Raw genomic sequence first — 111,707 nt, 5'->3', positions numbered from 1 at the left:
GTGAACGTCTCGTCGTCCCGGGTGGGCGCGGCGAACGCGGGGGAAGAGGCGGTGAGGGCGACGGACGCGGCCAGGCAGACGCCGAGCGCGCCGAGGGTCCTGAGGTGGGGAAGCATGTGCCGCCTCCTGTGAGGTGGTGGGTCTCCCCCCTCATTCCCTTCCTCATTCTCCGACGTTCGCCCCGGGGCCGCCTCCTGGAGGGCGGTGGCGGAGGAGGCCCGGGGCGAACGGGGGCTTACGCGAACTTCTGGTTCGGCGACCCGTCGCACTTCTGGAGCTTCAGCGGCTCCTTGGGCGATGCGAGCCCCAGGCAGAGCCCGGTGTCCGACGCGGGACGCAGGGTCCCCGCCTCGCGCACGAACTTCTGGTTGGCGCCGCCGTGGCAGTTCCACAGCGTGACGGCGGTGCCCTCCTTCGCCGTTCCCGGTACGTCGATGCAGCGGTCCTGGGTCAGACCGGTGTGCAGTGACTGCTGACCACCGGGGCCGCCGTCGTACCACCAGGTCTGATTGCGGTTGCCCGTGCAGTCCCAGCCCTGGACCTTGGTGCCGTTGCGGCTGCTCGACGCGTCGACGTCCACGCAGGTCCCCGTGCCCTGGTTCTTCAGGGGTTTGTACGCGTCGTCCCATCCGCCCGGGTACAGCTTGGGGCTGCCCGTGCTCGCCGGGTCGGCGCAACTGGCCTCACGCTGCCCGGAGTCGTGGATCTGGGTGAGGCAGGACGCGAAGGCCGCGTGGCCCCGTGCGTTGGGGTGGAAGGACTGCCGTACCGAATTGGAGTCCGGCGGGAAGGGGTTGGAGAGGTCGATGTAGAGCCCGCGCGCCCAGGTGTCCTCCATGCAGACCTCATGGCCGTGGAAGAGCCGGGAGTTGTCGAGGTAGGTCGCGCCGGCGTTCTTCGCGGCCTTGCGCATGCCGGTCTCGAAGGCCGGCACCGCGTAGTTGCGGCCCCACTCGGTGTCGGAGTCGTAGCCGAGACCGCCGCAGGCCAGCTTGCCGGGGAAGTTGGGGTTGTCGCGGAAGTCCGGGCCGATCGGGCTCGGGTAGCCCATGGCCACGAGCTTGTAGTCGCCCTCCTGGTAGCCCGCGTCCTTCATCACGGTCTTCAGGTCGCGGATGGACTGCTCGACCTTGGGCACGAGGGCGTCGACCCGGGCCTGCCAGCCGCCGTTGTACTTGCCGGCGCAGGCTCCCTGGCTGAGCAGATAGCGGGTGACGCAGTCCGTCATCACCGGCGAGAACTCGAGGTCGTCGTTGGCGCCGATGACGAGCAGGATCGTCTTGATCTTGGTGTTCCGGGCCTTGATGGCGAGGTTGTCGCTCTGCACCAGCTCGTCGGCGTACTGCTTCTGGCCGCCGATCTTGATGTTGACGGTGCTCGCTCCCGAGCAGGCGACGTTGTAGGTCACGTCGGCCGGGATGCCGGTGCGGTGGATCGCGGCGTCCGGGGAGCGGTGGCACCAGTTGTCGGGGCCGTCGGTACCGGGTTCGTACGTCCCGACACCCTCCCCGGAGATCTCGCTGTCGCCGAGCGAGATCAGCCCGGTCTTGCGGTCGGCCAGCGGGCGCTCGGCCGGGTCGCCGTAGAGCTTGGTGGCCTCGTCCGCCCGGATCTTCTCCAGCTCGGGCGGGAGCGGCGTCGAGGTGGGCGCCGCCTTCGGGCTCCCGCCGTCGCCGTCCGCCGCCTGGGCGGGCAGCGCCGCCGTGCCGAACACCGCCGCCATCGCGACGGCCGCCGCGAAAGTACATCTCAGCCTGCCCTGGCGGCTGCTTCTGGTGCGCTTCATCGCGCCTCCCCGGTTTGGTGTTACCCCCGGTTTTTACTGGTCAGTAGGGCGCTTGGGAATACCTGGAACAAGACAAGTGCTCAACTTTTCAGCGGGTTCTGACGGAGAGGTAGGTTCGAGGCATGACCAGCGACGCCAGTGGTGAGTACCGGATCGAACACGACTCCATGGGCGAGGTGCGGGTCCCCGCGCACGCCAAGTGGCGGGCCCAGACACAGCGGGCGGTGGAGAACTTCCCCATCTCCGGGCAGCGCATCGAACGCGCCCACATCGCCGCTCTCGCGCAGATCAAGGCGGCCGCGGCGAAGGTCAACGCGGAGCTCGGCGTGCTCGACAAGGACATCGCGGAGGCGATCGCCGACGCGGCGGGCGAGGTCGCCGAAGGCCGCTGGGACGAGCACTTCCCGGTGGACGTCTTCCAGACGGGGTCCGGCACGTCGTCGAACATGAACACCAACGAGGTGCTGGCCACGCTCGCCACGGAGCGGCTCGGTCGCGACGTACATCCCAACGACCACGTGAACGCCTCGCAGTCGTCGAACGACGTCTTCCCGTCCTCCATCCACATCGCGGCGACGGGCGCCGTGACGGGCGATCTGATCCCCGCCCTCGAGCACCTCGCCGCATCCCTGGAGCGCAAGGCCGAGGAGTTCGCGGACGTCGTGAAGTCCGGGCGTACGCATCTCATGGACGCGACACCGGTGACGCTCGGCCAGGAGTTCGGCGGCTACGCGGCGCAGGTGCGGTACGGCGTGGAGCGGCTGCGCTCTTCGCTGCCGCGGCTGGCCGAACTGCCGCTGGGCGGAACGGCGGTGGGCACCGGGATCAACACGCCGCCGGGGTTCTCGGCGGCCGTGATCGCGGAGGTGGCGCGGGCCACGGGGCTGCCGCTGACCGAGGCGCGGGACCACTTCGAGGCGCAGGGGGCGCGGGACGGAATCGTCGAGACCAGTGGGCAGTTGCGCACGATCGGCGTCGGCCTGACGAAGATCTCCAACGACCTGCGGTGGATGGCATCCGGGCCCCGGACGGGGCTCGCGGAGATCAACCTGCCCGATCTGCAGCCCGGTTCGTCGATCATGCCGGGCAAGGTGAATCCGGTGATTCCGGAGGCGGTGCTCATGGTCGCCGCGCAGGTCACCGGGAACGACGCGACGGTCGCCGCGGCGGGGGCCGCGGGCAACTTCGAGCTGAACGTGATGCTTCCGGTCATCGCCAAGAACGTCCTGGAGTCCGTGCGGCTGCTCGCCAACGCGTCGCGGCTGCTCGCCGACCGGACGGTGGACGGGATCACGGCGAACCGTGAACGGGCCCTCGAGTACGCCGAGTCCTCGCCTTCCGTCGTCACTCCGCTGAACAAGTACATCGGATACGAGGAGGCGGCGAAGGTGGCGAAGAAGGCACTGGCCGAGCGCAAGACCATCCGGGAGGTCGTGCTGGCTTCCGGGTACGTCGAGCGGGGAGATCTCACGGTGGAGCAGCTCGACGCGGCCCTTGACGTGCTGCGGATGACCCGGCCCTAGGGCGCGGATGACCCGCCCCCAGGGAGCCGCCGCCGGACGGATCTGCCGGGCTACTAACATCTCTGCATGACAGCGCACATGACGCCGCCAACGACGAGCAGCGACGACGCACGCTGGGCCCCCGGCTCCCACGTGTTGTGGCGGTACAAGGAGAACGCCGGGGACCGGGTGCACATCTGCCGGCCCGTCACCGTCGTACAGGACACGGACGAGCTGCTCGCCGTGTGGATGGCGCCGGGGACGGAGTGTGTGAAGCCGGTGCTCGCCGACGGGTCGCCCGTCCATCACGAGCCGCTCGCCACCCGGTACACCAAGCCCCGCGCCCTGAGCAGGGACCGCTGGTTCGGCACCGGCGTGCTGAAACTGGCGCGGCCGGCCGAGCCGTGGTCGGTGTGGCTGTTCTGGGATCCGGGATGGCAGTTCAAGAACTGGTACGTGAACCTCGAAGAGCCGCGCGCACGTTGGGCCGGAGGCATCGATTCCGAGGATCATTTTCTGGACATCTCTGTGCGACCGGACCGCAGTTGGAGCTGGCACGACGAGGATGAGTTCGCACAGGCCCAGCGCGCCGGACTGATGGGGGAGGCAAAAGCGCAGGAAGTGCGGGCCGCGGGGCTCGCCGCGATCGAGGTGATCCGCGCGTGGGGTGCACCTTTTTCGGACAACTGGCAGCAGTGGCGGCCCGATCCGGACTGGGGCATTCCGCCCCTTCCGGATGACTGGGACCGCACGCCCGCGCATGTGACGTCATGAGACCCTTGATGCGCCCCCATGGTTCAAACGTAGGATCGTCCTCCGCAAGGGCGCACAGCAGCAACTCAGCAGCAACTCCCTGAGCTTGCGCGATGCCTGACTGGTTGTCATCGAGGAGCGGCAGAACGTGAGCGAGGCGAGCGAGTTCGACAGGTACGGCGGGCCATCCGGCGCGCCCGACCGCACGGGCCAGGCCGAAGCGTTCGACGCCATCGGGCAGCACTACGACGATGCCTTCCCGCACAAGGAGGGCCAACTGGCCGCCGGGCGCAGGATCGCAGAGGCGCTGGCGCCCGGGGCGAGGGTGCTCGACGTGGGCTGCGGGACCGGACTGCCGACCGCCCGTCAGCTCACCGACGCCGGGCACAGCGTCCTCGGCGTCGATCTGTCGTCCGGCATGCTCGACCTGGCCAGGAAGAACGTGCCTGCGCCGGGCGCCGAGTTCCGCCTGCTCGACGTGGCTCAGCTGCGGGCCGAAGGGCCGGACGGCGTGGGGCACTTCGACGGGATCGTGGCCTTCTTCGCGCTCCTCATGCTGCCGCGCGAGGAGATCCCGCACGCCCTGCGGCTGCTGCACGGACTGCTGCGTCCCGATGGCCTGCTCGCGCTGTCCATGGTCGAGGCAGACCTGGATGACGCGGCAATTCCGTTCCTGGGGCACACAATCCGGGTATCCGGTTACCTGCGGGACGAACTGCGGCAGGTCGTGCGTGACGCGGGCTTCGACATCCTCGATGAGGACACGTACTCCTACGCCCCCGCAAGCACCGGCGTACCACCCGAGCACCAGCTCTTCCTGCACTGCCGACGCGGCTGACCCACCTAGCCCCCGGAGACAACGGCGCAGCCCCGGACGGACGGATCGAAACGCGTGACGGAGCACCCCACCCCCGACAAAGGCCGACAGCCCCGAGCTGCCCGGCCGACCGCCCCCGCGGACCCGCGCGGGGCGCTGGTGCGTGCCCAGGAGGCACCCGGCGGCACGGGCGCGCCCGCTTTACCCGCACAGGCACGGACCGGCGACGCGGCGTCCGCCCAGGCCCGCACCGGCGACCCCGCCGCGAGCCCCAGCGACGAGCACGCCCAGTCGTCGGGTGCCCCGGCCTCGCAGCCCGACCCGCACCGCCCGCGCCCCGTGCCCGAGGGCGTGCCGTCCCAGCCGGGACCTGAGCAGCCCAGGCCCGCGGCCGGCTCCGGCAGTCCCGGCGGCCCCAGCGGTCCCGGCGGCGAAGAGCGGCGCACCGGGCAGCCCCGGCCACCGGGATCGGGCCCCGCCGCGATGCGCCGTGACGGCGACCGGCTGCGTTTCGTGGGCGCGGCCACCCGGCGCATCGCCCGCGGCATCGACCTGGACGAGATCGTGATGGGCCTGTGCCGGGCCACGGTGCCGACGTTCTCCGACGCGATACTGGTCTATCTGCGCGACCCGCTGCCGGTCGGCGAGGAGCGGCCGACCGGTGCGCTGATGCTGCGCCTGCGCCGTACCGACCGGATCCCAGAGGAGCCCGACACCGACGGCGGCACGATGCCCGCGCTCCAGGTGCAGCCCGACCTGGTGACGACAGCCGAGCTGTGCGAGGTGCGCCCCGGCGGCGCCCTCGCCGAAGTCCTGCGCGGCGTACGCCCGGTGTTCGCCGACTCCCCCGGCGCCCTCGCCGCGCTGCCCGAACTGCTCGGCGACGGCCGGTCCGTGCCGACGGGGCAGCGCACGATCCTCGCCCCGCTGCGCGGCAGGCGCCGGGTGATCGGCGCTGCGGTGTTCCTGCGCCGCCCCGACCGCCACCCCTTCGAGGCGGACGACCTGCTTGTCGCGGCCCAGCTCGCGACGCACAGTGCGCTCGGCATCGACAAGGCGGTGCTTTACGGCCGCGAGGCGTACATCGCCGACGAGTTGCAGCGCACGATGCTGCCGGAGACGCTGCCGCGCCCGACCGGCGTGCGGCTCGCCTCGCGCTACCTCCCGGCCGCCGAGACGGCCCGGGTCGGCGGCGACTGGTACGACGCGATCCCACTGCCCGGCAGCCGCGTCGCCCTGGTCGTGGGCGACGTCATGGGCCACTCCATGACATCGGCGGCGATCATGGGCCAGCTGCGGACGACCGCGCAGACCCTGGCCGGGCTCGACCTGCCGCCCCAGGAGGTCCTGCACCATCTGGACGAGCAGGCCCAGCGCCTGGGCTCGGACCGCATGGCGACCTGTCTGTACGCGGTCTACGACCCGGTCGCGCACCGCATCACCATCGCCAACGCCGGGCATCCGCCGCCCGTCCTGCTGCATCTGGGCGGCCGCGCCGAGGTCCTGCGGGTCCCGCCGGGTGCGCCCATCGGCGTAGGCGGTGTGGACTTCGAGGCGGTGGAGCTCGACGCGCCCGCCGGGGCCACGCTGCTGCTCTACACGGACGGGCTCGTCGAGTCCCGCCTGCGTGACGTGTGGACCGGCATAGAGCAGCTGCGCGAACGGCTCGCCGCCACCGCCCAGTTGACGGGTCCGGACCACCCGCCGCCGCTGGAGGCGCTCTGCGACGAGGTGCTCGACATGCTCGGCCCCGGCGACCGGGACGACGACATCGCGCTGCTCGCCGCCCGCTTCGACGGGATCGCGCCGAGCGACGTCGCGTACTGGTTCCTGGAGCCGGAGGACGCGACGCCGTCGCGCGCCCGGCGGCTCGCCCGCAGCGCCCTGGAGCGCTGGGGCCTGGAGGAGCTGACCGACTCCGTGGAGCTGCTCGTCAGCGAGGTCGTGACCAACGCCGTGCGCTACGCCTCGCGTCCGGTGACCCTGCGGCTCCTTCGCACCGACGTGCTGCGCTGTGAGGTCGGCGACGATGTGCCGCAATTGCCCCGGCTCCGCCAGGCCCGCGCCACCGACGAGGGCGGGCGCGGGCTCTACCTCGTCAACCGGCTTGCCCGGCGGTGGGGCGCTACCCGGTTGAGTACCGGGAAGGTGGTCTGGTTCGAGCTGAATCATGGCTCGAGCCCGGAATCGGGCAGGAACTAAGTTGTAGTTCTTTCGCCGCGGGCCGGTGGGGGCTTGTCGCGCAGTTCCCCGCGCCCCTTACGGGGCACGGGGATGCTGTGCTCAGTCCTTGTTCGGTCGGCCGTTCGGGTTCTCCGGGATTTCGATGGAGTCGGACGGGTCCGGCTCCTCCGGCTCGTCCGTGGGCGGTTCGATCGTCGGCGGGTCCGTGGGCGGCTCGGTGGTCGGATCCTCCGTCGGCGGCTCGCTGGACGGGGTCTCCTTCGGCGGCTTCGTCGTCGGGTCCTTGGGCTCCTCAGGCTCCTGAGTCGGCTCCCGCGGGGCCTGCGTCGTCGGGTCCGGCGGCGGTGCGATCGCCGCGCCCATGGACGTGTCCAGGTCGAACTCGCTGGGCGAACCCATCGCGTCGAAGGTGTACGCCGCCCAGATCTGGGCCGGGAAGCTGCCGCCGTCGACGCGCGGCAGACCGCCCGCGCCCCGCATGGAGACCTGCTTGCTCTCCTCGGCCGTGCCCGCGGCGCCCTCGCCGAACAGGCCCACGGAGGTGACCAGCTTCGGCGTGTAGCCGGTGAACCAGGCCGACTTGTTGTCGTCGGACGTACCGGTCTTGCCCGCCACGTCCTGCACGGGGCTGCGCACCGCGCTGCCCGTACCGTCGTCGACCACACCGGTCAGGACCGAGGTCAGCGAGTCGGCGGTGCCGCGGTCGACGACCTCATCGCCGATCGGGTCCGGCAGCTCGATCGTGCGGTCCTTGTGCTCGACCGACGCCACGATCGCCGGGGTGACCTTCTTGCCGTGGTTGTCGAGCGTCGCGTACACGCCCGCCATCTCCAGCGGGCTCGCGCCCATCGTGCCCAGGGTCTGCGCGGGCACGGCGGGCAGGTCCTCGACGTCCATGCCGAGCCTGCCGGCCGTCTCCAGTACGTCTTCCATGCCGACGTCCACGCCCATCTGCGCGAAGACGGAGTTGATGGACTTGTTCATCGCCTTCTGGACGGTGACGGGGCCATAGCTCTTGTCGTCCTCGTTCGGCGGCGCGAAGGCGACGTCGCTGCCCTTGACCGGGCGCTCGCTGGTGCCGTCGTAGACCGTGTTCGCGGTGATCGGCTGGTCGGACTGCGTCTCGCTGCCGTTCTCCAGGGCCGCGGCGAGGATCAGCGGCTTGAACGTGGACGCCGGCTGGTAGTCACGCCGGGTCGCGTTGTTCGTGTAGTGCTTCACATAGTCCTCGCCGCCGTACATGGCGAGGACCTTGCCCGTCTTGGGGTCGACGGAGGCCGCGCCCGCCTGCACCCGGGCGTCCGCCTTGCGCTTGTCCGGGTCCAGCTGGTCGTTCAGCTTCTTGTCGACGGCCTTCTCGAGCAGCTTCTGCTTCTTCTTGTCGATGTTGAGCGTGATCGTGTAGCCGCCCGCGTCGAACTGCTCCTCGCTGAGGTGCCCGGCCCGCATGACCTCGGCCTTGGCCTCCTTGACCAGGTAGCCGGTCTGGCCCTCGAGGCCGGGCGCGGCCTGCGGCTTCTGCGGCACGTCGAACGTCAGGCCCTCGCGCTTGCTCGCGGGCAGCCAGTTCTCCTCGACCATGTTGTCGAGTACGTAGTTCCAGCGCTCCTTGACGAGCTTCTTGCTCGCGGGCGTCGCGGACGTCCAGTCGTACTGGCTCGGCGCCTGGAGCAGTGCCGCCAGATAGGCGCCCTGTGAGACGTTCAGCTTCTCGGCGTCGACGCCGTAGTACGCCTGGGCGGCGGCCTGGATGCCGTAGGCGCCGCGGCCGTAGTAGCTGGTGTTGATGTACCCGGCGAGAATGTCTTCCTTGCTCGTCTCGCGGTCCACCTTCAGCGAGATGACCAGCTCCTTGAGCTTGCGGGTCACCGTCTGGTCCTGCGTCAGGTAGTAGTTCTTGACGTACTGCTGGGTGATCGTCGAGCCGCCCTGCTTGCCCTTGCCGCTGACGGTGTTGATCAGGCCGCGGGCGGTGCCCTTGAAGTCGACGCCCGTGTCCTTGTAGAAGGACTTGTTCTCGGCGGCGACGAACGTCTTCTGGACTTCCTTGGGCACCTTCTCCAGGTCGACGACCTCGCGGTTCAACTCGCCGGTCCTGGCGAGGACCTCGCCGTCCTTGTACTTGTAGACGTTGCTCTGCAGCTTGGCCGCCGCGTTGCCCTCGGGTATGTCGACCACCATGTAGAGGACGACGAAACCGAGCATGGCGAGCAGGCAGAGCCCGAAGAACGTGCCGAGGATCTTCTTCAGCGTGAAGAAGCGCCGTATGCCGCTGCGCTTGGGTTTGCCGCCGCCGGCTGGGCTCGGGCGCGCTGCCCGGCGCGCGCCGCGCTGCCGCGCTTGTCGCTCTTCCGCTCGGCCCATGGCTCTGAGTGCTCCGCTTCCGTCTAGTCCACATACGTACGTCGAGTCAGCTCACGAAGCTAACACCGCACCCTGGGACAAACTCCTGCCCATCCGGTCTTTTCCGGACGTGACAATGAGCACCTGCCCTTAAGAACCGACGAACACAGGCCCCAGAAGGTTGCCCGCTTCTCGAACCTGTGAGCTCTCCATCAGCCCCGCACCGGCCCCCCAGGGCGGGTATACACACCACGTATACACACCGTGTAGAGTGCCGCGCATGTCCATCGGTCACACCCTCCTCGGCCTCCTTGAGTCGGGCCCGCGCCACGGCTACGACCTCAAGCGCACCTTCGACGAGAAGTTCGGTCACGACAAGCCGCTGCACTACGGCCAGGTCTACTCGACCATGTCCCGCCTCCTGAAGAACGGCCTCGTCGAGGTCGACGGCATAGAGGCGGGCGGCGGCCCCGAGCGCAAGCGGTACGCGATCACCGAGGCCGGCATCACGGATGTCCAGCGCTGGCTCGCAACCCCGGAGAAGCCGGAGCCCTATCTCCAGTCGACCCTCTATACGAAGGTCGTCCTCGCCCTCCTCACCGAGCGCGACGCCACGGAGATCCTCGACTCCCAGCGGGCCGAGCACCTGCGCCTCATGCGCATCCTCACCGACCGCAAGCGCAAGGGTGACCTCGCGGACCAGCTGATCTGCGACCACGCGCTGTTCCACCTCGAAGCCGATCTGCGCTGGCTCGAACTGACCGCCGCGCGCCTCGGCAAGCTCGCCCAGGAGGTTCGCTCCGCATGACCCCCGCAGGTTCCCTCCTCACGGCCACCGGCCTTCGCAAGGCGTACGGCGCGACGAACGCGCTCGACGACGCCGAGTTCTCCATCCACCCCGGCGAGGTCGTGGCCGTCATGGGCCCGTCCGGCTCGGGCAAGTCCACCCTGCTGCACTGCCTCGCGGGGATCGTCAGGCCCGACACGGGCTCCATCACGTACAACGGCCGCGAGCTGACCGGTCTGCCGGACGCCACGCTGAGCGCGCTGCGCCGCAGCGAGTTCGGTTTCGTCTTCCAGTTCGGGCAGTTGGTGCCGGAGCTGACCTGCGTCGAGAACGTCGCCCTTCCGCTGCGTCTCAACGGCGCCAAGCGCAAGGACGCCGAGGCCACCGCCCGTACCTGGATGGAGCGCCTGGAGGTCGACGACGTCATCGCCAAGCGCCCCGGCGAGGTCTCCGGCGGCCAGGGCCAGCGGGTCGCCGTGGCCCGCGCGCTCGCCACCGGACCGCGCGTGCTCTTCGCCGACGAGCCGACCGGGGCGCTCGACTCGCTCAACGGCGAGCGCGTGATGGAGCTGCTCACCGACGCCGCGCGCTCGACGAACGCCGCCGTCGTCCTGGTCACCCACGAGACGCGGGTCGCCGCCTACTCGGATCGCGAGATCGTCGTGCGCGACGGAAAGTCACGCGACATGGAGCGGGTCGTATGAGCCTCGACACCCGCCCCGAGGCCCCCACGGAGCACCGGTCGCCGCACGCCGGGGACACCGCGCCGACCGGCGTCCGCGCCTGGCTCCGCGATCTGTCGATGGGCATACGCTTCGCCGTCGGCGGCGGCCGTGAGGGCTGGACCCGCACGATCCTGACCGCCGTCGGCGTCGGCCTCGGCGTCGCGCTGCTGCTCGGCGCCGCGTCGGTGCCGAACCTGCTGCAGAACCGCGACGACCGTTCGTACGCGCGCACTCCGTACGCCTCGATGGACATGAAGCCGCCCAAGGCGGGCGATTCGACGGTCCTTGTGCGCGACACCGGCACCCAGTTCCACGGGCGGACGGCGTCCGGCATGTTCCTGCAGGCCGACGGCGACCGCCCGGTCCTGCCGCCGGGCCTCGACACGATGCCGGCGCCCGGCGAGATGGTCGTCTCGCCCGCGCTGCGCGATCTCCTGGACGACCCGGCGAACAGGCTGCTCAAGGAGCGCTTCAGCGACTTCCGCGTGGTCGGCACCATCGGCGACGCGGGACTCGTCTCCCCGCTCGAGCTGTACTACTACGCGGGCGCCGACAAGCTCACGGGGTCGGACGGCGCCCACCGCCTGGCCCGCTTCGGGCAGGACAACTCCATGCCCCTCGACCCGTTCCTGATGGCGCTCGTCGTACTGATCTGCGTCGTCCTGCTCACCCCGGTGGCGATCTTCATCGGTACGGCCGTGCGGTTCGGCGGCGACCGCAGGGACCGGCGGCTCGCGGCGCTGCGCCTGGTCGGCGCCGGCGCCCGCACCGTACGCAGGATCGCGGCGGGCGAGGCGCTGTTCGGGGCACTGCTCGGGCTCGCCGTGGGCGCGGTCTTCTTCCTGCTCCTTCGCCAACTGGTGGGCGTGGTCGACCTGACGAACGTCAGCGCCTTCCCGTCCGACATGGCGCCCGAGCCCGGCCTCGTCGCCCTGGTCGCGGTGGCCGTGCCGGTCTGCGCGGTCCTGGTGACGCTGATCTCGCTGCGCTCCGTCGCCATCGAGCCGCTCGGCGTCGTCCGGGGCGGCAAGCGGCGCGAGCGCCGCCTGTGGTGGCGGGTGCTCCTTCCGCTCGCCGGCATCGGCATCCTGCTCTCGTCGGGCCGCGTCGACCGCTCCATCGGATCGACCGTGAACGTGCCCGCCATCGCGGCGGGCTCCGCCCTCACCCTGATCGGCCTCAGCGCGCTCCTGCCCTGGCTGGTCGAGGCCGTCGTGGGACGGCTGCGCGGCGGGCCCGTGCCGTGGCAACTGGCCATCCGCAGGCTCCAGTTGACCAGCGGCACGGCCGCGCGGGCAGTCAGCGGGATCACCGTCGCGGTGGCGGGCGCGGTGGCGCTGCAGATGATGTTCGCGTCCATGCACGACGACTTCAACCAGACGACCGGCCAGGACACCTCACGCGCCCAGCTCACCGTCCACAGCGTCAGCGGCAACGGCCCGCTCGCCCAGCGGATGATCGACGACTTCACCGGGACCGAGGGCGTCACCAAGGTCATCGGCACCGTTCAGGCGTATGTCACCCGCCCCGGCAAGGCCAAGGTCAACAACATCACGCCGACCACGCAGCTGACCATCGGCACCTGCGCGACCCTGCGCGAGCTGGCGGACATCGGCTCCTGCAAGGACGGCGACACCTTCGTCTCGCACACGAAGGACCGCAAGATGAACCGCTGGGTGGACACGACCGCACGCCCGGGCAAGCCGATCAACATCGGCGAGGACCCCGACTTCAACAAGGGCGCCGAGCCGGTCCTGTGGACGCTCCCCAAGGACACCCGCACCGTCAAGGCCAGGCCCAACCCGTCCGGCAGCAAGATCGACGGGGTGCTCGCCACGCCCTCCGCCGTCGACATCGGGAAGCTGTCCGACGCGACCACGACCTCCTGGGTCAAGCTCGACCCGGACGAGCCGGAGGCCGAGGAGCATGTGCGCAACGCGGCGGCCCACATCAGCCCGCTGCTCGGCGTGGACTCGATGAAGGCGGTCGACCGCGACAAGCAGTACGCGTCCATCGCACGCGGCCTGCAGATCGGTGCGAGCGTCACCATGGCGCTGATCGCCGCGTCCATGCTGGTGTCGATGATCGAGCAACTCCGTGAGCGCAAGCGCCTGTTGGCGGCCCTGACCGCGTTCGGCACGCGCCGCTCCTCGATGGCGTGGCCGCTCCTGTGGCAGACGGCGGTCCCCGTCGTCCTGGGTCTGGCCCTCGCGGTGACGGGCGGCCTCGGCCTCGGCGTGGTCATGACCCGCATGATCAGCAAGGAGGTCACCGACTGGTGGTCGTTCCTCCCGCTGACGGGCGTGGGCGCGGGGATGGTCGTGGCCGTGACACTGCTGAGCCTGCCGCCGCTGCGGCGGATGATGCGGCCGGACGGCTTGCGTACGGAGTAACTCCCGCTCTCAGTGCGTACGTTGCCGGTGCGGGGTCACAACACCCGTACCGGCAACGGCTTTACGGCCCCCCGCAGCGCGGCGGCAAGCTCCTCGTACTCCGCAGCCCGCGCAGCGCCGGTACGCATCGCGAGGGCGATCCGCCTAGTCGGCGCCGGGTCCGCGAAGTACCCGGTGAGCAACTGATTGCTGCGGCTGGTCTCGACGCGGACAGCGGTGCGCGGAAGGAGCGTCACGCCGAGCCCGCCGGCCACCAGCTGTACGAGGGTGGAGAGCCCGGCGGCGGTCGTGGTGACCGGCGCGTCCGCGCGGCCCGCCTCCCGGCAGATGTCGAGCGCCTGGTCGCGCAGGCAGTGCCCCTCGTCGAGCAGCAGCAGATTGAGTTCGCGCAGGGCGTCGCGCGGGATGCCCTCCCGCCCGCCGAGCCAGTGGTCAAGCGGCGTGACTAGCACGAAGTCCTCGTCGAACAAAGGCAGTTCGGTCACACCGGGAACCCCCAGCGGCACGGCGAGCAGCAGCAGATCGAGCCGCCCGGCACCGAGCCCCTCGATGAGCGACGAGGTCTGCTCCTCATGCACCTGGAGATCCAGATCCGGATACTTCTCGTGTACGAGCCCGATGACGGTCGGCAGCAGATAGGGCGCCACGGTCGGGATCACCCCGAGCCTGAGCACCCCGGTGAACGGCGCGCGCACCGCGTCGGCCTCCTCCATCAGCGCCCCGACCTCGTCGAGCACGGCCCTGGCCCGCACCGCGAGCCGCTCGCCGGCCGGAGAGAGCAGCACCTTGCGCGTCGTGCGCTCCAGGAGCTGGACACCCAGTGCCTCCTCCAGGGCCGATACGGCTCCGGACAGTGCGGGCTGACTCATCCCGATTGCGACCGCCGCGTCCCTGAAGTGCAGATGCTCGGCCACGGCCGCGAAGGCGCGGAGCTGCGCCAGGCTGGGCTGCTTGCCCCTATTTATGGCTCGCACTGATAGCCACCTCCGATCAACGGGACAGAGTGTAGCTATTTCCCTAATCAATGCACTCTGTGCCACGATCGAAAGCAGTCCAACCCCCTGGAGCCCCTTACCGGGGTTCCTTTGTTTGCAAGGAGAGCGCGTGCTCACTGTCGGTGACAAGTTCCCCGAGTTCGACCTGACTGCCTGTGTTTCGCTGGAGGCGGGCAAGGAGTTCGAGCAGATCAACCACAAGACCTACGAGGGCAAGTGGAAGATCGTCTTCGCGTGGCCCAAGGACTTCACCTTCGTGTGCCCGACCGAGATCGCCGCTTTCGGCAAGCTGAACGACGAGTTCGCCGACCGTGACGCCCAGGTCCTCGGCTTCTCCGGCGACTCCGAGTTCGTGCACCACGCCTGGCGCAAGGACCACCCGGACCTCACCGACCTGCCCTTCCCGATGCTGGCCGACTCGAAGCACGAGCTCATGCGTGACCTCGGCATCGAGGGCGAGGACGGCTTCGCGCAGCGCGCCGTCTTCATCGTGGACCAGAACAACGAGATCCAGTTCACGATGGTGACCGCCGGTTCCGTCGGCCGTAACCCGAAGGAGGTCCTCCGGGTCCTCGACGCTCTCCAGACGGACGAGCTCTGCCCGTGCAACTGGACCAAGGGCGAGAACACCCTGGACCCGGTCGCGCTCCTCTCGGGCGAGTGAACGGAGCCTACTGACATGGCACTCGACGAACTGAAGTCCGCCGTACCGGACTACGCCAAGGACCTGAAGCTGAACCTCGGCTCGGTCATCGGCAACTCGGACCTGCCCAAGCAGCAGCTCTGGGGCACGGTGCTCGCCTGCGCGATCGCATCCCGCTCCCCGAAGGTCCTGCGCGAGCTGGAGCCCGAGGCGAAGGCGAACCTCTCCGCCGAGGCGTACACGGCCGCCAAGTCGGCCGCCGCCATCATGGCGATGAACAACGTCTTCTACCGCACGCGCCACCTGCTTTCGGACCCCGAGTACGGGACGATCCGGGCCGGCCTGCGGATGAACGTCATCGGCAACCCGGGCGTGGAGAAGGTCGACTTCGAGCTGTGGTCGCTCGCGGTCTCCGCGATCAACGGCTGCGGCCAGTGCCTCGACTCTCACGAGCAGGTTCTGCGGAAGGCGGGCGTCGACCGCGAGACGATCCAGGAAGCCTTCAAGATCGCCTCGGTGATCCAGGCCGTGGGCGTCACGCTGGACTCGGAAGCGGTGCTCTCCGAGTAGGCGGGTCGTCGAAAGGGCCCCGCCGACTTCCGAGTCGGCGGGGCCCTTTCGCGTACGCAGGACCCTAGGGCGCGAGCACCCGCCCCGCCGCGAGCACGGACGCCACGGTGCCGCCCGCCACCACGGACGAGGCGGCGACGACGGGCACGCGCAGCGCCCATACGCGCAGCCTCGCCGAGCCGGACGCCCTGGCGAGCAGGGCGTCCCGCTCCCTTCAGTACGGCGAGGCCGACTCCGGCGAGCGTCAGCGCCATGCCGGCCCCGAAGGCTCCCACCATCGCGAGTGCCGTACCGGTCCGTCCGGTGAGCAGCCCGGTGAGCAGTACGAGGAACGCGGATGGCGAGGGCAGGAGCCCGCCGGAGGTCCCTAGGAGCAGGAGGCCCCGCCAAGTGAGGAGGGAGGGTGCGGCGGGGATGTGGTGGGTGTGGCCGTGGTCGGGGTCGTGGTCGTGACTGTGGTCGGGGTCGGGGTCGGAGTCGGGGTGTCTGCGGCGCCATCGTGGCTGGGCGCGCCCACGCGGCGGGGCCGCAAATGTCACAGCCCCGCGCCCCTTCGGGGCCCGACTCCCCCTCAACCTCACCAGCAGCGCCACCCCCACCCCCACCACGACCAGCGCCGCCACGAGGTTCAGCCACCCCGTCAGCGACGCGATGTCCGGCGTGCTCTCGGCGGCCAGCCACCAGCCCACCGCAAGCGCCGTCACCGACAACGTGTGCATGAGTGCGACGATCGCGCCGAGCCATACCGCGTCCCTGGCCCGGCCACGCCCTCCCACCAGGTAACCGGCGGCGAGCGACTTGCCGTGGCCCGGTGCGCACGCGTGCAGCGCGCCCACCGCCATGGACACCAGGAGGGCCGGCGGAAGGAACACCCCGTGGTCGAGGACCGCCGTCAGGTCCGTGGTCCAGGCGCTGCCGGACGAGGCGGGGCCTGCGGGTGCGCCGGACGAGGTGAGCGTCAGTGTGCGGGCCGGGGCCCGCGCCGTGTGCAGCCCTCCGCCGCCCCGCGGCGTCACGGAGACCGTGCGGTAGGCGCGGTCGACGTCCGTCAGGGCGGTGACGGTGAGGGTGATCCGGTCCACGGGCCGCGGGCAGGCGAAGCGCAGGCGGGTGCCGGACGCCTGCTCGACGGGGCAGTTGGCGCCGTCCTGCCGTACGCGGATGTGTGAGCCGAGGTAACCCGCCTCGTCGCCACCGGACTTGTCGGCCAGGACGGCCATGTCGTCCGGCTGCGCCGACCAGTTGACCTCGACCGCCGAGTCCCGCGCCTCGACCTTGACGACGGGTGGCGTACCGAAGGGGTGCGCCTGCGCCGTCCCCGCGCTGCCGAACAGCAGCGCGGGGACGGCGGCCAGGACGAGCAGCACCCCGGTCAGGAGTGTTCGCACAGTGCCGCTTCCCCTCAGCCGCGGCGCGCGGCCAGCGCGTGGATCGTGCCGTCGTCGGTGAGGGCGAAGATCCGCCCGCCGCTGACGGACAGCGTCGATGTGACGCCCGCGCCCAGGTCGTAGGCGTGCACCTGCTCGCCCGTCGAGCGGTCGATGACGAGCAGTCGCCCGTCCCAAGTACCCACATACACATGGGACTTGGTTACCAGGGGGTGCATGGTCGGCGATCCTTCGCCCGCCGTGCAGCCCATGGCGACCCGCCACTCGTCGTCCAGCGGACTCTCCCCCGGCAGATAGCCGGCCTTGGTCTGCCAGAGCGGCTTCGACGGGTCGGCCGCGCTCGTGTCATAGGCGCGTACGACACCGTCGCGCCCCGCCACGTACGCGGTGTCACCCCAGACGGCCGGGCTCGTCAGCGGCGCGGGGCCCGGCTCGCAGACGCCCGAACCGCCCGCCGCCGACTCCCAGGTCTGCGCACCCGACTTCGGATCGAATCCGCGGACCCCCGATGACGTGAACGTCACCAGCTTCGGATCGCCCGACGCCGGGTCGGTGAGGACGGGCGACGAGTGGCTGTCGATGCCGCCCTTGGTGTCCTTCACCCACAGCTGCTTGCAGCTCGCCAGGTCCATCGCGATGACGGAGTTGCTCGAACCGGAGTGCAGATAGGCGGTGTTGGAGCCGGGCTCGCGCACCGCGGTGCTGTGGAACTGCCCCCATGAACCCGCGGCCGCGAATCCGCCGGGCAGCTTCTCGCCGGTCTTCGCGTCCCGGCAGCGCACCGTGTCCCAGTCCTGGTAGACGGCGACGGAACGGCCGTCGGCCGATTCACCGGTGAGCCCGAAGACGCTGACCGGACCGCCGGCCCGGCCGTAGCGCCGCACGGTGTCCCCGTGCTGCTCTTCGCGGTCGACCGCCTCCCAGGCGATGTGCCCGTCGTCCGGGTCGATGGCGTAGACGCGGCCGACGCCGGTCGTCAGGTAGACCCGGCCGCCGTGCAGCGTGGGCGCCGACTCCGCGTCGCCGTCCAGATACGTACGCCAGATCTCGCGCCCGGACTTCACGTCGTACGCGAGCATCATGCTGTACGGCGAGTCGAAGGCCCGCGAGGAGACGATGACCTTGCCGTCCGTGACGACCGAGCCGTTGAGGTTGAGCTGCTCCCCGGTGTGGCGCGCCCACTTCAGGTCGAGCACCGGCCCCGGATCGTCCGCGCTCGCGGAGCGTCCGGCCTCGTCGCCGCCCTGCCGCACCCAGTCCTGTCCCGCGGGCACCGCTTCGGTCTTCGGCACCACAGTGAACGGGTTCTTCAGGGCGGGCCAGGCCTTGCCCCTGCTGTCGTACGCGACGGTCTCCGCCGTGTACGCGCCGGGCCGGAGGCCGCTCAGCCGGTCGCTCGCCCGCGTCCAGGAGCCGCGGGCGTCGGGACAGGGCTCGGGCTTGCCGCCGGGCGGCGTGTAGCAGTTCTCGATGCCGGGCTTCGATGCGCCGTCGCCGAACCGCAGCGACTCGCGCCGCACGATCTCGCCGCGCTTGTCCCGCACGGTCACCTTGGCCCGCTGAGGCGTGCGCCCGTCGTCCTCCGCGTACACCTCGACGGGCACTCCGTCCTTCGCCGCGTGCACACTGCCCTTCGCGGGGCTGACCAGCGCGGCGTCGTCGTCGACCTCGAACTGCCGGTGGATTCCGGTGACATGACCGGTGTCTTCGTTCAGGTCCGTGCGCGGGTCGTCGGTGATGCCGCTGAAGTCGAGGACCTTGTAGTCCGGGCGTGCGCCGTCGATCCCGTACGTGCCCTGGTTGTTGATCTCGACGGAGCGCTTGAAGGCGCCACGCCGGAACTCGGCCTGCTGGTTGTGGCCCGCCGCGACCATCCGCACGTCGTACTTGGCGAGTTCGTCGATGGTCGGCTGCATGCCCGCGCCCGGACCCCACTGGGTGAACAGCGAGCGGTGCGCGAAGACGAACACCTGCTTGCCGACCGCGTGTTGGGCCAGATCCCGGCGCAGCCACTCCAGCTGCGGCTTGAGGCCGCTCGCGTCGTAGTTGTCCTCGAGTACGACGATGTGGCGGCCGTCGCGGTCGAAGCTGTACCACTCGGGGCCGAGGTTGCGGCGGTAGTACTCCAGGCTGCCCGCATAGCCCTTGGAGGCCGCCGTGCCGCCGAAGTCGTGGTTGCCCATCACCGGGTAGAAGGGGTGGCCGAGCCTGCCCTCCTTGAGCCCCTTGCTGAACAGGTCGTAGGCGCCCTGGCGGCGCGGCTCCTCGGCGTAGTCGGTGACGGTGAGGTCGCCGGTGGCGATCTGCATCGTCGCCCCGTCGACCTCGGACATCGCCCGCACCTGCCCCGTCCACTGCGGAAGGGCCTTCTTCGCCTCCTCGTCCGTGCGGTTGCCGACCTCGGTGTCGGAGTTCATCACCCACTTCTCGGTGGGGTCGGCCGCGTTCTTGTCGGGGACGAGCGCGAAGTCGGCGTCCGTCGAGCCGCTCTCGGCGACCTCGCGGAAGTACGTCGGTATGTAGTCGTCGCGCAGGGCGGGCGTGTAGCCGTCCGGCGAGACGATGCTGACGAGGTCCGTCTCACGCCGGGTCGGGTCGATGTCCAGGCGGTACGAACCGTCGGGCCCGGACGCCGTCCACACGGCCCCGTCGGTGACATCGACGCCCGCCATGGGCCGCTCACCCTTGTCCCGCTTGCCGTTGCCGTTGGCGTCCCGGAAGACGGTGCCCGTCACGGTGACGGTGTCCGCCGCGTCCGCACCATCGGCGTACGCGGCCTGGGGTGCGAGGCAGGACAGCGCGACCGTCCCCGCGACGGCGAACCGCAGCCGCCGGGGCCGCACCAGCCTGACGAGGAGCGGCAGCTGCCAGGCGGCGAGCACGAGGAAGACTCCGGCCGCCGTCACCAGGAGCACGGTGGCCCAGGGGAACGAGGGCGGCGCGTGCACACCTCGGGCGTCGACGATGGGCGTGGCCGCGTCGGCGTCCGCCGCCGTGCCGTCGAACTCGACGACGACCTGGCTCAGTCCGCCCTTGTCGAGCAGGGCGCTCAGGTCGACGGCGTCGAGCCGGCAGCTCCACGCCAGTTCCACGACGACGCCGCCCGGCACTCCGCCGCTGTCACCGGCCACGCCGGAGCCGTTGACCGGGCAGTCGGCCGAGAGGAGCCGGGACGCCCAGGCGCCGGCCTCCCCCGCGGACACCACGTCGTGGTGCACGATCAGCCGCCCGCTCGTGACGCCGTCACCGGGGGCGACGACGAGTTCGGCGTGCTCGCGTGAGACGTGCGCGGCGGCGGGCTGAGCTCCGATGCCGAGCATCAGGACGAGCAGCCCGAGCACGAGCCCGCCCGCGGTGCGTATCCGTCTGAATCTCTGTCGATGACTCTGCCCGTGGCCGAGTCTGTGGCTGGGTCTCATGCGCGCGGACTCTAGCCACCACAGGTGGACGCCAGGCCAAGATCCAGAGATCTTTACTCGGCGGCTGTTCCGCGGTCCACGGGGGCGACGTCCAGAGCGCTGGCGCCCCGCGGCTGAGGCGCCTGCTTCAGGGCGGCCTCACGTGAGTACGCGCGGAGATAGCCGACGACGGTGTTCGTCACGGCGACCAGCGGCACGGCCACCACCGCACCCCCGATCCCGGCGACAAGACCACCCGCCGCCACGGACAGCACAACGGCCAGCGGATGCACCCGCACGGCACGCCCGAGAATGAACGGCTGCAGGATGTGGCCCTCGATCTGCTGCACGGCGAGCACCACGGCAAGGGTCATCACCGCGGTGAACACGCCCTGCGTGACCAGCGCGACGACCACCGCGAGTGCGCCCGAGATCACGGCACCCACCAGCGGAATGAACGCGAAGAGGAAGATGAAGACGGCGAGCGGCACCGCCATCGGCACCCCGAGGAAGTAGATCCCGAGCCCGATGAAGATCGCGTCGATGAGGGCGACTATCACCGTGCCGCGCACATAGGCGGTCAAAGTGCGCCATGCGCGCGGCCCCGCTCCGGCGATCCCCGGCCGGGCCGGCGCAGGCACCAGCTTCAGGACCCACTGCCAGATCCGCTTCCCGTCGTACAGCAGGAAGAGCGTCGAGAACATCGTGAGCAGGATGCCGGTCATGGCCTCCACGATCACGGTGACGCCTTCGAGCCCCGCCGACGTCAGCTCCTCCGTGTTCGCCCCGACCGCCTCGCGCAGCGTCTTGGCGATGTCGTTGATCTGGTCCTCGGTGACGTGGAAGGGGCTGTTGAGCAGCCAGTTGCGCAGATCGTCGATGCCGTCCTGGACCTGGTTGGAGAGCGTGTCCGCGTTCTCCATGACCTGCCAGACCACGAACCAGCCGACGAGCCCCATGACGACGAAGCCGAGTACGGCGGTGAGGACAGTCGCCAGGCTCCTCGGCAGCCCGAGCCGCCGGAGCCGGGCCACGGTCGGCTGAAGCATCGCGGTGATGAGGAGCGCGGCGATGAAGGCGAAGACGACCAGCTGCACGGCGCTGATCACCTGCATCAACACCCAGAGCGTGCCCGCGAGGACGAGCAGGCGCCAGCCGGCCTCGGCGGCGACCCGCATCCCCCACGGCACCGCGTCGACGGGGTCGGGCCTGGCCGCTATGGCCGGCGCGTAGGCGGGCGGCGCGGGCACCACCGGTTCCGGTGCGGCCGCTCCCGCTGCCTCGACCGCGGCCGCGTCCCCCTCGGCTGCGGCGGCCTCATCGGCGGCCGACCGCCGTGAGCGCTTGGCCGTGTCCGGAGAGTCGGCGTCCGAGGCGTCGGCGTCCGGAGCATCGGCGTCCGGTCCCCGACGCCCCTCCATCCGCTCGCCCATCCGAGACAGTCCGGCGCCGAGCCGGCCGAGCCACCCTGGAACTCGCGACATGATCCGTCCTCTTCCCCCGTCTTGCTTCCCCACCACTCCCCCCTGGAAGTTGTCGGACTGACCGTACACGGCTGAGACCCCCCACCGAAGGACGGTGAGGGGTCTCCAAAAGGCTGAGCGACAGGCGGCTCAGTACCAGTTGTTCGCCTGCCAGAAATCCCAGGCTCCGCACGGGCTGCCGTAGCGGTCGTTCATGTAGTTCAGACCCCACTTGATCTGCGTGGCGGGGTTCGTCTGCCAGTCGGCTCCGGCCGAGGCCATCTTGGAGCCGGGCAGTGCCTGGACCAGACCGTACGCACCCGAAGAGGGGTTGCTGGCCTGGTAGTTCCAGGTGGACTCGTGGTCGACTATGTTGCTGAAGCACTGGAACTGGTCCCCGGGGACCATCTGCCGTGCCATCGCCTGGACGTCCGCGACGGAGTACGAGGACTTCTTCGCGAAGTCGCCGGCGTCACGCGTGGAGGAACGGCTGGCCTTGGTCTCGGCCGCCTCCTCGCGCTCCTTCTTGTCGGCTGCCTTCTCGGCTGCCTCCGCCTCCTCAGCGGCCTTCTGCTTCGCGATCGCCGACTCGGCGGCCTGCTTGCGCGCCGCTTCCGCCGCTGACTTCTTCGCGGCCGTGTCGGCAGCGGTGGCCTGTGCGTCGGCCTGCTGCGTCAGGGACGCGGTCTGTACCTGGGCCTGCTGGCCCGCGGGTATGTCTGCGAGGAGAGTCGCGTCGCTTGCAGTCGCCTCGAAGTCGTTGTCGCTCGAGGCGCCCTGGGTGCTGCCCGAGGCGACACCAACGACAGCGCCGACGGTGGTGACCGCGGTGGCTGACGCCACGGCGAATCCCCGGACCGAAATCCGGCTCACACGGTTTCCTTCCAGCATCGCCCGCATAGGTGACCTCGCGGACGCAATCGTGCCCCTGGCGCTGGCCTCCGCTTGGTACTCGGTCACGGGAGGCACGGGCCCGGTGGACAACTCCCGTTACGGGAGCGCCGCGTGGTGCTTCGGGCGGCATGCGACGGCCACTATGAAGTTCTGCTGTTCCTGAGTTGCGGTACCGCTGGGGGTACAGGTGTGTCGCATGCGGGGCCTGACAGGACCCAGACTCTGCCGCAGCCGGACGCCGCAAGGCAATTCTCCGTTGCGTGTGAAAGCTCACACCTCGTTTGCCCCAGGAGTTTTCAGGAAAGTGGCACACGCCAAGACGCCGCCCGGCTAGGCTCCTTCGCTTCGCCGGGCGGCGCCAACTATCGCGTAACCACCGTGAAATGGTTCAGATCTGACCGTCCTCCAGCATTTCGGTCACGAGCGCCGCGATCTGCGAACGCTCGGAGCGGGTGAGTGTCACGTGGGCGAAGAGCGGATGGCCCTTCAGCTTCTCGACGACGGCGACGACCCCGTCGTACCGACCGACGCGCAGGTTGTCGCGCTGGGCGACATCGTGGGTCAGTACGACACGGGAATTCGCGCCGATACGCGACAGAACGGTCAAAAGAACGTTCCGCTCCAGGGATTGGGCCTCGTCGACGATCACGAACGCGTCGTGCAGCGAGCGTCCCCGGATGTGCGTGAGCGGAAGCACTTCGAGCATGCCGCGCGCGGTCACCTCCTCGATGACCTCTTTGCCCGCCACCGACCCCAGGGTGTCGAAGACGGCCTGCGCCCAGGGCCCCATCTTCTCGGCCTCGGTGCCGGGCAGATAGCCGAGCTCCTGCCCGCCCACCGCGTACAGCGGCCGGAAGACCATCACCTTCTGGTGCTGCCTGCGCTCCAGGACGGCCTCAAGTCCCGCGCACAGCGCGAGCGCCGACTTGCCGGTGCCCGCGCGGCCGCCCATCGAGACGATCCCGACCTCCGGATCGAGGAGCAGATCGAGCGCGACCCGCTGTTCCGCGCTCCTCCCCTTGATGCCGAAGGCCTCACGATCGCCGCGTACGAGACGGACGTTGCCGTCGGCCGTGACCCGGCCGAGCGCCTTGCCCTTCTCGGACTGGATGGTGAGGCCCGTGTGGACGGGCAGGTCGGCCGCCTCGGGGACGTACAGATGGTCTTCCTCGAAGAGGAGGTCCACCTGATCGCCGGAGAGGGTCAGTTCGGACATTCCGGTCCAGCCGGAGTCCGTGATGGCGAGCTCGGCGCGGTACTCCTCGGCGAGGAGTCCGACCGATGACGCCTTGATCCTCAGCGGCAGGTCCTTGGAGACGACCGTGACGTCGTACCCCTCTGCCTGGAGATTGCGCGCTACGGCGAGAATCCGAGAGTCGTTGTCCCCCAACCGGTAGCCGGCCGGAAGCACGCCGGGATCGGAGTGGTTGAGCTCGACGCGCAGCGAGCCGCCCAGGTCGCCGATCGGGATCGGCGCGTCCAGGCGTCCGTGCCGGATGCGGAAGTCGTCGAGCAGGCGCAGCGCCTGCCGGGCGAAGTATCCGAGCTCCGGATGGTGCCGCTTGGCCTCAAGCTCCGTCACCACGACGACGGGCAGCACTACTTCGTGCTCGTCGAAGCGGGTCAGGGCGTTCGGGTCTGCGAGCAGAACGCTGGTGTCGAGAACATAGGTGCGCCTGTCGGGCATGCGGCGCTTTGTGCTGGTCACCACGGAAGGACGTACCCCCTCGGATGAGGTCGGGGAGCGACGGGAAGGATGCCGGGAGAAATCCGGACCGGCTCTCGACCGCAGTGCGCGGGCCGAGCTCCGGCCCTCCACTTCGCCCGTGCTCACCGCACGGTCGTCCTGGTGCAAAGGGCCTCCCGGGCGGACGGCCCCATGCCGCCCGCTGAGATACGACATCCGTGATTCGGATGTCGACCTGGAAGGCTTATTCCCTCGAACAAGCGCAGCCATGCCATGGCATATGACGGCGCGTCCGTGAACTCTGGGTTACTCACGCCTCACCGACATGAGCACCCGCACGAGGGCCTTTCCGGGGGTCAGCCGCCGAAACGCCGGTTGCGGGCCGCGTAGTCACGCAGCGCACGCAGGAAGTCGACCTTGCGGAAGGCCGGCCAGAAGACGTCGCAGAAGTAGTACTCGGAGTGAGCCGTCTGCCAGAGCATGAAGCCGGAGAGACGCTGTTCACCACTCGTACGGATCACCAGGTCCGGGTCCGGCTGGGCCCTGGTGTAGAGGTGCTTGCCGATGAGGTCGACGTCGACCTTGTCGGCCACCTCGTCGAGCGACTGCCCCTTGTCGGCGGCGTCGAGCAGCATCGAGCGGACGGCATCGGCGATCTCCTGGCGGCCGCCGTAGCCGATCGCGACGTTGACCACTATCCCGTCGACGTGGGCCGTGGCCTCCTCCGCCTCCTTGAGGACGTTGCGCATGCCCGACGGCAGGATGTCGGTGGCGCCGACGTGGTGGACGCGCCAGCGGCCGTCGCTGCCGAGGGAGCGGACCGTGTCCTCGATGATGCCGAGGAGCGGCCCCAGTTCGTCCTGGGGGCGGTCGAAGTTGTCCGTCGAGAGCAGCCACAGCGTGACGACCTTGACGTCCGTCTCGCTGCACCAGCCGAGGAACTCCTCGATCTTGTCCGCGCCTGCCTGGTGGCCCTGGGCAGTGGTGGATCCGGCGGCCTTCGCCCAGCGCCGGTTGCCATCCATGATGACCCCGATGTGATTGGGCACCTGGGCATGGTCCAGGTGGCCTTCCACCCGGCGTGCGTACAGCCTTACCAGCAGGCCGCGCAGCCTGTCCCGCAGGTTCACGGTCGTTTCAGCCCCTCCATGCAGATGGCAGTCCCCGAAGGCGAAAGCCTACCGCCGTAGGGGCGGGCCTCCTCCCTCGGGTGGGCCCGCACTGAAGTAGCTTCGTACCCATGAACGACACGTCTCTGTATCGCGCGGCAGCGGACCGTTACGACTCGATGGAGTACCGGCGAACGGGCCGCAGCGGCCTGAAGCTCCCGGCGATCTCCCTCGGCCTCTGGCACAACTTCGGTGACGACAAGTCCCTGGACAGCCAGCGCGCCATCCTGCGCCGCGCCTTCGACCTGGGCGTCACGCACTTCGACCTGGCGAACAACTACGGCCCGCCGGCCGGTTCGGCGGAGCTCAACTTCGGCAAGATCTTCGCGCAGGATTTCGCCGCATACCGCGATGAACTGGTCATCTCGACCAAGGCGGGCTACCTCATGCACCCCGGCCCGTACGGCGAGTGGGGTTCGCGGAAGTACCTGATGTCGTCCCTCGACGCGTCGCTCAAGCGGATGGGCGTCGACTACGTGGACATCTTCTACTCGCACCGCTTCGACCCGGACACCCCGCTCGAAGAGACGATGGGCGCGCTCGCGTCCGCCGTCCAGCAGGGCAAGGCGCTGTACGTGGGCGTCTCCTCGTACAACAGCGAGCAGACCGCCGAAGCGGCGCGGCTGCTGCGGGAGATGGGCGTGCCCGCGCTCATCCACCAGCCCTCGTACTCGATGATCAACCGCTGGACCGAGGACGACGGACTGCTCGACACCCTTGAGGACGCGGGCATGGGCTGCATCTCCTTCGTGCCGCTCGCCCAGGGCCTGCTCACGAACAAGTACCTGAAGGGCATTCCGGAGGGTTCACGGGCAACCCAGGGCAAATCGCTCGACCCGGAGCTGCTGAGCGACGAGGTCGTGCGCCGCCTCAATGGCCTGAATGACATCGCCGCCCGCCGCGACCAGTCGCTCGCGCAACTGGCTCTGAACTGGGTTCTGCGCGACGAGCGGATGACGTCGGCGCTTATCGGTGCCTCCAGCGTGAAGCAGTTGGAGGAGAACGTGGCGGCGCTGGCGGGGCCGAAGCTGACGGACTCGGAGCTCGCCGAGATCGACACGTTCGCGGTGTCCACGCCCGGCACCAACATCTGGGCCGGGCGGGGCTAGTCGCTCCGCGGGGAACTGAAGTACACGGCTGCGGGTTCGTTGCGGCTGGTCGCGCAGTTCCCCGCGGGTTTTCTTACGTGCGCGGGCGCTTGAACCACGCGCCCGCGATGCCCTGGGAGAGCAGTACGACGACGGCGATGGCGCCGAGCAGGGGCAGCAGGCCTGCCGGGTTGCCGTTGGCCGCGCCGCCGAGGGCCATGGCGATCTGCACGCTCATCAGGACGATGCACGTGACGCGGATGCCGTTGCCCACGGTGCCGTAGCGGAAGGCCATGCCCGCGGAGACCAGCAGGCAGACGTTGACTCCGAGGGCCGCGCCCGCCGTCTCCGGGTTGACCGTGAAGATCAGGCCGATCGAGCCGAGGACGAGGAGTCCGCCGAGGACCCAGAGGACTATCTGTGCGGCGCGGACGACGCCGGGCATCTTCTGCGGGGCGACCGGACCGTACCCGTACCCGTATCCGGGGTCCTGGGCCGGGCCCGTATAGGTGGGGAGACCGGCCTGCGGGTTGTGCTGGGGGCCGGACGGCGGGGGGAATTGGTTCGACATGTCCCTGACCATATCCGGAGACCTTGCGTCCGGGTTCTGGTGGCCCTTCCGGCAGTCCGTCGTCCGGGCACAAAAAATCGGGCCGGTCCGTGGGGGGGAGACGGACCGGCCCGAGGGGGGGTTTCCACCATAACCCTTCGTAAGGGATGGCGCGCGCATCGGCGCGAGACAACTACTCTCCGAGACCGCCCGGCGACTCCGTGACGACTACGCAGCCCTGTTCCACCACCGGATTTCGGCCCCCCGGGCGGAATTTCGGCCGCGCGGGGCCTTAGCCCATTGGGGGGACGCGAGGTGGGGCGCCGGCTTGACGCGGCCGGCGCGGGGGCCGCGGCGTCAGTGGCGGGTGAGGGCGCGCGGGGCCGCGCAGCCCCCTCCACCGCGCGGCACCGCACACGTGGCTTTGCTCACGCGAATTCGCCTTGGTCTGAACTTACGTGATGCTGGGGGCTGGATCGAGCCAGTCCGGATAACGATGCGGAATCAACGCACCCTGTTCTGGCATCACTTGCCTAACGATCGGGGCGCGGGGCAACCTCTGGGGCGTTTCTGACGTCAGGCCTCAGGCGACCTTCTCGTCGCACTTGCCCTGCCGGTTGGCCACCAGGGCCTTCATGTGCTCGTCGCCCCAGATGCCCAGCGGGATCAGCGCGGCGTTCAGCGACTGGCCGAGGTCGGTCAGCGAGTACTCGACCTTGGGCGGCACCTCCCGGTACACCTCGCGGTGCACGATGCCGTCGGTCTCCAGCTCGCGCAGCTGCTGGATGAGGACCTTCTCGCTGATGCCGGTGAGGTTCCTGCGCAGCTCGCCGAAGCGCTGGACCTTGCCCGCGTGCAGCGCCCAGAGGATCATCGGCTTCCACTTGCCGCCGACGACGTCCACGGCGGCGTCGAGCCCGCAGGCGTACAGCGGCTTGCTCTCTTTATTGCCCTCCGCACCGGTCTTCGGCATGGTCCACTCCTCATATCCGTACGTACGGCCGCCTGCCCGATCGACAGTACAGAGGAGATCGCCGATGAGCGTCGCTGTTTCATGGAGCGCGGCCAACGCCCGGCGCATGGAACGGCAGTTCCTGCGTACGGCGGCGAAGCCGGGCGAGGCGACGCCGGCCGACGCCGTCGACGCGATGCTCGCCGCACAGGCGCAGGTGCTCTCCGCCGCCGAACTCTCCGTGGGCGTACGGCTGGAGGGCGCGACCCGGCAGGACGTGCGCGAGGCGCTGTGGGGCGATGCTCCGAGCCTGGTCAAGACGTTCGGGCCGCGGGGCACGATCCACCTCCTGCCGAGCGCCGAACTCCCCCTCTGGACAAGTGCGTTGCCCGCCGTACCCGGTGGCCCGAGCCCCTTCAAGGCGGAGGCGGGCATGACGCCAGAGCAGACGGAGGAGGTCGTCGCGGCGATCGGTGCGGCGCTGGACGGGACCCGGCTGACCATCGACGAACTGAGCGACGAGGTGTTGGCGCGGACCGGCCCCTGGGCCGGTGACCTGGTGATGCCGGCGTTCCAGGGCATGTGGCCGCGCTGGCGCCAGGTCATGCACAAGGCGGGCCAGCGCGGCGCGTTGTCCTTCGCACCGAACCGCGGCCGCAAGGTGACGTACACCCGCCCGCCGCAGGTCGGGGCGCCCCTGGACGCGGAGACGGCGTCGGCGCGTCTGGTGCGGCGGTTCCTGTACGCGTACGGCCCGGCGACGCCGCGCGAATTCGCCAAGTGGTTGTCAGGACCGGCGGGTTGGGCATCCGGGCTCTTCGCCTCCCTCGCCTCGGCCGGGGAGATCGAGGCGGTCGACATGGACGGTGAGCCCGAGTCGTACGTGGTGACGGGCGACACGACCTTCCCGGAGGAGCCGGTGCGGGGCGTGCGGCTCCTCCCCTACTTCGACGCGTACGTCATCGCCTCGCACCCCCGCGCCCGGCTCTTCCCAGGCCGTGCCTACGAGCGCGCGCTGGCCGGCGGGCAGGCGGGCAACTTCCCCGTGCTCCTGGTGGACGGAACCGTGGCGGGCGTCTGGCACCAGCGCCGCTCGGGCCGCCGGACGACGGTCACGGTCGAACCACTGGGCCGCTTGAGCGCGGGGCAGGAGCGGGAGCTCGCGGGGCAGGTGGAACGGGTGGGTGAGGTCCTGGAGGCGCGGGCGGAGTTGGTGATCGGGGAAGTGACGGTGGGGGCGCACGCGTAGCCCACGATTCTGGGGGGGGCTCCGGAGTCAACGCTTCCGGGCGTCGAAGAGATGCCGGGTGCTGTGGGCGATGAACGGGCCCTGCGCCTCGATCTGCTCGTGCAGCTCCCGCAGCCGCGGCCGGTACTTGTCCACGGAGAAGTCGGGCACCATCCAGACGACCTTGCGCAGGAAGTGCACGACGGCACCGACGTCGTAGAACTCCATCCGCAGCCGCTCGGCCCGGAGGTCGATGATCTCCAGTCCCGCCGCCTCGGCCTCGGCACGCTCCAGGTCCGGACGCCGCCCGTTCCTGACCTCCTCCGGCTGCGCCCCGAGGAAGTACTCCACGACCTCGAAGACGCTCGCGGGCCCTACGTGCTGGGCGAAGTACGTCCCGCCGGGCCGCAGCACCCGCGCGATCTCGGGGAAGTTCGCCTTCACCGGGTGCCGGCTGGTGACGAGGTCGAACGCCTCGTCCGCGAACGGCAGCGGCGCGTCGGCAGGAGAGGCGACGACGACCGCGCCGCGCGGATGCAGGAGCGCGGTGGCCTTGGCGACGTTCGGCGGCCACCCTTCCGTGGCGACGGCGCACGGCGGCAGCACGGGTGCGGAGGCGAGGACCTCACCGCCGCCGGTGTCGAGGTCGAGCGAGGCGGAGGCGTGCCGCAGCCGCTCGGCCATGGCCTGGGCGTACCTCCAAGAGGGCCGCTCCTCGGTGGCCCGCCCCTCGAACCAGGAGAAGTCCCAGCCTTCGGTGGGGGCGGCCTCGGCCTCGGCCACAAGGTCATCGAAGCTGCTCATGGCCCGATCCTCGCACCCTGCGGGGCACCGCTCACCTGGATTTCCCCCTGGCGCACTGACCAGGGATTTATCTCACGTATAGGCAACAAGAGGCACAATCGGTGCATCAGCGCAGTTCGTCGCGCTGATGCATGGCTTAGCGCGACGTGTTGTGGAGGAGCCATGGCACAAACCCGATTCGCTCCCGACCGCGGGCTGACCTCGCGCATGGTCATGACGATGTTCTTCATCGGCCTGCTGTACGTCGTGGTCGTCGGTGTCCTGGTGGTGCTGCTCGAGGGCGCCTGGGTGGTGATCACGCTCGTCGCCGGTGGGCTCTTCATCGCGCAGTTCTGGTACAGCGACCGGATCGCCGCGTTCAGCATGGGGGCGCGCGAGGTGACGCCGGAGCAGGCCCCCGAGCTGCACGGCGCCGTCGACCGGCTGTGCGCACTGGCGGACATGCCCAAACCGCGGGTGGCGGTCGCCGAGTCGGACGTACCGAACGCCTTCGCGACCGGCCGTAACCGGAAGAACTCGATGGTGTGCGCCACGACAGGGATGCTGCGCCGTCTTGAGCCGGAGGAGCTTGAGGGTGTGCTCGCCCATGAGCTCTCGCATGTCGCGCACCGTGATGTCGCGGTGATGACCATCGCGTCGTTCCTGGGCGTGCTGGCGGGAATCATCACCCGGGTCGCCCTCTGGAGCGGTGTCGGACGCGACAGCCGGGATCAGAACGCGGCCATAGCGGTGCTGATCGTCACCGCAGTCAGCGCCGTCGTCTACGCGCTCAGCTTCCTGCTGACCCGGCTCCTGTCCCGTTACCGGGAACTGTCCGCCGACCGTGCCGCCGCGCTGCTCACCGGCCGCCCGTCAGCCTTGGCGTCCGCGCTGACGAAGATCACCGGGCAGATGGCTCGGATACCGACCCGCGATCTGCGCAAGGCGGAGCCGTTCAACGCCTTCTACTTCGTCCCGGCGTTCCACAAGGAAAGCTTCAGCCGCCTGCTGTCCACCCACCCGACGCTGGAGCAGCGGCTCGACCAACTGGGCCGTATCTCCGCGCAGTTGGGACGGTCGTGAGCATGGGTTTCCTCGACGCCATCCTCGGCCGCAGCAAGCCGGTACGGCCCGACCTCGACCAGCTCTTCGCGCTGCCGTCCGCCGCCGTCACCCTGCAGGCCGCGGCCGGTTTCGCACCCACCGGCCTGGGGTCGGTGTGTTTCGCCAGCGTGGAGGGCGGGGCGTTCTCGCGGATCCAGGAGGAGGCGCGGGCGCTGCTCGACGGCCCGGTGGAGTTCAGCCAGGACGCGTACGGCTACACATGGCTGCTCGTGCGGCATGCCACGGAGGACGTCGCGGGCCTGGTCAACGACCTGCACGCGGTCAACACGTCCTTGGCGGAGGCCGGTTTCGGACCACAGCTGCTGTGCTCGCTGATCGGATTCCGCGATGAGCAGGACCGGGCCCTGGCCCTGGTCTACCTCTACAAGCGCGGCTCCTTCTATCCGTTCGCACCGCGGCCGGGCGGGGGCGAGAAGCGCGACAACCCGGTCGAACTGCAGGTGCGGGCGATGCTCGGGGACGATCTGACGATCGAGCGCGATCTGGCGCGGTGGTTCCCGGTGTGGGGGGCTCCGGGGCTCTGACGGAGGGCGGGGCGTCACCGTCTCCGGCCAACTGCCGCTTATTCGGCCTTAATTAGGACACGCCTAGGGTTCGATCATGACCACAGACAGTCAGCCCCCAGAGTCCGTCACCTTCATCAACGTCTTCGAGATCGCCGCCGAGGACGTCGACGCCTTTGCCGAGAAGTGGGAGCAGCGGGCCGCGATCATGAGCAAGAAGCCCGGCTTCATCGATACGAAGCTGCATCGGGCCCGCGCCGCGGACGGGCGGTTCCAGCTCGTGAACGTGGCCCACTGGGAGAGCCAGGAGGCTTGGGAGGCGGCCACCGCCGACCCCGGGTTCGCCTCGCGGACGAATGCCGCGCGGGAGTCCAAGGAGACTCCGGCTACGCCGAATGCGGGGCTGTACGACGTGGTCGTGCAGTTCCCCTAGCGGTACCGGGCGCCGCGTCCGCTAGGAGCCGGGCGCCTTGCCGTACTCCCGGGCGCCCTGCCGCGGCAGGACCGCCCACATCCGTGTACCGCCGCCAGGCTCCCTCGCGTCCCCGAAGCCCCATTCGCCCCCGCAGGCGCGGACCACGCAGGCGAGTACGCGGAGCGCTGCGCGGCGGCGGGTGTCACAGGCCGCCGCCAGGCGTGGGTTCGTGTGCCGGGGGTGTCCGTCGTAGAGGATCACCCGCAGGGTGCCGTCGCGGTAGCGGAGGCTTACGTACACCTCCGCTGCGGGCGTGAACCTGCAGGCGCAGGCGGCGAGTTCACCGAGGGCCTGGACCGTCGCGTCCGTGACGTCCTGCAGGCCGTGGGCCTGGAGGATGACCCTGGCGGCGCGCCGGGCGACGGCTGGACTCGCGAGGCTCGCGGGGAGCGTGAGGCTGTAGGCGAGGTCCTCTGCGGAGGGCGGCAGGGCCCCGGGGGCACCTCTCCGGTGTCGTACGTCGAGGTGGTCGGGGCAGGTTGTGACTGTTGCGGGCATGGCTAACTCCCTCGGATGGCGGGTGAGTTACTGGCCGCACGGCCGGTGGCCTGTCTCCCTGACGCGGGCCGACCCCTCCCAGGGCAGGAGATTCTGGGCAGGCTCACGCAATGCACTTCCGGCTGCGCCGAGCGTAAGTGGTTCATTACTCACTGTAGGGGTAGCTGGGGTACGTGTGCCACCTTCAAGTGCACATTGCCTACTGCAAGTTGGACCAGTGCGGCCCGCAGGAGGCAGACTGACCCCGTCGAGCGGGGAGGAATGCACTGATGGGCACACGTGCCGCGCCAACGGAGCGCCAGAAGCGGCTGGGTGCCGAGCTGCGCAGGATGCGGGTCGCAGCCGGCCTGACCACCGAGTACGCCGCCGGACTGCTCGGACTGGATCGCACGAAGGTCTCCAACATGGAGTCGGGCGTCCGCGCCACTTCGCCCGAGCGCATTCGGATACTCGCCAGCAACTACGACTGCGCAGACGAGGCGTACATCGACGCGCTGGCCGCCATGGCCGACCACCGCAGTCGCGGATGGTGGGAGCAGTTCAGAGGGAGCCTGCCTCAGGGCCTGTTGGATGTCGCCGAGTTGGAGTGGTCCGCCACCCGACTGCGCACCCTGCAGACCGTGCACGTACCCGGGCTTCTCCAACTGGGTGGATACGCTCGCGCCATCTTCGACGCCGCCCTGCCGCCCCTGCCGAAGTCAGAGGTGGAACTACGCGTGGTGCACCGGATACACCGTCAGCAGGTGCTGGACCGAGAGCGACCCGTCGACTACGTCGCGTACGTCCATGAGCTGGCCCTGCACATGCAGTTCGGCGGGCGACGCTCAATGAGGGAACAGCTCCAGCACCTCTGCGAGATGTCTGAGCGGGACAATGTGGACGTACTTATCCTCCCGGCGGAGGTCGGGGCCTTCCCGGGTGCCGGCCACGCAGTGATGTACGCGAACGGCAGCGTTCCCCAACTGGACACCGTGCAACTGGACTCCGCACACGGCGGCGAGTTCACTCACGCCGAGTCACAGCTCGCCAAGTACCTGGCGCACATGGACTGGTGGCACGCGAAGGCGCTCGGGCCCAAGGAATCGCGCAACTTCATCCACAACATCGCCCATCAGCTCTGAGGAGAGCCACCATGGCCGACATCACCTGGGAAGAGCCCTTCTGCGCAGAAGGTAACAACTGCTTCCGCATAGGGACCGACGGCGAAGGCAGCGCTTACATCGCCGTGGCCGGCCAAGAGGACCGGCACCTCACCGACACCGAGGAAGCCCTCCGTACTCTCATCCGCGAGATCAAGGCGGGGAAGGCGGATCACCTGCTCTAGCGGGGCTTCGGTGATCCGGCGTTGTGTTGGCGCCGGGGCCGCCCGGTTGTCCCGAGGTTGGCGGTTCCGGGCCGGGAGTCAAGGGCGCTCCGCTGCGCTGCGCGTCGGCTGCGCCGATTCCGCTTCGCTCCACCCTTGACACCCACCCCTCCACCGCGAGAAGCCATATGACCGGGCGGCCACGAAGCGGGGCTCTCGGGGATGGTGGGGTTGGGTCATCCGGCTTCGCTGCCGGGTGCGGACTGGTTCGTATCAGCACAGCCGGGTGGGAGGGGTGCGCGGCCGGTCCGGGGATCGGTGCCGGTCTCGTCAAGCGTCTACCGGCCGGATCTTCCGGGGTGACCGTCGCTTCCCGGTCGAGAGGTGGGGGTGGGAGACCTACTTTGGAAAAGTAGTGTTCTGGCACAAGGGGGGCGCACGCGATAGGCAAACGCAACTTTCCCAAAGTAGGTCCCCCATACCCCCTCTCGTCGAGGGCCGGTCCGCAGACGTTTGACGAAACCGGGACCCATCCCCGAGCAGACCGCGCGCCCCGCCACCCGGGGCGCGCTGCGACGAACTAGTCCGCACCCGGCCGTGAAGCCGGACGACCCAACCCCACCATCCCCGTGAGCCCCGCTTCGCGGCCGCCCGGTCATCACGCTTCTCGCGGTGGAGGGCTGGGTGTCAAGGGTGGCCCGAGGGGACATCGGCGAAGCCGACGCGCAGCGCAGCGAAGCGCCCTTGACTCCCAGACCGGAACCGCCACCCTCCCGAAAACCGGGCGGCCCCGGCGCCCTCACAACCGCCGCGTCGCCGAAGCCCCCGCAGCGAGTCGACGTGCTGCCGGAACGCCAGGTCCTGACGATCACGCCGCTGAGGAACGTCCATCCGCCGATGCCCCGTCGGGCCCGGAATCGTTGTGCGCGGTGAACACAAACGCCGAGGTGTCGCCGTCCAGGTCAATGGTCAATGCCGCGTCGAGCGCCTTGGCCAGGCGCGTTAGCAGTTGCAAGGTCGGCACGGAGTCTCCGCCCTCGATATTCGAGATCTGCGGCTGCGTCATCTCGGCACGGCGGGCCAGTTCACTCTGCGACAGGCCAAGTTCTGTGCGCCGGTCATGGACCGCCTGGCCGAGTGCGAACGCATAGCCGGCCTCGACGTACGCCGGGGACTCTTCGAGCGATTCCCCGGCTAGCTTCCTGGTCCTGCGGGTCTTCCAATGGGAGTGGTTCACGACCCCTCCTCCTTGATCCGGTCATAACTGTGCTCGGCAGGTCCATGCTCCGCCTGGCACTCCTTCTGGGCCTGCTGGGCACGCTCGACCTCTGCGACTTCGCGCTGCCTGGTCTTTCGGAACACCGTCAACAGCACGATGCGGCGGTCGGGAGCCAGCCAGTATGTGATGCGCACGGCGTTGCCATCCATGATGAAACGCAGCTCGCGCAGCTTGCCGCCGAGGTGGCGGGAGTACGGCTCACCAAGGGTGGTCGGGTCCGCCGCGAGCATGTCAGCCGCTCGCTCAGCCTTGTCGTAGTGGGTGTCCGACAACAGTTCCAGCCACTGCCGGACCTCCGGCTCAATCTCAATCCGCCAGGGATCACTCACAGACTCGACTATACAGAAATCTATATAGCCAGGCGATCTGCCACCGCGTGTGGGCGGAACTGGTCAAGGCTCGGTCAGTCCTGGCCCCCGGAGGGGGTCGTCCCCGTGTCCGCTCCGGAACCCCGCGGGAAGGACACCTCGACCCGGCGGTTCTTCTTGCGGCCCTCCTCGGAGCCGTTGTCCGCGATCGGGTAGTCCTCGCTGTAGCCGCGTACCGCGTACGTGACCTCTGGGCCCAGGTAGCTCGCCAGCTTGTCGTGCACCGCTTCCGCGCGGTCGCGCGACAGCTTCTTGCCGTGGCTGTACGAGCCGAGGTCGTCCGTGAAGCCGAACACCCGGACGTTGGTTGCCTTTTGGGCCTTCGCCTCCTCGGCGATCGCCTTGATGCGCGCGTTCGCCTCCGGGTTCAGCTTGGGGCTGTCCTTGGGGAACAGCACCTCTGCCTGGAGGGCGAATTTGACGTCGGTGTTGGTGTCCTCGCGGCGTTCCTCGCCGCCGAGGTCTTCGACGACGGACTTGATGTCCAGGACCTTCGCCGGGGCCAGGGTCGCTCCGTCGGCCAGCTTCAGACCGGGGCTGTTGGAGTCGACTTCCTGGGGTGGGGTGGAGGTTGTGCTGTCCGGGGGTGCGCTGGGGTCGTCGTCGTCCGCGTGGGCGGCGGTGCCGGTGAGGAGGATGAAGGCCGTGAGGGTGGCCGTGGCTGTGGCCAGGGTGCGTGATCGTGGGTGGGCCATGGGTCACTCACCCTCGGAGAGTTCTATGGAGGCGGGGGGCATGGCGCCTACCTGGAAGGCGACTTTGCTGGTGCCTTCGGGCGGGGCCGGGAACTGCGCGTACCAGTCCGTCGTTTGGCCGGGCTTGACGCCACCCGTGAAGTTGGTGCACAGGCACCGGCCCTCTGTGTCACGGAGGACGAGGTACTTCTTCTTCCCGGTGTTGTCGATCAGGTTGGCTCCCGCCACCGACGAACCGTTCTTGTTCAGCTCTCGTTCCTCGCCACGCCAGTTGGCGGCAGCCCAGAACCGACTACCACCGTTCGTCACCTTGCCCGAGATTGTGACGAAGCCGCCCTCGTCACGGACGGCAGACGAGACCGTCAGGGTGATGCTCTCCTCACCCTTCACCTCTGCCAATACCTCGTCCGCCGCGGGGGCTTGGCTATCCTCATCCTTCTTCTCGTCACCCTCATTGCCCTTGGCAGTCGCAGGTGACGAAGCCCCCTTCTCAGACTTGTCATCGCTGTCACCGCCCCCTCCACCACAGCCGGCGACCGTGAGGACCAGCCCAGTAGTGATCGCCACAGCGGTCATTGCCCTGCGGGTCTTTATGGTGCGCCGAATGTTCATCGGTACAGCTTCCTTCTTTCGTCGATCGCTCATCAGTCGGCCAGGTGGACGGAGAAGAGAACGGACGCATCCGGGAGATCATCCAGATCGAAATCGTCCGGATCGATCTCGAAGGAGTCGCCACCGTCGCAGTCGAATTCCACGGCCTTCTCTGGGTCTGCGGACGGAGCAAGGCCGCAGCGCGGTTTGATGATTGCGGTGGCCTCGGCGTTGGCGTGCTGGGACTCCGTGCCCGGAATGATCGAATCGCCAACGGTGTAGTTCGTCTCGACCTTCGCCCAGAAGCCCGGGTAGCCGTTCACTTCGTCGGGCCCAAAGGCCGTGACCGTCGAGTCATTGTCAGCAGCCAGCGCATCTGCTGCGCCACGAGCCCCATCACCGGTGAACTTGTCACCGTCGAGCCAGTCGAGCCACTCGTCTCCATCACCGATGGACTCCCCTAGCCCTTCGACGAGCTCTTCCCTCGCATCCTGCGCTGCCGCCAGAGCCGCCGCATCAGCAGCTGATTGGGCGCCATTGCGCGCAGATGCGGCCTGGGCGAACGCAAAGAACGCGAACGCAACAAAGAGCAGAATCCCCGTCATCCAGATGTAGATGGGGAGAGTCTGCCCAGTGTCACTGAGAAAGCGTCTCCGGCTCAGCCGCCGATTACGTCCGACACCGCGTCCTGAATCGCGCCGGAGATCTGTCCATCGAGACCCAAGCCGTCGATGAGCACGAAGATCCCGGCAATCAAAATCATCAACCCCGCATACTCCACAAACCCAGCCCCCGCATCCCGCTCCCTCCCCCGAACCCGGGAAGCCACGGTCACGGTCCAGTCGACCCAGACTCTGAGTACGCGATCCTTCAGCACGACGGCCCCTTCTCTCCCACCCGATACACGCACCGCTGGCGCAACCAATTCCGACGCCGCTCTCGTCATAGGCAACGTACGCGAGATCATGTGACCCAACAGCCACTCTCCGCAACCAATGCCGTTTCAGCCGCGCAAGTTGGCGAGTTCCCTTCCCCGGTGGCGAGGTCATCACGCGCCCCGGAGGGATACGGCGGAGGTCCGCGACCGGTCAGTCGGTGGGGCTATGTGGTTCACGACTTCCCCTCCCGTGCGTCTTGTGAACTCGCTGTTTGCAAAGGGTTGTTGGAGGAAGAGGGGCCGAAGGGGCGCTTCGGCGAAGCCACTGCGACCCTCCCCCCATCCGACAGACTGTCCCACATCTCGTTGCAGCCGCGAAGAGGTTTCGCCCAGTGGCTTGATAGCTGCGCCCGCCGGCAGGCGCCCCGCACCGCTCACAGCAATCCCTCACTTTCCCAGGATCGAGCCGAAGTCCGAACCTGAGCCGAGGAACATGCCCGCCGCGATCAGGATCATCGTCGCCGGGAGCATGAAGACGAGGGTCACCATCGTTGCCTTGGGGATCGTCTTCGCCGCCCTGCGGCGGGAGTTCTGGGCGTCGGTGCGGCGCATGTCCGTGGCGAGTTGGATGAGTGTGTCCGCGATGGGGGAGCCCAGCTCCTCGCCCTGCTGGAGCGCCGAGACGAATTGTGAGACCTGTTCCGATGCGTTGCGTCGGCGCAGCTCGTCGAAGGCCTGGCGGCGGCTCACTCCCATGTCCATCTGGCGGAGCGTGATGCGTAGTTCGTCCGCCCACGGCCCCTCGTACTTCTCCGCGACGCGGTCCAGCGCCTGGCGGAAGCCCAGGCCCGCCGAGACGACCACCGCCAGGACGTCCAGGAAGTCGGGGAGAGTGCGGTCGATCACCTCGCGGCGTTCGCGGATCGCCTGCCAGATCAGGGCGTCCGCCGCCCCGATCCCGAAGGCGAAGGTCAGGGCGCCGAACAGCGACGAGCCGTTCGTGAAGAAGATCAGGCCCATCACCAGGCCGAAGATGCCGTACACCGCCCGTCGCGCCGCATAGCGGTCGATCGTCAGGCCGCCCGGGTTTCCCGCCATGTCGATCTTGCGGCGCTTGGCGTCCACCCGCTTCGGGCCCATCAGGCGCAGGACCAGCGGCGCGAAGCGGATGCCCAGGCGGTCCACCGCCGAGCCCGCCGCCGAGACGCGGGTGGCGCCGACCTCCAGGGCGATCGCCAGGTCCGAGGGGAGTTTCGCCTCCGCGCGGTACATGCGGATGCCTTGGCAGATGCCCGCCACCGCCAGGCCCATCACCGCCGCCACCGCCAGACCGAAGACACCAGAAGTCAACGTAACCCTCCCCCTACACTTCGATCTTGCCCAGGCGGCGGATCACGAAGAAGCCCACCGCGTACAGGCCCAGCGCGATCAGGATCAGCATCTGGCCCACCGGGGAGCCTGTCACTCGTTCCAGGGCGCCCTCGTTGGACGAGTTGATCAGGAGCAGCGAGCCCAGGCCCAGGAGCGGGACCGTGAACGCCGTCGCGTTGACCTCCGAGAGCATCGTGCGGACCTCGCGTCTCGTCTCCTTCCTGTCCTCCAGGGTCTGCGTGAGATTGCGGAGGGAGTTCACGACCGAGCCGCCCGCCTTGTTGGACAGGACCAACGTCGTTACGAGCACTATCAGTTCGCGGGACGGGAGGCGTTCCGCCAGTTCGCCCAGGGTGTCGTCGATCGAGCGGCCCAGCGTCAGCTGGTCGGCCACCATGGAGAGTTCTTCGCCCGCCGGGGCTTCCAGTTCTTCCGCCGCCATCGCCAAGGACGTACGCAGTGCCAGGCCCGCCGCCGTCGCGTTGGCCAGGATGCGGGCCACGTCCGGGAGTTGGTTGATGAAGGCCTCGATGCGTTTCTGGCGTTGCCAGTTGAGGAACACCACCGCGCTCCAGACCGCCACCACTCCCGCGATCGGGCCGAAGAACGGGGCCAGTGACGCCGCCGCTATCAGCCACAGCGCGGCGACGACTGCGACCACGTAGACGAAGAACTCGCCTGCCGTGAGATTCAGTCCCGTTGCCGAGAGGCGCAGGTGGATGGTGCGGCCCAGGCGCGTGCGGCGCAGGCGGCGGTCCACCGCCGAGAAGCGGCGGCCGCGGCCCGTGGGACCGCCGTCGCCCTCGCCGGGGCCGATCGACAGGCGGTCCACCAGGGCTTGGCGCTGGGCGCGGCCCGTCGCGTACGCGTGGACGCCCGCGACCGCGAGCGTGCCGGTCAGGATGGTGGCGCCGAGGGCCAGCAGGGCGGCTTTGTTCTCCATCAGGCCGTGACCTCTCGCCCAGGGAGCTGCCCGGGGGGCGCCTGCTCGTGCGCTCGCGCACTCGCCCTCGTACTCATCCGATCGCCTCTCGTGTGTTCAGTACGTCGATGGCCTGCGCGACCCCGAAGCCCTGCGGGACCGGCTCCCCCGCCAGATACAGCCGGTCGGCGACCGAGCGGGGCAGCGGCAGGTGCTCGAAGTAGCCGTGGACGCGGCGGTCCGTGGAAGCGGCGGCCTGGCGGGGGATGAAGCGGGTCACCGGGGCGATGCGGAACTGTTCGCGGCCGTGCGAGACGAGGAGGACGATCTCGGCGATCTTGCGGGAGCCGTCCGCGTGCCGGGCCAGTTGGACGACCACGTCCACCGCCGAGTTGATCTGGTCCTTCAGTGCCTCGAAGGGGATCTGGACCTCGGACATGGAGCCCAGGGTCTGGAGGCGCATGAGGGCATCCTCCGCCGTGTTCGCGTGGACCGTCGCCAGTGAGCCGTCGTGGCCCGTCGACATGGCTTGCAGCATGTCGAGCGTCTCGCCGCCTCGTACCTCGCCGACGATGATGCGGTCGGGGCGCATGCGGAGGCTGTTCCGGACCAGGTCGCGGATGGTGATCTGGCCCTTGCCCTCGACGTTCGGGGGGCGGGATTCGAGGCGGATCACGTGGTCCTGCTGGAGCTGCAGTTCGGCCGAGTCCTCGATGGTGATGATGCGTTCGTGGGCCGGGAGGAGGCCGGAGAGCGCGTTGAGGAGGGTCGTCTTTCCGGAGCCTGTGCCTCCGGACACGATGATGTTGAAGCGGGCTCGTACGAAGGCCGAAAGCAGGAGCAGCATGTGCTCGTCGAGCGAGCCCAGGTCGATGAGCTCGTGCAGGGTGTACGCGCGGGGGAAGCGGCGGATGGTGAGTGTCGCGCCGGTCAGGGCGAGGGGCGGGATGATCACGTTGACGCGCTCGCCCGTGGGCAGGCGCGCGTCGACCATCGGGTTCGACTCGTCCACACGGCGGTTGACCGTGGAGACGATGCGTTCGATCGTCTGCATCAGTTGGTCGTTCGATGCGAAACGGAGGGGGAGTTGTTCCACCCTTCCTGCTCGTTCCACGAAGATCGAGTCCGGGCCGTTGACCATGATCTCTGTGATCGAGGCATCCGCGAGGAGTGGTTCCAGTACGCCGAGGCCCAGCGCCTCGTCGACCACGCGGCGGATCAGCTGGGCGCGCTCGGAGGTCGACTGGACCGGGCCCTCGCGGCTGATGATGTGGCCAAGGACGCGTTCCAGGCGGACGCGGCGGTCCGCGGCCGTGAGGGACGACATCTCGGCGAGGTCGATCTCTTCGAGGAGCTTGGAGCGGTAGACGGCCACGAGGCTGTCGTCGCGGGTGGGTCCTGCGTCGGTCTGCGGGGTCGCCACGCGGTCGCGGAGGCTCATTCTCTTGGCTCAGCTCCCGTCTGCTGCGTCGTCGTTGGGCATGGTGGCTTCCTTTGTCACGCTCCAGTTCGTGTCCACGAAGGGGAGGAGCGTGGGGACTTGGACGGTGACGGTGGCCGTGGTCGTGTCCGCGCCGCCGCCGATGGCGACGGTGGAGTCGAGGCTGCCGTCCATGGCGGCCTGGCCCGCGGCTTCCCCTCCCTCGCCCTGGGAGGCGACTCTCGCTGCCGCGCGGGCTCCTGAGCCTGCCTGGTTGGCGGCGTAGCCGACCAGGCCGAGCTGGATGGCCGCGAGGCCGATGAGGAGGAGGATGGGGAGGAAACCGGCGAACTCGAGCATGGATACGCCGCGGTCGTCGAAGCGGGGGTTCTTTGGATTCAGCCCGTCCGGCGTTTGAGGACGAACTCGGCGGAGCCGGTGATCGGCGGTGCGTGCAGCCGCCGGGTGCGTACTCACCCGTCATCCCCCTCCTTCGCCGCCCCCGCCTCCCCGTTGACCTCCCAGCCCGTGTCCATTCCCGGGAAGAACAGGGGGACCTGCGCGTCGACGTGGGCCTTCCAGACCGTGCCCTCGTCCGTGCAGGACACCGCCGCGCCCTGCCAGGCGGAAGGGAGGTGCTCGCGGGCCGCGGCTGTGCATGCTGCCTCCGCGCCCTCGCCCGCTGCGTACGCGGCCGTCGCGGCGCGGGCCGCCTCGTCGGCGGCGTTGCCCGCGAGGGAGAACGTGTAGCCGTACAGGGCGCACTGCCAGAGGATGGCCATGACGGCCAGGAGCAGGGGGAACATGCCGGCGAATTCGAGGGTCACCGCGCCCCGGTCGCCGCCCCTTTTCCGCAGGGCCAGTGCGCCCCGCTTCCCGGCGCCCGTCGCCGACTCCACGTCGACCAGGCCCAGTTCGCCCGCCAGGGCCCAGAGGGACTGCTTGACGGTGGACTTGCTGTCCAGGTCCTGCATGCGGCCCGCGTCCACCGCGCCCTGCAGTTCCTTGAACGCCGCGGGGACGGTGGTGCGGGCGACGCGTGTGCCGGTCACCCGCTCGACCAGGGACGGCTGGATCTCCGTGCCCTTGCCGTGGCGGTTGACGACGGTGAGGGTCTCCTCGGCCTTGCGGATCTGGAGGCGGTCCCACAGGCGGACCATGCGCTTGGCGGCGCGGACCGCGACGACGTCGGGGGTCACCAAGAGGAGGGCCTGGTCGGCCAGTTCGATGGCTGCCGCCGTCGCCGAGGTGACGTATGTGCCGCAGTCGACCAGGACGACGTCGTAGCGGGTGCGGAGGGCGCCGATCGTCTGGCGGGCCACCCGGTCGGTGATCTCTTCGCCGCGTTCGCCGTCGGCGGGGGCCAGGAGGAGGCCGATGCCGGTCTCGTGGGTGTAGACGGCGTCCTGGAGGACGCGGGGGTTGATGTCGGTGATCGCAGCGAGGTCGGCGATGGAGCGGCGGAACTGTACGTCCAGGTAGGAGGCGACGTCTCCGGACTGGAGGTCCAGGTCGAGGAGGGCGACGGTGCGGCCGGATGCCCTTGCGGCGAGAGCGAGTTGGACGGTGGCGAGGGTGGTGCCCACGCCGCCCTTCGCACCGCTGACGGCGACGACCTGTCCGCCGCCGGGGGTCTCCCCCGGTCCCCCGGTGTAGAGCTCCATGCCGGTGCTGCCGAGGTGGCGGCGCATGCCGGCCGACCAGGCGGCCGCGGCGTGCACGCGTTCGGCCAGGGCGTCGTACGCGAGGGGGAAGCCGATGATGCCCCGGGCGCCGGAGTCCATGGCGGCGGTGAGGAGGCCGGGGCTGGTGTCGGCGGTGATGAGGACGACGCCGACCGCCGGGAAGCGGAGCACCAGGTCCCGGATGAGGTCGAGGGCGGGGACGGGGCCGATGCGCTCGTGGATGAGGACGACCTCGGGGAGCTCGTCGAGCGACTCCGCGGCGAGGCGGGCGAGGTGGTCGAGCAGGGCGGTGGAATCGGCTACGGGGAGGGCGGGTTCGGCGTCGGGGAGCTGCCCGATGAGGGTGCTGAGGGCTCGGGCGGCATCGATGTCGCCCACCGCGGGGAGAATCCTGGTCGTCACGTACCGCTCCCGCCTGCGGCGCGCTGGGCGCCACGCTCATTCGCACCCGGCAGCGACGGCTGTGCCCACCCATCCCCAAGCTCTCGGCTTCGCTCGAGCAGGGGAGACCCCACTCGCCGTGCGGAACGCCTGCCCACAGCAGGGAGCTGCAGGGTAATCGGGTGGGTGGGTGGGAGACATCCGCCGCGGAGCGGCGGTTCTGGCGACGTGGACCTCATCCGCGGGGCCTCCTACTTGTCCTCGTCGAGTGTGTACGTCCGGTCACCCCGCGGGATCGCCGCGTCCCCGCCCTTGCCCACCAGGGCCAGCCGCACATGCGTGGCGAACGACTCCGCGTACGCGACCCGTTGCGCATCGGCCGTGTCGAGGGCAAACGTGATCGGCACCGCCTCGCTCTCCGTGCGGCGGCTGCTCCGGTCGTCGTCCCGGTCGGGGTCAAGGGCCGTCAGCTTGCCCACGTCGATCACCTTCGCCGACTCGACGATGACCTTCGACTGGTCCTTCGCCGTATCGGTCTCGCCCTTGAACGTGGCGTAGATGTTCACCGTCGACCCCGGAGTGATCTTCCCGGCGACGCCCGTGGCCGCGTCGATCAGGATGGCGATCTCCTGCTGCCCCGGGGAGAGTTCGGGCCGCTTCACGATCATGTCCGACTGGAGGAGCGAGCCCTTGCGCAGCTCCGTCACCGCGATCTTGCCGCGGATCTGGCGGAGGTCGGTGACCGCGTTGTCGGACAGCCACCGCTCCGGCATCTCGACCTTCTCGAACTGGTCGGCGCTCAGTTCCTTGTAGGGGGCGACGTCCCCCTTGAGCTTGTACGCCGCGACCTCCGGCCCCACCTTCGAGTTCACGTCACGGATCACCGAGAGGACGCCCGCGAACGCGCCGAACGCGGCCAGGACCGAGAGGACCAGCAGGATGACGCCGCGGCGCTGGCGTGAGTTCATGGACCGGAATACCTCGATCGAGTGCGGATGGCTACGGACAGTGAGCGGTGTGGCGCGCGGTCGTTCGGTGGCGTACGCGAGAGGGAGCGCACCCTAGGTCGCGCCCCTCGGGAGTGCGCGTACGGCGGGTGACGGTGAGGAGCGTTCGGGGGGCGGCGGCAGCGGTGCGGCGCAGAAGCCGCAGCGGTCGCCGATGAGTTCGAGGCCGCACCAGTGGCAGTCGTCCCGGCGGACGGACGTGACCAGTTGGTAGAGCACGGAGATGTCGGGGATGGCCGCCGCGAACTCGACGAGCTTGGGCGTCGCCCACCAGCGTGCGGACTCCGCGGGCAGCCGGGCCTCGGTGACGCCCTGGGTGCGCCAGGCCGGCGCGAGGGTTCCGGTGACCCAGTCGGGGGCCAGTTGGCCGGTGGCGTACAGCATCTTCGTACCGAATCCGGGGCCGGAGAGGCTTGCCTCGCCCGTGAGCTTCACCAGCTCGGGGCGGGGGGTGGCAAGGACGGCGAACTGGGCGCCGGGGACCCAGGACTTGGCGTGGGACTGGAGCGTGACGGGGACGCGGTCCAGCTTGGCGACGGAGCCGAGCAGCGCGCCCGCGTAGATGTAGTGGGAGAGCAGGCGGGCCGCGGAGGCGAGGACGCCGGGGCTGAAGTCGCAGATGGAGAGCTGGCGCAGCTGGAGCGCCAGGACGGCCATGCCCAGGGGCGGCAGGTCGGGGCGGAGGATGGCGATGCGGTCGCTCTCCAGTACGGAGCGGATCGCGTGCAGCCGGTGCACCACGGCGGGCGGTGCGGAGGCGGGGCAGAGGACGATCACATAGCCGTGGTGCTCGATGAGCGTGTGCATCTCGGTGAGCGACTGGTCCAGGGAGTACGTCCGTGGTGACTGGACGGCGCTCTGCAGGACGGCCGCCGACGGGGTGTGCCGGTCGGGCGACGGCAGCACCAGGTCGGGGCCGGTGACGGCTATGGCGGTCGGCATGCCTACACCCCCAGTCTGCGCCCACTTCGTACCGTTCTCTGTGCACTTCGGGGCACTTCGTGCCGGTGTCCATGCACTTCCGCCTCAGCACCATATCCAGGTCAGGGCCGCCTCAACACCCAACTTCCCACTGTTCACGAAGAGGTTGGCCGGTCCTGCGGGGTGCGGGTGGCGCCAGAGGTCTTGACAACTCAATTGGTCTGGACCAACTTGTACGACCAAGCGAGCGCTCCGAACCCGAGCCCCGACCCCCAGGTTCCCCCCACGCACCACTCACGCACCCCCCAACTCCCCCCACCGGAGGCAGAAGTGGACCACGCACGCGGCAGGACACGCAGGAAGGCAGGTACCGTCATCGGATTGGCAACGGCCCTGGCCCTCGCGCTCACCGGCCTGCTGACCGGCGGCGCCGACAACGCCGACGCCGGCACCCGCGCGGTACCGAAGCACGCGGTGACCGGTTACTGGCAGAACTTCAACAACGGCGCCACGGTCCAGAAGCTGAGCGACGTACCGGGCGACTACGACATCATCGCGGTCTCCTTCGCCGACGCGACCGGCACGCCCGGAGAGATCACCTTCAACCTCGACTCGGCCGGGCTCGGCGGCTACACCGTCGAGCAGTTCAAGGCCGACATCAAGGCCAAGCAGGCGGCCGGGAAGTCCGTGATCATCTCGGTCGGCGGCGAGAAGGGCGCGGTGTCCGTCAACGACGGCGCGTCCGCGACCGCCTTCGCCGACTCGACGTACAAGCTGATGCAGGAGTACGGCTTCGACGGCGTCGACATCGACCTGGAGAACGGGCTCAACTCGACGTACATGACGCAGGCACTCAAGTCCCTTGCGGGTAAGGCCGGTTCGGGGCTTGTCCTGACGATGGCGCCGCAGACGATCGACATGCAGTCGACGTCCAACGAGTACTTCAAGACGGCGCTCGCCGTGAAGGACATCCTCACGGTCGTCAACATGCAGTACTACAACAGCGGTTCGATGCTGGGCTGTGACGGCAAGGTCTACAGCCAGGGCTCGGTGGACTTCCTCACCGCGCTCGCCTGCATCCAGCTGGAGGGCGGCCTCGCGCCGTCGCAGGTCGGCATAGGCGTCCCCGCCTCGTCGAAGGCGGCGGGCAGCGGCTATGTCGCGCCGTCGGTGGTGAACCAGGCCCTGGGCTGCCTGGCGAAGGGCACCAGCTGTGGCTCCTTCAAGCCGTCCAAGACGTACCCGGACATCCGGGGTGCGATGACCTGGTCCACGAACTGGGACGCGGCGGACGGCAGCGCCTGGTCGAAGGCGGTCGGACCGCACGTCCACGGGCTGCCGTAGCCCGCACGAGCACCACTGAGACCCGCAGCGCCGCCGCTCCCCCGGCGGCGTTGTGGCGTTGTGGCGTCAGAAGAAGCTGCCCCAGTCCTGGTCCGTGATCTGCTTGATGCACAGGACCAGGAACAGCAGGCCCGCGATCGCCAGCATGCCGTTGCTGAGCCAGCCGTTGCGCCATTCCCTGGGCGTGCGCGAGGAGTTGAGCAGCCAGACCAGGGTGAGCGCGAGGAACGGCATGAAGGCCGCGCCCAGGACGCCGTAGATGATGATGAGGCGGAACGGCTGGCCCTGGAAGAGCAGGATCATCGGCGGGAAGGTCAGCCACAGCAGGTACGCGCGGAACGGCACCGACTTCTCGCGGGCGCCGGATGCCACCTCCTCGCCGGTCAGCGCCTTGTCGTCGGCGCCGGCCCGCTGCTTGCGGTAGCGCTCGACGAAGTCGGCGAACATCAGGCTCACGCCGTGCCACACGCCGATCAGCGAGGTGAAGGACGTGGCGAAGAAGCCGATCAGGAAGAGCTTGGCGGTGGCGGACCCGTACTCCTTCTCCAGGATGTCGGAGAGCTGTACGAGGCCCTTGTCGCCGCTGGCGATGGAGACGTTCGCGGAGTGCAGGATCTCGGCGCCGACGAAGAGCATGGCGACGACGAAGATGCCGGTGGTGATGTACGCGACGCGGTTGTCGAGCCGCATCACCTTCATCCAGCCGGAGTCGGTCCAGCCCTTGGCGTTGACCCAATAGCCGTACGCGGCAAGGGTGATGGTGCCACCGACGCCGCCGATCAGGCCGAGCGTGTTGAGGATCGAGTCCTTCTCGTCGGGCAGCACGGGCAGCAGTCCCGCGAAGGCGTCGCCCAGGTGCGGGGTGACGCGGATGGCGAGATAGACGGTGACGAGGAACATGACGCCGACGAGGACCGTCATGACCTTCTCGAAGACGGCGTACTTGTTGAACCAGACGAAGACCAGGCCGACGAGGCCGGTCAGGATCCCCCACCACTTGAGGTCCATGACGTCGGGGAACAGCGCCTGGAGCGGCAGTCCGGACGACGACATGGCGGCCGCCCCATAGACGTACCCCCAGATCACGACGTAGACGACGAAGAACCACGTCGTCCAGCGGCCGAGGCTGGCCCAGCCGTCGAAGAGGGTGCGGCCGGTGGAGAGGTGCCAGCGGCCCGCGGCCTCGGCGAGCGAGATCTTCACGACGCAGCCGATGACGGCGGCCCACAGCAGGGTGTAGCCGAAGTTGCTGCCCGCGATGAGGGTCGCGACGAGGTCGCCCGCGCCGACGCCGGTCGCGGCGACGACGATGCCGGGTCCGATGTACTTCCAACTGGACTTGCGGGGCTGGTTGGTTGCTACGCCACCTGTGGTATCCGCGGTATCCGCCATGAGATCAAGCTCGCGTAAAGACGCCTGGTGCACAAGGGGTCGGAGGGATTGGCCAGAGACTGCATTGACCGGAACATGCCACTGCCCCACCATGGGGCCGCACCTCGCACCTCGCACCGTCGCAGTGAACCACCCCCCACCTCTCAGGAGACTTCATGCGACTTCGCATACGCAGGCACCTACGCGGAAGAAGGTCAGCCGCCCTGGCGGCCGTCCTCGCCCTGGCCGTGGCGGCACCCCTGACCGCCAACGCCGCACCGGCCGATCCGGCCCCCCGGCGGACGGCGGCGGCAGAGGAGGAGAAAACACAGCAGTACGAGATCAGCACGCACTCGACGCCCGTCACGCGCACCAAGATTGCCCGCACGGGCGTGAGCATCGACGACTTCGACAGCCATGTCGTGACGGTGTCGGCCACCGCCGCGCAGGTACGCGAACTGCGCGTGCAGGGCTATGAGTTGAAGGCAATCGCCGCGCCGCCGAAGCGTACGAACGGCAAGGAGGCCAAGCCGAAGGACTTCCCGCCGGCCGACTCCAAGTACCACAACTACGCCGAGATGAACGCGGAGATCGACCAGCGCGTCGCCGCCCACCCGGACATCATGACCAAGAAGGTCATCGGCAAGTCCCACGAGGGCCGCGACATCATCGCGGTGAAGATCAGTGACAACGCCGCCACGGACGAGGCCGAGCCCGAGGTCCTCTTCACCCACCACCAGCACGCGCGCGAGCACCTCACGGTGGAGATGGCGCTGTATCTGGTGCGGGAACTCGGCGACGACTACGGCACGGACGCGCGGATCAAGAAGATGGTCGACGACCGCGAGATCTGGATCGTCCCCGACGTGAACCCGGACGGCGGAGAGTACGACATCGCGTCCGGCTCCTACCGCAGCTGGCGCAAGAACCGGCAGCCCAACTCCGGTTCGTCCAACGTCGGCACCGACCTGAACCGCAACTGGGACTACAAGTGGGGCTGCTGCGGCGGCTCTTCGGGCTCGACGGGCTCGGAGACGTACCGCGGCAAGGCCGGCGAGTCCGCCCCCGAGGTGAAGGTCCTCGCCGACTTCGTACGCGGCCGGATCGTCGGCGGCAAGCAGCAGATCACCGCGGCGATCGACTTCCACACGTACAGCGAACTCGTCCTGTGGCCCTACGGCTACACCTACGACGACACCGCGGAGGGGCTCACCCAGGACGACCGCGACGCGCACGCGGCGGTCGGCGAGAAGATGGCCGCCAGCAACGGCTACACGCCCGAGCAGTCCAGTGATCTCTACATCACGGACGGCACCATTGACGACTGGCTCTGGGGCGACCAGAAGATCTTCTCGTACACCTTCGAGATGTACCCGTCGTCGTCCGGCGGCGGTGGCTTCTACCCGCCCGACGAGGTGATCGACCGGGAGACGGACCGCAACCGGGACGCGGTGCTTCAACTCCTGGAGAACGCGGACTGCATGTATCGGTCGATCGGCAAGGAGGAGCAGTACTGCGCGAGTTGAGGGCGATAGGCAGGGGCCGTCGCTGTTCGGCGGCCCCTGCCCCTGTCCCTCAGCACCCTGTCGGCGCCCAACGCCGGTGCGGCCAGCAAGCGTTCGCGGACCGGGCCGAGCACAGGGCCGACCATGCGGTGGGCGTCGATGAGGGGCACGGCGAGGTCCTCGACGCGGAACCGTTTTTGACTGAGGCCTTCGCCGGCGAGCTCCGCGTCCAGGGTGAGCCGCACCTCACCCCAGCGCCCGAACGAACGCGCGTGCCCATGTTCGCTAATGAGGGTGACCTAAACGAGAGAGATGTGCGGGTGTGCGGATCTCGCTCATATGGTCGCGTAATGACGAGCGTGGGGGACCGGAACGCGGGCGGGGGATATCGGCATGGCGGCAGCGGTGGAGAGCGACGGTGTGGGGCGGGCCCGGTACACGTTTAGGCTGCGCTTGTCGTCCACCGCCCGCACGGCTCTGCTGACCGAGTGGCACCGGTGCCGGTGGGTGTGGAACGAGTGTGTTGCCAAGTCCAAGGCCGTGTACGTACACAACAAGGCCCATCCGCAGGACAAGCAGACGTGTGGCCCGGCGCAGCTCGACAAAATGCTGACCGAAGCCCGCGCCCGTACGCAGTGGCTGCGTGAGGGCTCGTCGGTTCCGCAGCAGCAGATCATCCGTGACTTCGGCCGCTCCCGCGCGAAGGCGCACAAGGACATCAAAGAGCGCCTGCCCATGGCACTCCGGGCAGGAATGCCAAACCACAAGAAGAGGCGTGAGGCACGGCCAACCCTCAACTACACCCGGCGCGGGTTCCGGCTGAGTGGCGGTCAGTTGCACCTGGCTGGGGGCATCGTCGTGACGGTGGTGTGGTCGCGGGACCTGCCCGCCCGGCCAACCAGCGTGCGCGTGTACCAGGACAGCCTCGGGCACTGGTACGGCTCGTTCGTCGTCGCCGTTGAAGCTCAGCCGTTGCCCGAAGCCGGCGCGGTGATCGGTGTGGACTGGGGCGTGCGGGAGATTGCCACCACCACCTCCGAGAGCCACGATCTGCCGCATCCCGGGCACGGCAAGAAGGCCCAGCAGAAGCTGACCCGTTACGACCGGATGATGGCCCGACGCAAGCAGAGGAAGAGCCACCATGCTTCGAAGGGTTACCGCGAGGCGAAGCACCTGCGGGCCAAGGCACACCAAAAGGCCGCGAGGCAGAGGGAGGACACCGGTCGCAAGTGGGCCAAGAAGGTGGTCCGCGACCACGACGCCCTCGCCGTGGAGGACTTCAAACCCAAGTTCCTTGCCAAGACCACCATGGCCCGCAAGGCCGCTGACGCCGCCATCGGCGCCACCAAGGCCACTCTGATCGCGATGGGACGTAAACACGGGCGGGACGTTCGCCTGGTACATCCTGCGTACACCACGATGGACTGCGCACAGTGCGGAGCGAGAGCCAAGCACGCACTGCCGCTGGGTGAGCGCACCTACACCTGCACCGCGTGCGGAGCCGTGTCCCCACGGGACAAGAACTCCGCACGCGTGATGCTCGTCCGGGCTGGTCTCAACCCGGCTGGTGCTGAGGGCGGAAGACCTCCTGGAGCGCTGCTCCAGGAGGCGGCCTGAGCCAGGAATCCCCTCCCTTCGGGGAGGGGAGGATTCAAAAGCCCGTTCGGTTCTCCCCCCTCGCCTTCCATTGCACAGCGGCCGCCGGTCGGACTTCGGGCACGCGCGGGGCGGAATCCGGTCGTACGGGGGCTTCGCCCAGGTGCGGCGGCCATGGAAAAGGACGACGATGGACCCATAGAGGCCGCGACGCGATCACCATCCCTGAGGGGGCATGGAGATGTGTCATGCGCGTCCACAAGGTTCGCCCCGACATCAGCGCCCTGAGCGACAGTCTTGAAGTGCCGGGGATAGGACACATCCCGGTCAACGCCTTTGTGCTGCACGCCTCCCAGCCCGTGGTCGTCGACACCGGCCTCGGGCTGCCCGACCGCAACTTCCTGGAGACGCTCGGCACCGTCCTCGATCCCGCCGACGTCCGCTGGATCTGGCTCACCCACCCGGACCGGGATCACACGGGCGGGATCTTCGCTCTCCTCGACGCGGCGCCCAAGGCGAAGGTCGTCACCACGTTCGCGGGCGCGGGGATCATGTCCTGTGAGCGTCCGCTGCCGATGGACCGCATCCATCTGGTCAACCCCGGGCAGACGCTGGACGTCGGCGACCGCACCCTCACGGGGTTCAGGCCGCCGCTCTTCGACAACCCGGCCACGGTCGGCTTCTTCGACGACAAGTCGGGGACCTGCTTCAGCTCCGACTGCTTCGGCGGGCCGATGGCCACCGCCGAACTGGCGGAGGCCGACGACGTCCGCCAGGTCCCCGTCGAGGACCTGCGGGCCGCGCAGCTGCTCTGGGCGACGGTCGACAGCCCCTGGGTGCAGGTCGTGGACCCGGTGAAGTTCCTGGACAGCTTCCAGCCGCTGCGGGACGGCGCACCCGAGCTCATCCTCTCCACACATCTCCCGGCGGCCCGCGGCATCTCCGGGACGATGATGGACACCCTGGGCTCGGCGGCCGGAGCCTCACCGTTCGTGGGCCCCGACCAGGCGGCCCTCGAACAGATGCTGGCCGGCTTCGAGCCGGCGGGCGGGCAGCACCCGGTCGCGTCATGACGGCCGGGCACCCGGTCACGTCATGACGAAGGCACTGGCCGCGCGTGGCGGGATGTGTGGCTGAGGAGAAGTGCCCCTGGCTGATCGGGGGGTGTTGCGGCTTGATCCCGATCACTCGCATGGGTGAATGAAGCTCGGTTCGGGCGAGTTCACGTGCAGTTCTGCCTTTGCTTTGGTGTGCGAGCCATTGCGTGTGGAGAGCGGCTCGTCAAGTTCGCGGACCAGTGGAGGAGAAGGTATATGGGCTGGTTGGTCAGGCTTTCGTGGACCCCGTCGGCGTGTGCTGTATCCGCTGATGTGTGACGGCAAGACCGCCGGCGCGGCCTGTCCCGGCGGCCTGTCCTGACCGACATCGCCCCAGGCTTCCGACCCGGCCACGTGCACGCCGCGCCCTCGGCCCCTCCGGCCTCGGCTGCGGCGGCCCGCCCGACCCAAGTCCTGGCGATACGACCACGCGCCCTCCTGTTGGACGAGATCACCTCATTGCCCACCACGGCACTGCAAGGTGCCTGTCGAGGGGCGTCGGCCAGGAGGTGTGCGGGCACGGTCCGGTCGCGCCGCCAGGCTCACGACACCGCGGCCCTGCAGAAGTTTCGCCGACCCTGATCCGCCCGGGGTCAGGGCGCCATCACCACCACCGAGGAGCACGGATGCACCTGATTCCCTCAGAGCAGGAAAAGCTGCTGCTGAGCGTGGCCGGGATGCTCGCCAGCTACCGCAAGGAACGCGGCATCAAGCTGAACCACCCCGAGGCCGTGGCCTACATCAGTTGCTGGGTCATCGAGGAAGCCCGGGCGGGCAGCTACACCGTCGACCAGATGATGAGCGACCCCAGCATTCCCCTGGACGACCGGAAGGGCGACACCCAAGGCGAGGGAGAGCGCGTCCTCACGACTGACGACGTCATGGAGGGCGTGCCCGAGATGCTCGACATCCTCCAGATCGAGGCGACCTTCCCCGACGGCCGCAAGCTCGTCACCCTCTACGACCCGATCCGCGCGCCGATCCCCGCCCCGGTCCCCGCCCCGAGCAGCTGAGGACGAACCCATGCCCTACTTCCAGTCGCTGACCACGCCGCCTGTGCCGGTCAAACAGCCCGTGCCCGCGCCGCCCGGCCCGGGCGAGAAGTTCGGAGGGTTGATGCCCCTGCCCAAGCCCTCTGCCCTGGATCCGAGCAAGTCCTACGACTTTTCCCAGTACAAGGTGGGAGGAGTGTGGGTCAAGGATTCGGGCCCCCACAAGCTCAACTCCCAAGGTGACAAGGCCACTCTCTACGTGGTCAACGTCGGTGACCGCGACATCCAGATCGGTTCGCACATCCACCTGGCCGACGTCAACGAGGACTTGTTGTTCTTCACTGACGAGGAGAAGGCCGCCGACGCCGAGATTGTTCTGACGGACCCTCAGCTTTCGCGGCCTGAACAGATCGCCGCAGCCCGCCAGTTGGCGCATGACCGGTCGAAGACGCCGGGACAGGCCCCCTGGGGATACCGCCTTGATGTCGCTCCGGGGAACTCCAAGCGGTTCAGCCCCGAGAACTCGCCCAGCGACAGGATCGAGGTCGTGGAGATCGGCGGGAATCGGCGTGTTCCGGGCCTGCGCAAGGACAAGCAGGCCGGCGACGTCGCCCTCGACTGACAGGGCCCTTGTACACCCAGCTGGAGGACAGCAATGACGATCATCTCCCGCAAGGACTATGCGAAGTCCTACGGCCCGACCGTAGGCGACCAGGTCCGCCTGGGCGACACCAACCTCTGGATCGAGGTCACCCACGACCTGACCTTCGGCGGCGACGAGGCGATCTTCGGCGGCGGCAAGACCATCCGCGAGTCGATGCTGCAGGGCACCACCACCAGTGCGGAGGGCGCCCCCGACACCGTGATCACCAACGTCATCATCCTGGACATCGCCCCCGCCCAGGAGCTGGCAAGCCTCGTACCGGGTGAGAACGCCAGCAAGAACGCCGTCGTGCGTGCCGACGTCGGCATCAAGGGCCGCGAGATCGTCGCGATCGGCAAGGCCGGCAACAGCGATGTCATGACTGGGGTCACCCCCGGGCTGGAGATCGGTCCTTCCACGGACGTGATCTCTGGCGAGGGCAAGATCCTCACCGCCGGCGCCGTCGACACCCATGTGCACTACATCTCCCCCTCGGCTGTCATGGAGGCCCTGGCCACAGGGACCACCACCCTGGTCGGCGGTGGCGTGGGCCCCTCTGAGGGATCGAAGGCGACCACCGTGACGCCCGGCCCGCAGCACCTGGTGAACCTGCACCGTAGCTTCGACGACCTGCCGGTCAACGTCATGCTGCTGGGCAAGGGCAACACCGTCAGCAAGGACGGCCTGGACGAGCAGGCGCTGGCGGGTGCCGGCGGTTACAAGATCCACGAGGACTGGGGGGCCACCCCGGCAGCTCTGGACGCCGCCCTGAAGGCCGGGGAGGACTGGGGCCTGCAGGTCGCCCTGCACGCCGACTCCCTCAACGAGGCCGGCTTCGTCGATACCACCATCGATGCCATCGGCGGACGCGGCATCCATGTCTTCCACGCCGAGGGTGCCGGTGGCGGGCATGCCCCCGACATTCTGAAGGTGGCTGCCGAAGAACACGTCCTGCCCGCCTCGACGAACCCGACGCTGCCGTACACGGTGAACACCGTGGCCGAGCACATCGACATGCTGGCCTCCGCCCACCACCTGGACCTCAGCAACCCGAACGATCAAGCGTTCGCCGACTCCCGCGTCCGCTCCACGACCATGTTCGCCGAGGACGTACTGCACGACATGGGCGCGATGTCCATCACCTCCTCCGACGCCCAGGCCATGGGCCGCGTCGGCGAGGTCGTGACCCGCACCTGGCAGGTCGCGCACGTCATGAAGGAGTGGAGCCACAAGACCTTCAAGGACGCGAACTTCTTCTACCGGGCCGAGCAGGGGGAGGGCGACAACGCCCGTGCTCTGCGCTACGTGGCCAAGTACACGATCAACCCCGCCATCGCCCACGGCATCGACGAGTACGTCGGTTCGGTGAAGGTGACGAAGCTGGCCGACCTGGTGCTGTGGGACCCGCGGTTCTTCGCCGTACGGCCCGAGGTGGTCATCAAGGGCGGCGCCATGGTGCTCGGCAAGCTGGGAGACCCGAACGGTTCGGTGTCCACCCCGCAGCCCACCTTTCTGCGCCCGGCGATGGCCGACGCGATCGCCTCCCAGGTGTCCTACTCGTTCGTCTCGGACAAGGTCCTCAACCCGCCCAAGGGCATTGACCCGTACAGCACGGTGAGGGGCAAGGGCGTGTTCAAGGACTCCCTGAAGGGCACCCTCGGCCTGCGGCGTGAACTGAAGGGCGCCAAGCCGGTCAAGGGCAAGAAGAAGGAGCACATGGTCTTCAACGACAAGTGCTTCCAGATCGACATCCACCCGACCCAGTTCAAGATCGCGGTGGAGATCCCGGGGGTCGATCCGGCGCAAGGGCACAGCCTCACAGAGCACCCGGACCGTAAGGGCTTCTGGTATCTCGACCAGCCGAACCCTCCGCAGAGCCTGCCGCTCACCCAGCGCTATCTGCTGTTCTGAGGCGACCTGTGAGCACCTCTTCGCTCCTGCTCGCCCTGTTGGGCGACGCCCGGCTCCCGTCCGGTGGACACACGCAGTCCGCCGGTCTGGAGCCGGCCTTGCGGGCCGGTATGACATCTGTCGACGTTCCCGCCTACCTGCGCTCCCGCCTCCGCACGGTCACCCGTGTGGAGGCGGGATCCGCCGTCGTCGCACGTGCGGTGGCAGCGGGCGGCGGCGACCTCGCCGAGGTCGAGGCCGCCTGGGCCGCCCGGACCCCGAGCCAGGCGCTGAGGGCCAACGGGCGGCGCCTGGGGCGCGGGTATCTGCGCATCCTGCAGACGCTCTGGCCCGGCCCCGTCGACGCTCGCGCGCGCACTTGGTCGCGCCCGGTCGTGCTGGGCCTGCTCGCCCACCGCGCCGGGATGGACCCCGCCGACCTGGCCCGCCTGATCGGGTACGACGACGCCCAGACCGTGACGGCAGCCCTGCTCAAACTCGAGCCGCAAGACCCGCTGCTCATCACCGCGTGGGTGAACGACCTGCTGCCGGACATCGACGAGATGGCCGGTCAGGTCGCCCACCTGCATACCCCCGAACAGATCCCTGCCCACGGCGCCCCTCTCATCGAGCGCTGGGCCGAGACCCACGACACCACCACAGAAAGACTCTTCAGTGCCTGAGAACTCCACCGCCCCCACCCGCGCCATGCGCCTGGGCGTAGCCGGTCCCGTCGGCACCGGCAAGAGCTCGCTGATCGCGACGCTGTGCCAGGCCCTCTCCGGCGAGCTGCGCCTGGGTGTCATCACAAACGACATCTACACCGACGAGGACGCGCGCTTCCTCAAGAGCGCCGGGGTGCTGGACCCCGAGCGGATCCGCCCGGTGGAGACGGGCGCGTGCCCGCACACCGCGATCCGTGACGACGTGACCGCCAACCTGCTGGCGGCCGAGGACATGGAGGCCGACTTCGGCCCTCTTGACCTGGTCATCATCGAGTCCGGCGGCGACAACCTCACCGCGACATTCTCCCCGGCCCTGGTGGACGCCCAGCTGTTCGTCCTGGACGTCGCCGGCGGCGGTGACGTCGTACGCAAGGGCGGTCCCGGCATCGCCCGCGCCGACCTGCTCGTGATCAACAAGACCGACCTGGGCGAGTACGTGGGCGTGGACGTCGAGCGCATGGCGCGCGAGGGCCGCGAGGCCCGCGAAGGCGCCCCGGTGGTCGCGCTGTCCCGGCACGACGAGGCGTCCATCCGGATGCTGACCGGCTGGGTCCGCGAAACCCTCGCCCACTACGGCACCGGCGACCACACCCCCGTCGACCCCGGCCCCATGGCCCCGCACTTCCACGCCGGCCAGGACGGCGAGGGCGGCGAGGGCGGTCACACGCACACCCACGCCGACGGCACCGCCCACTCACACGACCAAGCTCCGGCGGCAGCCGGCCAGGGCACGTGACCGGCCCGACCCGCCTGAGCGTCACGCCCGGGGAGAGCCGCAGCCGCGTCCACCAGGCGACCGGGCACCTGACAGTACGGACCATGGACCAGGACGCCGACGGAGCCCGGGTGGGCCTGATCGCCACCCGGGCGCTGCTGCTGTCCGGTGACGACGTCCGCATCGAGGTGGTCGTCGCTCCCGGTGCCTGGCTCGACGTCGTGGAGACGACCGGCACGATCGCCTACGAAGGCCCTGCTCCGTCGTCCTGGACGATCGACGCCGACGTGGGCGACGGAGCTGTCCTGACCTGGGCAGGCATGCCGCTCGTGGTCTCGGACGAGATCGCCACCCACCGTGGCACGCACATCCGGCTGCACGGCACCGGCAAGGTGCTGATGCAGGAGAAGGTCGTGCTGGGGCGCGCCGGGCAGACGGGCGGGGACCTGACCACGTCCATGGACGCGAGCGACGACACCGGGCCGGTGCAGGTGGAATACCTGGACCTGGGACGGCAGTCCCGTCAGATGCCGGGCGTCTTCGGGAGCCTGCGTTCCATGGACACGGTCACCGCCCTGGGATGGACGCCCGAGCCGTCCGGTGAGCCGGACGCGGGCAGCACCGGGCCCGGGGAGACCTACTTTCCCTTGGACCGGTCCGGGGCCGTGCTGCGGTGGATGGGAATCGGCCGGTTCCGCGACAAGCTGTGCGATTCCACCTTCGCCGCCTGGCGCGAGGACGCCATGCGCGACTACCGGCGCCAACGCACTGCGCGGCGCCTGCGCCGCGCAGAGGAGCCCGGCCTCGGAGAAGGTGGTTGTGGCCCGGCCGCGGACACCACGGCATCCGCGGCCGGGCGAGGCATCCCTGCCTGACACTCCCGCCCCCCACCGCGCGGCCCGAGCCACACGAAGTGCAAGGCCTGACGCGGAAGACGAAGAGGGCACCCGGCAAGTCACCGGGCGCCCCCGTCATCGGAGAACCACTACACGAACAGACTCACCACGGCAGCCACCACGAAGCCCGCCACCGAAAGCACCGACTCCAGGACCGTCCACGTCTTCAGCGTGTCCCGCTCGCTGATGCCGAAGTACTTCGCCACCATCCAGAAGCCGCCGTCATTCACATGCGAGGCGAAGATCGAACCCGCCGAGATCGCCATGATGACCAGGGCGACGAAGGCCTGGGAGTGGTCGCCCTCGGCGAGGAGGGGGGCCACGATGCCGGCCGTCGTGACGATCGCGACCGTCGCCGAGCCCTGGGCCACGCGCAGGACCAGGGAGAGCAGGTAGGCGAGGACGATGATCGGCAGGCCGACGTCCTGGAAGGTGTCCGAGAGGGCCGCGGCCACGCCGCTCGCCTTGAGGACCGCGCCGAAGATGCCGCCGGCGCCGACCACCAGGAGGATGTTGCCGACCGGCTTGAGCGATGAAGTCGACACCGTTTCAAGGGACTTGCGGGACCAGCCGCGCCGGATGCCCAGCAGGTAGTACGCCATCAGCAGGGCGATCGTCAGGGCCACGAACGGGCTGCCGAAGAACTCGATCACCGAGCGGAAGGTCGACGGGTCGAACGCGATCGAGGAGAACGTCGCCAGGAGGATCAGGAGCAGCGGCGTACCGATGATCGCGAAGACCGTGCTCAGCGGCACCGGCTTCTCGCGCGGCTCGACGCCCGCGGCGCGCTGCTCGGCAATGACCGCGGCCTTCGCCTCGTCGGCGGCCTCGACCATGTCCTGCGGGACGGGCACGAAGATGCGCTTGCCGACCCAGGCGGAGAAGACCCAGGCGGCGAGTACGGCCGGGATGCCGCAGACGATGCCCATCAGGATGACCCAGCCGAGGTCCACGTGGAGCAGACCGGCCGCCGCCACCGGGCCCGGGTGCGGGGGCAGGAAGGCGTGGGTCATCGACAGACCCGCGAGGAGGGGGAGGCAGTAGAGCAGGATCGACTTGCCGCTGCGCTTGGCCGCCGCGTAGACGATGGGGGCCAGGACGAAGATGCCCACGTCGAAGAAGACCGGGACGCCGAAGATCAGGCCCGTCAGGCCCATGGCCAGGGGCGCTCGCTTCTCGCCGAACATGCCGAGCAGCCGGGAGGCCAACACCTCGGCGCCGCCCGACACTTCGAGGATCGCGCCGAGCATCGTGCCGAGGCCGATGATGATCGCCACATGGCCGAGGATGCCGCCCATGCCCGACTCGATGACCGAGACGGCGTCGGACTTCTGGACGGTGCCGAAGAGTTCGGTGACGGAGAGGCCGGCCGAGAGGCCGACGACTATGGAGACCGCGAGCAGCGCCACGAAGGGCTGCAGCCTGATCTTGATGATCAGGAAGAGCAGAAGGACGATGCCGAGCGCGGCGACGGTCAGCAGGCCGGCCGTGCCGTCGATCAGGGTGAGGATTCCGCCGGTGTGGGGTGGTGGGTCGGCCGGGGCGGCGGCCGCGAGCGCGGTGAAGGGGGACGGGGACATCGTTGACCTCGTAAGTGCATGGGGCTTTCGGGGCAGGGGGGATCGCGGCACGGCGCCCGTGGACTTGTCGGGCGCCGCGCCGTGATGACGAACGGCTTACCGGTGGGGGGTTGGTGACGCGGCGTCAGCTGAGGACGGCGAGCGCGTCGATCTCGATGAGCAGGCCCTTGGGCAGGCCCACGTAGACGGTGGTGCGGGCCGAGGCGGGGGCCTTGAGGCCCTGCTCCTCGAAGTAGGAGTTGTAGATCTCGTTCATCTCGGCGAAGTGGTCCACGTCCGTGAGGTAGACGCGCATCATCATCACGTCGTCCCAGGTCGCGCCGCCCTCCTCGAGGATCGCCTTGACGTTGGCGAACGTCTGGAGGGTCTGCTCGCGCAGGGTCGGGCCCGCGGGGGTGGGGGCCTTGCCCTCCTCGGCCGGAAGGAAGCCGACCTGACCGGCGACCTGAAGGATGTTGCCCTTCTTCACGCCGTGGGAGAACTTCGCGGGCGGAGTGGTGTGGGTGGCCGGGGTGAGTGCGATCTTCTCGGTCATGGTGTGGATCAGGCTTCCTTGAGGGGTGACTTTCCGGAGTACTCCCGGCTGATGGCGTCCGCCGTACGGCGCACCAGCGGGAGCAGCGTGAGGAGTTCCTCGGCGGTGACGACGACGTTCGGCGCAGAGACCGACATGGCGGCGACGACCCGGCCGTCCGCACCGCGGATGGGGGCCCCGATGCAGTTGATGGACTCCTCGTGGCCACCGAGGTCGGTGGCCCAGCCCTGTTCGCGTACGGCGCTGAGCTCCTTGAGGAACGCGGCGGCGTTGGGCGTCGAACGGGACGTGTACGTGGGGTAGTCGAGCTTCTCCGCGATGGCGCGGCGCTCGGCTTCGGGGAAGTCGGCGATCAGGAGCTTGGCCACGGCGGCGACCGTGATGGCCACCGGCTTTCCGATGCGCGAGTACATCCGCACCGGGTAGCGGCTCTCGACCTTGTCGATGTAGAGGACTTCCTGCTCCTCGTAGACCGCGAGATGGACCGTGTGGCCGCACTTCTCGTTGAGCGCGAGGAGGTGGGGGTGGGCGATCTCGCGTACGTCGAGGTTCTCGACGGCCTCCTGGGCGAGCGCGAAGAGGCGGGCGCCCAGGCGGTAGCGCTGGTCGGACTGGCGGTAGACCAGGCCGTGCTCGTGGAGCGTGCGGAGCAGCCGCAGCGCGGTGGACTTGTGCACGTCGAGGCGTTCGGCGACCTGGCCGAGGTCGGCGGGGCCTTCGGCGAGCAGCGGCAGGATGGACAGGGCGCGGTCGACGGTCTGGCTCATGGCGTAAGTACCTCCTGCGCGGCCTCGTCGTCGGCTGCCGTCCAGCCGGGGCCGAGGTGCAGTCTCCCCCAGGCGGTGGCGTCGAGGGCGGCGAGACGGTCGGCGTGGTCACGGGACGGTGGTGCGGCGAGGTCGCCGGGGACGGTGAGGGCGGCGGCGGCCATGAGGTGGCCGTGGCGCAGCCGCTGCCCGATGGGGAGCCCCCGCAACGTGGCGGAGAGGAACCCGGCGGCGAAGGCGTCCCCGGCCCCGACGGCCGCGACGACATCGACACGCGGCGCCGGCTCCTCGTACCGGGTGCCGTTGCCGCCGAACGCGACGGCGCCGTCGGCTCCCCGCTTGACGACGAGGAGCTGCGGCTCGGGCAGGGCGGCGCGGATCGCGTCGGGGCCGCCGGTGATGCCCCAGGCGTCGGCGGCCTCGTCCTCGCCGACGAAGACGAGGTCGGCCGCGCGCGCGAGGTCGAGCAGGACGCGGGGGTCCGCGCCCTGGCCGCCGGCCCACAGGCCCGGCCGGTAGTTGACGTCGAAGGAGATGCCGTCCGCCCCCGTGGCGGATGGGGTCTCCCCTGCTCGAGCGGAGCCGAGAGCTTGGGGAATGGTGAGCGCGCGCAGCAGGTCCAGGCAGTCCGCGGAGAGCGCGGCGGTGATGCCGGACAGGTGCAGGAGGGATCCGGAGCGCAGTGCGGCCTGGTCCATGTTGGCCGTGGACATCGCGGAGGCGGCGGATCCCGCGCGGTAGTAGAGGACCTCGTGGGCGTCGGTCTCGCGGTCGTCGGCGGTGCGGAAGTAGATGCCGGTGGGGCGGTGCGGGTCGCGCCCGACGGCGGACGTGTCGACGCCATAGCGGGCGATCGCCTCGACGAGATGGTCGCCGAAGCCGTCGGCGCCGACCCGGCTGACCCAGCGGGTGCGGTGGCCCGCGGCTGCGAGCGCGCACACGACGTTGGACTCGGCGCCGCCGATTCCGCGATCGAAGGAGGGGACGTCGGCGAGGCGGCCGGCGCGGGTGGGCAGGAAGGTGACCATGGACTCGCCGAGCGCCACCACATCGACGGCACCGGTGCCGTCCGCGTAGCCCAGTTCTCCGTGTGCGGTCACTTTCGTCCCCACTCCTTGCTGCTCCTGATCGGCTTTCCGGATCCGTTGACCCGGCGTTGGCTCGGATGTTAGACAGCAGTAATCGACATACGCAATGACCGTTGCATACCGTGCAACACATCTTTTCGAGGAGGCGCACATGGCCGCCGACAACGCCGACACTGCCGTCGGAAGGGCTTCCCGTCTGGCTCAGGAGCTGGCTCGGCTCGTGGAAGAGCGGGTCGATCACCGCTTCAAGGCGCTGCCGCCGGACGCGGACGGCCTGACGGTCGGCGAGCTCGCGGCCCAGCGCCGCAACCTCTTCACGGGCGGCTTCACCACGCCCGTCCTCGCGCTCTCCGCCGAGCGCCTCGAGCACAACCTCGCGCTGATGGAGACGTACTCGGAGCGGCACGGCCTCGCCTTCGCCCCGCACGGCAAGACGTCCATGGCGCCGCAGCTCTTCGCCCGGCAGCTGGAGCGCGGCGCGTGGGGCATCACGCTCGCCGTCCCGCACCAGGTGCGGGTCGCGCGCGCCTTCGGCATCGAGCGGATCTTCCTCGCCAATGAGCTGGTGGACGCGGCGGCACTGCGCTGGCTCGCGGCGGAACTGGACTCCGACCCCTCCTTCCGCTTCATCTGTTACGTCGATTCCGTACCCGGTGTCGCTTTGATGGACGCCGCGCTGCGCGAGGCGGGCGCGACGCGTCCCGTCGACGTCGTGGTGGAGCTCGCCGCGGGCGACGGGGCGCGGACCGGTGTGCGGACCGAGGCCGAGTGCTTCGACATCGCCAACGCCGTCGCGAGCGCGGACACGCTGCGGCTTGTGGGTGTCGCCGGGTACGAGGGCGAGGTGCCGGACGCCACGCCGGAGCGCGTGCACGCGTGGCTGCGCAGGCTCACGTCCCTCGCGGTCGAGCTCGACAAGGCGAACCGGTTCGCCGATCTCGACGAGGTCGTCGTCAGCGCGGGCGGCAGCGCGTGGTTCGACGCGGTGGCGGACGTGTTCGCCGAGATCCCCGAACTGTCGGTGCCGGTCCTCAAGCTGCTGCGCTCGGGTGCGTACGTCTCGCACGACGACGGTCACTACCGCCACCTGACGCCGTTCAACCGCGTCCCGCAGGAGGGTGCGCTGGAGCCCGCCTTCCGGCTGTGGGCGCAGGTGGTCTCCCGGCCCACGCCGGAGCAGGCGTTCGCCAACGCGGGCAAGCGGGACGCGGCGTACGACCTGGACCTGCCCGAGGCGCAGGTCGTCCGCCGGGACGGCGCGGACCGCCCCGCGACCGGGGTCACGATCACGGGCCTCTCCGATCAGCACGCGTGGATCCGGACGACTCCGGAGGGGGAACTCTCGGTGGGCGACTGGATCGGCATGGGCCTGTCGCACCCGTGCACTTCGTTCGACAAGTGGCAGCTGATCCCTCTGGTCGAGGCGGACGGAACGGTCACGGACTACATCCGCACCTATTTCTGACCTGGGGGTCTGGGGGCACCCCTTGACCTGAGGGTCTGGGGGGGGCACCCCTAAACCGCCGCTCCGCGGCGGATGTCTCCCACCCACCCACCCGATCACCCTGCAGTCCCCAACTCCCCGCAGGGCTCTCCCACCCACCCACCCGATTACCCCGCAGGGTCATGGGCGGGTGGGTGGGGGAATCCCGCGCCGGAGGCGCGGGCACGACGCCGGAGGCGCGGGCACGGCGGCGGAGGCGCGGGCACGGCGGCGGAAGCGACGCCACGACGGCGGAAGCGACGCCGCAACGGCGGGGAGCCGCCGACGATACGGAACCCCCGACGGCGGAGGCGACGCCACGACGGCGCGGAGCCGCCGACGATACGGAACCCCCGACGGCGGAGGCGACGCCACGGCGGCGGGGAGCCGCCGACGATGCGGAACCCCCACGAGGGCCACCCGCACCCGCAGAACGACCCGCACGGGTGGTGCGGGTGGGAACGACAACCCGGCCGGAGGCCGGGTGCACCACACACAACCCGCGCCCACGCGAGAGAGAGGCACCCCCATGGACCTGGTCATCCAGGACGCCCGCGTCATCGACGGCACCGGAGGTGCCTCCTACCGAGCCGACGTCGGCGTACACGAGGGCAGGATCACCACGATCCACCGGGAGGGGGAGACCGGCCCCCGCCCCTCGGGGGCCGAGACACTGGACGCCCAAGGCCTAGCGCTAGCGCCCGGCTTCATCGACATGCACGCCCACAGCGACCTCGCCCTCCTCCGCGACCCCGAGCACACCGCGAAGGCCGCCCAGGGCGTCACCCTCGAAGTCATCGGCCAGGACGGGCTGAGTTACGCCCCGGTCGACGACCGCACCCTCGCCCAGGTCCGCCAGGCCATCACCGGCTGGAACGGCGACGGCAGCGACATCGACTTCGACTGGCGCACGGTCGGCGAGTACCTGGACCGCCTGGACCGCTCCCACGGCGGCCACGGCATCGCGGTGAACGCCGCCTACCTCATCCCGCAGGGCACCGTCCGCATGTACGCCCTCGGCTGGGACGACCGCCCCGCCACCCCCGCCGAGCTCGACCGCATGAAGCAGCTCGTGGCGGAAGGGATGCAGGAAGGGGCCGTCGGCATGTCGTCGGGCCTGACCTACACCCCCGGCATGTACGCGGACGACTCCGAGCTCACCGAACTCTGCAAGGTGGTGGCCCAGTTCAACGGCTACTACTGCCCGCACCACCGCAGCTACGGCGCCGGCGCCCTCCAGGCGTACGAGGAGATGGTGAACCTCACGCGCACCGCGCACTGCCCCCTCCACCTGGCCCACGCGACCATGAACTTCGGCGTGAACAAGGGCAAGGCACCGGACCTGCTCGCGCTGCTCGACGACGCACTCGCCGCCGGCGCCGACATCACGCTCGACACCTACCCCTACACCCCCGGCTGCACAACTCTCGTGGCCATGCTGCCCAGTTGGGCCAGCGAAGGCGGGCCCGACTCCATCCTCGCCCGCCTCCAGGACGACGAGACCGCCGAGAAGATCCGCCACCACATGGAGGTCATCGGCGCCGACGGCTGTCACGGCGTACCCATCGAGTGGGACACCATCGAGATCTCGGGAGTCAGCGACCCCGGGCTCGCCTCCTGCGTGGGCAAGACCATCGCCCAGTCCGCCGCCCAGCGCGGCGAGGAGCCCTGGGTCACCGCCCGCCGTCTGCTCATCAACGACAAGCTGGGCTCGACGATCCTCCAGCACGTGGGCCACGAGGAGAACGTCCAGGCGATCATGCGCCACCGGGTGCACACCGGCGGCAGCGACGGCATTCTGCAGGGCTTCAAGCCGCACCCGCGCGCGTACGGCACCTTCCCGCAGTATCTCGGGCGCTACGCACGGGAGTTGGGCGTGATGTCCCTGGAGGAGACGGTCGCCCACCTCACCTCGCGCCCGGCCGCACGCCTCCGCCTCGCCGACCGCGGCGTCGTCCGCGAGGGCTACCGCGCCGACCTGGTCCTCTTCGACCCGGAGACGGTCGCGGCGGGGTCCACCTTCGAGGCTCCCCGCACGCTCCCGACCGGCATCCCGCACGTCCTGATCGACGGCAGGTTCGTGATGCGGGACGGGCGGCGCACGGACGTCCTCGCTGGACGGTCCGTGCGCCGCACGCCCTGACCGGCGTCAGCGACCGGCAGCCGGCCGCGGCAGCTTGCAGCCCGGCCGGTTCAGGTCGATCTTGCTGTCGTGGGTCACGCACGGCACGATGCCGTACGTCTGCTGGGCGTAGTTGATGCCCTCGCGGACCGTGACCTTGCCGTTGCGGTCGACCTCACAGGGGTTGTCGAGGGTGCAGCGTTCGCCGTTCTCGTTGCCCGTGTTGTTGACCGCCGTGACCTTGCCAGTCTTGTGGTCGATCACGGGTGAGCCCGAAGTGCCGCCGATGGTCTGGCACTCGGGGGTGTAGCGGACCGAGTCCTTCCAGGTCCACTCGCCCTCCTTGAGGCGGTAGACGAAGCCGTCGATCTTGCAGGTGTACGTCTGCTTCCAGTAGCCGGAGACGACGGTGATCGCCCGGCCCTTGACCGGGTGGTCGTCCTCGATCTCCAGCGCCTTGATGCCGTACTTCTTCGTGATCTCGCCGTAGGTGGCGGTGAGTTGGTACAGCGAGATGTCGGTGTCCGTCATCGTCGCGTACGAGATCTTGCTCGCCTTGAGCGTCGCCTTCTCGGCGCCCTTCGCGTCGAGGAGCTTGAAGGTGCGGGTGGACGGCTGGTCGACGATCACCTCGCCGGCCGCCGGGAAGCCGGTCTCCAGACAGTGGCCGTTGGACAGGACGAGCGCCGGGTCGTCCGCCTTGGACTGCGGCATGCGGACCACCGATCCTGAGCAGTTGCTCAGTGCCACCGTTCCGGCGAAGTCGACGCCCTTCGCGGCGAGTTGACCGGCCGACGACGCCCCCTCCGCGGATGCCCCGTCCGGGGCCGCGACCGCCGGTGCGGTGCCGAATCCCACGAGGGTGAGGGCGAGCAGTCCGCCCGCGAGAGCCTTCTTCATCTGTGGAGCCCCCCTGTACGTAGACGTGAACGCAGACGTGAACGTGACGTACACCCATGCCGTGCTCTGGTGTCATGGGCAGCGTCATTCTTCGGGGGGCCGCGCGCACGGACAAGAGGTGCGAGCCCTTGCGTTACGCCCGCGGGGCGGTACGGATCACCCGCTCATCCGTACCGCCCCGCGGCCTGGCTCGACTCACGTCACTACTTGGGCAGTTCGCAGCCCTCGCGGCTCAGGTCGATCTTGTTGCCGGGGGCCACGCACGGCACGATGGTGTAGGTCTGCTGGGCGTAGTTGATGCCCTTGCGGACCGTGACCTTGCCGTTCTCGTCGACCTCGCACGGGTTGTTGTCCGTGCACTCCTGGCCGTCCTCGTTGCCGGTGTTGTTGACGGCGACGACCTTGCCGGTCTCGTCGTCGATCACCGGCGAGCCCGAGGTCCCGCCGATCGTCTGGCACTCGGGGGTGTAGCGGACCGAGTCCTTCCAGGTCCACTTCCCCTCCTTCAGCTGGTAGGCGAAGCCGTCGATGCTGCACTTGTACAGCTTCTTCCAGTAGCCGGACGCGACGGTGATCTTCCGCCCCTGCTCCGGACGCGCCGCGTTCAGCTCGAGCGCCTTGATCCCGTACTTGCTCTCGATGTCGCTGTAGGTGCTGGTCAGTTCGTAGAGCGAGACGTCCGTGTCGGTCATCGTCCCGTACGCGACCTTGCTCGCCTTGACGGTCCCGGCGTCGCCGCCGCTCGCGTCGAGGAGGGTGAAGCTGCGCGACGACGGCTGGTCGACGACGACCTCACCGGGCGCCGGGAAGCCGCTCTCCAGGCAGTGGCCGTTGGACAGGATGAGCGCCGGGTCTTCCGGCTTCGAGTCGGGTACGCGCACGACGGAGCCGGAACAGTTGCTCAGCGCCACCGTCCCTGCGAAGTCGACCGCCTTGGGCTTGGCGGGGCGTTCGCTGCTGACAGCCGCCGCGGGCGCCGCCGTTGCTCCGAGGAAGAGCACGGCGAAGCACGCACCGACGAGAGGCTTGTTCATGTGGGGGGTCCCCTCTGATGACTGATGACCATGTGACCGAAGTTGCTTCGGCTTTGTCATGCGCATTGTTGGGGTCCCCGGCCTCGAGGACAAGACCACAAACGGACACAACTCACCGCTGACAGAACACTTTTCAGCAGCGGGTCGAAGGGCCCACCTGTCCGATGAAGTTGTCGTTCGACATCCAGCCCGATGTGCTCGTGCCCGCCACCTGGACGTAAGTCCAGTCGTGGCCATGGGCGTTGACGACCGAGCAGTGGAAGTTGAGCCGCGTGTCGCTCTGGATCGGGGTGACGGAGGAGCAGGTCTGATAGGGGCCGGTCACGAGGTGGTAATCGCCGGCCAGGTAGGCGTACGTTCCCGGATTCGGGTTCCGGTGGCTCCAGCCGCTGCAACTCTTCGACACCGAGCTGGGCTCGGCGGTGGGGGACGCGGGCGGCCGCGGCTCCGTGTCATCGCCGCCGTCGGCGTCGCCGGTGGGTCCCGCCGACGAGCCCGCCTCGCCGCCGCCCTTGCCGTCCTCGCCGCCCTTCCCGGTCTCGCTCGGCCGCTCCGACGGCGTGCGGGACGGCTTGCCCTGCGGGTCCGCCGACGACGAAGGGCTCGGCTTCCGCTTTCCGCCGCCCATGCTGCCGCGGCTCGGCGCGTCGCTGCCCTCGGTCGCACCGGGGCGGCTCGGCGCCGACTGCGCCTCGTCCGTCTTCCCGCCCTCGTCCTTGCCGACCAGGACGTACGTGATGCCGCCTCCGGCGAGTACGACGGCGGCCGCCACCGCCGCGATGACCGCCCTGCTCCGGTTCCGGCGCTGCGCCCGCCCCGCGGCGCGCCCGCCGGGCTGCGGAAGAGTGCTCGCCAGGCCGCCGGGCGCCGAATGGCCGGCCTGGGGTCCGCCTGGTGCCGGATGGCCGACCTGGAGCCCGCCGGGTGCCGGATGGCCGACCTGAGGCCCGCCGGGGGCCGGGTGCCCGGCCTGCAGCGCGCCCGGTGCCAGATGGCCGGCCTGCGGCCCGCCCGGTGCCAGATGGCCGACCTGCGGCCCGCCCGGTGCCGGATGGCCGGCCTGGGGCTGCTGCGGGAACGGTGCGGCGGGCGCACCGAAACCGGCTCCCGGGGGCGGCGGCTGAACCGCGCCGGGCGCACCGCCGGCAGCGGACGCCGGCGGCCCGAAGCTCACCGTGCTCCCCGCCGCCACCCGCTCCAGCATCTCCCGCGCCTGAGCCGCGGCGGGCCTGCTCTCCGGGTCCTTCGCCATCAGCGCCCGCAGCACCGGCGTCAGCACCCCCGCCCGCTGCGGCTCCGGCAGCGGCTCGGTCACGATCGCGGCGAGGGTGGACCACACCGACGTACGACGGAAGGGTGATGTCCCCTCGACCGCCGCGTACAGCGTCATGCCGAGCGACCAGATGTCCGACGCGGGGCCCGGCTCCCTGCCCTGCGCGCGCTCGGGCGGCAGGAAGTCGAGCGAGCCGACGAGCTGGCCGCTGCGGGTCAGCTTGTCCAGGGCGCCGCTGTCGAAGTCGCCTGCCTCCATGCTGGCTATGCCGAAGTCGGTGAGGACGACGCGGCCGCCCCGTTCGAGCAGGACGTTGCCGGGCTTGACGTCCCGGTGCAGTACGCCGGCCTGGTGCGCGGCGTCGAGCGCGTCCATCAGCTTGGCGCCGATCGCGGCGGCCTCGTGCGGCTCAATGGCGCCGCGCTCGGCGAGCACGTCGTCGAGGGACTGCCCGTCGACCAGCTCCATGACGATGACCGGAAGGCCGTCCTGCTCGGTCACGTCGTGCACCGTGACCACCCCGCTGTGCCGGATCCGGGCGGCGGCCTGCGCCTCCCGCTGCATCCGGACCCGCAGATCGGCCAGATCGCCCGCGGACGCGTCGGTGAAGGCCCGCAGGATCTTGACCGCGACCTCCCGGTTGAGCAGCTGGTCCACCGCTCGGGCGACCACGCCCATGCCGCCGCGTCCGATCGTGGAGGTGACCCGGTACCGCCCTCCGAGCACCTTCCCGACCAGCTCTCCGCCGTTCGATTCCCCCGCCGTCACCGCTCGCCCCGTTCCGTAACCGGTCGTCAACTCCCTTGCCTGGAAAGGAGTCTGGAAGGGACAAGGGTAGAGGTACGAGCACACCGCGTGAGCCGTACACCAAAGGTCCGCCCGTGACCCCGTCCCGGCCGCCACGCCGGAGGTCCCGGGCCCTGCGGAGCCCCCCGACGCCCGACGTGTCCTAAAACACGGAGCGGGTCCCGTCACGCGGCCGTAAGCTCGCGGACATGCAGGTCATCCAGTCGACGAAGCTCTCCAACGTCTGTTACGAGATCCGGGGCCCGGTGCTCGAGGAGGCGATGCGGCTGGAGGCGGCAGGCCACCGCATCCTCAAGCTCAACACCGGCAACCCCGCCGCCTTCGGTTTCGAGTGCCCGCCCGAGATCCTGGAGGACGTCCTCCGCAATGTGGGCTCGGCGCACGGCTACGGCGACGCGAAGGGGCTCCTGGCGGCCCGCCGCGCGGTCGTCATGCACAACCAGACCCTGGGCATCGAGACCGACGTCGAGCACGTCTTCATCGGCAACGGCGTCTCCGAGCTGATCGTCATGGCCATGCAGAGCCTGCTCGACGACGGCGACGAGGTCCTCGTACCGTCGCCGGACTATCCGCTGTGGACGGCGGCGGTCTCCCTGTCCGGCGGCACGGCCGTGCACTACCGCTGCGACGAGCAGGCGGACTGGATGCCGGACCTCGCCGACATCGAGCGCAAGGTGACCGACCGCACCAAGGCGATCGTGATCATCAACCCGAACAATCCGACGGGCGCCGTATACAGCGAGGACATGCTGCGCGGCCTCACCGACATCGCGCGCCGCCACAATCTCCTGGTCTGCTCGGACGAGATCTACGACAAGATCCTCTACGACGGCGCGACGCACACCCCGACCGCCGCCATCGCCCCCGACCTGCTCACGCTCACCTTCAACGGCATGTCGAAGGCGTACCGCGTGGCCGGCTACCGCGTGGGCTGGATGGCGATCTCGGGCCCGAAGGCGCACGCCTCCTCGTACATCGAGGGTCTGACGATCCTCGCCAATATGCGCCTGTGCGCGAACATGCCGGGCCAGCACGGCGTGGTCGCGGCGCTGAGCGGGCGGCAGACGATCGACGATCTCGTCCTGCCGGGCGGCCGGCTCCTGGAGCAGCGGGACGCCGCGTACGACCTGCTGACGCAGATCCCGGGCGTGAGCTGTGTGAAGCCGAAGGGGTCGCTCTATCTCTTCCCGCGGCTCGACCCGAAGGTCTTCAAGATCAAGGACGACCGCCAGATGGTCCTCGACCTGCTCCGGGAGGAGAAGATCATGGTCGTCCACGGCACCGGCTTCAACTGGCCGGAGCCTGATCATTTCCGCATCGTGACGCTGCCGACGGCCACGGATCTGACCGAGGCGATGAACCGGATCGGCAACTTCCTGGACGGCTACAGCCAACCGTAGCCAGCAGAAGACGACCCGACTCAACTTTAGACAGAATCTAAGCTAGGATGGTCTTCAAGCTACCCGCCTGGAGGCCATCCCATGTACGAGCCGATCCGCACCAAGTCGGTCCACGCCATGGCCGACCCCGGCGATTTCCCGCACCGCTCCCGCGAGGAGGAGCTGGACATCCAGCTCGCCGGGCACCTGGCGGCGCTCCTCGCCGTCACGGACGAGCTGCGTGCGCTTGCTCCGTCGGCCGAACTGGACGCGGCTGCCGATGAGTTGACCCATGAGGTCACTCGGCTACGGGGGCTTGCGCCGGTCCGCTCCGCTGTGGTGAGCGCGATCCATGAGCCCCACCTTGGTGCGCTGCATCAGCGCGCGCATGCCCTTGCGGGGCGTGCGCTGGTCGTGGCCGCGTCTCGTGCCGATACGGCCGCGGCGATTCTTGCGGCCCACCGTATGGATGCTCATGAGGGTGCTGCCCGGCTGGTTGGCGCCCACTGAGTAGCCGCTGGTGCTGCATGCGCGACTGCGGGTGCCTTGTGGCTGGGCGCGCAGTTCCCCGCACCCCTGCGGGGCGCCCCCGCACGGCCCATAAACGGCCCCGGTCCGAAGGCCCCGAGGCCTTCGGACCGGGAGCCATCTCAGCGGCTAGCTGATCACTCGGACCGTGGCCTCGGCCGATGATCCGTTGTGCAGGGCGTCGCCTTCGTAGCTCACCGCGTACACCGTCCTGCCGCGCTTGCTCGGCAGGTCCTTGATGCGGAACGTGCCGTCCGCGGCGACCGGCGCCGACGTCAGCTCGCCCGTCGTGCCGAAGCGGTCCGTGCGGGTCACCTTCAGGCTGATCCCGGACGGCAGCGCGCGCCCCTGCCCGGTCAGCTTGCCGGTGATCTCGACGCCGCCCGCGCGGGTCGCCTCGGCGGGCGCCGTCAGCGCGATCGACGTCGGGGCCTTGGCCACGTCCACCGTGAGCGTGACGTCCTCGGCCGGGCGGTGCGTGACGTCGCCGAGGAACCGCAGCGTGTACGTCGACTCACCCACCCGGTCCGGCACGTCCAGGACGGTGAAGCTGCCGTCGGCCGCGACCTTGGCGGCCGCCACCTCCTGCGTTCCGTCGGCGTCCTTGCGGACCGCGGTGACCTTCACGGGCTCCGCGGGTGCGGGCCCGTCAAGCTCCAACTTGCCCCGGATACCGAGCGGTTCGCCCACGACGGCCTGCGTGGGCGTGGTGGTGAGCGCGCCCGTGAAGCCTGAGTCGTACTGCGCCGCGGGCGGCTGGATGACGTGCAGCCAGTGGTTGCCGCCGCCGTCCGATGCCACCGCGAAGAGCCGCGAGCCGTCCCTGGACCAGCCAAGGCCCTGCGGCACGATCCGCGAGCCGTCGAGCGCCCCCTCGAAGGCGAACTCGAGCGGCGCGGTGCCGTCCGCCGGGTCGGCGGGCTGGATCAGGAGATCGGCCGTGCTGCCCGCGGCGACCGCGCCCCGCGCCACGTATTTGCCGTCGCCGCTGAACGCCACCGCCGAAGCCTTCGCGCCGTCCGGCAGCGGCTGGTAGCCGGCCGGGGCGTCCGTCAGGTCGCCGGCGTCGAGCAGCCGGGTGCCGTACGCGGCGTCGGCGACGGCGATCCGCTTGCCGTCGGCGCTCTGCGCGATGTCCTTCAGGTCCAGCGCGCCCTTGCCTTCGGCGTCCGCGAAGCGCCGCGACGGGCCCCGCACCAGGGTCTCGCCGCTCGCGTCGAACGTGGTGAGGAACGGATTGGCCCCCTCCCCCGCCGCCTGCCCCATCACGAGCCGGTCAGGCGCCTCGGGCCCCGCCTCAAGACGCAGCCGCCCGGCGGCGCTCCAGCCGGTGTTGACCGCGGAGGGGTTGCTCACGTTGCCGACCCCGTACAGCGTCGAGCTGCTGCCGGACTCGTCGCAGTACGAATCGCTGTACGGCGTCTCCGTGAACCACGCCTTTCCGCCCGCCACGGCCATCTCCCGGCCGCAGGCGACGTCGTACGGCGCGTAGGTGGCGCCGCTCCTGGTCTGCGTCGCGGTGTCGAACGTCAGCATGCGGTTGGTCGTCGACACGTGCAGCGTCGCGCTGTCCGCGCTGAGCGTCATGCCGGACGCGGGCTGGTCGGTGGCGAGCGAACCCACCTTCTGGCCCTGGAAGTTGTAGACATGGACCTGGCTCGCGCCGCTGCCCTTGCGGCCGTCGGTGACGTACACGCGCTCGTGCGCGGAGTCGACCACCATCGCCCCGAACGACGTGATGGGCAGCTTCGCCGCCTCGTCCGACGGAGTGACGGCGTACGCGGCGGGCGTCCCGACGGCGACCAGGCCCGCCGAGCCGAGCGCCACCGCGAGGGCGATGCCGGTCATCCGTCTCAGTCGCTGAGATTTCTTCAACTTGGCCCCCCACAGGCTCTTTTGACGGTCCGTATCGATCGACGGGCCGCCTTGTGGGGACATTGAAACATGTGGGGTCTATGTGAAGGCTGCGTACGCAAAATGTGTCTGCGCATGTATGCGGCAGGGGTACGAACGCGGAAGGGCCCCGCACGCCGTTGTGCGGGGCCCTTCCGGAAATGGGGCGGGTATCAGCCGAGGCGGCGCACCAGCTCGCGGTACTCGTCCCACAGCTCCTTGGGCGTGTGGTCGCCGAAGGTGTTGAGGTGCTCGGGGACCAGTGCGGCCTCCTCGCGCCAGACCTCCTTGTCGACCGTGAGCAGGAACTCCAGGTCGGAGGCGGCGAGTTCGAGGCCCTCGGTGTCCAGCGAGTCGACCGTCGGCAGGATGCCGATGGGGGTCTCGACGCCCTCGGCCCTGCCGTCGAGGCGGTCCACGATCCACTTCAGGACGCGGGAGTTCTCACCGAAGCCGGGCCACACGAACTTGCCGTCGGCGTTCTTGCGGAACCAGTTCACGTAGTAGATCTTGGGCAGCTTCGCCTGGTCCTTGTCCGCGCCGACCTTGACCCAGTGGGCCATGTAGTCGCCCATGTTGTAGCCGCAGAACGGCAGCATGGCGAACGGGTCGCGACGCAGCTCGCCGACCTTGCCCTCGGCGGCGGCGGTCTTCTCGGACGCCACGTTCGCGCCGAGGAAGACACCGTGCTGCCAGTTGAAGGACTCGGTCACCAGCGGCACGGCGCTCGCGCGGCGGCCGCCGAAGAGGATCGCCGAGATCGGCACGCCCTTGGGGTCCTCCCACTCGGGCGCGATGATCGGGCACTGCGAGGCGGGGGTGGTGAAGCGCGCGTTCGGGTGCGCGGCGGGGACGCCGGACTCAGGAGTCCAGTCGTTGCCCTTCCAGTCGGTGAGGTGAGCCGGGGTCTCCTCGGTCATCCCCTCCCACCAGACGTCGCCGTCATCGGTCAGCGCGACGTTCGTGAAGACCGAGTTGCCCCACAGCGTCTTCATGGCGTTGGCGTTGGTGTGCTCGCCGGTGCCGGGCGCGACGCCGAAGAAGCCGGCCTCGGGGTTGATCGCGTACAGACGGCCGTCCTCGCCGAAGCGCATCCAGGCGATGTCGTCGCCGATGGTCTCGACGGTCCAGCCGCGGACGGTCGGCTCCAGCATGGCGAGGTTCGTCTTGCCGCAGGCGGAGGGGAAGGCGGCCGCGACGTACTTGCTCTCGCCCTGCGGGGGCGTGAGCTTCAGGATCAGCATGTGCTCGGCCAGCCAGCCCTCGTCGCGCGCCATGACGGAGGCGATGCGCAGGGCGTAGCACTTCTTGCCGAGCAGGGCGTTGCCGCCGTAGCCCGAGCCGTACGACCAGATCTCGCGGTCCTCGGGGAAGTGCGAGATGTACTTGGTGGAGTTGCAGGGCCAGGGCACGTCGGCCTCGCCGTCGGCCAGCGGGGCGCCGAGCGTGTGGACGGCCTTCACGAAGAAGCCGTCGGAGCCGAGCTCGTCCAGGACCGGCTGGCCCATGCGGGTCATGGTGCGCATGGAGACGGCGACGTACGCGGAGTCGGTGATCTCGACGCCGATCGCGGACAGCGGCGAGCCGACCGGGCCCATGCAGAAGGGCACGACGTACATGGTGCGGCCGCGCATGGAGCCGCGGAAGACACCCTTCTCCCCCGCGAAGATCTCCCGCATCTCGGCGGGGTCCTTCCAGTGGTTGGTCGGGCCCGCGTCCTCTTCCTTCTCGGAGCAGATGAAGGTGCGGTCCTCGACGCGCGCGACGTCGGTCGGGTCGGAAGCCGCGTAGTACGAGTTCGGGCGCTTGATCGGGTCGAGCTTCTTGAACGTGCCCTTGGCGACGAGCTCCTCGCACAGACGCTCGTACTCGGCCTCGGAGCCGTCGCACCAGACCACACGGTCCGGCTGCGTCAGCTCGGCGATCTCGTTCACCCAGGAGACGAGCTCCTGGTGGTTGGTGGGAACGGTGTCCACGGAAAGGGGAGCCGCGATGTCGCGCGCCACGATTGCTCCTATATGAGGGGTTTTAGGTTTGTTGCCCCGTGGGGGCTGCGACCCGGACGCTTCACGTGTTGATCCCTCTGGCGCTCATCCGGTGCCGACCGCACTCATTTGATCATCCGACGCTTCCGCGCATATGTCCAGAGTGCCTCACACCTGAGCGGCGTGAGCATCGCCACTCACAGGACAGGGCTTCCGCGCGCGGATCCGTCCCTTGTACGCTCGGGTATCGCCGTGACCATCGCCACTTGTGGACATCGGGCCCGCCCCGGTTGATGTGTAACTTACGGTTGCGTAGGTACGATGCCCGTCATGACCGCACCCGTCCCCGACGCGATCACGAACTCCCCGGCCACAAGCCCCGATTCGTCCGCGCCCACCCAGCCGCTCCCGGCGAAGCCGAAGATGCGCGGCTGGCTGCACGCCGGCATGTTCCCCGCAGTGGTCGTCGCCGGCCTGGTGCTCACCGCCCTGGCGGACTCCACCCGCGGCCGGATCGCCTGCGGCATCTTCGCCCTGACCGCCTGCCTGCTCTTCGGAGTGAGCGCGCTCTACCACCGGGGCAACTGGGGCCCGCGTGCGGACGGCATCCTGCGCAGGCTCGACCACTCCAACATCTTCCTGATCATCGCGGGCACGTACACACCGCTGACGATGCTGCTGCTCCCCGAGGCGAAGGGGCAGTGGCTGCTCTGGGGCATCTGGGGCGCGGCCGTCGCGGGCATCGCCTTCCGGGTGTTCTGGGTCGGCGCCCCGCGCTGGCTCTACACGCCGTGCTACATCGCGATGGGCTGGGCCGCGGTCTTCTTCCTGCCGGACTTCATGCGCACGGGCGGCATCGCCGTGCTCGTCCTGGTGATCGTCGGCGGGCTGCTCTACAGCGCGGGCGGCGTCATCTACGGCATCAAGCGCCCCAACCCCTCGCCCCGCTTCTTCGGCTTCCACGAGGTCTTCCACTCGCTGACGCTGGCCGCGTTCGCGGTGCACTACGTCGGCATCTCGCTGGTGGCGTACCAGCACGGATAGCCCTCACCCCCTCCCCCTTCATGGCCGCGGCTTTCGAGCCGCGGCCATTCGCATGTCTTGACGGTGACCTCCTTTTGGGAGTTACTCTCATTTCATGGCCACTGTCACTATCAAGCCTGCCGCGGACCGGCAGGACCCCCGCCGTTGGTGGGCGCTTGCCGCCCTGGTCGCGAGCATGCTGGTGCTCGGCTTCGACATGACGATCCTCAATGTCGCGCTGCCGACGATGGCCGGTCAGCTCGGCGCGAGCACCGGCGAGCAGCAGTGGATGGCGGATGCGTACGTCGTCGTCTTCGCCGCCCTGATGCTTCCGGCCGGGTTGCTCGGCGACCGCTTCGGCCGCCGCCGCATGCTGATCACCGGCCTTGGGATCTTCCTGGCGGGCTCCCTCATCGGCACCCTCGCCGACGACGTCTCCCTCGTCGTCGTTGCCCGCGCAGTCATGGGCGTGGGCGGCGCGCTCGTCATGCCGCTCGCCCTGGCCGTGCTGCCCGCGCTCTTCGCTCCCGGCGAGCGGACCAAGGCCATCGGCATCGTCTCGGCCGCCTCCGCGCTCGGCGCGCCGCTCGGCCCGATCGTCGGCGGCTGGCTGCTCGACCACTTCTGGTGGGGCTCGATCTTCCTGATCAACATCCCGATGGTGGCCATCGGGATCACCGCCTGCGCCTTCCTGCTCCCCGAGACCACCGACCCGGCCTCCCCCAAGGTGGACGTCGTGTCGACCGCCCTCACCGCGGCCGGTCTCGGCGCGCTGATCTACGGGATCATCGAGGCGCCGGTCCGCGGCTGGGGCGACCCGCTGGTGCTCGGAATGCTGGGCGGCGCGGCGCTGCTGCTCGCCGCACTGGTCCTGCGGGAGCGGCGCCTGAGCCGGCCGATGCTGGACATGTCCCTGCTCGGCAACCGCGGCTTCCTCCTCAACACCATCGCGGCGACGCTCGTCATGTTCGTCCTGTCCGGCCTGATGTTCGTCCTCCCGCCGTATCTGCAGGCGGTGCTCGGCCACGACGCGTTCGGCACCGGGCTTCGGATGCTGCCGCTGATGGGCGGCCTGCTGGTCGCCGCGCGAGGCGCCGAACCCGTCGTACGCCGCTTCGGGCCGCGGGCGGTGATCAGCGGCGGGCTCGTCGTCCTGGCGTTCGCGGCGATGCTCGGCAGCCGTACGACGGTCGACTCCGGCTACGGCTTCACCGCGCTGTGGCTGTCCGTCGCCGGGGTCGGCTTCGGCTTCGCCGTCGTACCGGCCATGGATTCGGCGCTCGGTGCGCTGCCGGTCGAGCGCGCGGGCTCGGGCACCGGGCTCCTGATGACCGTGCGGCAGGTCGGCGGCGCGATCGGCATCGCGCTGCTCGGTTCGCTGCTGTCCGGTGTGTACGTCGACAGGATCGACACCGGGTCGCTGCCGGCGGGGGCGGCGGACACCGCGGGCGATTCGGTGGTGGCCGCCCACGCGATCGCCGACCGGCTCGGGCTGCCGGGGCTCGTCGAATCCGCCGACTCCGCGTACGTGACCGGAATGGGCATCGTCCTCTGGGTCAGCGGCGTGGCAGCCCTGGTGACGGCGCTCCTGGTGGCCGCGCTGCTGCGGACCCCGGAGCCTGCCGATGCCGCCGACATGGCCCCGCGGCCCGCGGATGCCCGACAATGAACGTCATGACGGCCGTACGCACCACCGCTTCGCAACACGCCGCCCAGCTGGGGCTTCGCGAGCGGAAGAAGCTCAAGACCCGCATCGCGATCCGTGAGGCGACGTACCGGCTGATCCGCGAGCAGGGGTACGAGGCGACGACGGTCGAGCAGATCGCGGACGCGGCGGAGGTCTCCCCCTCCACGGTCTTCCGCTACTTCCCCACCAAGGAGGACATCGTCCTCACCGACGAGTACGACCCGCTCCTGGAGGACGAACTGCGGGCCCGCCCCGCCGACGAGCCGATCGCGGAGTCGCTGCGGCATGTGCTGCGCAAGGCGGTCGGTCTCGGCTTTGCGGAGGAGCCGGAGGTGTCGCGGCTTCGCACCCGCCTGATGATCGAAGTCCCCGCGGTACGTTCCCGGATGCTGGAGAGCATGTCGGTCACCGGCCGCATGCTGTGCCGGGTGATCGCGGATCGGACCGGGCGCGACGCGGACGATCTTGAGGTGCGGGTCTTCTCCATGGGCCTGATCGGGGCGCTGACGGAGGCGACGGCGTACTGGGCGGAGCACGACCACCGCGACGACCTGGGTCAACTGGTGGACCGCACGCTGGACATGCTGTCGTACGGCTTCGCCGCGTCTGACGCCGCGTCGGGCGGTGGAAAATCCCCCGAGGCGGACTGACCCGCCGTGCCATCCTGACCTCATGAACGGTCCGGAGATCCTTATCGACTTCGCCCCTGAACTGGGGATGTTCGTCCCGCACGAGCGAAGGAACGGCCCCAGCAAGGCCGTTACCGACGGCGCGTCCACGCTCGGGCACGTCGTCGAGTCGCTCGGCGTCCCGCTGACGGAGGTGGGCGCGCTGGTGGTCGACGGTGCGGAGGTCCCCGCCTCGCACATCCCCGCGGCGGGCGAGACGGTCTCGGTCCGCACCGTCCCGCGCCCCCAGCCCGTCCCCGGGGCCCCGCTGCGCTTCCTCCTCGACGTCCATCTCGGCACGCTGGCGCGGCGGTTGCGGCTGCTCGGCGTCGACGCGGCGTACGAGAGCACGGACATCGGCGATCCGGCGCTTGCGGCGCGCTCGGCCGCCGAGCGCCGCGTCCTGCTGAGCCGCGACCGGGGCCTGCTGCGCCGCCGCGAGCTGTGGGCAGGGGCGTACGTCTACAGCGACGGTCCGGACGAACAACTCCGCGACGTCCTGGGCCGGTTCGCCCCCGCGCTGCACCCGTGGACGCGGTGCACGGCCTGCAATGGCTCGCTGCGGGCGGCGTCGAAGGAGGAGGTCGCGGATCTCCTGGAGGGTGGTACGCGGGGGACGTACGACGTCTTCGCCCAGTGCGTGGAGTGCGACCGGGTGTACTGGCGGGGCGCCCACCACGACCGCCTGGAGCGGATCGTGGCGGGGGCGCTGGCGGAGTTCGCCCCCGGCGGTCAGGCGGACGCGAACTAGACCGCCGCTTCGCGGCGAATCTTTCCCGCCCACCCACCCGATCACCCGGCAGTTGCCCGCCCGCCCTGCCTGTGGTCTTCATGCCCGGCCGCAGGCAATTCAGCCCGTCCGGCGTTTGAGGACGAACTCGCCGAAGGCGGTGATCTGCGGCCACCTCGCGGCCGGCGCAGCCGGAAGAGCCTCAGCCCGACAGCTTCGCCGCCAGTTCCTCCACGTCAGTGGTAGGCGCGTCGCAGACGAACCGCCGGCAGACGTACGCCGCCGGAAGCCCACCCATCAACCCACGCCCCGCAAGCAACGGAAGCTCCGAGCCCTCGGCGGGGCCCGCCGCCACCACCGCCCCCGGCGCAGCCCCCAGCAGCGCGGTGCGGTGCAGCTCGCCGCCCACCGGCCCCACCACCGCCACCTCCCGCGGCCCGTCAAGCACCGCCTCGGCCACCGCAAGGCCATGCCCGATGAACCGCGGGGCCCGCGGCCCGAGCCCCTTCACCACCCCCAGCGCCCGCTCCGCCGCCGCCCGATGCGGCTCCGCCCCGGTCTGCGCCGCGTACGAGAGCAGCGCACCGGCCGCCGCCGTCCACCCGGACGGCACCGCGTTGTCCGTGGGGTCCTGCGGCCGCCGGATCAGCCGCTCCGCGTCCACCGCCGTGTCGTACAGCGTCCCCGAATCCGCGTCGAAGAACTGGCCGAGCACGTGGTCGAGCAGGAAGCCCGCGAACTCCAGCCACACCCCCTCCCCCGTCACCGAGGCCAGAGCCAAGAACCCCTCGGCGACGTCCGCGTAGTCCTCCAAGACCCCCGCGTTGGCGCCCACGCGCCCGTCCTTCGAGGTACGGGACAGCCGCGCCCGGTCGTCCATGTGCACCCGCACCAGCAGATCCCCGGCCGCCACCGCCGCCGCCACCAGGTCCGGCCGCTCGAAGTACGCGCCCACCTCGGCGAGCGCGGCGATCGCGAGCCCGTTCCAGGCGGCGACCACCTTGTCGTCACGGCCCGGCGCGAGCCGCTCGCCGCGCGCCGCGAGCAGCCGCTCCCGGATCGACGCGAGCCGCTCCGAGTCGGCAAGTACCCCGTCGTCCTGCGGGAGTTGAAGGACGGACGCCCCCTCCTCGAAGGTCCCTTCCTCCGTCACCCCGAAGTGCACGGCGGCGAGCTCCGCGTCCGCATCGCCGAGCACCTCGCGCAGCTGCTCCGGCGTCCATACGTAGTACGCGCCCTCGACATGCTTCCCCGTCACCGGGTCCTCGCTGTCCGCGTCCAGCGCCGACGCGAACCCGCCCTCGTTCGTGCGCAGTTCGCGCACCATGAAGTCCGCCGTCTCCAGGGCCACCCGCCGGGCGAGACCGGACCCCGTGGTCCGCCACAGGTGGGCGTACACACGGCACAACAGGGCGTTGTCGTACAGCATCTTCTCGAAGTGGGGCACCACCCAGTCGCGGTCCACGGAGTAGCGGGCGAAACCGCCGCCCAGCTGGTCGTAGATGCCGCCGCGCGCCATCCGCTCGCAGGTGTCGGCGGCCATCTGCAGGGCGCCCTCCCCGCCCGTGCGGGCGTAGTGCCGCAGCAGGAACTCGACGACCATGGACGGCGGGAACTTCGGCGCGCCGCCGAAGCCGCCCCGCGTCGCGTCGTAGTCCCGCGTCAGACCGAGCAGCGCCTGGCTGAGCTCCTCCTCGCCGGGCAGCTCATCGGCGCCGAACGCCAGCTGACGCTCCGACAGGTCCCGCACGATCTTCCCCGCGACCTCGGCGACCTCGTCGCGCCGGTCCGCCCACGCCCGCCGGACCCCGTCGGCGACCTGCTGGAAGGACGGCATGCCGTGCCGCGGCTCGGGCGGGAAGTACGTACCGAAGTAGAAGGGCTCGGCGTCGGGGGTCAGGAAGACCGTCATGGGCCAGCCGCCCTGGCCCGTCGCGGCCTGCACCGCCTCCATGTAGACGGCGTCGATGTCGGGCCGCTCCTCGCGGTCGACCTTGATGTTCACGAAGTGCTCGTTCAGGAACTCGGCCGTGCCGGCGTCCTCGAAGGACTCGTGGGCCATGACGTGGCACCAGTGGCAGCTGCTGTAGCCGACGCTGAGCAGCACCGGAACGCCGCGCTCGCGCGCCTGCTCGAAGGCCGCGTCCGACCACGGCCACCAGTCGACCGGGTTGTCGGCATGCTGGAGGAGGTAGGGGGACGTCTCATGGGCCAGTCGGTTCGGCATGGCTCCATCCTCGCTCACGCGGGCCCCCGATCCGGGGACTGGCCCACGTGATCACTCCTGTGATCCCCTACGTGATCCGCCGACTCCCTCGCATCAGGCGGCCGTACGCAGGACACTTGTGACTCCAGGCGACTGTTGCTCTCGGAGGGGGACCCATATGCGGGACAGCCATCGGGCTGAAGCCGAGCGGCTGTTGGTACGGGCGGTGGAGGAGGAGGTGCGGCGCTCCGGCGGCCGTACCGACGGAGCCGTGCTGCTTTCGCGGGCGCGCGGCGCGCTCGACGCCATGGAGCAGACCGCTGCCGAGGAGTACGCCGCGCTCACGCAGGCCCTCGACGAGGCGGCGGCCGGACAGGTCTCCTTCGGACAGCGGTACGCCAAGGAAGGGGCCGGAACTCCCCTGCTGGTGGCGGTGGTTGCCGCCGTGGGGGCCTGTGTGGCCGACCTCGCGCTCGGCACCGGCGCCTCCACCGCGCTGGGCGCGGGCGCCGCCGTCGCCGTGGTCGGCGCTGCGACGACCGTCGTGAAGGTGACCGCCGCCCATGTGCCCGCGGCCAGCCGCCGCGCCGGGGCGATCAGCCAGCCGGGCGGGCCCGAGCAGCTGCGGCTGCAGTGGCTGACGGCTCTCGAAGTGCGGGGCATCCGGCCCTTCCTCGACCAGCAGCGGGTGCTCCAGGCCTCGTCCGGCAAGCAGAAGGCGGCGCCACGGCTGCGGGGCACCGACAAGAGCGCGGCGGCCCGGCGGCGTACCGCCCTTGAGCAGTCGTTCGGTCAACTGCCAGAACTGGAAGGGCCATTGGCGGGGCGGCGGGCCGAGCTCGCGCGGGTCGCGCAGTGGGTGCACGCGGCGCGGGCGAGCACCGAGACGCGGCCGACCGTGGTCGTGCTGCACGGTGCGCCCGGCTCCGGGCGCTCCTCGCTGGCGGTGCGTGCCGCGCACGATCTGCGGGACCAGTTCCGCGGTGCCTGCGTCGTGGACCTGCGGGGCGAAAGCTCACAGCCGCTGTCGACGCGTGACGCGCTGCTGCATCTGTTGAATCGATTGGGCGCCCCGCGCGAGCAGTTGCTGTTCAGGGAGCGATCGTCGCAGGAGCAGCAGGTCAGGCGGCTGAGCGAGCTCTACCACCAGTACTTGACCGGGCTCGCCGTCACCGTCGTACTCGATGACGCGAGCGACGTCGAGCAGGTGCGCACGCTGGTGCCCGAGCGCTCCGACAGCCTGGTCCTCGTCACCGCCCGCAAGCCTCTCGAACTCCCCGCCGATCTGCCCGCCTGGGTACATCAGCTGCCGGTGGAGCCGCTCGACCCGGCGGGCTCGGATGAGTTGCTGCGCGAGGCCGCCGAGGACTCTTCAGGTCCGTACGACGCTGAATCCGGGGACGCCGTAAGGGACTTGTGCGGCGGTCTGCCGCTCGCCCTGCGCGTCGCCGGGTCCTCCATCGGATCGCGTACGCCGCGTCAGCTCGCCGCCGACCTCGCCGCGTACGGCCCCGTGGAACCTGTCGAGCGCGTCCTGTGGCTGCGCTACACCGACCAGTCCGAGTCCGCCCGCCGCCTTCTGCGCAGGCTCGCGCTGGCCGGGCGGGCCTCCCTGGGGGCGGCCGCCGCGGCCGCCCTGCTCGGCGCCGACGAGCAGGAGGCGTCCCGTCAGCTGACCGCGCTGTCGCGCGCCGGGCTCGTCGACCACGTCCGCGGCAGCCGCTACCGCCTGCACGACCTCGTCCGCGCCTTCGCGCTCGCCCGGCTGATCGACGAGGAGGAGCCCGGCGAGCGCACGGCCGCGCAGGAACGTCTCATCGTCAGCTACAGCGAGCTCGCCGGTTCGGTGATCCGCCTGGTCGACGGCAAGATGTCGACGCGGGCCGGCCAGTTCGACGGGCACGGCTTCGCCTCCCTCGACGCCGCCCTGCGCTGGCTGGACGACGAGTCGAGCTTCATCACCGCCGCCCTGCGGCACGCGGAGGGCGTGAACCAGGAGGCGGTGCTCAACCTCCTGGGCGCGCTGTGCGACTACTGCCTGCTGCGCGGCGACCTCTACCGCCTGGGCGAGATCAGCGAGCTCACGCAGGCCGTCGACCAGGGTCTGCTCGTACGGAGCGTGCGCTGGCGCACGGGCATCGCGTCCCGGCAGCTGGGCGAGCTCGACCAGGCGCGGACCACTCTCACGTCCGTGGTGGACCTGTACATGGAGGCCCACCAGGACGCGGGCGCCGCCCTCGCCCTCTGCTCCCTCGGCATCACGCTGCACCACCAGGGCCAGCTGACGGACGCCGCGGCGCGGCTGCGCGAGGCGCTTGAGCTGCAGGGCGCGGACGAGCTCGCGGGCGACCGGGCCTGGACGATGCACGCGCTCGCGGCGGTCGAGCGTGACCGCGCCAATCTCAACCAGGCCCTGGGCCTCCTGGAGTCCTCGCTCGCCCTGCACCGCGAGAACGACTCCCTGCACGGCGAGGCGTGGGCGCACTTCCAGCTGGGCCAGCTGTGCCTGCGCATGGGCGACGTGCCGCGCGCCGAGGAGCAGCTGCGGGGCGCCCTCGATCTGTACGGGCGCACGCGCGACGGCCGCGGCGAGGCCTGGGCGCTGACGCAGCTCGCGCGGGCCCGCCTGGTCGACGGCGACGCGTCGGCCGCGGTCGACGGCCTGCGGCAGGCGGTCTCCCGGCACCGCGACAACGAGGACGCGCGCGGCGAGGCGTGGAGCGCGTACTACCTGGGGCAGGCCCTGGAGGAGGCGGGCAGCCTGGACCAGGCTGTGCGCGAACTCGAACGCTCCCGGACGATGTTCTCGCGGATGCGGGACGTGTACGGCCTGGCGTGCGCGCGGCACCACTCGGCGCGTGTGACCCGCGACCAGCGGGCCGCCCAGACGGGCTCGCTGCGCAACTCCGGCTTCGCCCGCCAGCTCCTGGTGGACGCCCGCGCCGACTTCCAGCGGATCGGCGTCGCGCACGGCGAGGCCTGGACGTGCCTGGAGCTAGCGGTCGTCGACGCCGGCAACGCCCGGGGCCAGCAGGCACTCGCGCTGTGCGACGAGGCGGCGGCCCTGTTCACCTCGTACGGCGACCACAGGGGCGAGGACTGGGCCCGCTTCCTGCGCTGCACCCTGCTGCCGTACGCGTCACCCGGCGGCTGGGAGATCGGCACGGCGGTCGCCCAGGAGGAACTCAGCCAGTTGTCGCGCGCGGGACATCCCACGCGCGACGGCAAGCTGGACGACTACCTGGAGGCGTTCGCGCTCCTCCTGGAGCGCGGCGCCGACCTGGAGTCGGGCTGGCAGGCCTGGCGCCTGGGCATGGTCCCCAACCGTCACTCCCGAGAAGTGATGGGAGTGACGGTGGCGGCAGCGGGCTAGCTCTTGCGGGCCTCGGCCTCGGCGGACGTCGCCCCACCCGAGGAACCCGCGGCGGAGGACTCCGCGGGTTCCTTGAAGTCGACCTTGCGCATGTGCTTGTTCATGGACTTCATCAGCCCCCAGACGGCGAGAGCCATCACCGCGAAGACGATGAAGCCGAGAACACCCGGAGTCACCTTGTCATCGTCGACCTCTTTGGCGAGAGGGACGAGATGCGTCATTGCCAGATGTGCGTTCACGCTAGGCATTGTCGCGGATGCCCGCAAAGAGGTCGTCCTCGGGGAGGGATGTATCGACGAGCGACTTCGCGAGCTCGTACTCCTCCGTGGGCCAGACCTCCTTCTGGAGCTCCATCGGCACCCGGAACCAGCCGCCCTCGGGGTCGATCTGGGTGGCGTGCGCGATCAGTGCCTTGTCGCGGATCTCATAGAAGTCGGCGCACGGAACGTGCGTGGTCAGCGTCCGCTCGACCCGCTCGAACTCGTCCCACCGCTTCAGCCAGTCCCCGTACGGCGACTCCATGCCGCGGTCGAGCATCGCCTGGTGCAGCGCTTCGGTGCGCGGCCGGTTGAAGCCCTGGTTGTAGTAGAGCTTCTTCGGCTCGTAGGCCGGACCGAACTCGCTCTCCGGGTACTTCTCGGGGTCCGCCGCCCCTTCGAAGGCCACCATCGTGATCTTGTGGGTCATGATGTGGTCGGGGTGCGGGTATCCGCCGTTCTCGTCGTACGTCGTGATGACCTGCGGGCGGAAGGAACGGATCTGGCGGACCAGCTCGCCGGCCGCCTTGTCGACGTCCTCCAGGGCGAAGCAGCCGTCCGGCAGCGGCGGCAGCGGGTCGCCCTCGGGAAGCCCCGAGTCGACGAAGCCGAGCCACTCCTGCTTGACGCCGAGAATCTCGCGCGCCTCGTCCATCTCCTTCTTGCGCACCTCGTGGATGTGCTCCTGGATGTAGGTGTCGCCCTGGAGCTTGGGGTTGAGGATGTCACCGCGCTCCCCACCCGTGCAGGTCACGACGAGCACGTCCACCCCCTCGGACACGTACTTGGCCATGGTGGCCGCGCCCTTCGACGACTCGTCGTCGGGGTGGGCGTGAACGGCCATCAGTCGCAGCTGCTCAGTCAAGACTCGATCCTCAGTGATCCGGCGCCCTGGTCATTTCGGCGCAATGGGCGGCTTCTATAGTGACGGAACCGGGGGGCGGAAAATTCCGGCAGCCCCTATTCCTGGAGGAAGATCATGGCGGCGGTGGGCGAGAAGCTCCCCGAGGGTCGATACGGCCACTCGCGGACGGCCGACGAACGCACCGACCGCAAGCTCATGATCGTGGGCTCCGTCCTCGGCGTGATCCTGCTCGGCGTCATCGGCTGGTTCGGCTACGACTACATCAACGGCACGAAGGTCAGCGCCGAGGTCATCAAGTTCGACGTCGTCTCCGACCACGCCGTCCAGGCGCATCTGGAAGTACGCAAGGACGCCGGCGCCCGGGGCTACTGCACCCTGCGCTCGCAGGCCGAGTCCGGCGCCGAGGTGGGCCGCGCCGACTTCCGCTTCGACCAGCAGACCGGCCGTGTCGACAAGGTCGTCACGCTGCGTACGACCGAGAAGGCGACCAGTGTCGAGCTGCTCGGCTGCCACTCCGACTGACACCGACTGGCACCGCCTGACACCGACTGGCGCCGACTGGCGCCGCCTGACGCCGCCTGACGCCGCCTGACGTCTACAGCGTGAAGCCTGACGTCCACCGGCTTTACCGCGCTCACCTGCGTTGACGTATTTCTGATGGCTTATGTCCTCCCCCTACCCCGCCTGAATTGTTAGGCTCGTGGTTTCGCCCACCCGTGAGGGAACATCCTTCTGGGTAGGGCGATGCTTTGTATTCCCAGTACCTACGAGGAGCACCTGTGACCCAGACCAGCGAGAACGTCACCTGGCTGACCCAGGAGGCGTACAGCCAGCTCAAGGCCGAGCTGGAGTACCTGTCTGGTCCTGCGCGCACCGAGATCGCAGCCAAGATCGCGGCGGCGCGTGAGGAGGGGGACCTGCGCGAGAACGGCGGGTACCACGCGGCCAAGGAGGAGCAGGGCAAGCAGGAGCTCCGCGTCCGCCAGCTGACCCAGCTCCTCGAGCAGGCGAAGGTCGGTGAGGCGCCGGCCGCCGACGGTGTGGTGGCGCCCGGCATGGTCGTCACGATCGCCTTCGACGGCGACGAGGACGACACCCTGGCCTTCCTGCTCGCCTCGCGTGAGTACGCGAGCGCGGACATCGAGACGTACTCCCCGCAGTCCCCGCTGGGCAGCGGCGTGAACGGCAAGAAGATCGGCGAGGACGCCCAGTACGAACTGCCGAACGGCAAGCTCGCCTCGGTGAAGATCCTCGAGGCGAAGCCGTACCAGGCCTGAGACCAGGCCTGAGACCTGCTTCGGCCGACGAAGGCCCCCGGCGCGCTCCGCGCCGGGGGCCTTCGCATGTCCGCGTGCGGGGTCAGGCGGTCGCCGAGCGGTACTTGCGGACCGCGAGGGTCCGGAAGAGCACGACGATCAGGACCGAGTAGATCAGCGAGGCCCAGACCGAGTGCTGCATGGGCCAGGCGTCGGACTGGGAGACGCCGGGATTGCCGAAGAGTTCCCGGCAGGCCTGGACGGTCGCGCTGAAGGGGTTCCAGTCGGCGACGTGCCGCAGCCAGGGCGTCATCTGGCTGGAGTCCACGAACGCGTTCGAGATGAACGTGACCGGGAAGAGCCAGATCAGGCCGCCGGAGGTCGCGGCCTCCGGAGTGCGCACGGAGAGGCCGATCAGCGCGCCGACCCAGGTGAACGCATAGCCGAGCAGAAGCAGCAGACCGAAGGCACCGAGCGCCTTCCAGATCCCTTCGTGGATGCGCCAGCCGACGAGGAGCGCCACGATCGCGAGGACGAGCAGCGTCAGCGCGGTCTGCACGAGGTCGGCGATGGTCCGTCCGGTGAGGACCGCGCCGCGCGCCATGGGCAGCGAACGGAAGCGGTCGATGAGGCCCTTGTGCATGTCGTCGGCGATGCCGGCTCCCGCGCCGGCGGTGGCGAAGGTGACGGTCTGCGCGAAGATGCCCGCCATCAGGAAGTTGCGGTAGACCTCCGGATCGGTGCTGGTGCCGATCTTCATGGAGCCGCCGAAGACATAGCTGAACAGCACCACGAACATGATCGGCTGGATGAGGCCGAAAATGATCATCTCCGGGATGCGGGACATCCTGATGAGGTTGCGCTTGGCGACGACCAGGGAGTCCCTGGCGGACTGGCCGATGCCGCCCGCGGGCCTGGGGCCCGCCGGGGGTGTGCGCACGGTGTCGGTGACGGCACTCACTTGTCGGCCTCCTTCGTCGGCTCGGGCTTCGCGTCCTGTGCGCCGTTCCCATGGCCGCCCGCTTCGTCCACCTCGGCGACATGGCCGGTCAGCGAGATGAACACGTCGTCGAGGGTCGGGCGGCGCAGCCCGATGTCGTCGATCTCGACCCCGCGGGTGTCCAGGTCGCGGATGACCTCGGCGAGCAGCTTGGCGCCGCCGGTGACCGGAACCGTGAGCTTGCGGGTGTGGTCCTCGACGGCGACCTCGCCCTTGCCGAGGCTGCGCAGGACCTCCGTCGCCGGGGTGATGTCCTCGCGCTCGTGCACCACGACCTCGACGCGCTCACCGCCGGTCTGCGCCTTGAGCTGGTCGGAGGTGCCGCGGGCGATGACCCGGCCGTGGTCGATGACGCAGATGTCGTGCGCCAGGTGGTCGGCCTCTTCGAGGTACTGGGTGGTGAGCAGCAGGGTCGTGCCGCCCGCGACCAGCTCCTGGATGACCTCCCAGAGCTGCTGGCGGTTGCGCGGGTCGAGGCCCGTCGTCGGCTCGTCCATGAACATCACCGGGGGCGAGACGACGAGCGCGGCCGCGAGGTCGAGGCGGCGGCGCATACCGCCCGAGTACGTCTTGGAGGGGCGGTCCGCGGCGTCGGCCAAGTTGAACCGGTCGAGCAGCTCGCTCGCCCTGACCTTCGCCTCCTTGGCCCTCATCTGGTAGAGCTGGCCCACCATTTGGAGGTTCTCGCGGCCTGTCAGGTATTCGTCGACGGCGGCGAACTGGCCGGAGAGGCCGATCGAGCGCCGCACTTCGTTCGGATGCTTCAGTACGTCGATGCCCGCGACGACCGCCCTGCCGCTGTCCGGCGTCAGGAGCGTGGTCAGACAGCGCACCGCCGTGGTCTTGCCCGCGCCGTTCGGCCCGAGAAGGCCGAGCACGGTGCCTTCCGGGACATCCAGATCGACGCCGTCCAGAGCCTTTACGTCGCCGAAGGTCTTCACCAGACCTTCGGCGTAGATGGCGCCTGGCATGTGAGCTCCCCCAGTGGTTTGGGTGACTTCCTGCGGAAAATCTTAGATTTGCCGGACATGAAGCGCCCGGTGACCAGTGACGTGAGACACACCATAACGCGATACATCGTGTCGCCTCAACTGCTTTCGCGGAGCCTGTGGATAACGCAAAATAGCGCCCGACGCCGTTGCGCGTACGGGAATTTCGCCGCTGCCAGCCCATCACGCGGGGCCGGCCGCGACTCAGCCGATACCTCAGCCGACGCCTCAGCCGATGACCGTGTAGCCCGCCTCGCGCAGGGCCACGCCCACCTCGGCGCAGTGCACAGGCCCCTTCGTCTCCAGGTGCAGCTCCACCTCCGCCTCCGTGAGGCCGAGCCGGGGATCGGTGCGTACATGACTCACGTCGAGGACGTTGGCGTCGAGCACCGAAAGCACCCCGAGCAGCGTGGCCAGGGCGCCGGGCCGGTCCGTCAGGCGCAGCCGCAGCGACAGATAGCGGCCCGCCGCCGCCATGCCGTGGCGCAGGATCCGCTGCATCAGGAGCGGGTCCACGTTGCCGCCCGACAGGAGCGCCACCACCGGGCCCTCGAAGTCCCGCGGCCGGCTCAGGAGCGCCGCGACGGGGCTCGCGCCCGCGGGCTCGACGACCATCTTGGCCCGCTCCAGGCAGAGCAGCAGCGCGCTGGACAGCTCGTCCTCGGAGACGGTGACGACGTCGTCGAGCAGGTCGTCGATGATCTGGAACGGCACATCGCCGGGGCGCCCGACCTTGATCCCGTCCGCCATCGTCGACGGATTCGGTATCGACACCGGGTGCCCGGCCGCGAGCGAGGGCGGATACGCCGCGGAGCCCGCCGCCTGCACGCCGATCACCTTCACGTCCGGGCGCACCGCCTTCACCGCGACCGCGATGCCCGCCGCGAGCCCGCCGCCGCCGACGCCCACGACCAGCGTGCGCACCTCGGGGCACTGCTCCAGGATCTCCAGGCCGACCGTGCCCTGCCCCGCGATGATGTCGGGGTGGTCGAAGGGGTGGATGAACACCGCGCCCGTCTCGCGCGCGTACTCCTGCGCCGCGGCAAGCGTCTCGTCGACCACCTGGCCGTGCAGCCGCACCTCCGCGCCGTAGTCCCGCGTCGCCGCGACCTTGGGCAGCGGCGCGCCCACCGGCATGAACACCGTCGACCGCACGCCGAGCAGCGAGGACGCGAGCGCCACACCCTGCGCGTGATTGCCCGCGCTCGCGGCCACGACACCGGCCGCGCGCTCCTCGGGAAGCAGGCCCGCGATCCGTACGTACGCCCCGCGCAGCTTGAAGGAACCCGTCCGCTGGAGGTTCTCGCACTTGAAGTGGACCGGCGAGCCGACCAGCTGCGACAGATGCCTGCTGCCTTCCATCGCCGTCACTCTCGACACCCCGGAGAGCATCTTCTGGGCGCCTCGCACGTCGTCGAGGGTGACCGACAGCAAGGAGTCAGGCGTGCGGTAGCTCATGACCGTCAGTCTCCCAGTTCACACCGGGGTCCTCCTGTGGTGACCACGTGCCGAGACTGGTTTGCGCAGCGCTGGTACGCCCCGCCGCCCGGCCGCGTAACCTGTCCCCCAACCCATCGCCCTCGCATGAAGTGAGCCCCCGGCCATGCCCACAACTCCGGACATGACGACCGCCAGCGATCCCGGCCTCCTCGACGCGCTGCAGCACCAGGTGGCGGTCTTCGCCCGCCGTGCCGAGCAGACGCGCCTCGGCGGCGTGGGACAGGTCCGCAACTCCATGGACCGTGCCGCCTATCTGCTGCTCAACCGGCTGGACAAAGAAGGCCCGATGGGCGTCAAGGCGCTCGCGGCGAGCATGGGCATCGACTCCTCGACGGTCACCCGGCAGGTCGCCCCGCTGGTCGACACGGGTCTCGTCAAGCGCACCTCGCACCCCGAGGACGGCCGCGCGGTGGTCCTCCAGCTGTCCCCCCGCGGCGAAGCGCGCCTCAACGAGGTCCGCTCATCGCGGCGTGACCTCATGGCCGAACTGACGGAGGACTGGGGTCCGGAGGAGCGCGAAAGCTTCTGCACGCTCCTCACGCGCTTCAATTCCGCGCTCTCGGCCCGGCAGATGGCGCAGGCGCCTCCGGAGACGCCCGCTTCCTGAGCTTCGCCGGGCGGTGCCCGCCTCTTGACCCCGGCCACGTGCCTGGCCTCATATGAGACCGGACAGCCGTTTTTCCGCCAGGCGGGAGGCGCGGTGCGCGAACGGCAGGCGTTCATCGACGCCCGCCGGGCCCGGGAGTTCGAGGCGTTCGTCGCGGGCGCGGCAGGGCGGCTGCTGCATGCCGCGACGCTGCTCACCAGCGAGCCGCCGGACACCAATCCACGCGCGCGTGCCCTGCTGACCGCTTCCCTCGCGCACACGTACGCGACGTGGGACCGGATGCGGGGCGAGGACCCCTACGACCGCACCCGCCAGCAGCTGGCGATCCGTTTCGCGCGCGGTGCCTGGCGCAGGCACCGGGGCCGTGGCGGCGTCCTTGCCCGGCTCACACCGCAGGAACGACTGATCCTGGTGCTCCGCCTGTACGAGGGCGTCGCCGAGGAGCAGACGGCGGCGCTGCTCGGGCTCCCGCCCGACCGGGTGCGGACGATCTGTGCCCGCGCGATGGCCACGGTCCTTCATCCGCCGCGCGGGCCCGCGCCGGCGCTTCCACTGGGGGAGGCGGCGCCGTCATGAGCCAGCACGACCGCAACGAGGCCGCGGTCCGCCGGCTCCTGGAAGGCGCGGCACCGACGGTCCCCGCCGGGCTCTACGAGGAGTCGGTACGACGGGGCACCCGCCAGCTGCGGAGGCGCCGGGCGTTCCGCCGCCTCCTGTGGCTCCTCCTCCTGGCGGCGACGGTGGCCTTCGTGATCTGGGCGTCCCTGGCCCAGCCGTGGGTGGACCCACCGTCCGAGACGACACCGCCGCTGACTCGGTGGTGAACACCGGAGGGGCTGAATCGTTCAGCCCCTCCAGTGTTTGAGGAGCGGGGGCCTAGCCCAGCGCCTGCTGCAGGTCAGCCAGGAGATCGTCCGCCGACTCGATGCCTACGGAGAGGCGCACCAGATCCGCGGGGACCTCCAGTGCCGAGCCCACCACGGAGGCGTGCGTCATCCGCCCCGGGTGCTCGATCAGCGACTCGACGCCGCCGAGGGACTCCCCCAGGGTGAACAGCTTCGCGCGGTCGCACACCGCGACCGCCGCCTCCTCGCCGCCCTCCACCTGGAAGGACACCATCCCGCCGAACGCCTTCATCTGCTTCGCGGCGATCTCGTGACCGGGATGCTCCGGAAGCCCGGGGTAGAGAACGCGCGTCACGCGCGCGTGCCGCGTCAGCATCTCCGCGACCTTCGTCGCGTTCTCGCTGTGCCGGTCCATCCGGACGGCCAGCGTCTTGATGCCGCGCAGGACCAGCCACGCGTCGAAGGGCCCGGCCACCGCGCCCATCGCGTTCTGGTGGTACGCCAGCTCCTCCCCCAGCTCCGCGTCGTCGACGACCAGCGCGCCGCCCACCACGTCCGAGTGCCCGCCCATGTACTTCGTCAGGGAGTGCACGACGACGTCCGCGCCGAGCGAGAGCGGCTGCTGCAGGTAGGGACTGGCAAAGGTGTTGTCGACGACGAGCTTCGCGCCCGCCTCCTTGGCGATCTGCGCGACGGCGGCGATGTCGGTGATGCCGAGCAGCGGGTTGGAGGGCGTCTCCACCCAGATGACCTTCGTACGGTCGGTCAGCGCGGCCCGCACCGCCGCCGGGTCGGACGTGTCCGCGACGGACCACTCCACACCCCACCGCGAGACGACCTTCGCGAAGAGCCGGAAGGTGCCGCCGTACGCATCGTTGGGGATGACCACGTGGTCACCGGGGCTGAGCAGCGTACGCAGAAGGCAGTCCTCGGCGGCGAGGCCCGACGCGAAGGCGAGCCCGCGCCGGCCGCCCTCCAGCGCGGCCAGGTTCTCCTCAAGGGCGGTACGGGTGGGGTTCGCGCTGCGGCTGTATTCGTATCCGCCGCGCAGCCCGCCGACGCCGTCCTGCTTATACGTCGACACCTGGTAGATCGGCGGTACGACGGCGCCGGTCAGCGGGTCCGCGGTATTGCCCGCGTGGATCGCGACGGTCTCGAAACTCTGCCTGCTGTGCATGTCACTCATGCGGCCAGAGCCTAATGCGGGACAGGCGTGCACCGGCGAGTTCAGGGGTCGAGTTCGAGACTGGTTCGCCAAGTGTCGGACCCGTCTGGTTCGCTTGTAGGCATGGAGATTCTCTGGGTGCTGATGGCGGCGATCATGATTGGGGCGGTTCTTGGCCCGTTCCTGCTGCGCAGGCGCGGCGGAATCCGCCAGGTCGCGCCCGGTTCGCCGGACGCCGCGGACCCGGCGGAGTACGGCTTCGCGCTCCAGGAGGAGCTGGACATCCGCATGCCCGGCCCGGACCGCGACCTCCTGGACGTGCTCGACGTCGTCCAGGGCTCGCAGAGCTGGAAGGCCGCGTCGCAGCTGCTCGCGGGCACCGAGGTGCACGGCGAGGTGCGCTGGCAGCGGGTGCAGGCGTTCGCCGGAGCGGCGTCCCTGGAGCTGCAGCAGCGGCCGGGCGGCGTCAGTGACAACCCCGGCGGGCAGTGGCTGCGGGTGTGGCGGGCCGAGGCGCCCAAGGACGCGGGCGGCGCCGCGGTGCACGCGGAGTTCCTGGTCCAGCAGGCCTGGCGGTCCGCGACGTCCGGGACGGACGAGTTCCGGATCATCCTGGAGGAGGCGAAGGAGGCCTGCGCGCAGGCGGCGCTCCTCTCCCCCGGGGACCCGGTGCCGTACATCATCGAGCTCTCCATCGCCCGCGGACTCGCGTACCCGCGCGAGGAGTTCGAGCAGCTGTGGCTGAAGATCCTGGACCGCTCCCCCGCGCACATGGGCGCGCATCTGGCGGCCCTGCACTACTGGTGCGAGAAGTGGCACGGCTCGCGTGACCTCGCGTACAACTTCGCGGAGGCCGCGGCGGCCCGCGCCCCCAAGGGCTCGCTCCTGTCGGCGCTCCCGCTGTTCGCGGTGTACGAGCACCTGCCCGAGGTGAACATGGTCCGGGGCTTCTACCAGAGCGAAGTCGTCACCAAGGCCGTCGAGGGCGCACTCTTCGCGGTCCACTCGGCCCGCCCGGACGACCCGATGCTGGCGCACGTACGCCACCTGCTCATCCTCTTCCTGGTCCGCAGCGAGCGCTGGGCGGAGGCAATGAACCAGCTGGTGCACGTGGACGGTCACGTAGGCGCGCTCCCCTGGACGCTGTCCTCGGACCCGGCGGCGGACTACGCGGTGTACCGCGCACTGGCGGTAGGCGGCTACGAGGCGAACGGCGGCAGCCCGGCAACGCTGCCGCACTGATGACCGCCCCAGGAATGCACCTCTGCCCCCACACGTTGAAGTAAGGGCCGCACGCACCCACGGCGTACGCCCCGCTCCGCCCCAGGAGGAACGACTCCCATGCTCTTCGGCAGCCGCACGCCCGAGCTCCCCACCCCCGAGCAGGCCCTGAAGGGCCACGCCACCCCCGAGTTCGAGGTCCCGTCCCGCCACACCGTCCTCGGCAACCCCCTGCTCGGCCCGTACCCCGAAGGCCTGGAGATCGCGGACTTCGCGCTCGGCTGCTTCTGGGGCGCGGAGCGCAAGTTCTGGCAGACGGAGGGAGTCTGGACAACGTACGTCGGCTACCAGGGCGGCTACACCCAGAACCCCTCCTACGAAGAGGTCTGCTCGGGCCTGACCGGCCACACGGAGGCGGTCCGCGTGGTCTTCGACCCGGCCCGCGTCTCGTACGCGACGCTCCTGAAGCTCTTCTGGGAGTCCCACAACCCGACGCAGGGCTTCCGCCAGGGCAACGACGTGGGCACGCAGTACCGCTCGGCGATCTACACCCACTCCGCGGACCAGGAATCGGCGGCGGAGGCCTCCCGAGCCGCCTACCAGCAGGTCCTGACCGCCTCGAACCACGGCACGATCACGACCACGGTCCTCCCGGCGGAGTCCCGCACCTTCTGGCCGGCGGAGGGCTACCACCAGCAGTACCTGGACAAGAACCCGGACGGCTACTGCGGGATCGGCGGCACGGGGGTCACCCTGGACAGCCCGTCGGAGACGAACTGGGGTCGGGCTTGCCCGACGGGGATCGCTCCGGCGCCTCAGGCCTCGGAACAGTAGGCCGTCAGCTCCCGCTCGACCGAACAGACTGTGCCGCCGACTGTGAGTCAGTACGGCGGCACAGCCGTTCCACGCATCGTTCAAGCCGCGGTGGCTACACAAGGCCCTGGCCGTGCCGCCACCTGACGCTCGCCCGCCTAGCCAGTGCTGTGACGGGCGTCGGGGGCGTCGATACCCCTCACGGGCTGATCGTTGCCGCTATGTCTCTGACGAGAGCCGACAGGCCTACCGGCACTCCAGAGGCTCGATCGACGACCTGCAATGCGTCCCGCAAGAGAAGTCGGTTCCTCCCCGAGGTGATGGTGCTGAGGAGGGGTGAGATCTCGTGGATCTCCTCTTCCGCTTCCCTCCACGCTTTGGCTTTTGCGTAGCTGTGCAAGAGCTCAATGCGGTACAGCATGACGCCCCGTGGTGTTGCATGTCCGAGTGCGCTTTGGAACTTGATGATCGCGGCGTTCAAGTCCGCGAGACTCAAGAGGGCATGCCCTGAGTGCCCTCCAATTTCCTGCTGGTTCACCCACCATGCCCACTTGGGATCACGTGCGCTCAGGGACTCTTCCACTCCCCCTCGGGCTGCGTCCAAGTCGGTGAGAGCTCGCTGACGATCTCCTATCTGAGCGAGCGCCCTGCCTCGCCTGACACGCGCTAGGAGTGCTACACGCGGAGGAATCCGGGATTGCGACAACAGCTCATCGGTGATGCGTCGCACCTCTCCGGGACGGCCACATTCAGTGTCGAGCATGGCAAGCATGTCCAGGGCGAACCATTCCATGCCCCGTTCTCCAGCATGCCGGGCCAGCATGTGTGATTCGAGGAACGCATTGCGGGCCGCTACACGATCACCGGAATCGAAGAGCAGCCATCCCGCGACTTCAGCGGCTTCTGCCACGGCGGCCACATAGCCTCGCTGGGCCGTTTCCGGGATTTCCCCGGCATCAAGTTTGCGCTGAGCGGACTGCCAAACCTGAACTGCGACGGGTGCTACGGCATCTCCGCCATAGCGGTCAGCGTGCTTAAGGATGTGTTCGGCACTGGCTTTCATATGTGCGATGTCGGAAGCTGGGCCCGTCGGCTCATCCAACGACTCCAGTGGTGTCACGGGCGCGGCAAGTCGCACCAACTCCCCGTCGGCCTGAAGGAGTTCGTCCAGCGCTTCGGCAAGTTGCACTGAAGGACGTTGGCGAATGTTGGCGACACGGGAGATATAGGCCACGTTGTAGTTGAGGGCGCGGGCAGTGCCCCTCAAGGTCATGTCTCTGTCCCTGAGGAGTGCGCGGAGCCGTGGGCCGAATTCGGCACTCATGTGCTTCCCCTGGTGTTGACCGTGCTCTCCAGAGTAGCTGTCAACGGCTGTCAACTCCCGGCAGTGCACGTCACGCGACAAGGATGGCGAGACAGACCCCGGCGACCGTGCGACCGGCCCCGGGGCGTGGTCAACGCTGATTGGAGCGCCGACATGCCGGACTGTATCGCCCGAATCTTCGAGCCGTTGTTACGGCTCCTGCTTCCCTCTGAGGGACGCCATCGGTCTCCCGAACCGTGCCCTTCCGTCCCGTACCTCGTCGCCTTCGAGCGGCGGCAGGAAGAGCGTCGGCAGCGGGCGCGGCGGCGTGCGCTGTGGCTGGCCGTGCATGGCGTGGATATTGGCCCACGCTTGATTCATGGGGTGGAGGTGACGGCATGACGAATCAGACGCGGTTGCTGCCATGGGCAACGCTGGAGGGAAACCCCTGCGTCCTTGTGGGTCCGGGCACGGGCTTCATGTCGCGGATGGCCGACAACATCGAGAGTGTCCAACTGGGCATGGCGAGCGATCTTCTCGGGCACGTGGCGGACACGCTCGCTGACCCAAAGGCCACACGCGAGGAACTCCGTTTCGTCACTGCCCGATTGACCGAGTCGCTCCGGGAGATCCACCGGATCGCGGAGAGCCGGGGAGATCGTTTGTCCTCATTCGATCACCCCGATGTGGACGACAGCGAGGACGGGGACGACGACGATCCGCAGCTTCCGGCGGGGGCGTTCGGATGAGTGAGAGCAGCTTGCCACGGGGCCGCTACGTGCCGCTCGAATGGACGCTGGCGGCCATGCCCGCGATGAGTGTGCGGCATGTCGGCAAGTGTCTCGTCTGTAGCGATCACTCGGTGGATACGGCCGATCCGGATGAGGCCCAGTTGTGGTGCCTCAAGCACGCAGGCATGACGCGCCATACCGGCTATGAGCTGTCGGCGTTTCAGTTCTTCAGCGCCGCGATCACTGATCCTGCGGTGGGTGGAGCTGCCCGCCGACGTAGAGCAGGGTGAGGCTGTCTCCGCCAGTTCCGCTCGATCGGTTTCCCTCGTCTTGAGGGAAGGGAGATAGGCGCACGTTCCCCCGGCCTAATCCTGCGACCCCGGTTCTCCCGCCCTGTTGAGAGAGCCGGGTCGCGCCGTGCCCGGTGACTGCTGTGATCTCCTCTGCTCGAGGGATGAACTGCACGTGACCTACCTCGAACTAGTGGGTGAGCGGGACAACGCCGCAGGAGACGGGAAGCCTGGTCGGTCACAAGGGTCCACCGGCACGCGCGACCGGGGCCGCTCAAGTAGCCGCCCGACTCCGGTAGTCCGCCAGTTCCTCGCGGGCCTTCCGCACGTCCGGGTGTCCGTCCCCCAGGGCGCTGATCAGGTCCGGGAGACATCCGTCGAGCGCGTCGGCCGCCGCGGCATGGTCGCCGGACGCCGCCAGGAACGTGGCGATGGCGCACCGCGTCTGGAGCACGTTCGTGTGGTCCTTGCCCAGGGCTTCCTCCTCCGCCTGCAGAACGTCCCTGGCCTGCCCGAGCGCCTCCGTGGGGTCGCCCATCTCGCAGACGAGGCGTGCGATCACCCGGCGGGTGTCCAGCGTGTTCATGGCAGTCGGCCCGAGGTAGCGCTCTCGATCCGCGAGTATCCGACGGAACTGTGACAGCGCTCCGGGCAGATCGCCGCTCCGCCGGGCGCACGAGGCGAGGTTGTGCCGGACAACCTGCAGGTACTCGTCATCTGGGGGAAGCCTGGTCTCCGACTCGGAGAGGAGGGCGCCGAAGGCCTCCTGTGCCTCGGTCAGGTGTCCGGCGCGCATGTGGAAGAAGGCGATCTGGTGCCGCAGCGTCTTTCGCTTCGACCAGAGGGATTCCGGAGCGTCCGGGTCGGCGTGCGCAGGATCGGACTCCGGGACGGGGGCCGATCCGTCCGAGTCCGGCGCGTCACCTTCGGCTTCCATGTCCTCCTGGTCCGCCAGGTCCTCCAATACCTGAGTGAGGCGGCCGATCGCACCCGCGTAGTCGCCCCGGTCGGCCAGCGCGCTCGACTGCGCGTACACGTCGTCGACGGCGCCGGAATCGACCGCCGCGTGAAACGCCGTCCGTACACGCCAGTACGCCTCGTTCGCCACCCGCCGCACTTGTGCCGGTGTCGCCCTGCTGACGAGCAGCGTCCAGATCTCCTGTGGCACGGGGTCGTGGGAGGTCTTGTCGATGAGGTAGTCGAAGGCAAGGTAGCGCGGCTCCTCGTCACTCGGTCCTGCCGGGATCAGGAGGCTGCTCGCTCCGTGGACCGGGTCGAGTGCCCACTCCCACGCCTCTTCCAGGGGCTCCGGCCGCAGCGCATGACCTCCGCGGGCGCGCAGGTAGTGGTGGTGCAGTTCCTCGAGGAGTTCCCGCGGGACGGGGCTGTCCACGCCCGCGCGGCGGCAGTCGACCGCTGCGGCGACGAGCGCGGCAGCCCTCGGGTGGACGCCCGGCGCCCAGGCCCGCTGCCAGTCCCGTAGCAACTCCGGGCCTGCGGTGAGCACTTCCGCCACGCCGAAGGCACCTGCCTGCCGCAGCGCTCCGGCGATCCGCGGGTCGTCCGCGAACGCCTCGGCCGCCCGAAGCTCGTCCGGCGACCAGAGCCTGTGCAGGAACACGACGCGCGCGGCCTCCAGCAGCTCGCGGCCGGCCCGCCACGCGGCGCGTCCCTCACCGTCGGGCCATGCACCGCCCCGCACGGTGAACCGCTCGTACTCGGAGGTCCGCATGGTGGCGAGCAAGGTTGTGCCACTGCCGACGCGACCGTCACCGCTCAGGTCGGCCACCGTCACGAGGGTGAGACCCCCAAGACCCAGGAAGCGCTCCATGTCGTCCAGCCAGAGCACGGAGGGGGCATTCTGCTGTGCCAGGTATGCCGTCAGCGCGGGGAGCGACTCCCGGTTCGCCGGTACGGCCAGTCGGCGCCCCTGGAGCTCCGTTCGCATCGCCTCGTACGCCGCCCTGCTCTTCCCCGCGGTCGACTCCCCGACCACCACGACGCAACGCTCGTGCCGCAGGGCTTTGCGGAGTGCCTCGTCCGCGGCGCGCGGGATGTACCGCGGCAGCGCCCCGGAGGGCACGTCCTCGGGGTCCCTGCGCGCGGGGTGGACGCCTAGGCGGATCGCGTCGTCCACCTCGCTGACCCTGGGCAGGGCACTGCCGGCATGGCCCCTGAGGGACGTGCTGCCCGGGAGGCTTTGGCGCAGTTCCGCCTGCCGGTCCAGAAATTGCTTCGCCCGCCCCGCGATCACCACGGTCACCGCCGTCACGCCGCCCCCGACGGCCGAGGCCCAGGCGTCCGGCAGCCACAGACCGGCGACGAGCACCCCACCGAGACCCAGGAAGCCGCAGAGGACCAACACCGCCCAAACGCCCGTGAGTTGCCAGGTCCGCCGCCTCATCTTGCGAGAGTCATACCGAAGACCGCGGCTCCATAACCCGCGAGCAGCCCTCTGCCCTCAGCGAATCTGCCGCAGGCCGAGATCTCTGACAGCGGCGGCATCACGGGGCGACAGTGAAGTCAGAGCGCGGCCTCGGATGCCGCAGGACTTCAGGGAGGCGCAATGTCTGTACTTGGCAATGACTGGGGCGCGGTGGCGCGGCCGCGGGGCGAGGAGGGGGGTTCACGGGCGACCGCGTTCGACGACCACCTCGCCGCCCAACTCCTCACCCAGCGCATCGTCTTCCTCGGCACCCAGGTCGACGAGGCCTCCGCCAACCGGGTCTGTGCGCAGATGCTGCTGCTCTCCGCCGAGGATCCGCGGACCGACATCAGTCTCTACATCAACAGCCCTGGCGGCTCCGTCACCGCCGGGCTCGCGATCTACGACACCATGCGGCTCATCCCGAATGATGTGTCGACCCTCGCCATGGGATTCGCCGCCAGCATGGGGCAGTTCCTGCTCACCGTCGGGACCGCGGGGAAGCGGTACGCCCTGCCCAATGCGCGGATCATGATGCATCAGCCGTCCGCCGGCATCGGCGGGACCACCGCCGACATCGCGATCCAGGCCGAGAACCTGGAGTTCACGAAGAAGGCCGTCGAGCGGATCACCGCCGAGCACACCGGGCAGAGCGAGGAGACCATCTCGCGGGACGGCGACCGCGACCGGTGGTTCACCGCCGGGCAGGCCAAGGAGTACGGGATGGTGGACCGGGTCCTTGACTCGCTCGCCGATGTGCGTCCCGCCGCCACCAAACCGCGGATGGGACTGGGGGTCTGACAGCCATGAGCCAGTACACGATTCCGACCGTCGTCGAGCGCACCCCGCAGGGCGAGCGCGCCTACGACATCTACAGCCGGCTGCTCTCGGAGCGGATCATCTTCCTCGGGACCGACATCGACGACGGGGTGGCCAACGTCGTCATCGCGCAGCTGCTCCACCTGGAGTCCTCCCACCCCGAGCGTGAGGTGGCCATCTACATCAACTCGCCTGGGGGTTCGTTTACTTCGCTCATGGCCATCTACGACACCATGAGCTTCATCAACGCGCCGATCTCGACCTTCTGCGTCGGGCAGGCCGCCTCCACCGCCGCCGTGCTGCTCGCCGGGGGCGATCCCGGGCGGCGGTTCGTGCTCGAGCACTCGCGCGTGCTGCTCGGGCAGCCCGCGAGCGGCGGGCAGCAGGGGACGGTCTCCGATCTCGCCCTGCAGGCCAAGGAGATGATGCGGATCCGCTCGCAGGTGGAGGACGTGCTGTCCCGGCACTCGGGGCACGATGTCGCCACGCTGCGTGCGGACATGGACCGCGACAAGGTGTTCACCGCCCAGGAAGCGGTGGCGTACGGGCTTGCCGATGAAGTGCTCAGTCGGCGCAGTCTGTTCGCCAACGCGTAACTGCCCTATGCCGCAAGGCGAATGTCTCCCCGGCGCGGGCGCGTCGTCGGCTGGGCGTGGCGGGTCAACTCGGTCTGGGCCAGGGAGAGCAGGTCCGCCAGGCTCAGGCCGAGCGCGCGGGCGCCGGCCGCGAGGACTTCGGAGGAAGCCTCCTTGCGGCCGCGCTCCAGCTCGGAGAGGTACGGCATCGAGATGCGGGCCGCCTCGGCGACATCCTTGAGCGTGCGCTCCTGCGCGAGGCGCTCGCGGCGCAGCACGTCACCGATGACGTCCCGCCACAGGGGCTCTTTCGCCGTCGGGGGAACGGGAGTTGTGCGTAGGGGGGCGGCTCCCGGGCGGGTCCGACCCGCTGTCTGCGGGCGCGGGCGCAACGGGATGACGCGGGCCCGCTGCTCGTTCGGCGGGGCCTGCTCCGACTGGTGGTTCCGCTCTTCGCTGCTCACCTCTTCAGGGTAGGAGCCGCACGAGCATGGGGAAGTGATCAGCGTTCTGCCCCCGGCGAAATCCCGGTGCCGGGAGAGCCTCACCTCTACGCCAGCACCTCCGCCAGGCCGTCCGCCGCCATCACCCGCCACTGCGGGTCACCGTGCAGCCGCCCCCAGTACGCCATGGTCACCGCACGCGCCTGGGTCCACCTGCGGGACCGCTCCCGTTCGACCCCGGCGGCGTCGGAGAAGACGGCGAGGCGGTGCAGGACGGCGGCCATGGGGTCGGTGGCGGTGAGCAGGTCCTCGAAGCGATGATGCAGCAGCGTGATCGCGTCGTACGCCGGGTCGCCCGCGTACCCCTTGGGGTCGATGGCCAGCCAGGGTTCGCGCTCGCCCTTCAGTACGTTGCCGACGTGCAGGTCGCCGTGGATGAGGGTGTCCGGCTGGTCCGGTCCCAGTTCCCGCAGCGTGCCGATCGCGGCGTCGAGCAGGCGTGAGTCGAGCGGCGAACCCAACTCCTTGTCGTTGTCGCGCAGTTCCTGCTCCCATGCGCCGCACCGCTCGCTCATCCGGGGCAGTTCCGCCGGCGCCGGAACGGCCAGCCGGCGTGCGAGGAGTCCCGCCGCCGTCAGGGCCTCCTCGGCGTCCGGCACGTCGGCGAGCGAGCCGGGGCCCGCCCGCTCGACGAGCATCGCGAACCGTGCGTCGTCCCGTTCGTGGAGGCAGACGGCGCCCCGGCCCGCCCACACCGCGAAGGCGTCCGGCTCGTGGACGTTGCCGGGGTGCGGGAAGGAGATCTTCAGGACGGCGGGCGCGTCGTCCTGGCGCCGCCGTACGGGGACGATGATGCCGACCTGCCCGTGGGTCACCGGGTCGGTCGGTACGCAGTCCCAGCGCCGGAGCAGCTCGTCGGCAAGCTCCGGCAGCGTCGCGAGCCATGCGCGGCCGCGCTCGCCCTCCCGCTGGACGGTGCTCGCGGCGAAGCCCTCTGGTATCTCGATGGGTGTCCCGATCATTCCGGCACCCTAGGGGCGGGGGCCTAAGGGGACCGTGTGATCGAGGGGCTGAGAGGGTCTGAGGGGGGGGGCTGAGGGGACCGTGTGATTACGTTTCCTCATGCCCTTCGCCCAAGCCGCCGACGGCACCGCCTTGCACTACGAAGTCCACGGCTCCGGCAGGACCCTGGTCCTGCTGAGCGGGCAGTCCAACAGCCGCCGCTGGTGGGACCCGGTGCGGGACGACTTCGCCGCCGCGCACCGGACCGTCGTGCTCGACTGGCGCGGCACCGGCGGGAGCGGCCGCCCCGACACCGACACGTACAGCACACCCGGCTTCGCCCGCGACGTCGTCGCCGTACTCGATCACGCGGGCATCGACCGCGCCCATGTGTACGGCACGTCGATGGGCGGCCGCGTGGCGCAATGGCTGGCCGCCGACCATCCCGGGCGGGTCGACCGGCTCGTCCTCGGGTGTACGTCACCGGGGGCGCCGCACGGCGTCGAGCGCGGGCCCGAGGTGCGCGCCGCCCTCAGCCAGGCCGATGGCCGTGCCGCGCGCCGCGCCCTCCTGGAGCTGATGTACACGCCCGGCTGGATCGCCCGGCAGGGTGAGGGGGCGGTGTTCCACACCCTCGGCGACCCGGCCATGCCCCCGCACGCGCGCCGCCGCCATCTGCGGGCCAGCGCCCGGCATGACGCCTGGGACGCGCTGCCGCGGATCGCGGCGCCGACGCTCGTCGTGCACGGCACGGACGATCTGTTCAACCCGACCGCCAACGCGCCCCTGCTCGCCGAGCGCATCCCGGGGGCGCGGATGCGGCTTCTCGCGGGGGCGCGGCATGCGTACTTCGAGGAGTTCGCGGGGGTGGCCACCCCGCTAGTTCTCGGCTTCCTCTCAGCTGCGGGTGCGTCGTAGTTGCTCGCGCCCACGCGGCGGAGCCGCAGATGTCACGGCCTCGCGCCCCTTCGGGGCCCTATTTTCCGCTGCCGTACGGCCTCGTGAGGATCTCCAGGATGTGGCCGTTCGGGTCGTCGAAGTAGGCGCCGCGGCCGCCGTCGTTGGTGTTGATCTCGTTGACGATCTTGTGGGACGGGTCGGCCCAGTAGGTGAGGCCCGCGTCCTTGATGCGGCCGAAGATGGCGTCGAACTCGTCCTCGGACACCAGGAAGGCGTAGTGCTGGGGCGTGATGGGACCGCCGTCGCTCTCCATGTAGTCCAGCGTCACGCCGTTGGGGATCGCGACGGGAGAGAACGGACCGAACTGAGGGCTGACTTCGAGGCCGAGAATGTCGGCCAGGAACTGCGCGGACGCTTTCTTGTCCTTGGCTGTGACGATGGTGTGGTTCAGTGCGATGGACATTGCGCGACCTCTTCCTGTGTCTGAAGTGCCTTGCCGACATCTTCGACACTAGGCCCGCGAAGGCCTCCCGGCATCGGTCACACGGCCCCCCACCTGGTGCGCAATGCGGACTAGGGCCGCGGTCCGAGGCGACATCCGGCCACGCGCGATGGCCTATCGCCCGTCCGGGGCCGGGCGGTGCTCCACGTACTCGATCACCGTCCCGTCGGGGTGCCGCGCGCTGAATCCCGCGCCGGTCGGCACCGGCTTCAGGGGGTCGGTGATCTCGGCGCCTGCGGCCGTCAGGCGGTCCAGATACTTCTGCGCGCTGTCCACGAGGAGCGTGCCCGCCGTGGCCCGGAAGGGCGCGGTGCTCTCTTCCGTGCCCTCGATGAGCAGGAAGCCGCCGACCGCCGCGAGGCCGAGACGCAGATCGGGGTACGTGAACCACATGTCCCGCTCCACACCCAGGAGTTGCTCGTAGAAGACGGTGACGGACTCCAGGGTGCCGGGGCCCGTGAAGACCCGTACGAAGGTGCGGGGCTCGGTCAGGTCCGAGGAGTCGGTGGAGCGGCGCCACATGACGGCGCCGTCGGAGGGGTGTTCGGGCCGGTTGTGCGGGTGAGCTGTGCTGTTCGTCATGCGTTCAGGCTCGCGGGCCGCGCCGCCGTCTCCGGGGTCGGCGTCGCCTGGTACACCTGGCTGGAGCAGGGCCGCGTGGACACCTCGCGACAGGTGCTCGACGCAGTGAGCCGCACCCTCCGCCTCGACGGTGACGCGCACTGCCACGTGCTGGCCCTCGCGGGGTTCGCGCCGCCGCGCACCTCCGCCGATGCGGCCCCAGCCGGCGCCGACGCCCCTGAGCACGACAACCTCCGTACGATGATCGCCGGTTGGCCGGACTCGCCCGCCCTGGCGCTCGCCCCCGACCTCACCATCACGGCGTGGAACACCGCGTACAGCACGCTGTGGCCCGACCCCGGCCGCCTGTCCGCCGACCGGCGCAACCTGCTGCTCCTGCTCATCGACGACCCGGACCACCAGCGTCTGCTGCCCGCCTGGGAGCCCTTCGCACAGGACCTGCACCGCCACTTCCGCGCCCACGCGGACACCCTCCCCGGCGACGACGGGGTACGCGCCCTCACGGAGCGCCTGCACGCCGCACGACCCGACCTCGCGCACTGGTGGGCGTGCCGCTCGGTGGGCGGTTTCGCTCCTCGTACGATCGAAGTCAACAGCGACAAGGGGCAGTTGAGGTATCTGCTCACCCTGGCCGCCTCGGCCGGCACCGCGCCCGGCTCGCTGCTGGTCCACACACCTGCACCGATCTAGCACCGGCGGATGACCGACACCCCGACTCCCTCAGCCGTCGCCCTCACCGTAGCGTCCGGAAAGTTCGGCTCGGCACTCCGTAACCGTCGACCTGCGGGACGCCGCCGCAACAGTGGCGGCGCTCGCGGGCGTGGAGGCCGTCGTCCACATGGCGGGGATCCCGGACGAGGCGCCGTTCGCGGACCTCCTTGAGGCGAACGTGCTGTGCACGCATCACGTGCTTGAGGCCGCGCGTGTCAACGGCATCGCGCGCACCGTCCTGGCCAGCAGCAATCGCGCCGCCGGTTTCTACCCGAACGCGCATCTCACGCGGCCGCGGGACGCGGTGCGGCCCGACGGTCTGTACGGCGTGAGCAAGGTGGCGGTCGAGGCGCTCGGCAGGATGTACGCCGACAAGTTCGGGCTCTCCGTCAGCTGTCTGCGGATCGGGAGCTTCGAGGACGTACCGTCCGAGGCACGGCACCTGGCGACCTGGCTCAGCCACCGGGACGCGGGCGGTTTCGTCCGCGAGGCGCTGCGCGCGGGCGCCCCCGGCGACTTCGACATCACGTACGCCGTGTCGGGCAATCCGCGCCGCTTCTGGGAGCTGACCGGTTCCTACACCCCGGTCGACGACGCGTCCGCGTACGCGGAGAAGATCGCCGGGGCGGACGCGCCCTTCGCCCCGGACGCGCCCCAGTCGGGCCACTTCGCCACCCCGGAGTTCACGCTTCCGCACCTGCCGAATCTTCCGCACCTGCCGCGGCCTTAGCGGCAGCCCGCATCCCGGCCGCCAGGTGCGCCGGGTCGTAGCCCGGTGCGACGCCGTCGGCGATGATCGCCTCGCCCTCGATGTGGCGGGTGCGCAGGGGGAGGATCTCCTGGTAGGCCGCCGACTCGTACCAGTCGCGGACGGCGGCCCGGTCCGGGAAGGCGATGACGACGACGTAGCCCGGCCAGGAGCCTTCGAGTTCCTCCAACTGGCCGCCGTGGACCAGGAAGTGGCCGCCGAACGGATCCAGGGTCGCCTGGATCCGTTCGATGTACGTGAAGACGTCCTCGCCGGGCTCTTCGATGGGGCGCAGGTGGGCGATGGCGTAGGCGCTCATGGGGTCCTCCTGGACGCTGGACGCGTTCCGTGCGGATCGGTTCGATGAATTTCGATGGATCCGATCCTGCCGGGGCGCGCCCACGCCGTCGATGACTCCCGGGGTAATGCCGACGCCGCGGCCGCGGCGTCAGATCGTGGCCGTGTCGATCACGACGCGGTAGCGCACCTCGGAGTTGATGACGCGCTCGTACGCCTCGTTGATCTGGTCGGCGTCGATGATCTCGATCTCGGCGCCGAGCCCGTGCCCCGCGCAGAAGTCGAGCATCTCCTGCGTCTCGGCGATGCCGCCGATCATCGAACCGGCGAGGGTCTTGTTGCCGCCGATCAGGGAGAACAGGTTGAGGGCGATGGGCTCCTCGGGGGCGCCCACGTTCACCAGGGCGCCGCCCGTCTTGACCAGGCCCAGGTACGCGCCGAAGTCCAGCGGCGCGGACACCGTGGAGAGGATCACGTCGAAGGAGCCCGCCAGCTCCTCGAAGGTCTTCGGGTCGCTGGTCGCGTAGTAGTGGTCGGCGCCCAGCTTCAGGCCGTCGTCCTTCTTGCGCAGCGACTGCGAGAGGACGGTGACCTCCGCGCCGAGCGCGTGAGCGATCTTGACGCCCATGTGGCCGAGGCCGCCGAGGCCGATCACGGCGACCTTCTTGCCCGGGCCCGCGCCCCAGTGCTTGAGCGGCGAGTACGTGGTGATGCCCGCGCACAGCAGCGGCGCGGCCTCGTCCAGGGACAGGCCGTCGGGGATGCGGACGGTGAAGGCCTCGTCGATGACGACATGCGTGGAGTAGCCGCCGTAGGTGGGCTCGCCGTCCTTGCCGATCGCGTTGTACGTGGCGACGTTGCCCTTGAGGCAGTGCTGCTCAAAGCCCGCCTTGCAGTTCTCGCACTCGCGGCAGGAGTCGACCATGCAGCCGACGCCGACGCGGTCGCCCACGGCGAACTTGGTGACGGCGGAGCCGACCTCGGTGACGACACCGGCGATCTCGTGCCCCGGGACCATCGGGAAGATGCCCTCGCCCCAGCCGTCGCGCGCCTGGTGGATGTCCGAGTGACAGATGCCGGCGTACTTGATGTCGATCAGTACGTCGGTCGCGCCCACCGGGCGGCGCGGAATGGTGGTCCGCTCCAGGGGGGCCTTGGCGGACGGTGCGGCGTAAGCGGAAACGGTGGTGCTGGTGGTGCTGGTCTGTGCGGTCATGACGTCAACCGTGCCAGCCTCGCGGACATCTACCCAGGTCACAGCTCTGCCTACGTCCAGTGGTCCTACTACTGGCGGGGACAGGATGCGCTGCGTACGACCCTGGATACTGGAATGCATGGAAGCGAAGCCGACGCCGTCACCCGCCCCCGAGCCCCTCGACGGCCGCGCCGAGCTCAGCGAGTTCCTGCGCACCCGCAGGGCCCGGCTGCAGCCCGAGGACGTCGGCCTGCCGAACTTCGGGCGGCACCGGCGGGTGCCGGGGCTGCGCCGCGAGGAGCTTGCGCAGCTCGCCGGGGTCTCCGTCGCGTACTACACGCGTCTGGAGCAGGGAAACGGCCGCAATGTCTCGGGCGAGGTCCTGGACGCGATCGCCCGCGCCCTGCGCCTCACGGACGCCGAGCACGCCCATCTGACCCATCTGGCCAAGCCCAAGCAGCACAAGAAGAAGCGGGCCGCCCGCCCCCAGCAGCTGCGCCCCGCGCTGCGTCAGCTGATGGACGCCATGGACGCCGTCCCCGCCTACGCGGTCGGCCGCCGCTCGGACATTCTCGGCTGGAACCGTCTTGCCGCCGCGCTCTTCGGCGACTGGGGCGCGCTGGCGCCCGAGGAGCGCAACTGGGCGCGGATCGTCTTCCTGGACCCCGCGTCGCGCGAGCTGTACCTGGACTGGGAGCAGAAGGCGTCGGACATCGTGAGCTTCCTGCGGATGGACGCGGGCTGCTTCCCGAACGACCCGCTGCTGTCCGCCCTGGTCGGCGAACTCTCCGTGAAGAGCGAGGAGTTCAGGAGCCTGTGGGCCACGCATGACGTACGCGAGAAGAGCCACGGCACCAAGCGGTTCCGGCATCCGCTGGTGGGCGAGATGACGCTGTCCTTCGAGACGCTGCGACTGCCAGACGACCACGATCAGTCACTGGTCACCTACCACGCGCAGCCCGACTCCGCGTCGGCCGAGGCCCTGCGACTGCTCGCCAGCTGGGGCACGGACGCGACGCGGGCCGGGGCGGCGGGCACCACCCGCAATTAGCACTGGGAAGTAGCACCCGCCGCCCCCGCGCGTCACGGCTGGTAGGGCGGCGCCGCTCCCCAGTTCCACTGCGGCACGGGCTGGTCGGCGGGGCGGGTGGCGTCCGGCCCCGAGAAGTAGAGCGCGAGGCGGGTGCCCCACTCGATGTAGGCGAGGAACGCGGACCGGAACTCGGCGTCCGTCGGCAGACCCGCGTCGTCCGCGGCGTCCTGCATCAGGTTGACCCAGCGGCGGCGCTGCGGCTCGGTGATGCCCTTGCCGAGGTGCTTGCCGACCATGTGGGAGTGGCCGCCGTGCTCCCGCGAGTAGGTGGCGGGGCCGCCGAAGACCTCGCCGAGCCACTGGGCGACATGCCGGGCGTGCTCGGCGGGCAGGCCTTCGAAGAGCGGCGCGAGCAGCTCGTCCTTGAGGACCTTCCCGTAGAAGATCTCCGTAAGGCGCTCGAAGTTCTCCTCGCCGCCCGCCCACGCGTACAGGGTCGGCGTCGCGGCGCCCGTGCCGCGCACGGCGGTGGGCGTGTAGTGGCGCATCTCCTCGATGTCCTCGACGAACGGGCGGATCTCCGCGAAGAAGTCACGGAAGCGCTCCGAGCCCCGGAAGCCCTCCAGGTGGTCCTTGGTCGACGTCCAGGTGATGCGCAGGATGTAGTGCTCGGAGTCCTCCTCGCAGCGGGTGAGTTCGTAGTCGACGCACTGCGGGGCCGCGGCCAGCGGGACCGCGGCGCGGGTGTACGCGGCGAGGAAATCGGCGGAACGCTCGGGCGGGATGCGGTAGCGGATGTACTCGACGGTGTGGGCGGTCATGTGACGTCGGCTTCCTCTGTGGTGGATGGTGCCGGCACGCGTGCTCCCCAGTCCCACAGCGCTTGCAGGACCGGGCCCAGTTCTCTGCCGTGGGGAGTGAGTTCATAACTGACCGTGGGGGGCCAGCCGGGTGTGCGGGTGCGCAGGACGACACCCGCGGAGACCAGCTGGGAGAGCCGCTCGGTCAGTACCTTGTCCGACAACTCAGGGAGTGTGGAGGCGAGTTCGCTGTACGCGTAGGAGTCCGCCCGAAGCAACTCGCGGACGATCAAGGTGGTCCAGCGGCCGCGCAGGGCGGCGAGGGCGATCTCGACGGGGCAGGCGGGCGTGGGCGCCGCGACCCGCGCCCTGGGGTCGTCGGGAAGCCCCTGGCCCACCCTCTGGCTTACCGTTCGGTGAGTCACGAGGACGCCTCCTACTGTTGCCGGCACCGGTCGGCACCGGTCCACTCCAGGAGGGTTACACATGTCGGCGATGGCACTTCCCACCCGCCCCGAGGACATTCCGGCGGCCTTCGCCGCCCGGTTCAACAGCGGGGATCCCCAGGCGGTGCACGAGCTGTACGAGGAGCGCGCGGCCTTTGTTCCGGAGTCGGGGGAGGCGGTGCACGGCCTCGCGGAGATCGCGAAGGAGAACGGCCCGTTCCTCGCGATCGGCCTGCCGATCTCGGTGCACCCGCGCCATGTCCACGTCTCCGGCGACATCGCGCTGCTCGTCGTCGACTGGGAGATCGAGGGCGTCGTACGGTCCACCGCCACGGACGTGGCGAGGCGCGGCGCCGACGGCCACTGGCGATACGTGATCGACAGTCCGTTCGGCGCCGCGCCACCCGCGCCCCGAAGGGGCGCGGGGAACTGCGCGACCAGCCACGACGCACCCGCAGATATGGACCGAGGGCGGCGCAGTTAGCTCACTTTCCGTAGAACGCGTTATAGATCGACAGCGTCGACCTGTTCCCCTTCTTGTCCGCAATCTTGGCGTGGAAGGAGATCCCCTTGCCCGCCGCCGGGTTCTTCACGGAGATCTTTCCGCCGCTGACAGAGACCTTCTTCCAGGTCTGGCCATAGTCGTACGACACGTACACCGCAAGGGACTTGAGGTTCGAGCCCGCCGCAGCGCCCTGCACCGTCACCGGCACGGACTGGGTCTGTCCGGCCGCGGCCTTGCTGCTCAGGTCGACCGCCGGGGCGAACCGCGCCGTGGAGACCGGCAGCTTCGCGTTGTCGGCCTTCTTGGAGCGGAACGTCCAGCTCGCGTCGATGCGCGTGGAGGCCGCGGCCACCTTGACGCTGCGCTTCACGGACGTCGAAAGACTGTACTCGGCCTCCGCCGCCGGAACCTTGAAGGTGGCGCCGCCGACCAGCGGGTCCTCGTTCTCGCCGATCTTGGTGGAGCCCTTGTAGAGGGTGGTCTTCACCGAGGAGTAGAGCGAGGAGCCCGCGTGTGTCTTGCCGTCGG

104 protein-coding genes and 1 pseudogene (2 of these 105 running past the window's edge) are annotated in these 111,707 nt (G+C 69.7%); 51 read left to right on the top strand and 54 right to left on the bottom strand.

The genetic code is table 11. The features are described from left to right. Together OG453_RS23530 and OG453_RS23525 are read right to left on the bottom strand one after the other, a co-directional pair. A protein-coding gene (locus tag OG453_RS23530) for a dirigent protein (RefSeq protein WP_266870430.1) crosses the window boundary here: on the bottom strand, nucleotides 1-116 show its start. 373 nt of this gene lie to the left of the window's left edge; the window shows 116 of its 489 coding nt (coding positions 1-116); the start codon lies at nucleotides 114-116; the stop codon falls past the left edge of the window. 119 nt (nucleotides 117-235) lie between these two features. Then, nucleotides 236-1,786, bottom strand: a complete 1,551-nt coding sequence (locus OG453_RS23525; protein ID WP_266870429.1) for a ricin-type beta-trefoil lectin domain protein — start codon at nucleotides 1,784-1,786, stop codon at nucleotides 236-238. Between the two features lie 122 nt (nucleotides 1,787-1,908). Between OG453_RS23525 and OG453_RS23520 the strand changes: the two genes are divergently transcribed. From OG453_RS23520 to OG453_RS23505, 4 genes are all read left to right on the top strand, one after another. Continuing rightward, complete coding sequence (locus OG453_RS23520; RefSeq protein ID WP_266870428.1) at nucleotides 1,909-3,309, top strand: aspartate ammonia-lyase; 1,401 nt, start codon at nucleotides 1,909-1,911, stop codon at nucleotides 3,307-3,309. A 66-nt stretch (nucleotides 3,310-3,375) separates the two neighbouring features. Further along, a complete protein-coding gene (locus OG453_RS23515; RefSeq protein WP_266870427.1) occupies nucleotides 3,376-4,062 on the top strand; it encodes a DUF402 domain-containing protein in 687 nt (228 codons plus the stop codon). A 127-nt stretch (nucleotides 4,063-4,189) separates the two neighbouring features. Then, on the top strand, nucleotides 4,190-4,879 hold the full coding sequence (locus OG453_RS23510; protein WP_266870426.1) for a bifunctional 2-polyprenyl-6-hydroxyphenol methylase/3-demethylubiquinol 3-O-methyltransferase UbiG: 690 nt from the start codon (nucleotides 4,190-4,192) through the stop codon (nucleotides 4,877-4,879). A 54-nt stretch (nucleotides 4,880-4,933) separates the two neighbouring features. Continuing rightward, the gene (locus OG453_RS23505) at nucleotides 4,934-7,060 is read left to right on the top strand and encodes a SpoIIE family protein phosphatase (protein WP_266870425.1); all 2,127 of its coding nucleotides are present in this window, start codon (nucleotides 4,934-4,936) and stop codon (nucleotides 7,058-7,060) included. Between the two features lie 81 nt (nucleotides 7,061-7,141). On the opposite strand, the gene OG453_RS23500 is transcribed toward OG453_RS23505, so the two are convergent. Next, nucleotides 7,142-9,406: a transglycosylase domain-containing protein gene (locus tag OG453_RS23500; RefSeq protein WP_266870424.1), complete on the bottom strand. Its 2,265-nt coding sequence runs from the start codon at nucleotides 9,404-9,406 to the stop codon at nucleotides 7,142-7,144. A gap of 259 nt (nucleotides 9,407-9,665) precedes the next feature. On the opposite strand from OG453_RS23500, the gene OG453_RS23495 reads away from it, so the two are divergent. The 3 genes from OG453_RS23495 to OG453_RS23485 are packed head-to-tail and all read left to right on the top strand — an operon-like array spanning nucleotide 9,666 to nucleotide 13,290. Continuing rightward, nucleotides 9,666-10,193 carry a PadR family transcriptional regulator gene (locus OG453_RS23495; protein WP_135333110.1) on the top strand — a complete coding sequence of 176 codons (528 nt, stop codon included), beginning with the start codon at nucleotides 9,666-9,668 and terminating at the stop codon, nucleotides 10,191-10,193. Continuing rightward, on the top strand, nucleotides 10,190-10,876 hold the full coding sequence (locus tag OG453_RS23490; protein ID WP_266870423.1) for an ABC transporter ATP-binding protein: 687 nt from the start codon (nucleotides 10,190-10,192) through the stop codon (nucleotides 10,874-10,876). Before OG453_RS23495 ends, OG453_RS23490 begins: the two co-directional genes overlap by 4 nt. Beyond that, a complete protein-coding gene (locus tag OG453_RS23485; protein ID WP_266870422.1) occupies nucleotides 10,873-13,290 on the top strand; it encodes an FtsX-like permease family protein in 2,418 nt (805 codons plus the stop codon). The genes OG453_RS23490 and OG453_RS23485 overlap by 4 nt, the downstream gene beginning before the upstream one ends. 35 nt (nucleotides 13,291-13,325) lie before the next feature. On the opposite strand, the gene OG453_RS23480 is transcribed toward OG453_RS23485, so the two are convergent. Then, nucleotides 13,326-14,264, bottom strand: coding sequence for a LysR substrate-binding domain-containing protein (locus OG453_RS23480; RefSeq protein ID WP_266870421.1), 939 nt, complete (start codon nucleotides 14,262-14,264; stop codon nucleotides 13,326-13,328). A 130-nt stretch (nucleotides 14,265-14,394) separates the two neighbouring features. On the opposite strand from OG453_RS23480, the gene OG453_RS23475 reads away from it, so the two are divergent. Then, the gene (locus tag OG453_RS23475) at nucleotides 14,395-14,949 is read left to right on the top strand and encodes a peroxiredoxin (RefSeq protein ID WP_266870420.1); all 555 of its coding nucleotides are present in this window, start codon (nucleotides 14,395-14,397) and stop codon (nucleotides 14,947-14,949) included. 15 nt (nucleotides 14,950-14,964) lie between these two features. Beyond that, nucleotides 14,965-15,498, top strand: coding sequence for an alkyl hydroperoxide reductase (locus tag OG453_RS23470; protein ID WP_266870419.1), 534 nt, complete (start codon nucleotides 14,965-14,967; stop codon nucleotides 15,496-15,498). Between the two features lie 1,402 nt (nucleotides 15,499-16,900). Here OG453_RS23470 and OG453_RS23465 read toward each other — a convergent pair. From OG453_RS23465 to OG453_RS23445, 5 genes are all read right to left on the bottom strand, one after another. Further along, complete coding sequence (locus tag OG453_RS23465; protein WP_266870417.1) at nucleotides 16,901-20,305, bottom strand: PQQ-binding-like beta-propeller repeat protein; 3,405 nt, start codon at nucleotides 20,303-20,305, stop codon at nucleotides 16,901-16,903. A 53-nt stretch (nucleotides 20,306-20,358) separates the two neighbouring features. Further along, nucleotides 20,359-21,768 (bottom strand): AI-2E family transporter, encoded by a 1,410-nt coding sequence (locus OG453_RS23460; protein WP_266870416.1) that lies wholly within the window; start codon nucleotides 21,766-21,768, stop codon nucleotides 20,359-20,361. 129 nt (nucleotides 21,769-21,897) lie between these two features. Further along, entirely contained in the window at nucleotides 21,898-22,638 is a 741-nt protein-coding gene (locus OG453_RS23455; protein ID WP_266870415.1) for a transglycosylase SLT domain-containing protein, read from the bottom strand. A gap of 391 nt (nucleotides 22,639-23,029) precedes the next feature. Continuing rightward, nucleotides 23,030-24,352: a PhoH family protein gene (locus OG453_RS23450; RefSeq protein ID WP_266870414.1), complete on the bottom strand. Its 1,323-nt coding sequence runs from the start codon at nucleotides 24,350-24,352 to the stop codon at nucleotides 23,030-23,032. A gap of 332 nt (nucleotides 24,353-24,684) precedes the next feature. Beyond that, on the bottom strand, nucleotides 24,685-25,458 hold the full coding sequence (locus OG453_RS23445) for an isoprenyl transferase (protein ID WP_266870413.1): 774 nt from the start codon (nucleotides 25,456-25,458) through the stop codon (nucleotides 24,685-24,687). A 110-nt stretch (nucleotides 25,459-25,568) separates the two neighbouring features. On the opposite strand from OG453_RS23445, the gene mgrA reads away from it, so the two are divergent. Continuing rightward, nucleotides 25,569-26,606, top strand: a complete 1,038-nt coding sequence (gene mgrA, locus OG453_RS23440; RefSeq protein WP_266870412.1) for an L-glyceraldehyde 3-phosphate reductase — start codon at nucleotides 25,569-25,571, stop codon at nucleotides 26,604-26,606. 73 nt (nucleotides 26,607-26,679) lie between these two features. Here mgrA and OG453_RS23435 read toward each other — a convergent pair whose 3' ends face one another. Both OG453_RS23435 and OG453_RS23430 read right to left on the bottom strand, forming a co-directional pair. Then, a complete protein-coding gene (locus tag OG453_RS23435) occupies nucleotides 26,680-27,156 on the bottom strand; it encodes a hypothetical protein (RefSeq protein ID WP_266870411.1) in 477 nt (158 codons plus the stop codon). A 562-nt stretch (nucleotides 27,157-27,718) separates the two neighbouring features. Further along, nucleotides 27,719-28,108, bottom strand: coding sequence for a helix-turn-helix domain-containing protein (locus OG453_RS23430; protein ID WP_266870409.1), 390 nt, complete (start codon nucleotides 28,106-28,108; stop codon nucleotides 27,719-27,721). Nucleotides 28,109-28,172: 64 nt separating this feature from the next. Between OG453_RS23430 and OG453_RS23425 the strand changes: the two genes are divergently transcribed. Further along, nucleotides 28,173-29,336, top strand: coding sequence for a winged helix DNA-binding domain-containing protein (locus tag OG453_RS23425; RefSeq protein ID WP_266870408.1), 1,164 nt, complete (start codon nucleotides 28,173-28,175; stop codon nucleotides 29,334-29,336). 27 nt (nucleotides 29,337-29,363) lie between these two features. Here the strand turns inward: OG453_RS23425 and OG453_RS23420 are convergent, their stop codons facing one another. Further along, nucleotides 29,364-30,119, bottom strand: coding sequence for a class I SAM-dependent methyltransferase (locus OG453_RS23420; protein WP_266870407.1), 756 nt, complete (start codon nucleotides 30,117-30,119; stop codon nucleotides 29,364-29,366). Nucleotides 30,120-30,281: 162 nt separating this feature from the next. On the opposite strand from OG453_RS23420, the gene htpX reads away from it, so the two are divergent. From htpX to OG453_RS23405, 3 genes are all read left to right on the top strand, one after another. Beyond that, nucleotides 30,282-31,181, top strand: coding sequence for a zinc metalloprotease HtpX (htpX, locus tag OG453_RS23415; protein ID WP_266870406.1), 900 nt, complete (start codon nucleotides 30,282-30,284; stop codon nucleotides 31,179-31,181). 2 nt (nucleotides 31,182-31,183) lie between these two features. After that, entirely contained in the window at nucleotides 31,184-31,747 is a 564-nt protein-coding gene (locus OG453_RS23410; protein ID WP_266870405.1) for a hypothetical protein, read from the top strand. A gap of 76 nt (nucleotides 31,748-31,823) precedes the next feature. Continuing rightward, nucleotides 31,824-32,159, top strand: coding sequence for an antibiotic biosynthesis monooxygenase (locus OG453_RS23405; RefSeq protein WP_266870404.1), 336 nt, complete (start codon nucleotides 31,824-31,826; stop codon nucleotides 32,157-32,159). 21 nt (nucleotides 32,160-32,180) lie between these two features. Here the strand turns inward: OG453_RS23405 and OG453_RS23400 are convergent, their stop codons facing one another. Then, on the bottom strand, nucleotides 32,181-32,699 hold the full coding sequence (locus tag OG453_RS23400) for an ATP-binding protein (RefSeq protein ID WP_266870403.1): 519 nt from the start codon (nucleotides 32,697-32,699) through the stop codon (nucleotides 32,181-32,183). A gap of 269 nt (nucleotides 32,700-32,968) precedes the next feature. Here OG453_RS23400 and OG453_RS23395 point away from each other — a divergent pair, with 269 nt between their 5' ends. Continuing rightward, complete coding sequence (locus OG453_RS23395) at nucleotides 32,969-33,820, top strand: helix-turn-helix transcriptional regulator (RefSeq protein ID WP_266870401.1); 852 nt, start codon at nucleotides 32,969-32,971, stop codon at nucleotides 33,818-33,820. 11 nt (nucleotides 33,821-33,831) lie between these two features. Beyond that, entirely contained in the window at nucleotides 33,832-34,023 is a 192-nt protein-coding gene (locus OG453_RS23390) for a hypothetical protein (RefSeq protein WP_266870400.1), read from the top strand. Between the two features lie 847 nt (nucleotides 34,024-34,870). Here OG453_RS23390 and OG453_RS23385 read toward each other — a convergent pair. The 13 genes from OG453_RS23385 to OG453_RS23325 form a co-directional block, all read right to left on the bottom strand. Continuing rightward, entirely contained in the window at nucleotides 34,871-35,239 is a 369-nt protein-coding gene (locus OG453_RS23385; protein WP_266870399.1) for a helix-turn-helix domain-containing protein, read from the bottom strand. Beyond that, a complete protein-coding gene (locus OG453_RS23380; RefSeq protein ID WP_266870398.1) occupies nucleotides 35,236-35,610 on the bottom strand; it encodes a type II toxin-antitoxin system RelE/ParE family toxin in 375 nt (124 codons plus the stop codon). Before OG453_RS23380 ends, OG453_RS23385 begins: the two co-directional genes overlap by 4 nt. A 74-nt stretch (nucleotides 35,611-35,684) precedes the next feature. Continuing rightward, nucleotides 35,685-36,344, bottom strand: coding sequence for an OmpA family protein (locus OG453_RS23375; protein WP_266870397.1), 660 nt, complete (start codon nucleotides 36,342-36,344; stop codon nucleotides 35,685-35,687). Between the two features lie 3 nt (nucleotides 36,345-36,347). After that, on the bottom strand, nucleotides 36,348-36,956 hold the full coding sequence (locus OG453_RS23370) for a hypothetical protein (protein WP_266870396.1): 609 nt from the start codon (nucleotides 36,954-36,956) through the stop codon (nucleotides 36,348-36,350). 32 nt (nucleotides 36,957-36,988) lie between these two features. Continuing rightward, complete coding sequence (locus OG453_RS23365; protein ID WP_266873101.1) at nucleotides 36,989-37,597, bottom strand: pilus assembly protein TadG-related protein; 609 nt, start codon at nucleotides 37,595-37,597, stop codon at nucleotides 36,989-36,991. Further along, nucleotides 37,594-37,812: a hypothetical protein gene (locus OG453_RS23360; protein ID WP_266873100.1), complete on the bottom strand. Its 219-nt coding sequence runs from the start codon at nucleotides 37,810-37,812 to the stop codon at nucleotides 37,594-37,596. Before OG453_RS23360 ends, OG453_RS23365 begins: the two co-directional genes overlap by 4 nt. Nucleotides 37,813-38,259: 447 nt before the next feature. Continuing rightward, the gene (locus OG453_RS23355; RefSeq protein ID WP_266870394.1) at nucleotides 38,260-39,162 is read right to left on the bottom strand and encodes a DUF5936 domain-containing protein; all 903 of its coding nucleotides are present in this window, start codon (nucleotides 39,160-39,162) and stop codon (nucleotides 38,260-38,262) included. Between the two features lie 13 nt (nucleotides 39,163-39,175). Continuing rightward, complete coding sequence (locus OG453_RS23350) at nucleotides 39,176-40,126, bottom strand: type II secretion system F family protein (protein ID WP_266870393.1); 951 nt, start codon at nucleotides 40,124-40,126, stop codon at nucleotides 39,176-39,178. Between the two features lie 73 nt (nucleotides 40,127-40,199). Beyond that, nucleotides 40,200-41,546, bottom strand: coding sequence for a CpaF family protein (locus tag OG453_RS23345; RefSeq protein ID WP_266870392.1), 1,347 nt, complete (start codon nucleotides 41,544-41,546; stop codon nucleotides 40,200-40,202). 9 nt (nucleotides 41,547-41,555) lie between these two features. Beyond that, nucleotides 41,556-41,885 carry a TadE/TadG family type IV pilus assembly protein gene (locus OG453_RS23340; protein ID WP_266870391.1) on the bottom strand — a complete coding sequence of 110 codons (330 nt, stop codon included), beginning with the start codon at nucleotides 41,883-41,885 and terminating at the stop codon, nucleotides 41,556-41,558. A 113-nt stretch (nucleotides 41,886-41,998) separates the two neighbouring features. Continuing rightward, nucleotides 41,999-43,612 (bottom strand): AAA family ATPase, encoded by a 1,614-nt coding sequence (locus tag OG453_RS23335; RefSeq protein ID WP_266870390.1) that lies wholly within the window; start codon nucleotides 43,610-43,612, stop codon nucleotides 41,999-42,001. A 230-nt stretch (nucleotides 43,613-43,842) separates the two neighbouring features. After that, the gene (cpaB, locus tag OG453_RS23330) at nucleotides 43,843-44,559 is read right to left on the bottom strand and encodes a Flp pilus assembly protein CpaB (protein ID WP_266870389.1); all 717 of its coding nucleotides are present in this window, start codon (nucleotides 44,557-44,559) and stop codon (nucleotides 43,843-43,845) included. Between the two features lie 93 nt (nucleotides 44,560-44,652). After that, nucleotides 44,653-45,540, bottom strand: coding sequence for a hypothetical protein (locus OG453_RS23325; RefSeq protein ID WP_266870388.1), 888 nt, complete (start codon nucleotides 45,538-45,540; stop codon nucleotides 44,653-44,655). Nucleotides 45,541-45,849: 309 nt separating this feature from the next. Between OG453_RS23325 and OG453_RS23320 the strand changes: the two genes are divergently transcribed. Continuing rightward, complete coding sequence (locus OG453_RS23320; protein ID WP_323178661.1) at nucleotides 45,850-46,863, top strand: chitinase; 1,014 nt, start codon at nucleotides 45,850-45,852, stop codon at nucleotides 46,861-46,863. A 66-nt stretch (nucleotides 46,864-46,929) separates the two neighbouring features. Here the strand turns inward: OG453_RS23320 and OG453_RS23315 are convergent, their stop codons facing one another. After that, nucleotides 46,930-48,255: an Nramp family divalent metal transporter gene (locus tag OG453_RS23315; protein WP_266870386.1), complete on the bottom strand. Its 1,326-nt coding sequence runs from the start codon at nucleotides 48,253-48,255 to the stop codon at nucleotides 46,930-46,932. Between the two features lie 155 nt (nucleotides 48,256-48,410). Between OG453_RS23315 and OG453_RS23310 the strand changes: the two genes are divergently transcribed. From OG453_RS23310 to OG453_RS23270, 9 genes and pseudogenes are all read left to right on the top strand, one after another. Then, nucleotides 48,411-49,760 (top strand): M14 family metallopeptidase, encoded by a 1,350-nt coding sequence (locus OG453_RS23310; protein WP_266870385.1) that lies wholly within the window; start codon nucleotides 48,411-48,413, stop codon nucleotides 49,758-49,760. Nucleotides 49,761-50,132: 372 nt separating this feature from the next. Then, the gene (locus OG453_RS23305) at nucleotides 50,133-51,356 is read left to right on the top strand and encodes a transposase (protein ID WP_266870384.1); all 1,224 of its coding nucleotides are present in this window, start codon (nucleotides 50,133-50,135) and stop codon (nucleotides 51,354-51,356) included. A gap of 227 nt (nucleotides 51,357-51,583) precedes the next feature. Further along, the gene (locus OG453_RS23300) at nucleotides 51,584-52,408 is read left to right on the top strand and encodes an MBL fold metallo-hydrolase (RefSeq protein ID WP_266870383.1); all 825 of its coding nucleotides are present in this window, start codon (nucleotides 51,584-51,586) and stop codon (nucleotides 52,406-52,408) included. Between the two features lie 650 nt (nucleotides 52,409-53,058). Further along, nucleotides 53,059-53,445 carry an urease subunit gamma gene (ureA, locus tag OG453_RS23295; protein WP_266870382.1) on the top strand — a complete coding sequence of 129 codons (387 nt, stop codon included), beginning with the start codon at nucleotides 53,059-53,061 and terminating at the stop codon, nucleotides 53,443-53,445. Nucleotides 53,446-53,455: 10 nt separating this feature from the next. Next, nucleotides 53,456-54,046, top strand: a complete 591-nt coding sequence (locus tag OG453_RS23290; RefSeq protein ID WP_266870381.1) for an urease subunit beta — start codon at nucleotides 53,456-53,458, stop codon at nucleotides 54,044-54,046. Nucleotides 54,047-54,079: 33 nt separating this feature from the next. Continuing rightward, nucleotides 54,080-55,978, top strand: a complete 1,899-nt coding sequence (gene ureC, locus OG453_RS23285) for an urease subunit alpha (protein ID WP_266870380.1) — start codon at nucleotides 54,080-54,082, stop codon at nucleotides 55,976-55,978. 8 nt (nucleotides 55,979-55,986) lie between these two features. Further along, nucleotides 55,987-56,640 carry an urease accessory protein UreF gene (locus tag OG453_RS23280; RefSeq protein WP_266870378.1) on the top strand — a complete coding sequence of 218 codons (654 nt, stop codon included), beginning with the start codon at nucleotides 55,987-55,989 and terminating at the stop codon, nucleotides 56,638-56,640. 25 nt (nucleotides 56,641-56,665) lie between these two features. Further along, a pseudogene (gene ureG / locus OG453_RS23275) lies at nucleotides 56,666-57,256 on the top strand (urease accessory protein UreG); the annotation flags it as partial. 245 nt (nucleotides 57,257-57,501) lie between these two features. Continuing rightward, the gene (locus tag OG453_RS23270) at nucleotides 57,502-58,272 is read left to right on the top strand and encodes an urease accessory protein UreD (protein ID WP_266870377.1); all 771 of its coding nucleotides are present in this window, start codon (nucleotides 57,502-57,504) and stop codon (nucleotides 58,270-58,272) included. 110 nt (nucleotides 58,273-58,382) lie between these two features. Here the strand turns inward: OG453_RS23270 and OG453_RS23265 are convergent, their stop codons facing one another. From OG453_RS23265 to OG453_RS23250, 4 genes are all read right to left on the bottom strand, one after another. After that, on the bottom strand, nucleotides 58,383-59,873 hold the full coding sequence (locus tag OG453_RS23265) for a GntP family permease (RefSeq protein WP_266870376.1): 1,491 nt from the start codon (nucleotides 59,871-59,873) through the stop codon (nucleotides 58,383-58,385). Nucleotides 59,874-59,997: 124 nt separating this feature from the next. Next, nucleotides 59,998-60,408 (bottom strand): RidA family protein, encoded by a 411-nt coding sequence (locus OG453_RS23260; protein WP_055554813.1) that lies wholly within the window; start codon nucleotides 60,406-60,408, stop codon nucleotides 59,998-60,000. A gap of 8 nt (nucleotides 60,409-60,416) precedes the next feature. Then, nucleotides 60,417-61,175 (bottom strand): IclR family transcriptional regulator, encoded by a 759-nt coding sequence (locus OG453_RS23255; RefSeq protein ID WP_266870375.1) that lies wholly within the window; start codon nucleotides 61,173-61,175, stop codon nucleotides 60,417-60,419. Further along, on the bottom strand, nucleotides 61,172-62,275 hold the full coding sequence (locus OG453_RS23250; RefSeq protein ID WP_266870374.1) for a sugar kinase: 1,104 nt from the start codon (nucleotides 62,273-62,275) through the stop codon (nucleotides 61,172-61,174). The genes OG453_RS23255 and OG453_RS23250 overlap by 4 nt, the downstream gene beginning before the upstream one ends. 139 nt (nucleotides 62,276-62,414) lie before the next feature. Here OG453_RS23250 and OG453_RS23245 point away from each other — a divergent pair, with 139 nt between their 5' ends. Together OG453_RS23245 and OG453_RS23240 are read left to right on the top strand one after the other, a co-directional pair. Continuing rightward, the gene (locus OG453_RS23245; RefSeq protein WP_266870372.1) at nucleotides 62,415-63,728 is read left to right on the top strand and encodes an amino acid deaminase; all 1,314 of its coding nucleotides are present in this window, start codon (nucleotides 62,415-62,417) and stop codon (nucleotides 63,726-63,728) included. Between the two features lie 547 nt (nucleotides 63,729-64,275). Then, on the top strand, nucleotides 64,276-65,889 hold the full coding sequence (locus OG453_RS23240) for an amidohydrolase family protein (protein WP_266870371.1): 1,614 nt from the start codon (nucleotides 64,276-64,278) through the stop codon (nucleotides 65,887-65,889). A gap of 6 nt (nucleotides 65,890-65,895) precedes the next feature. Here the strand turns inward: OG453_RS23240 and OG453_RS23235 are convergent, their stop codons facing one another. The 3 genes from OG453_RS23235 to OG453_RS23225 all read right to left on the bottom strand — a co-directional run bounded on the left by OG453_RS23235 (nucleotide 65,896) and on the right by OG453_RS23225 (nucleotide 69,843). After that, complete coding sequence (locus OG453_RS23235) at nucleotides 65,896-66,768, bottom strand: trypsin-like peptidase domain-containing protein (RefSeq protein WP_266870370.1); 873 nt, start codon at nucleotides 66,766-66,768, stop codon at nucleotides 65,896-65,898. A gap of 203 nt (nucleotides 66,769-66,971) precedes the next feature. Beyond that, the gene (locus tag OG453_RS23230) at nucleotides 66,972-67,802 is read right to left on the bottom strand and encodes a serine protease (RefSeq protein WP_266870369.1); all 831 of its coding nucleotides are present in this window, start codon (nucleotides 67,800-67,802) and stop codon (nucleotides 66,972-66,974) included. A 133-nt stretch (nucleotides 67,803-67,935) separates the two neighbouring features. Next, a complete protein-coding gene (locus OG453_RS23225) occupies nucleotides 67,936-69,843 on the bottom strand; it encodes a serine/threonine protein kinase (protein WP_266870368.1) in 1,908 nt (635 codons plus the stop codon). 227 nt (nucleotides 69,844-70,070) lie between these two features. Here OG453_RS23225 and OG453_RS23220 point away from each other — a divergent pair, with 227 nt between their 5' ends. Beyond that, complete coding sequence (locus tag OG453_RS23220; protein ID WP_266870366.1) at nucleotides 70,071-71,282, top strand: pyridoxal phosphate-dependent aminotransferase; 1,212 nt, start codon at nucleotides 70,071-70,073, stop codon at nucleotides 71,280-71,282. A gap of 81 nt (nucleotides 71,283-71,363) precedes the next feature. Further along, nucleotides 71,364-71,771, top strand: a complete 408-nt coding sequence (locus OG453_RS23215; protein ID WP_266870365.1) for a hypothetical protein — start codon at nucleotides 71,364-71,366, stop codon at nucleotides 71,769-71,771. Nucleotides 71,772-71,918: 147 nt separating this feature from the next. On the opposite strand, the gene OG453_RS23210 is transcribed toward OG453_RS23215, so the two are convergent. Together OG453_RS23210 and OG453_RS23205 are read right to left on the bottom strand one after the other, a co-directional pair. Further along, a complete protein-coding gene (locus OG453_RS23210; RefSeq protein ID WP_266870364.1) occupies nucleotides 71,919-73,637 on the bottom strand; it encodes an Ig-like domain repeat protein in 1,719 nt (572 codons plus the stop codon). Between the two features lie 218 nt (nucleotides 73,638-73,855). Beyond that, nucleotides 73,856-75,688 (bottom strand): phosphoenolpyruvate carboxykinase (GTP), encoded by a 1,833-nt coding sequence (locus OG453_RS23205; protein WP_266870363.1) that lies wholly within the window; start codon nucleotides 75,686-75,688, stop codon nucleotides 73,856-73,858. A gap of 309 nt (nucleotides 75,689-75,997) precedes the next feature. Here OG453_RS23205 and OG453_RS23200 point away from each other — a divergent pair, with 309 nt between their 5' ends. From OG453_RS23200 to OG453_RS23185, 4 genes are all read left to right on the top strand, one after another. Further along, nucleotides 75,998-76,711, top strand: coding sequence for a hemolysin III family protein (locus OG453_RS23200; RefSeq protein ID WP_266870362.1), 714 nt, complete (start codon nucleotides 75,998-76,000; stop codon nucleotides 76,709-76,711). Between the two features lie 94 nt (nucleotides 76,712-76,805). Continuing rightward, entirely contained in the window at nucleotides 76,806-78,359 is a 1,554-nt protein-coding gene (locus tag OG453_RS23195; RefSeq protein WP_266870361.1) for an MFS transporter, read from the top strand. Next, complete coding sequence (locus tag OG453_RS23190) at nucleotides 78,356-79,027, top strand: TetR/AcrR family transcriptional regulator (RefSeq protein ID WP_266870360.1); 672 nt, start codon at nucleotides 78,356-78,358, stop codon at nucleotides 79,025-79,027. The genes OG453_RS23195 and OG453_RS23190 overlap by 4 nt, the downstream gene beginning before the upstream one ends. 22 nt (nucleotides 79,028-79,049) lie before the next feature. Next, complete coding sequence (locus tag OG453_RS23185; protein WP_266870359.1) at nucleotides 79,050-79,796, top strand: Mut7-C RNAse domain-containing protein; 747 nt, start codon at nucleotides 79,050-79,052, stop codon at nucleotides 79,794-79,796. 181 nt (nucleotides 79,797-79,977) lie between these two features. Here the strand turns inward: OG453_RS23185 and OG453_RS23180 are convergent, their stop codons facing one another. Beyond that, nucleotides 79,978-82,002 (bottom strand): thioredoxin domain-containing protein, encoded by a 2,025-nt coding sequence (locus tag OG453_RS23180; protein ID WP_266870357.1) that lies wholly within the window; start codon nucleotides 82,000-82,002, stop codon nucleotides 79,978-79,980. 157 nt (nucleotides 82,003-82,159) lie between these two features. On the opposite strand from OG453_RS23180, the gene OG453_RS23175 reads away from it, so the two are divergent. Continuing rightward, entirely contained in the window at nucleotides 82,160-85,354 is a 3,195-nt protein-coding gene (locus OG453_RS23175; protein WP_266870356.1) for a tetratricopeptide repeat protein, read from the top strand. On the opposite strand, the gene OG453_RS23170 is transcribed toward OG453_RS23175, so the two are convergent. Both OG453_RS23170 and mca read right to left on the bottom strand, forming a co-directional pair. Beyond that, nucleotides 85,351-85,602, bottom strand: a complete 252-nt coding sequence (locus OG453_RS23170) for a hypothetical protein (protein WP_266870355.1) — start codon at nucleotides 85,600-85,602, stop codon at nucleotides 85,351-85,353. The two genes, OG453_RS23175 and OG453_RS23170, sit on opposite strands and share 4 nt — an antisense overlap. Beyond that, nucleotides 85,595-86,476, bottom strand: coding sequence for a mycothiol conjugate amidase Mca (mca, locus tag OG453_RS23165; RefSeq protein WP_266870354.1), 882 nt, complete (start codon nucleotides 86,474-86,476; stop codon nucleotides 85,595-85,597). Before mca ends, OG453_RS23170 begins: the two co-directional genes overlap by 8 nt. 114 nt (nucleotides 86,477-86,590) lie before the next feature. Between mca and OG453_RS23160 the strand changes: the two genes are divergently transcribed. Further along, nucleotides 86,591-86,998 (top strand): DUF4307 domain-containing protein, encoded by a 408-nt coding sequence (locus tag OG453_RS23160; protein WP_266870353.1) that lies wholly within the window; start codon nucleotides 86,591-86,593, stop codon nucleotides 86,996-86,998. Nucleotides 86,999-87,255: 257 nt separating this feature from the next. After that, nucleotides 87,256-87,753: a transcription elongation factor GreA gene (gene greA, locus OG453_RS23155; RefSeq protein WP_266870352.1), complete on the top strand. Its 498-nt coding sequence runs from the start codon at nucleotides 87,256-87,258 to the stop codon at nucleotides 87,751-87,753. An 82-nt stretch (nucleotides 87,754-87,835) separates the two neighbouring features. On the opposite strand, the gene OG453_RS23150 is transcribed toward greA, so the two are convergent. The 3 genes from OG453_RS23150 to ilvA all read right to left on the bottom strand — a co-directional run bounded on the left by OG453_RS23150 (nucleotide 87,836) and on the right by ilvA (nucleotide 91,179). Then, complete coding sequence (locus tag OG453_RS23150) at nucleotides 87,836-88,672, bottom strand: ABC transporter permease (protein WP_266873099.1); 837 nt, start codon at nucleotides 88,670-88,672, stop codon at nucleotides 87,836-87,838. A gap of 17 nt (nucleotides 88,673-88,689) precedes the next feature. Next, nucleotides 88,690-89,703 (bottom strand): ATP-binding cassette domain-containing protein, encoded by a 1,014-nt coding sequence (locus OG453_RS23145; protein WP_266870351.1) that lies wholly within the window; start codon nucleotides 89,701-89,703, stop codon nucleotides 88,690-88,692. 246 nt (nucleotides 89,704-89,949) lie between these two features. Further along, entirely contained in the window at nucleotides 89,950-91,179 is a 1,230-nt protein-coding gene (gene ilvA / locus OG453_RS23140; protein ID WP_266870349.1) for a threonine ammonia-lyase, read from the bottom strand. 145 nt (nucleotides 91,180-91,324) lie between these two features. Here ilvA and OG453_RS23135 point away from each other — a divergent pair, with 145 nt between their 5' ends. From OG453_RS23135 to OG453_RS23125, 3 genes are all read left to right on the top strand, one after another. After that, nucleotides 91,325-91,828, top strand: coding sequence for a MarR family winged helix-turn-helix transcriptional regulator (locus OG453_RS23135; protein ID WP_266870348.1), 504 nt, complete (start codon nucleotides 91,325-91,327; stop codon nucleotides 91,826-91,828). 93 nt (nucleotides 91,829-91,921) lie between these two features. Next, on the top strand, nucleotides 91,922-92,404 hold the full coding sequence (locus tag OG453_RS23130) for a sigma factor-like helix-turn-helix DNA-binding protein (protein ID WP_266870347.1): 483 nt from the start codon (nucleotides 91,922-91,924) through the stop codon (nucleotides 92,402-92,404). Next, complete coding sequence (locus OG453_RS23125; protein WP_266870346.1) at nucleotides 92,401-92,652, top strand: hypothetical protein; 252 nt, start codon at nucleotides 92,401-92,403, stop codon at nucleotides 92,650-92,652. Before OG453_RS23130 ends, OG453_RS23125 begins: the two co-directional genes overlap by 4 nt. 52 nt (nucleotides 92,653-92,704) lie before the next feature. Here the strand turns inward: OG453_RS23125 and OG453_RS23120 are convergent, their stop codons facing one another. Further along, nucleotides 92,705-93,859 carry a cystathionine gamma-synthase gene (locus OG453_RS23120; RefSeq protein ID WP_266870345.1) on the bottom strand — a complete coding sequence of 385 codons (1,155 nt, stop codon included), beginning with the start codon at nucleotides 93,857-93,859 and terminating at the stop codon, nucleotides 92,705-92,707. Nucleotides 93,860-93,961: 102 nt separating this feature from the next. On the opposite strand from OG453_RS23120, the gene OG453_RS23115 reads away from it, so the two are divergent. Together OG453_RS23115 and msrA are read left to right on the top strand one after the other, a co-directional pair. Then, entirely contained in the window at nucleotides 93,962-95,080 is a 1,119-nt protein-coding gene (locus tag OG453_RS23115; protein WP_266870344.1) for a hypothetical protein, read from the top strand. A 99-nt stretch (nucleotides 95,081-95,179) separates the two neighbouring features. Beyond that, nucleotides 95,180-95,893: a peptide-methionine (S)-S-oxide reductase MsrA gene (msrA, locus tag OG453_RS23110; protein ID WP_266870343.1), complete on the top strand. Its 714-nt coding sequence runs from the start codon at nucleotides 95,180-95,182 to the stop codon at nucleotides 95,891-95,893. A gap of 178 nt (nucleotides 95,894-96,071) precedes the next feature. Here msrA and OG453_RS23105 read toward each other — a convergent pair whose 3' ends face one another. Continuing rightward, nucleotides 96,072-97,196 carry a helix-turn-helix transcriptional regulator gene (locus OG453_RS23105; protein ID WP_266870342.1) on the bottom strand — a complete coding sequence of 375 codons (1,125 nt, stop codon included), beginning with the start codon at nucleotides 97,194-97,196 and terminating at the stop codon, nucleotides 96,072-96,074. A 377-nt stretch (nucleotides 97,197-97,573) separates the two neighbouring features. Between OG453_RS23105 and OG453_RS23100 the strand changes: the two genes are divergently transcribed. Further along, nucleotides 97,574-97,924, top strand: a complete 351-nt coding sequence (locus OG453_RS23100; RefSeq protein WP_266870341.1) for a hypothetical protein — start codon at nucleotides 97,574-97,576, stop codon at nucleotides 97,922-97,924. Then, entirely contained in the window at nucleotides 97,921-98,196 is a 276-nt protein-coding gene (locus OG453_RS23095) for a hypothetical protein (protein ID WP_266870340.1), read from the top strand. The genes OG453_RS23100 and OG453_RS23095 overlap by 4 nt, the downstream gene beginning before the upstream one ends. Nucleotides 98,197-98,470: 274 nt before the next feature. On the opposite strand, the gene OG453_RS23090 is transcribed toward OG453_RS23095, so the two are convergent. Next, entirely contained in the window at nucleotides 98,471-100,600 is a 2,130-nt protein-coding gene (locus tag OG453_RS23090) for a tetratricopeptide repeat protein (protein WP_266870339.1), read from the bottom strand. 162 nt (nucleotides 100,601-100,762) lie between these two features. Here OG453_RS23090 and OG453_RS23085 point away from each other — a divergent pair, with 162 nt between their 5' ends. Continuing rightward, nucleotides 100,763-101,422 (top strand): ATP-dependent Clp protease proteolytic subunit, encoded by a 660-nt coding sequence (locus OG453_RS23085; RefSeq protein ID WP_266870338.1) that lies wholly within the window; start codon nucleotides 100,763-100,765, stop codon nucleotides 101,420-101,422. 5 nt (nucleotides 101,423-101,427) lie between these two features. Beyond that, the gene (locus tag OG453_RS23080) at nucleotides 101,428-102,036 is read left to right on the top strand and encodes a ClpP family protease (protein ID WP_266870337.1); all 609 of its coding nucleotides are present in this window, start codon (nucleotides 101,428-101,430) and stop codon (nucleotides 102,034-102,036) included. A 5-nt stretch (nucleotides 102,037-102,041) separates the two neighbouring features. Here the strand turns inward: OG453_RS23080 and OG453_RS23075 are convergent, their stop codons facing one another. Both OG453_RS23075 and OG453_RS23070 read right to left on the bottom strand, forming a co-directional pair. Continuing rightward, a complete protein-coding gene (locus OG453_RS23075; protein ID WP_266870335.1) occupies nucleotides 102,042-102,479 on the bottom strand; it encodes a RodZ family helix-turn-helix domain-containing protein in 438 nt (145 codons plus the stop codon). 86 nt (nucleotides 102,480-102,565) lie between these two features. Next, nucleotides 102,566-103,480 (bottom strand): aminoglycoside phosphotransferase family protein, encoded by a 915-nt coding sequence (locus tag OG453_RS23070; RefSeq protein WP_266870334.1) that lies wholly within the window; start codon nucleotides 103,478-103,480, stop codon nucleotides 102,566-102,568. A gap of 100 nt (nucleotides 103,481-103,580) precedes the next feature. On the opposite strand from OG453_RS23070, the gene OG453_RS23065 reads away from it, so the two are divergent. Continuing rightward, nucleotides 103,581-104,378 (top strand): alpha/beta fold hydrolase, encoded by a 798-nt coding sequence (locus OG453_RS23065; RefSeq protein WP_266870333.1) that lies wholly within the window; start codon nucleotides 103,581-103,583, stop codon nucleotides 104,376-104,378. Nucleotides 104,379-104,436: 58 nt separating this feature from the next. Here OG453_RS23065 and OG453_RS23060 read toward each other — a convergent pair whose 3' ends face one another. Next, nucleotides 104,437-104,823, bottom strand: a complete 387-nt coding sequence (locus tag OG453_RS23060) for a VOC family protein (protein ID WP_266870332.1) — start codon at nucleotides 104,821-104,823, stop codon at nucleotides 104,437-104,439. 153 nt (nucleotides 104,824-104,976) lie between these two features. Next, nucleotides 104,977-105,444, bottom strand: coding sequence for a VOC family protein (locus tag OG453_RS23055; protein ID WP_266870331.1), 468 nt, complete (start codon nucleotides 105,442-105,444; stop codon nucleotides 104,977-104,979). Between OG453_RS23055 and OG453_RS23050 the strand changes: the two genes are divergently transcribed. Together OG453_RS23050 and OG453_RS23045 are read left to right on the top strand one after the other, a co-directional pair. Beyond that, nucleotides 105,424-106,134 (top strand): helix-turn-helix domain-containing protein, encoded by a 711-nt coding sequence (locus OG453_RS23050; protein ID WP_266870330.1) that lies wholly within the window; start codon nucleotides 105,424-105,426, stop codon nucleotides 106,132-106,134. The genes OG453_RS23055 and OG453_RS23050 overlap by 21 nt on opposite strands. A gap of 112 nt (nucleotides 106,135-106,246) precedes the next feature. Continuing rightward, the gene (locus OG453_RS23045; protein ID WP_266870328.1) at nucleotides 106,247-106,885 is read left to right on the top strand and encodes an NAD(P)-dependent oxidoreductase; all 639 of its coding nucleotides are present in this window, start codon (nucleotides 106,247-106,249) and stop codon (nucleotides 106,883-106,885) included. Here the strand turns inward: OG453_RS23045 and OG453_RS23040 are convergent. Further along, nucleotides 106,839-107,222, bottom strand: coding sequence for a DUF1330 domain-containing protein (locus tag OG453_RS23040; RefSeq protein ID WP_266870327.1), 384 nt, complete (start codon nucleotides 107,220-107,222; stop codon nucleotides 106,839-106,841). The two genes, OG453_RS23045 and OG453_RS23040, sit on opposite strands and share 47 nt — an antisense overlap. Nucleotides 107,223-107,351: 129 nt before the next feature. Next, on the bottom strand, nucleotides 107,352-108,416 hold the full coding sequence (locus OG453_RS23035) for an NAD(P)-dependent alcohol dehydrogenase (RefSeq protein ID WP_266870326.1): 1,065 nt from the start codon (nucleotides 108,414-108,416) through the stop codon (nucleotides 107,352-107,354). 118 nt (nucleotides 108,417-108,534) lie between these two features. Here OG453_RS23035 and OG453_RS23030 point away from each other — a divergent pair, with 118 nt between their 5' ends. Then, nucleotides 108,535-109,446 carry a helix-turn-helix domain-containing protein gene (locus OG453_RS23030; protein WP_266870325.1) on the top strand — a complete coding sequence of 304 codons (912 nt, stop codon included), beginning with the start codon at nucleotides 108,535-108,537 and terminating at the stop codon, nucleotides 109,444-109,446. A 32-nt stretch (nucleotides 109,447-109,478) separates the two neighbouring features. On the opposite strand, the gene OG453_RS23025 is transcribed toward OG453_RS23030, so the two are convergent. Beyond that, complete coding sequence (locus OG453_RS23025; RefSeq protein ID WP_266870324.1) at nucleotides 109,479-110,249, bottom strand: group II truncated hemoglobin; 771 nt, start codon at nucleotides 110,247-110,249, stop codon at nucleotides 109,479-109,481. Then, complete coding sequence (locus OG453_RS23020; RefSeq protein WP_266870323.1) at nucleotides 110,246-110,653, bottom strand: helix-turn-helix domain-containing protein; 408 nt, start codon at nucleotides 110,651-110,653, stop codon at nucleotides 110,246-110,248. The genes OG453_RS23025 and OG453_RS23020 overlap by 4 nt, the downstream gene beginning before the upstream one ends. Nucleotides 110,654-110,714: 61 nt before the next feature. Between OG453_RS23020 and OG453_RS23015 the strand changes: the two genes are divergently transcribed. Further along, complete coding sequence (locus tag OG453_RS23015; protein ID WP_266870322.1) at nucleotides 110,715-111,158, top strand: nuclear transport factor 2 family protein; 444 nt, start codon at nucleotides 110,715-110,717, stop codon at nucleotides 111,156-111,158. Between the two features lies 1 nt (nucleotide 111,159). On the opposite strand, the gene OG453_RS23010 is transcribed toward OG453_RS23015, so the two are convergent. Beyond that, nucleotides 111,160-111,707, bottom strand: the final stretch of a protein-coding gene (locus OG453_RS23010) for a S8 family serine peptidase (RefSeq protein WP_266870321.1). Its footprint extends 2,800 nt past the window's final position; only the last 548 of its 3,348 coding nucleotides appear in the window; its start codon lies beyond the right edge, outside the window — the gene reads right to left on this strand; its stop codon occupies nucleotides 111,160-111,162.

The organism is Streptomyces sp. NBC_01381 (assembly GCF_026340305.1).
Lineage (GTDB): Bacteria > Actinomycetota > Actinomycetes > Streptomycetales > Streptomycetaceae > Streptomyces.
The sequence above is the reverse complement of the archived record's forward strand: the minus strand, read 5'-3'. Positions and strand labels throughout refer to the sequence as shown.

What these genes read in the sequence shown, in the direction of transcription:
- OG453_RS23235 (WP_266870370.1), bottom strand. Translation starts at nt 66,768, where the DNA reads ATGAAGAAGGCTCTCGCGGGCGGACTGCTCGCCCTCACCCTCGTGGGA.
- OG453_RS23060 (WP_266870332.1), bottom strand. Translation starts at nt 104,823, where the DNA reads ATGTCCATCGCACTGAACCACACCATCGTCACAGCCAAGGACAAGAAA.
- OG453_RS23465 (WP_266870417.1), bottom strand. Translation starts at nt 20,305, where the DNA reads ATGAGACCCAGCCACAGACTCGGCCACGGGCAGAGTCATCGACAGAGA.
- OG453_RS23290 (WP_266870381.1), top strand. Translation starts at nt 53,456, where the DNA reads ATGCCCTACTTCCAGTCGCTGACCACGCCGCCTGTGCCGGTCAAACAG.
- OG453_RS23525 (WP_266870429.1), bottom strand. Translation starts at nt 1,786, where the DNA reads ATGAAGCGCACCAGAAGCAGCCGCCAGGGCAGGCTGAGATGTACTTTC.
- OG453_RS23470 (WP_266870419.1), top strand. Translation starts at nt 14,965, where the DNA reads ATGGCACTCGACGAACTGAAGTCCGCCGTACCGGACTACGCCAAGGAC.
- OG453_RS23265 (WP_266870376.1), bottom strand. Translation starts at nt 59,873, where the DNA reads ATGTCCCCGTCCCCCTTCACCGCGCTCGCGGCCGCCGCCCCGGCCGAC.
- OG453_RS23400 (WP_266870403.1), bottom strand. Translation starts at nt 32,699, where the DNA reads ATGCCCGCAACAGTCACAACCTGCCCCGACCACCTCGACGTACGACAC.
- OG453_RS23495 (WP_135333110.1), top strand. Translation starts at nt 9,666, where the DNA reads ATGTCCATCGGTCACACCCTCCTCGGCCTCCTTGAGTCGGGCCCGCGC.
- OG453_RS23105 (WP_266870342.1), bottom strand. Translation starts at nt 97,196, where the DNA reads ATGAGTGCCGAATTCGGCCCACGGCTCCGCGCACTCCTCAGGGACAGA.
- OG453_RS23500 (WP_266870424.1), bottom strand. Translation starts at nt 9,406, where the DNA reads ATGGGCCGAGCGGAAGAGCGACAAGCGCGGCAGCGCGGCGCGCGCCGG.
- OG453_RS23080 (WP_266870337.1), top strand. Translation starts at nt 101,428, where the DNA reads ATGAGCCAGTACACGATTCCGACCGTCGTCGAGCGCACCCCGCAGGGC.
- OG453_RS23345 (WP_266870392.1), bottom strand. Translation starts at nt 41,546, where the DNA reads ATGAGCCTCCGCGACCGCGTGGCGACCCCGCAGACCGACGCAGGACCC.
- OG453_RS23085 (WP_266870338.1), top strand. Translation starts at nt 100,763, where the DNA reads ATGTCTGTACTTGGCAATGACTGGGGCGCGGTGGCGCGGCCGCGGGGC.
- OG453_RS23180 (WP_266870357.1), bottom strand. Translation starts at nt 82,002, where the DNA reads ATGCCGAACCGACTGGCCCATGAGACGTCCCCCTACCTCCTCCAGCAT.
- OG453_RS23070 (WP_266870334.1), bottom strand. Translation starts at nt 103,480, where the DNA reads ATGATCGGGACACCCATCGAGATACCAGAGGGCTTCGCCGCGAGCACC.
- OG453_RS23300 (WP_266870383.1), top strand. Translation starts at nt 51,584, where the DNA reads ATGCGCGTCCACAAGGTTCGCCCCGACATCAGCGCCCTGAGCGACAGT.
- OG453_RS23195 (WP_266870361.1), top strand. Translation starts at nt 76,806, where the DNA reads ATGGCCACTGTCACTATCAAGCCTGCCGCGGACCGGCAGGACCCCCGC.
- OG453_RS23100 (WP_266870341.1), top strand. Translation starts at nt 97,574, where the DNA reads ATGACGAATCAGACGCGGTTGCTGCCATGGGCAACGCTGGAGGGAAAC.
- OG453_RS23350 (WP_266870393.1), bottom strand. Translation starts at nt 40,126, where the DNA reads ATGGAGAACAAAGCCGCCCTGCTGGCCCTCGGCGCCACCATCCTGACC.
- ilvA (WP_266870349.1), bottom strand. Translation starts at nt 91,179, where the DNA reads ATGAGCTACCGCACGCCTGACTCCTTGCTGTCGGTCACCCTCGACGAC.
- OG453_RS23200 (WP_266870362.1), top strand. Translation starts at nt 75,998, where the DNA reads ATGACCGCACCCGTCCCCGACGCGATCACGAACTCCCCGGCCACAAGC.
- OG453_RS23370 (WP_266870396.1), bottom strand. Translation starts at nt 36,956, where the DNA reads ATGAACATTCGGCGCACCATAAAGACCCGCAGGGCAATGACCGCTGTG.
- OG453_RS23315 (WP_266870386.1), bottom strand. Translation starts at nt 48,255, where the DNA reads ATGGCGGATACCGCGGATACCACAGGTGGCGTAGCAACCAACCAGCCC.
- ureC (WP_266870380.1), top strand. Translation starts at nt 54,080, where the DNA reads ATGACGATCATCTCCCGCAAGGACTATGCGAAGTCCTACGGCCCGACC.
- OG453_RS23325 (WP_266870388.1), bottom strand. Translation starts at nt 45,540, where the DNA reads ATGCCGACCGCCATAGCCGTCACCGGCCCCGACCTGGTGCTGCCGTCG.
- OG453_RS23040 (WP_266870327.1), bottom strand. Translation starts at nt 107,222, where the DNA reads ATGAGCGCCTACGCCATCGCCCACCTGCGCCCCATCGAAGAGCCCGGC.
- OG453_RS23430 (WP_266870409.1), bottom strand. Translation starts at nt 28,108, where the DNA reads ATGCCGAAGACCGGTGCGGAGGGCAATAAAGAGAGCAAGCCGCTGTAC.
- OG453_RS23160 (WP_266870353.1), top strand. Translation starts at nt 86,591, where the DNA reads ATGGCGGCGGTGGGCGAGAAGCTCCCCGAGGGTCGATACGGCCACTCG.
- OG453_RS23425 (WP_266870408.1), top strand. Translation starts at nt 28,173, where the DNA reads ATGAGCGTCGCTGTTTCATGGAGCGCGGCCAACGCCCGGCGCATGGAA.
- OG453_RS23260 (WP_055554813.1), bottom strand. Translation starts at nt 60,408, where the DNA reads ATGACCGAGAAGATCGCACTCACCCCGGCCACCCACACCACTCCGCCC.
- OG453_RS23015 (WP_266870322.1), top strand. Translation starts at nt 110,715, where the DNA reads ATGTCGGCGATGGCACTTCCCACCCGCCCCGAGGACATTCCGGCGGCC.
- OG453_RS23405 (WP_266870404.1), top strand. Translation starts at nt 31,824, where the DNA reads ATGACCACAGACAGTCAGCCCCCAGAGTCCGTCACCTTCATCAACGTC.
- OG453_RS23455 (WP_266870415.1), bottom strand. Translation starts at nt 22,638, where the DNA reads ATGCTGGAAGGAAACCGTGTGAGCCGGATTTCGGTCCGGGGATTCGCC.
- OG453_RS23410 (WP_266870405.1), top strand. Translation starts at nt 31,184, where the DNA reads ATGGGTTTCCTCGACGCCATCCTCGGCCGCAGCAAGCCGGTACGGCCC.
- msrA (WP_266870343.1), top strand. Translation starts at nt 95,180, where the DNA reads ATGCTCTTCGGCAGCCGCACGCCCGAGCTCCCCACCCCCGAGCAGGCC.
- OG453_RS23115 (WP_266870344.1), top strand. Translation starts at nt 93,962, where the DNA reads ATGGAGATTCTCTGGGTGCTGATGGCGGCGATCATGATTGGGGCGGTT.
- OG453_RS23305 (WP_266870384.1), top strand. Translation starts at nt 50,133, where the DNA reads ATGGCGGCAGCGGTGGAGAGCGACGGTGTGGGGCGGGCCCGGTACACG.
- OG453_RS23135 (WP_266870348.1), top strand. Translation starts at nt 91,325, where the DNA reads ATGCCCACAACTCCGGACATGACGACCGCCAGCGATCCCGGCCTCCTC.
- OG453_RS23310 (WP_266870385.1), top strand. Translation starts at nt 48,411, where the DNA reads ATGCGACTTCGCATACGCAGGCACCTACGCGGAAGAAGGTCAGCCGCC.
- OG453_RS23025 (WP_266870324.1), bottom strand. Translation starts at nt 110,249, where the DNA reads ATGACCGCCCACACCGTCGAGTACATCCGCTACCGCATCCCGCCCGAG.
- cpaB (WP_266870389.1), bottom strand. Translation starts at nt 44,559, where the DNA reads ATGAACTCACGCCAGCGCCGCGGCGTCATCCTGCTGGTCCTCTCGGTC.
- OG453_RS23515 (WP_266870427.1), top strand. Translation starts at nt 3,376, where the DNA reads ATGACAGCGCACATGACGCCGCCAACGACGAGCAGCGACGACGCACGC.
- mgrA (WP_266870412.1), top strand. Translation starts at nt 25,569, where the DNA reads ATGAACGACACGTCTCTGTATCGCGCGGCAGCGGACCGTTACGACTCG.
- ureA (WP_266870382.1), top strand. Translation starts at nt 53,059, where the DNA reads ATGCACCTGATTCCCTCAGAGCAGGAAAAGCTGCTGCTGAGCGTGGCC.
- OG453_RS23055 (WP_266870331.1), bottom strand. Translation starts at nt 105,444, where the DNA reads ATGACGAACAGCACAGCTCACCCGCACAACCGGCCCGAACACCCCTCC.
- OG453_RS23120 (WP_266870345.1), bottom strand. Translation starts at nt 93,859, where the DNA reads ATGAGTGACATGCACAGCAGGCAGAGTTTCGAGACCGTCGCGATCCAC.
- OG453_RS23185 (WP_266870359.1), top strand. Translation starts at nt 79,050, where the DNA reads ATGAACGGTCCGGAGATCCTTATCGACTTCGCCCCTGAACTGGGGATG.
- OG453_RS23390 (WP_266870400.1), top strand. Translation starts at nt 33,832, where the DNA reads ATGGCCGACATCACCTGGGAAGAGCCCTTCTGCGCAGAAGGTAACAAC.
- OG453_RS23375 (WP_266870397.1), bottom strand. Translation starts at nt 36,344, where the DNA reads ATGGCCCACCCACGATCACGCACCCTGGCCACAGCCACGGCCACCCTC.
- OG453_RS23175 (WP_266870356.1), top strand. Translation starts at nt 82,160, where the DNA reads ATGCGGGACAGCCATCGGGCTGAAGCCGAGCGGCTGTTGGTACGGGCG.
- OG453_RS23125 (WP_266870346.1), top strand. Translation starts at nt 92,401, where the DNA reads ATGAGCCAGCACGACCGCAACGAGGCCGCGGTCCGCCGGCTCCTGGAA.
- OG453_RS23395 (WP_266870401.1), top strand. Translation starts at nt 32,969, where the DNA reads ATGGGCACACGTGCCGCGCCAACGGAGCGCCAGAAGCGGCTGGGTGCC.
- OG453_RS23170 (WP_266870355.1), bottom strand. Translation starts at nt 85,602, where the DNA reads ATGCCTAGCGTGAACGCACATCTGGCAATGACGCATCTCGTCCCTCTC.
- OG453_RS23520 (WP_266870428.1), top strand. Translation starts at nt 1,909, where the DNA reads ATGACCAGCGACGCCAGTGGTGAGTACCGGATCGAACACGACTCCATG.
- OG453_RS23255 (WP_266870375.1), bottom strand. Translation starts at nt 61,175, where the DNA reads ATGAGCCAGACCGTCGACCGCGCCCTGTCCATCCTGCCGCTGCTCGCC.
- OG453_RS23215 (WP_266870365.1), top strand. Translation starts at nt 71,364, where the DNA reads ATGTACGAGCCGATCCGCACCAAGTCGGTCCACGCCATGGCCGACCCC.
- OG453_RS23190 (WP_266870360.1), top strand. Translation starts at nt 78,356, where the DNA reads ATGAACGTCATGACGGCCGTACGCACCACCGCTTCGCAACACGCCGCC.
- OG453_RS23145 (WP_266870351.1), bottom strand. Translation starts at nt 89,703, where the DNA reads ATGCCAGGCGCCATCTACGCCGAAGGTCTGGTGAAGACCTTCGGCGAC.
- OG453_RS23035 (WP_266870326.1), bottom strand. Translation starts at nt 108,416, where the DNA reads ATGACCGCACAGACCAGCACCACCAGCACCACCGTTTCCGCTTACGCC.
- OG453_RS23485 (WP_266870422.1), top strand. Translation starts at nt 10,873, where the DNA reads ATGAGCCTCGACACCCGCCCCGAGGCCCCCACGGAGCACCGGTCGCCG.
- OG453_RS23220 (WP_266870366.1), top strand. Translation starts at nt 70,071, where the DNA reads ATGCAGGTCATCCAGTCGACGAAGCTCTCCAACGTCTGTTACGAGATC.
- OG453_RS23210 (WP_266870364.1), bottom strand. Translation starts at nt 73,637, where the DNA reads ATGACCGGCATCGCCCTCGCGGTGGCGCTCGGCTCGGCGGGCCTGGTC.
- OG453_RS23245 (WP_266870372.1), top strand. Translation starts at nt 62,415, where the DNA reads ATGGCCGCCGACAACGCCGACACTGCCGTCGGAAGGGCTTCCCGTCTG.
- OG453_RS23490 (WP_266870423.1), top strand. Translation starts at nt 10,190, where the DNA reads ATGACCCCCGCAGGTTCCCTCCTCACGGCCACCGGCCTTCGCAAGGCG.
- OG453_RS23340 (WP_266870391.1), bottom strand. Translation starts at nt 41,885, where the DNA reads ATGCTCGAGTTCGCCGGTTTCCTCCCCATCCTCCTCCTCATCGGCCTC.
- htpX (WP_266870406.1), top strand. Translation starts at nt 30,282, where the DNA reads ATGGCACAAACCCGATTCGCTCCCGACCGCGGGCTGACCTCGCGCATG.
- OG453_RS23240 (WP_266870371.1), top strand. Translation starts at nt 64,276, where the DNA reads ATGGACCTGGTCATCCAGGACGCCCGCGTCATCGACGGCACCGGAGGT.
- OG453_RS23030 (WP_266870325.1), top strand. Translation starts at nt 108,535, where the DNA reads ATGGAAGCGAAGCCGACGCCGTCACCCGCCCCCGAGCCCCTCGACGGC.
- OG453_RS23460 (WP_266870416.1), bottom strand. Translation starts at nt 21,768, where the DNA reads ATGTCGCGAGTTCCAGGGTGGCTCGGCCGGCTCGGCGCCGGACTGTCT.
- OG453_RS23090 (WP_266870339.1), bottom strand. Translation starts at nt 100,600, where the DNA reads ATGAGGCGGCGGACCTGGCAACTCACGGGCGTTTGGGCGGTGTTGGTC.
- OG453_RS23230 (WP_266870369.1), bottom strand. Translation starts at nt 67,802, where the DNA reads ATGAACAAGCCTCTCGTCGGTGCGTGCTTCGCCGTGCTCTTCCTCGGA.
- OG453_RS23095 (WP_266870340.1), top strand. Translation starts at nt 97,921, where the DNA reads ATGAGTGAGAGCAGCTTGCCACGGGGCCGCTACGTGCCGCTCGAATGG.
- OG453_RS23420 (WP_266870407.1), bottom strand. Translation starts at nt 30,119, where the DNA reads ATGAGCAGCTTCGATGACCTTGTGGCCGAGGCCGAGGCCGCCCCCACC.
- OG453_RS23065 (WP_266870333.1), top strand. Translation starts at nt 103,581, where the DNA reads ATGCCCTTCGCCCAAGCCGCCGACGGCACCGCCTTGCACTACGAAGTC.
- OG453_RS23270 (WP_266870377.1), top strand. Translation starts at nt 57,502, where the DNA reads ATGGACCAGGACGCCGACGGAGCCCGGGTGGGCCTGATCGCCACCCGG.
- OG453_RS23435 (WP_266870411.1), bottom strand. Translation starts at nt 27,156, where the DNA reads ATGTCGAACCAATTCCCCCCGCCGTCCGGCCCCCAGCACAACCCGCAG.